This is a genomic window from Nonomuraea sp. KM90 (assembly GCF_052246675.1).
Taxonomy (GTDB): Bacteria; Actinomycetota; Actinomycetes; order Streptosporangiales; family Streptosporangiaceae; genus Nonomuraea.
On the sequence record NZ_JBQQCB010000034.1, the window covers coordinates 1 to 91,713 of the forward strand.

General features: G+C 72.4%; 78 protein-coding genes and 1 pseudogene. 37 read left to right on the forward strand and 42 right to left on the reverse strand.

The window, feature by feature from the left end; genetic code table 11:
* Positions 1-291 precede the first annotated feature (291 nt).
* From ACTWPW_RS29075 to qcrB, 5 genes are all read left to right on the forward strand, one after another.
* Positions 292-1,620 (forward strand): S8 family peptidase, encoded by a 1,329-nt coding sequence (locus tag ACTWPW_RS29075; protein ID WP_443170507.1) that lies wholly within the window; start codon positions 292-294, stop codon positions 1,618-1,620.
* 20 nt (positions 1,621-1,640) lie between these two features.
* A complete protein-coding gene (locus ACTWPW_RS29080) occupies positions 1,641-2,234 on the forward strand; it encodes an RNA polymerase sigma factor (RefSeq protein ID WP_443170508.1) in 594 nt (197 codons plus the stop codon).
* 5 nt (positions 2,235-2,239) lie between these two features.
* Positions 2,240-2,725 carry a hypothetical protein gene (locus tag ACTWPW_RS29085; RefSeq protein WP_375111699.1) on the forward strand — a complete coding sequence of 162 codons (486 nt, stop codon included), beginning with the start codon at positions 2,240-2,242 and terminating at the stop codon, positions 2,723-2,725.
* Between the two features lie 94 nt (positions 2,726-2,819).
* Positions 2,820-3,470 carry a hypothetical protein gene (locus tag ACTWPW_RS29090; RefSeq protein ID WP_364133846.1) on the forward strand — a complete coding sequence of 217 codons (651 nt, stop codon included), beginning with the start codon at positions 2,820-2,822 and terminating at the stop codon, positions 3,468-3,470.
* Between the two features lie 92 nt (positions 3,471-3,562).
* Positions 3,563-5,086: a cytochrome bc1 complex cytochrome b subunit gene (gene qcrB / locus ACTWPW_RS29095; RefSeq protein ID WP_443170509.1), complete on the forward strand. Its 1,524-nt coding sequence runs from the start codon at positions 3,563-3,565 to the stop codon at positions 5,084-5,086.
* 23 nt (positions 5,087-5,109) lie between these two features.
* Here the strand turns inward: qcrB and ACTWPW_RS29100 are convergent, their stop codons facing one another.
* Genes ACTWPW_RS29100 through ACTWPW_RS29115 form a run of 4 tightly spaced genes read right to left on the reverse strand, consistent with a single transcriptional unit; the run spans position 5,110 to position 12,044 of the window.
* Entirely contained in the window at positions 5,110-8,385 is a 3,276-nt protein-coding gene (locus ACTWPW_RS29100) for a glucodextranase DOMON-like domain-containing protein (protein ID WP_443170510.1), read from the reverse strand.
* 57 nt (positions 8,386-8,442) lie between these two features.
* Positions 8,443-9,759: an MFS transporter gene (locus ACTWPW_RS29105; RefSeq protein WP_375111702.1), complete on the reverse strand. Its 1,317-nt coding sequence runs from the start codon at positions 9,757-9,759 to the stop codon at positions 8,443-8,445.
* 9 nt (positions 9,760-9,768) lie between these two features.
* The gene (locus tag ACTWPW_RS29110) at positions 9,769-11,286 is read right to left on the reverse strand and encodes an acyl-CoA synthetase (protein WP_443170511.1); all 1,518 of its coding nucleotides are present in this window, start codon (positions 11,284-11,286) and stop codon (positions 9,769-9,771) included.
* Entirely contained in the window at positions 11,283-12,044 is a 762-nt protein-coding gene (locus ACTWPW_RS29115; RefSeq protein WP_443170512.1) for an enoyl-CoA hydratase/isomerase family protein, read from the reverse strand. Before ACTWPW_RS29115 ends, ACTWPW_RS29110 begins: the two co-directional genes overlap by 4 nt.
* A 111-nt stretch (positions 12,045-12,155) precedes the next feature.
* On the opposite strand from ACTWPW_RS29115, the gene ACTWPW_RS29120 reads away from it, so the two are divergent.
* Positions 12,156-13,049: a LysR substrate-binding domain-containing protein gene (locus ACTWPW_RS29120; RefSeq protein WP_443170513.1), complete on the forward strand. Its 894-nt coding sequence runs from the start codon at positions 12,156-12,158 to the stop codon at positions 13,047-13,049.
* A gap of 257 nt (positions 13,050-13,306) precedes the next feature.
* The gene (locus ACTWPW_RS29125; protein ID WP_443170514.1) at positions 13,307-14,215 is read left to right on the forward strand and encodes a polysaccharide deacetylase family protein; all 909 of its coding nucleotides are present in this window, start codon (positions 13,307-13,309) and stop codon (positions 14,213-14,215) included.
* Positions 14,216-14,224: 9 nt separating this feature from the next.
* Here the strand turns inward: ACTWPW_RS29125 and ACTWPW_RS29130 are convergent, their stop codons facing one another.
* Together ACTWPW_RS29130 and ACTWPW_RS29135 are read right to left on the reverse strand one after the other, a co-directional pair.
* A complete protein-coding gene (locus ACTWPW_RS29130) occupies positions 14,225-15,235 on the reverse strand; it encodes a Vgb family protein (protein ID WP_443170515.1) in 1,011 nt (336 codons plus the stop codon).
* Positions 15,236-15,237: 2 nt separating this feature from the next.
* Positions 15,238-15,978 (reverse strand): histidine phosphatase family protein, encoded by a 741-nt coding sequence (locus tag ACTWPW_RS29135; protein ID WP_443170516.1) that lies wholly within the window; start codon positions 15,976-15,978, stop codon positions 15,238-15,240.
* A 159-nt stretch (positions 15,979-16,137) separates the two neighbouring features.
* On the opposite strand from ACTWPW_RS29135, the gene ACTWPW_RS29140 reads away from it, so the two are divergent.
* Both ACTWPW_RS29140 and ACTWPW_RS29145 read left to right on the forward strand, forming a co-directional pair.
* Positions 16,138-16,776 carry a hypothetical protein gene (locus ACTWPW_RS29140; RefSeq protein WP_443170517.1) on the forward strand — a complete coding sequence of 213 codons (639 nt, stop codon included), beginning with the start codon at positions 16,138-16,140 and terminating at the stop codon, positions 16,774-16,776.
* 238 nt (positions 16,777-17,014) lie between these two features.
* A complete protein-coding gene (locus tag ACTWPW_RS29145; protein WP_443170518.1) occupies positions 17,015-18,466 on the forward strand; it encodes a PepSY-associated TM helix domain-containing protein in 1,452 nt (483 codons plus the stop codon).
* Positions 18,467-18,826: 360 nt separating this feature from the next.
* Here the strand turns inward: ACTWPW_RS29145 and ACTWPW_RS29150 are convergent, their stop codons facing one another.
* Positions 18,827-21,418 (reverse strand): protein kinase domain-containing protein, encoded by a 2,592-nt coding sequence (locus tag ACTWPW_RS29150; protein WP_443170519.1) that lies wholly within the window; start codon positions 21,416-21,418, stop codon positions 18,827-18,829.
* Between the two features lie 245 nt (positions 21,419-21,663).
* Here ACTWPW_RS29150 and ACTWPW_RS29155 point away from each other — a divergent pair, with 245 nt between their 5' ends.
* A complete protein-coding gene (locus tag ACTWPW_RS29155) occupies positions 21,664-23,073 on the forward strand; it encodes an alpha/beta hydrolase (protein WP_443170520.1) in 1,410 nt (469 codons plus the stop codon).
* Between the two features lie 28 nt (positions 23,074-23,101).
* Here the strand turns inward: ACTWPW_RS29155 and ACTWPW_RS29160 are convergent, their stop codons facing one another.
* Genes ACTWPW_RS29160 through ACTWPW_RS29180 form a run of 5 tightly spaced genes read right to left on the reverse strand, consistent with a single transcriptional unit; the run spans position 23,102 to position 30,230 of the window.
* Entirely contained in the window at positions 23,102-25,867 is a 2,766-nt protein-coding gene (locus ACTWPW_RS29160) for a DUF5682 family protein (RefSeq protein ID WP_443170521.1), read from the reverse strand.
* Positions 25,864-26,979, reverse strand: a complete 1,116-nt coding sequence (locus ACTWPW_RS29165) for an ATP-binding protein (RefSeq protein WP_375111714.1) — start codon at positions 26,977-26,979, stop codon at positions 25,864-25,866. Before ACTWPW_RS29165 ends, ACTWPW_RS29160 begins: the two co-directional genes overlap by 4 nt.
* Before the next feature lie 11 nt (positions 26,980-26,990).
* Positions 26,991-28,310, reverse strand: a complete 1,320-nt coding sequence (locus ACTWPW_RS29170; protein WP_443170522.1) for a VWA domain-containing protein — start codon at positions 28,308-28,310, stop codon at positions 26,991-26,993.
* On the reverse strand, positions 28,307-29,704 hold the full coding sequence (locus ACTWPW_RS29175) for a hypothetical protein (protein ID WP_443170523.1): 1,398 nt from the start codon (positions 29,702-29,704) through the stop codon (positions 28,307-28,309). Before ACTWPW_RS29175 ends, ACTWPW_RS29170 begins: the two co-directional genes overlap by 4 nt.
* Positions 29,705-29,738: 34 nt before the next feature.
* The gene (locus tag ACTWPW_RS29180; RefSeq protein WP_375111717.1) at positions 29,739-30,230 is read right to left on the reverse strand and encodes a hypothetical protein; all 492 of its coding nucleotides are present in this window, start codon (positions 30,228-30,230) and stop codon (positions 29,739-29,741) included.
* A gap of 236 nt (positions 30,231-30,466) precedes the next feature.
* On the opposite strand from ACTWPW_RS29180, the gene ACTWPW_RS29185 reads away from it, so the two are divergent.
* On the forward strand, positions 30,467-31,108 hold the full coding sequence (locus ACTWPW_RS29185; RefSeq protein ID WP_375111718.1) for a GntR family transcriptional regulator: 642 nt from the start codon (positions 30,467-30,469) through the stop codon (positions 31,106-31,108).
* Between the two features lie 293 nt (positions 31,109-31,401).
* Here the strand turns inward: ACTWPW_RS29185 and ACTWPW_RS29190 are convergent, their stop codons facing one another.
* A complete protein-coding gene (locus ACTWPW_RS29190; protein WP_443170524.1) occupies positions 31,402-32,217 on the reverse strand; it encodes a DUF1932 domain-containing protein in 816 nt (271 codons plus the stop codon).
* 157 nt (positions 32,218-32,374) lie between these two features.
* Between ACTWPW_RS29190 and ACTWPW_RS29195 the strand changes: the two genes are divergently transcribed.
* From ACTWPW_RS29195 to ACTWPW_RS29205, 3 genes are read left to right on the forward strand one after another with little or no spacing between them, the layout of a single operon-like run.
* Entirely contained in the window at positions 32,375-33,118 is a 744-nt protein-coding gene (locus tag ACTWPW_RS29195; protein ID WP_364133890.1) for a PIG-L deacetylase family protein, read from the forward strand.
* Positions 33,115-33,816 carry a 4-carboxy-4-hydroxy-2-oxoadipate aldolase/oxaloacetate decarboxylase gene (locus tag ACTWPW_RS29200; protein ID WP_443170525.1) on the forward strand — a complete coding sequence of 234 codons (702 nt, stop codon included), beginning with the start codon at positions 33,115-33,117 and terminating at the stop codon, positions 33,814-33,816. The genes ACTWPW_RS29195 and ACTWPW_RS29200 overlap by 4 nt, the downstream gene beginning before the upstream one ends.
* Positions 33,806-33,958 carry a hypothetical protein gene (locus tag ACTWPW_RS29205; RefSeq protein ID WP_443170526.1) on the forward strand — a complete coding sequence of 51 codons (153 nt, stop codon included), beginning with the start codon at positions 33,806-33,808 and terminating at the stop codon, positions 33,956-33,958. The genes ACTWPW_RS29200 and ACTWPW_RS29205 overlap by 11 nt, the downstream gene beginning before the upstream one ends.
* Here the strand turns inward: ACTWPW_RS29205 and ACTWPW_RS29210 are convergent.
* The 4 genes from ACTWPW_RS29210 to ACTWPW_RS29225 all read right to left on the reverse strand — a co-directional run bounded on the left by ACTWPW_RS29210 (position 33,945) and on the right by ACTWPW_RS29225 (position 36,934).
* Positions 33,945-34,361 carry a cupin domain-containing protein gene (locus ACTWPW_RS29210; RefSeq protein WP_375111723.1) on the reverse strand — a complete coding sequence of 139 codons (417 nt, stop codon included), beginning with the start codon at positions 34,359-34,361 and terminating at the stop codon, positions 33,945-33,947. The two genes, ACTWPW_RS29205 and ACTWPW_RS29210, sit on opposite strands and share 14 nt — an antisense overlap.
* A gap of 13 nt (positions 34,362-34,374) precedes the next feature.
* Positions 34,375-35,196 (reverse strand): phosphoenolpyruvate hydrolase family protein, encoded by an 822-nt coding sequence (locus ACTWPW_RS29215; protein WP_375111724.1) that lies wholly within the window; start codon positions 35,194-35,196, stop codon positions 34,375-34,377.
* Positions 35,193-36,497, reverse strand: coding sequence for a Tm-1-like ATP-binding domain-containing protein (locus ACTWPW_RS29220; RefSeq protein ID WP_443170527.1), 1,305 nt, complete (start codon positions 36,495-36,497; stop codon positions 35,193-35,195). Before ACTWPW_RS29220 ends, ACTWPW_RS29215 begins: the two co-directional genes overlap by 4 nt.
* 80 nt (positions 36,498-36,577) lie before the next feature.
* Complete coding sequence (locus ACTWPW_RS29225; protein ID WP_375111726.1) at positions 36,578-36,934, reverse strand: luciferase domain-containing protein; 357 nt, start codon at positions 36,932-36,934, stop codon at positions 36,578-36,580.
* 234 nt (positions 36,935-37,168) lie between these two features.
* Between ACTWPW_RS29225 and ACTWPW_RS29230 the strand changes: the two genes are divergently transcribed.
* A complete protein-coding gene (locus ACTWPW_RS29230; RefSeq protein WP_443170528.1) occupies positions 37,169-38,845 on the forward strand; it encodes a glycosyl hydrolase family 18 protein in 1,677 nt (558 codons plus the stop codon).
* Between the two features lie 43 nt (positions 38,846-38,888).
* Here ACTWPW_RS29230 and ACTWPW_RS29235 read toward each other — a convergent pair whose 3' ends face one another.
* Positions 38,889-39,734: an aldo/keto reductase gene (locus tag ACTWPW_RS29235; RefSeq protein WP_443170529.1), complete on the reverse strand. Its 846-nt coding sequence runs from the start codon at positions 39,732-39,734 to the stop codon at positions 38,889-38,891.
* Positions 39,735-39,878: 144 nt separating this feature from the next.
* On the opposite strand from ACTWPW_RS29235, the gene ACTWPW_RS29240 reads away from it, so the two are divergent.
* Positions 39,879-41,423, forward strand: coding sequence for a M28 family metallopeptidase (locus tag ACTWPW_RS29240; protein ID WP_443170530.1), 1,545 nt, complete (start codon positions 39,879-39,881; stop codon positions 41,421-41,423).
* 144 nt (positions 41,424-41,567) lie between these two features.
* On the opposite strand, the gene ACTWPW_RS29245 is transcribed toward ACTWPW_RS29240, so the two are convergent.
* From ACTWPW_RS29245 to ACTWPW_RS29270, 6 genes are all read right to left on the reverse strand, one after another.
* Positions 41,568-42,938 carry a sulfatase-like hydrolase/transferase gene (locus ACTWPW_RS29245; protein ID WP_375111730.1) on the reverse strand — a complete coding sequence of 457 codons (1,371 nt, stop codon included), beginning with the start codon at positions 42,936-42,938 and terminating at the stop codon, positions 41,568-41,570.
* Between the two features lie 19 nt (positions 42,939-42,957).
* Positions 42,958-43,764, reverse strand: a complete 807-nt coding sequence (locus ACTWPW_RS29250) for a carbohydrate ABC transporter permease (RefSeq protein ID WP_364136177.1) — start codon at positions 43,762-43,764, stop codon at positions 42,958-42,960.
* Positions 43,764-44,636 (reverse strand): carbohydrate ABC transporter permease, encoded by an 873-nt coding sequence (locus tag ACTWPW_RS29255; RefSeq protein WP_375111731.1) that lies wholly within the window; start codon positions 44,634-44,636, stop codon positions 43,764-43,766. Before ACTWPW_RS29255 ends, ACTWPW_RS29250 begins: the two co-directional genes overlap by 1 nt.
* A complete protein-coding gene (locus ACTWPW_RS29260) occupies positions 44,633-45,901 on the reverse strand; it encodes a sugar ABC transporter substrate-binding protein (protein ID WP_443170531.1) in 1,269 nt (422 codons plus the stop codon). The genes ACTWPW_RS29255 and ACTWPW_RS29260 overlap by 4 nt, the downstream gene beginning before the upstream one ends.
* A gap of 14 nt (positions 45,902-45,915) precedes the next feature.
* Positions 45,916-46,938 carry a LacI family DNA-binding transcriptional regulator gene (locus ACTWPW_RS29265; protein ID WP_443170532.1) on the reverse strand — a complete coding sequence of 341 codons (1,023 nt, stop codon included), beginning with the start codon at positions 46,936-46,938 and terminating at the stop codon, positions 45,916-45,918.
* Between the two features lie 148 nt (positions 46,939-47,086).
* On the reverse strand, positions 47,087-49,882 hold the full coding sequence (locus ACTWPW_RS29270; protein WP_443170533.1) for a thiamine pyrophosphate-dependent enzyme: 2,796 nt from the start codon (positions 49,880-49,882) through the stop codon (positions 47,087-47,089).
* A gap of 96 nt (positions 49,883-49,978) precedes the next feature.
* On the opposite strand from ACTWPW_RS29270, the gene ACTWPW_RS29275 reads away from it, so the two are divergent.
* The 5 genes from ACTWPW_RS29275 to ACTWPW_RS29295 are packed head-to-tail and all read left to right on the forward strand — an operon-like array spanning position 49,979 to position 53,624.
* Positions 49,979-50,476, forward strand: coding sequence for a VOC family protein (locus tag ACTWPW_RS29275; protein ID WP_443170534.1), 498 nt, complete (start codon positions 49,979-49,981; stop codon positions 50,474-50,476).
* Positions 50,463-50,696, forward strand: coding sequence for a GntR family transcriptional regulator (locus tag ACTWPW_RS29280; protein WP_443170535.1), 234 nt, complete (start codon positions 50,463-50,465; stop codon positions 50,694-50,696). The genes ACTWPW_RS29275 and ACTWPW_RS29280 overlap by 14 nt, the downstream gene beginning before the upstream one ends.
* A complete protein-coding gene (locus ACTWPW_RS29285) occupies positions 50,663-51,124 on the forward strand; it encodes a GntR family transcriptional regulator (protein WP_443170536.1) in 462 nt (153 codons plus the stop codon). The genes ACTWPW_RS29280 and ACTWPW_RS29285 overlap by 34 nt, the downstream gene beginning before the upstream one ends.
* Complete coding sequence (locus tag ACTWPW_RS29290) at positions 51,121-51,570, forward strand: (2Fe-2S)-binding protein (RefSeq protein WP_443170537.1); 450 nt, start codon at positions 51,121-51,123, stop codon at positions 51,568-51,570. The genes ACTWPW_RS29285 and ACTWPW_RS29290 overlap by 4 nt, the downstream gene beginning before the upstream one ends.
* A complete protein-coding gene (locus ACTWPW_RS29295) occupies positions 51,567-53,624 on the forward strand; it encodes a molybdopterin cofactor-binding domain-containing protein (protein ID WP_443170538.1) in 2,058 nt (685 codons plus the stop codon). Before ACTWPW_RS29290 ends, ACTWPW_RS29295 begins: the two co-directional genes overlap by 4 nt.
* Before the next feature lies 1 nt (position 53,625).
* Here the strand turns inward: ACTWPW_RS29295 and ACTWPW_RS29300 are convergent, their stop codons facing one another.
* From ACTWPW_RS29300 to ACTWPW_RS29330, 7 genes and pseudogenes are all read right to left on the reverse strand, one after another.
* Positions 53,626-54,834 carry a M24 family metallopeptidase gene (locus ACTWPW_RS29300; RefSeq protein ID WP_375111739.1) on the reverse strand — a complete coding sequence of 403 codons (1,209 nt, stop codon included), beginning with the start codon at positions 54,832-54,834 and terminating at the stop codon, positions 53,626-53,628.
* Between the two features lie 110 nt (positions 54,835-54,944).
* Positions 54,945-55,862 carry an NAD(P)-dependent oxidoreductase gene (locus tag ACTWPW_RS29305; RefSeq protein ID WP_375111740.1) on the reverse strand — a complete coding sequence of 306 codons (918 nt, stop codon included), beginning with the start codon at positions 55,860-55,862 and terminating at the stop codon, positions 54,945-54,947.
* The gene (locus tag ACTWPW_RS29310; RefSeq protein ID WP_443170539.1) at positions 55,859-56,932 is read right to left on the reverse strand and encodes an alpha/beta hydrolase family protein; all 1,074 of its coding nucleotides are present in this window, start codon (positions 56,930-56,932) and stop codon (positions 55,859-55,861) included. Before ACTWPW_RS29310 ends, ACTWPW_RS29305 begins: the two co-directional genes overlap by 4 nt.
* Before the next feature lie 223 nt (positions 56,933-57,155).
* A pseudogene (locus ACTWPW_RS29315) lies at positions 57,156-57,654 on the reverse strand (ABC transporter ATP-binding protein); the annotation flags it as partial.
* Positions 57,655-59,412, reverse strand: coding sequence for a branched-chain amino acid ABC transporter ATP-binding protein/permease (locus ACTWPW_RS29320; RefSeq protein WP_443170540.1), 1,758 nt, complete (start codon positions 59,410-59,412; stop codon positions 57,655-57,657).
* A complete protein-coding gene (locus ACTWPW_RS29325; RefSeq protein ID WP_443170541.1) occupies positions 59,409-60,287 on the reverse strand; it encodes a branched-chain amino acid ABC transporter permease in 879 nt (292 codons plus the stop codon). Before ACTWPW_RS29325 ends, ACTWPW_RS29320 begins: the two co-directional genes overlap by 4 nt.
* 3 nt (positions 60,288-60,290) lie before the next feature.
* On the reverse strand, positions 60,291-61,526 hold the full coding sequence (locus ACTWPW_RS29330; RefSeq protein ID WP_443170542.1) for an amino acid ABC transporter substrate-binding protein: 1,236 nt from the start codon (positions 61,524-61,526) through the stop codon (positions 60,291-60,293).
* A 133-nt stretch (positions 61,527-61,659) separates the two neighbouring features.
* Between ACTWPW_RS29330 and ACTWPW_RS29335 the strand changes: the two genes are divergently transcribed.
* The 3 genes from ACTWPW_RS29335 to ACTWPW_RS29345 all read left to right on the forward strand — a co-directional run bounded on the left by ACTWPW_RS29335 (position 61,660) and on the right by ACTWPW_RS29345 (position 65,254).
* Complete coding sequence (locus ACTWPW_RS29335; protein ID WP_443170543.1) at positions 61,660-62,571, forward strand: hypothetical protein; 912 nt, start codon at positions 61,660-61,662, stop codon at positions 62,569-62,571.
* Entirely contained in the window at positions 62,568-63,599 is a 1,032-nt protein-coding gene (locus ACTWPW_RS29340; RefSeq protein WP_375111747.1) for a LacI family DNA-binding transcriptional regulator, read from the forward strand. The genes ACTWPW_RS29335 and ACTWPW_RS29340 overlap by 4 nt, the downstream gene beginning before the upstream one ends.
* A gap of 92 nt (positions 63,600-63,691) precedes the next feature.
* Positions 63,692-65,254, forward strand: coding sequence for a multicopper oxidase family protein (locus ACTWPW_RS29345; RefSeq protein ID WP_443170544.1), 1,563 nt, complete (start codon positions 63,692-63,694; stop codon positions 65,252-65,254).
* A 32-nt stretch (positions 65,255-65,286) separates the two neighbouring features.
* Here ACTWPW_RS29345 and ACTWPW_RS29350 read toward each other — a convergent pair whose 3' ends face one another.
* Positions 65,287-65,919, reverse strand: a complete 633-nt coding sequence (locus tag ACTWPW_RS29350) for a GOLPH3/VPS74 family protein (protein ID WP_443170545.1) — start codon at positions 65,917-65,919, stop codon at positions 65,287-65,289.
* Positions 65,920-66,049: 130 nt separating this feature from the next.
* Between ACTWPW_RS29350 and ACTWPW_RS29355 the strand changes: the two genes are divergently transcribed.
* The 3 genes from ACTWPW_RS29355 to ACTWPW_RS29365 all read left to right on the forward strand — a co-directional run bounded on the left by ACTWPW_RS29355 (position 66,050) and on the right by ACTWPW_RS29365 (position 69,508).
* The gene (locus ACTWPW_RS29355) at positions 66,050-67,432 is read left to right on the forward strand and encodes an APC family permease (protein WP_443170546.1); all 1,383 of its coding nucleotides are present in this window, start codon (positions 66,050-66,052) and stop codon (positions 67,430-67,432) included.
* 24 nt (positions 67,433-67,456) lie between these two features.
* Positions 67,457-68,137 carry a GPP34 family phosphoprotein gene (locus ACTWPW_RS29360; protein ID WP_443170547.1) on the forward strand — a complete coding sequence of 227 codons (681 nt, stop codon included), beginning with the start codon at positions 67,457-67,459 and terminating at the stop codon, positions 68,135-68,137.
* A gap of 117 nt (positions 68,138-68,254) precedes the next feature.
* The gene (locus ACTWPW_RS29365; RefSeq protein ID WP_443170548.1) at positions 68,255-69,508 is read left to right on the forward strand and encodes a lamin tail domain-containing protein; all 1,254 of its coding nucleotides are present in this window, start codon (positions 68,255-68,257) and stop codon (positions 69,506-69,508) included.
* Between the two features lie 157 nt (positions 69,509-69,665).
* Here ACTWPW_RS29365 and ACTWPW_RS29370 read toward each other — a convergent pair whose 3' ends face one another.
* Together ACTWPW_RS29370 and ACTWPW_RS29375 are read right to left on the reverse strand one after the other, a co-directional pair.
* Positions 69,666-70,034: a hypothetical protein gene (locus ACTWPW_RS29370; protein ID WP_443170549.1), complete on the reverse strand. Its 369-nt coding sequence runs from the start codon at positions 70,032-70,034 to the stop codon at positions 69,666-69,668.
* A 21-nt stretch (positions 70,035-70,055) separates the two neighbouring features.
* Positions 70,056-71,774, reverse strand: a complete 1,719-nt coding sequence (locus tag ACTWPW_RS29375) for a hypothetical protein (RefSeq protein WP_443170550.1) — start codon at positions 71,772-71,774, stop codon at positions 70,056-70,058.
* Between the two features lie 169 nt (positions 71,775-71,943).
* On the opposite strand from ACTWPW_RS29375, the gene ACTWPW_RS29380 reads away from it, so the two are divergent.
* The 3 genes from ACTWPW_RS29380 to ACTWPW_RS29390 all read left to right on the forward strand — a co-directional run bounded on the left by ACTWPW_RS29380 (position 71,944) and on the right by ACTWPW_RS29390 (position 75,049).
* Positions 71,944-72,855, forward strand: a complete 912-nt coding sequence (locus ACTWPW_RS29380) for a hypothetical protein (protein ID WP_443170551.1) — start codon at positions 71,944-71,946, stop codon at positions 72,853-72,855.
* A 135-nt stretch (positions 72,856-72,990) separates the two neighbouring features.
* Positions 72,991-73,560 (forward strand): SRPBCC family protein, encoded by a 570-nt coding sequence (locus tag ACTWPW_RS29385; protein WP_375111756.1) that lies wholly within the window; start codon positions 72,991-72,993, stop codon positions 73,558-73,560.
* A 157-nt stretch (positions 73,561-73,717) separates the two neighbouring features.
* A complete protein-coding gene (locus ACTWPW_RS29390; RefSeq protein ID WP_375111757.1) occupies positions 73,718-75,049 on the forward strand; it encodes a glycoside hydrolase family 30 protein in 1,332 nt (443 codons plus the stop codon).
* Positions 75,050-75,096: 47 nt separating this feature from the next.
* Here the strand turns inward: ACTWPW_RS29390 and ACTWPW_RS29395 are convergent, their stop codons facing one another.
* From ACTWPW_RS29395 to ACTWPW_RS29415, 5 genes are all read right to left on the reverse strand, one after another.
* On the reverse strand, positions 75,097-76,851 hold the full coding sequence (locus ACTWPW_RS29395) for a spherulation-specific family 4 protein (RefSeq protein WP_443170552.1): 1,755 nt from the start codon (positions 76,849-76,851) through the stop codon (positions 75,097-75,099).
* A 3-nt stretch (positions 76,852-76,854) separates the two neighbouring features.
* Positions 76,855-77,670, reverse strand: a complete 816-nt coding sequence (locus ACTWPW_RS29400; RefSeq protein WP_364131363.1) for a carbohydrate ABC transporter permease — start codon at positions 77,668-77,670, stop codon at positions 76,855-76,857.
* Positions 77,663-78,613, reverse strand: a complete 951-nt coding sequence (locus ACTWPW_RS29405) for a carbohydrate ABC transporter permease (RefSeq protein WP_375111759.1) — start codon at positions 78,611-78,613, stop codon at positions 77,663-77,665. The genes ACTWPW_RS29400 and ACTWPW_RS29405 overlap by 8 nt, the downstream gene beginning before the upstream one ends.
* Position 78,614: 1 nt before the next feature.
* Positions 78,615-79,868 (reverse strand): ABC transporter substrate-binding protein, encoded by a 1,254-nt coding sequence (locus ACTWPW_RS29410; RefSeq protein ID WP_443170553.1) that lies wholly within the window; start codon positions 79,866-79,868, stop codon positions 78,615-78,617.
* Positions 79,869-79,938: 70 nt separating this feature from the next.
* Positions 79,939-81,066 (reverse strand): ROK family transcriptional regulator, encoded by a 1,128-nt coding sequence (locus ACTWPW_RS29415; protein ID WP_375111761.1) that lies wholly within the window; start codon positions 81,064-81,066, stop codon positions 79,939-79,941.
* A gap of 73 nt (positions 81,067-81,139) precedes the next feature.
* On the opposite strand from ACTWPW_RS29415, the gene ACTWPW_RS29420 reads away from it, so the two are divergent.
* A complete protein-coding gene (locus tag ACTWPW_RS29420; RefSeq protein WP_443170554.1) occupies positions 81,140-82,387 on the forward strand; it encodes a Gfo/Idh/MocA family protein in 1,248 nt (415 codons plus the stop codon).
* Here ACTWPW_RS29420 and ACTWPW_RS29425 read toward each other — a convergent pair.
* The 3 genes from ACTWPW_RS29425 to ACTWPW_RS29435 form a co-directional block, all read right to left on the reverse strand.
* Positions 82,384-83,355 (reverse strand): 5-methyltetrahydropteroyltriglutamate--homocysteine S-methyltransferase, encoded by a 972-nt coding sequence (locus ACTWPW_RS29425; protein ID WP_443170555.1) that lies wholly within the window; start codon positions 83,353-83,355, stop codon positions 82,384-82,386. The two genes, ACTWPW_RS29420 and ACTWPW_RS29425, sit on opposite strands and share 4 nt — an antisense overlap.
* Before the next feature lie 140 nt (positions 83,356-83,495).
* Positions 83,496-84,968 (reverse strand): acyl-CoA synthetase, encoded by a 1,473-nt coding sequence (locus ACTWPW_RS29430; protein ID WP_375111764.1) that lies wholly within the window; start codon positions 84,966-84,968, stop codon positions 83,496-83,498.
* A 51-nt stretch (positions 84,969-85,019) separates the two neighbouring features.
* Positions 85,020-85,811 carry a PaaX family transcriptional regulator gene (locus ACTWPW_RS29435; RefSeq protein WP_443170556.1) on the reverse strand — a complete coding sequence of 264 codons (792 nt, stop codon included), beginning with the start codon at positions 85,809-85,811 and terminating at the stop codon, positions 85,020-85,022.
* 107 nt (positions 85,812-85,918) lie between these two features.
* Between ACTWPW_RS29435 and ACTWPW_RS29440 the strand changes: the two genes are divergently transcribed.
* The 6 genes from ACTWPW_RS29440 to ACTWPW_RS29465 all read left to right on the forward strand — a co-directional run.
* Positions 85,919-87,112 (forward strand): ABC transporter substrate-binding protein, encoded by a 1,194-nt coding sequence (locus tag ACTWPW_RS29440; protein ID WP_375111766.1) that lies wholly within the window; start codon positions 85,919-85,921, stop codon positions 87,110-87,112.
* Positions 87,113-87,115: 3 nt separating this feature from the next.
* Entirely contained in the window at positions 87,116-87,871 is a 756-nt protein-coding gene (locus ACTWPW_RS29445) for an ABC transporter ATP-binding protein (RefSeq protein ID WP_375111767.1), read from the forward strand.
* Positions 87,868-88,527 carry an ABC transporter ATP-binding protein gene (locus ACTWPW_RS29450; protein WP_375111768.1) on the forward strand — a complete coding sequence of 220 codons (660 nt, stop codon included), beginning with the start codon at positions 87,868-87,870 and terminating at the stop codon, positions 88,525-88,527. Before ACTWPW_RS29445 ends, ACTWPW_RS29450 begins: the two co-directional genes overlap by 4 nt.
* Positions 88,528-88,549: 22 nt before the next feature.
* Positions 88,550-89,410, forward strand: coding sequence for a branched-chain amino acid ABC transporter permease (locus ACTWPW_RS29455; RefSeq protein WP_375111769.1), 861 nt, complete (start codon positions 88,550-88,552; stop codon positions 89,408-89,410).
* Positions 89,407-90,378: a branched-chain amino acid ABC transporter permease gene (locus tag ACTWPW_RS29460; protein ID WP_443170557.1), complete on the forward strand. Its 972-nt coding sequence runs from the start codon at positions 89,407-89,409 to the stop codon at positions 90,376-90,378. The genes ACTWPW_RS29455 and ACTWPW_RS29460 overlap by 4 nt, the downstream gene beginning before the upstream one ends.
* 63 nt (positions 90,379-90,441) lie before the next feature.
* On the forward strand, positions 90,442-91,713 hold a 1,272-nt coding region (locus ACTWPW_RS29465), incomplete at its 3' end, for an AAA family ATPase (RefSeq protein WP_443170558.1).

Below are 91,713 nucleotides of genomic sequence, written 5' to 3' on the forward strand. Positions count from 1 at the left end.
GCCAGGCCCACCGCGCGCAGCGCCACCGCTGCGGAGGCCAGGTCACCGGCGGCCCGCGCCTCCCTGGCGATGCCCTCCGCCAACTTGACCGACCGCGCCGGGTCGGTGTCCGCCAGGCGCAGCGCCTCGCGGGCTCGCTGCTGGCCGGGGCTGACAGTCACACCTGAGAGAAACGCGGAAACGAATGCGGTGTCAAATGCATATTTACCGGCCGCGGGTGTATCAAGGCCGGGCGAGCGCTTTCTGATTCTGGCGAGACGGTGACCGTCCACCACGGAAGGAGCGCTCACCATGTCACGTGTGTTCGGCGCCAGAGAGATCTACGAATCGGGTCAGCTCGTGGTGGCCCTGCCCTACGAGGACTTCGTCTGCCGGGAGCTGAACAGGCTGGCCACCAGCCGCTACGCCTCGGTCGCCGACCGGAGCGAGCTGCTCGGGCTCGCGCTGGTGGAGATCGAGGACACGGACGCGGTGCCGGACAAACTCCTGGTCCATTATCCGGATTTCAAAATGGATCAGGCGTACACCCGTTCCCCGAATGCCATAGATCGTATTCTCGCGCTGCTGCGGCACCACTTCGACCGGACGCTCGAAGGTTATGTGCCGGAGATGGGGAAGAACCGCGTCGCCCAGGTCCGCGGCGAGCCGTACGTCGACGGCGGCGGCGAGGGCGACCCCGACCCGGCCGAGGCCGCGGGCTGGGACATCAGGCCCGGAGGCGAGGGGAAGGGCATCTCGATCGGCGTCTTCGACACGCAGATCGACGACGAGCACCCCTACTTCGCGGACAAGACCGTCGAGACCCGGCCGCAGGATCGGCTCCGGAGGACCGGCGGCCCGCCCAAGCACACCGAGGGGCACTCGACCATGATCACGGGGATCATCCTCAGGGAGGCCCCGGGAGCGGGCGTGACCGTCCGCCAGGTCCTCGACTCGGTGGCCTCCGTCAACGCGTGGACGCTGGCCAAGGCGCTGGCCGATTTCGCCTGGCAGGCACCCGACCTGCTCAACCTCTCCCTCGGGGAGTTGCACACCGACGACGGCAGGACGCCGCTCATCTTCGAGGCGATCGTCCGGTTGTTCCCCAACACGCTGATCCTCGCGGCGGGCGGGAACCACGGGAACATCGACCCCGGGAAGATGCCCGGCCTGCCGCAGGGCCTCAGCAGGAGCGCGCCCACCTGGCCGGCGGCGATGCCCGAGGTCGTCTCCGTGGGCAGCCTCACCGCGGACATGAAGCTCGCGCCCTTCACGCCGAAGATCGTCCCTGCGGGTGCCGAGGAGCCGGTGGCGCCGCCGTGGCTCAGGTACGGGATCTGCGGCGTCCAGGTGCGCGGCACGTATCTCAGGGGTGAGGTCAGCATCGAGCGCCGGGGCCCGATGGGCCAGCTCCTCGTCGACCTGCGGACCAAGAACGGCAAGACGATCCCGAACCCCGAGCCGCGCGAGTTCCCCAAGGACGGCTACGCGACGTGGTCGGGCGCCTCGTTCGCCACGGCCAGGCTGACCGGGATCGTCGCCCGCACGATGGCGGCCAACCGGCTGAAGGGCCGCAGCGGCGCGCTCAAGGCCCTTGACATGTTGACGCCCCAGGACGGCATCCTCAAGTTCAACCCGTAGACGGCTCTCAGGGGGTCCCCATGGGTGACGAATCGGCAGTCATCAATCTCGTCGTCCGAGCCCGCGACGGGGACCAGAGCGCCTGGGACGCCATCATCGACCGGTACGCCTCGCTGGTCTGGTCGATCTGCCGCCGCTACGGCCTCGGCCGGCTCGACGCCGACGACGTCGGGCAGACCGTCTGGTTACGCCTGCTGGAGAACCTCGCCCGGCTGCGGGAGCCGGCGGCGCTGCCCGGCTGGCTGGAACGGACGACCAGGAACGAATGCCTGCGCGTGCTGAAGTCGACGCGCAGGCTCGAACGTACGGAGGAACGGATCAAAAGGGAGCCGCACGAGCACGTCGACCCCTTCGACGAACTACTCCGAGAAGGCATCGCTCTGCGGCACAACGCGATGCTCCGGGAGGCGTTCGCGCAGCTCCCGGATCGCTGCCGGGAGCTGCTCCACCTGCTCATGGGAGATCCGCCGGCGAGTTACGAGGAGATCAGCCGGCGGCTCGGGAAGCCGATCGGCAGCATCGGCCCGCAGCGGGCCCGATGCCTGGCGGCGCTGCGGAAGAAGCTCGCCGAGATGGAACCGGCCGGTGTAGGCACCGAGTCCACGGGAAGGTGAAAATCATGTCAAGCCCGTGGAAGAGCGAGAGCGACGACGTCCTCCTGGCCGCGTTGAAAAGGGCTCTGGCGGAGCCCGACGGTGTCCCCGCCGAATTCGTGACGACCGGGAAAGCGCTTTTCGGCCTGCAGTCGCTGGAGGCCGAGCTGGCCGCTCTCACCTACGACTCCTCCGCCGCGCCGCTGGAGGAGCCGGCCGGGAGCCGGGGTGACGTCGCGATGGTCCGGCTGGTGACGCTCTCCTCGTCGGCGGCGATCATCGAGCTCGGGTTCGCGGAGCAGGAGGTCGTCGGCCAGATCATCCCCACGGCCCCCGACTCCTCCTGCGGCCCGGGCGACGTCGACGTCAAGACGCTCTCCGGCCACGTCATCACGGTCCCGCTGGACGAGGCCGGCCGCTTCCGGGTCCGGCCGACGCCGGCGGAGGCGTTCCGCCTGGTCTGCCGGCCCGCGGACGCCGCGGAGGTGCCGACCGTCTGGATCCCGCGCTAGCCGCCGTCCGGATCGCGCGCCGGGCGCGCGACACCCGCCGCCGCGCGGGTCAATGATCTTGATCCGGCGCTCGGCCGACCACAATCATGGCCCGGTGGACTACTACCTGATCTCCGCGACAGCGGGCGACCGATCGCCCGCAGGCCTCCTGGTGGAGGAGTTCGTCCTGTGTGACGACTACACGGCGGCCGGCATCGACGGCGCCGAGTGGAGACCGGACACCGGAGCCTGGTCCGCCTCGGCCGAGCTGAGCCGGGCCATCCGCGCCGACACCGCGCTGCGCGGGCGGGTGACGCCGGTGAGCAGGCAGGAGGCGTGCGCCGCATTCGCCCGCCTCGGGGGCGGCGAGCTGCCGGAGGAGGCCGGGCTGCGCACCCTGTTCCAGGAGCGCCGCCACCTGCCCACGACGGCCCCGCTCAACCTGGGCAACGGCTCCGGGGCGCGCCGCTACCGCATCCTGTTCGCCGGGGAGCTCGGCGCCGACGGGCTGGCGAACGCGCGTACGGCCCTGCGGCTGGAGCCCACCGGCGACCCGCGCGTGGTCGGCAAGGCCTCGGCCAGCTCCGGCGGCCACGGCTTCACCTGGGAGCTGCGCCGGATCGGCGCCGGCATCGCCTGGTGCGTGGACGTGACCGCGCGGCTGGGCGCGGGCCCGGTCACCACGCTCGGCGCCCTGCTGCACCATCACCGGCAGGCGGTCCGCGAGCAGGGCCTCATCCCCGTCACCGTGGAGCGCTTCGCCTAGGAAAGCAGCGGCATAGCCCGGCAACTGTCACATTTCGCCGCCCTAATCGGTCGTACTCATGACGATGCAACCGAGCCGGGTGCGGGGTGACGATGAAAGTCGGCTCATTGGCCAGGGCGCTGGACGACCGCGTCGGCGGCGCCCGATTCCTGAACAGGGCGATGCGCAAGGCGTTCGCCAACCACTGGACGTTCCTGTTGGGGGAGATCGCCCTCTACGCGTTCGTGGTCGTCCTGATCACGGGCGTCTTCCTCACCTTCTTCTTCAAACCGAGCATGCAGGAGGTCGTCTACAACGGCGCGTACGTGCCGCTGCGCGGCGTCACGATGAGCGAGGCGTACGCGTCCTCCCTCGAGATCAGCTTCGAGGTGCGCGGCGGCCTGCTGATCCGGCAGATGCACCACTGGGGCACCCTGATCTTCCTCGGCGGGATCGTGGTGCACCTGCTGCGCAACTTCTTCACCGCCGCCTTCCGCAAGCCCCGCGAGCTGAACTGGCTGATCGGCGTGACCCTGTTCGGGCTGGTGATGCTCAACGGGCTGTTCGGCTACTCGCTGCCCGACGACCTGCTGTCCGGCGCGGGGCTGCGCATCCTGCACGGCGTGCTGATCTCGATACCGCTGGTGGGGACGTACCTGGCGATGTTCCTGTTCGGCGGGGAGTTCCCCGGCGGCGACATCATCCCCCGGCTCTACAGCCTGCACGTGCTGCTGATCCCCGCCTTGCTGCTCCTGCTGATCCCGCTGCACGCGGTGGTGCTGACGTGGTACCAGACGCACACGCAGTTCCGGGAGAAGGGGGTCGGCAACCGCCAGGTGAGCGGGATCCCGTTCTACCCCGCGTTCCTGGCGAAGACGACGGCGTTCCTGCTGTGGGTGACCGGGGTGGTCGCGCTGCTGGCCACGGTGTTCCAGATCAACCCCATCTGGCTGTACGGGCCGTACGTGCCCAGCACGGTCAGCGCCGGCTCCCAGCCCGACTGGTACATGGGGTTCCTGGAGGGCGCGCTGCGGCTCATGCCGCCGTGGGAGTTCACCGTGTCCGGCTTCACCGTGACCATGAGCGTGCTGATCCCCGCGCTGGCGGCGCCGGGGCTGCTGTTCACCGGCCTGGCGCTCTACCCGTTCGTGGAGCGGTGGGTCACCCGTGACAACACCGTGCACAACCTGCTCGACCGGCCGCGCAACGCGCCGAAGCGGACGGGGCTCGGGGTCGCGGGCGTCGTGTACTACGGGGTGCTGTGGGCGGCCGGGGGCAACGACGTGATCTCCTCCACCTTCGACATCTCGCTGAACGCGACGACGTGGATCTTCCGCGTGGCGTTCGTCGTGGGGCCGGTGCTGGCGTACGAGGTCACCCGGCGGCTCTGCCTGGGGCTGCAGGAGCGTGACCGGCACACGGTCGAGCACGGCGTGGAGACCGGCGTGATCGTCCGCGGGCCCGAGGGCGGGTTCACCGAGGTCGAACGGCCGGTCACCGAGGAGGAGCAGGTGGCGCTCGTGCCGCCGGCCTCCCCTGCCCCGCCCGCGCTGACGCCGGCGGCCAACGGGGACGTCCCGCCCCCGGCCGGCCGCCGGATCCGCGACGCGCTCCAGCGCTCCTGGAGCCGCGACTGATCGCCGTCCCCGCGGTCCCGGGGTCAGGGGACCGGGACCGCGGGGACGGTCACCGGGCCGAGGAGCGGGTTGAGCACGTCCGCCTGCGACAGCCCGGCCGGGACGATCACGTCGAGCGCCTTCGGCACCGTGCCCGGGTCCACCGCGCACAGCGGGCCGGTGCCGCCGGGCGCGCACACCCCGAACTGGTACGGCTGCGGCGTCGCGGCGAACCCCCTGGCCTGGTCGGCGCTGAACCCGTCCTGGCCGGTGAGCACCACGGCGAAGCGCCACCCCGGCCCCGGCGTGCCGAAGGCCGTCCTGGGCAGGGCGATCGTGATCGTCCGCGTGGTGCCGGACGCCCGGACCGCCGCGCCCGCCACGGCCGTTCCCGCGGCGGTCACCCACACCGGCGCGGCGAACCCCTGCGCCTCCACCCGCTGCGACCAGGCGTCCTGCTCGGCGATCCGGTGGTTGCGCTGCGGGAACGCCGCCTCCGTCGAGGTCGTGGCCACGGCCGGGTCCCGCACGTAGACGTCGAGGAGCTGAGCGCCCATCTGGTTGCCGAAGGTGGGGCTGAGGTCGCGCAGCTCGGCGCGCAGGTAGACGGTGCTCGCGTCCGTGATGACCTGGAACCTGCGCAGGTCGAACGCCCCGTCGTGGAAGTCGGCGGCCGTCGGGTAGGCGTAGGTGCCGGGGCCGTCGTCGTCGCCGTCCGGGTCGGCGACGTCGAGCACGGTCGTGGCGCCCACGATGTCGCCGATGACCGTGCGCCGCGCGTACGCGGTGCGGCCGTCGGGGGCGGTCGCCGTGACGGTGAGCACGACCTCCCCGAACGAGACCGGGGCCACGGCCGAGAAGGCGCCGTCCGAGCCCGCGCGCACCGAGACGACCCGGGTGGGGGCGCCGGTGTCGATGGGCGTGGCGGCGAGGTCTACCCGCGCTCCCGGGGCCGTGGTGCCCTCGACGGCCACCGACGAGCCGGGGACCGCGGTGCCGTCGGCCGGGGCGGTGACGGTGAGCGGGGCGGCCTGCGGCATGGTCGCGTAGCGGCGCCGTACGACGTCGGGCTGCTCGACGGGCCTGGTGGAGCCGAGGGACAGGACGAGCCGGACGACCTGGGCCTGCGCCCACGTCAGCGGGGACGCCGAGCCGGCGGGCCCGCCGTCGCGGAAGCCGATGGAGGCGGTGGCCGGGTCGGTGCCGTACGGGGAGGCGGCCAGGTCGGGGTTCTCCCACGCCTGCTCGGGGATCAGGCCGGTGCCCGACGCCATCCCGCGCATGGCCGACAGCAGCGCGGCGGCCGTGCCGGGGTCGCGGGTCTGCAGCGCCTGCTCGGCCCGCTCGCCGGCCAGGACCGGCCACACGTGGCCCGAGCCCGTGTTGCCGGTGGGCCACGGCCGGCCGGACGGCGCGCAGGAGGTGGGGTCGGGCTCGTGGCAGTCGCCGTAGCCGTCCTCGGTGCCGGGGGTGTCGGAGCCGTAGCGGTACCAGCCGGGGCCGCGGGCGGTGGTGCGCCTGAGCACGCGGTCCACGACCGGCAGGCTGGCCAGCACGTCGGGGTCGCCGGGCGGCAGGATGCCCAGCCGGGTCAGCTCCAGAAAGCCCGCGTCCACCACGCGCCGCTGGTCCTCGGTGGGACCGCCGTTGCCCAGGTTGTACGACACCGCCGCGTCCGGGTCGCCGGTGCGCGACAGGCGCAGGAAGTAGCGGGGCGCGTACGGGCCGGTCGTGGTGACCGTCCACGCCTTGACCGAGCGGGCGAAGTGGTCGGCCGTGGCCCGGTAGATCCTGGCCCGGTCCTGGTCGCCCTGCCGGACGGCGATCTCCCCGGCCGCGACCAGCCCGGCGATCTGGGCCGCGATCGTGGACGGCGAGAATCCGGACTGCTCCTCCCACCGCTCCACGCCGAACGCGGGCCCGTGCGAGACCACGAAGTCGGCCGCCGCCCGCACGTGCGGCCACAGCCCGGCGTCGCCCGCCAGCCCCGCCTGGTAGGCCATGAGGAGCGGGTACGCGGTCTCGTCGAGCTGGTCGCCGCCGGAGTCCGGGGCCAGTTTCCCGTTCAGCAGGGAGTTGCGCGGCAGCCGGCCGTCGGGCAGCTGCTGGCGTTCCAGCAGGAAGCGGGCGGTGCTGCGGGCGGTGGCCACGTCGCCGGCGGCGAGGAAGCCGGTGAACGCCTCGTACAGGTCGCGGGAGAACACCTCGCGGTAGGAGCCGAAGTAGACCGCCTTGCCGCCGACCAGCTCCCCGGCGCCGACCGCCTGCCCCCACGGGCTGGCCAGGGACGCCACGACCGCCCCGGGGAACGTCTTGTCTTCGCTGGCCTTCAGCACGTTCGCCGACAGCCGGTAGAGGTCGCCCAGCCCGTCCGGCGGCCTGCGGAGCCCGGCGTCGTAGGCGGCCCAGCCGGCCTCGTACCGGGCCCGGGTGCTCTCGAACGGGCGGGCGGCGGCCTCCCCGGCGGTGCGCAGCGCGGCGGCCCGGCTCCGCCCGAAGCCGAGCGCGAACGTCACCTCTCCCCTGCCGTCGATCGGCAGCCGGGCGGTGGCGGCCACGTTGCCGGAGGGGGCCTCGGTGTAGGGGGTGAGCTCGCGGGCGGCGTCGAGCTGGGCGATGCCGTCGCCGGGCGTGCCGGCGTACCCGACGCTCGCCCGCGGCAGGCGCCGCTCGGCCCGCAGCGCCAGGTACGTGGGGACGGCGTAGTCGCGGGCCGGGGCGGAGGTCTCGGTGTTGGCGTCCCAGACGACGGGGGCGCCGGTGGGGCCGTCCACCACGCCGCTGTCGGCGCCGCCGTTGGGCTGCCCGCCACCGCCGTTGCCGTTCACGCTCGCGTCGAGCCGCACGTACAGCCGCAGGCCGGCGGGCTGGAGGCGGGTGCGCACGACGACGGCGTCGCTGCCCGGGTCGGTGACGTAGGTGGTGGTCAGGCGGTAGCGGCCGCTCCGGCCGGCCGAGGTGATCGTGCAGGTCATTCCGGAGCGGTCGGTGCTCACCTGGTAAGTGGTGTCACGGGCCTGCAGCTCGGTGAACGTCTTCCCGTCGGTCACGACGAACTGCATGGTCTCGACGTTGGTGTTGTCGATCGTGGGCTCGTACACGTCGGACAGGACGCCGCCGGCGACGGTGTACCAGACCTTGGAGGCGCGGCCGGCGGCCGTGCCCACGCAGTCCTTGCGGGCCATCCCGAAGTGCGACGCCGCGCCGGGCGCGCCCGGCGCGGGCGCCCCGGCGAGCGCCGGACCGGCCGGTACGACGACCGGCGCGCCCGCGGCGATCAGTGCGGTGATCAGGGCAAGGACGGATCGACGGATTGGCATGCCAGGGCTCCCCTTCCGACCCCGATGGGTCGAGAGAAGACCAGCCCCGGCCGGCTGTCAAGCCCGCGCGGCCGGCGCCTTCGCGTCCACCCCGCGGTCCAGGCGCAGCCCGCGCGTCTCCTTGAACGACGTCAGCACCACGATCAGCGACACCACGGCGATCACCACCATGTAGAAGGCCGGCGCGATCGCGCTGCCCGTCGCCGCGACGAGCCCGGTCGCGGCGAACGGGGCGGTGCCGCCGAACAGCACGTACGCGGCGGTGTACCCGATGGCCGAGCCGCTGGCCCGCACCTTCGCCGGGAACATCTCCACCAGCGCCGGCACGTTCGAGGTGCCGATGACCGACACCAGCATCGCCAGCAGCGACGTGCCGACCATCGCCCCGGCCAGCCCGGAGCCCATCAGCCAGAACGCCGGCAGCGGCAGCAGCACGAAGCCCGCGCACGCGATGATCAGCATCGGCCGCCGCCCGTACCGGTCGCTGGCCGCGGCCGCGAACAGGCAGGCGATGCTGTAGGCGAGCATCGACACGACGTTCGTGAGCTGCGACTCGCTCTTGGAGTAGCCCAGCTCCTCCGACATGTACGCGATCATGTAGCTGCTCATCAGGTAGTACCCGACGGCGTTGGTGATGCTGTAGCCGAACAGCGTGGCGATCTGCCGGCCGCAGCGGCGCACGGCCGCGCGCAGCGGCGCCGGCTCCACCGCGTCGTGCTGCTCCAGCGACCGGAACACGGGCGTGTCCTCGACTTTGGAGCGCAGGTAGAGCCCGATCAGCCCGAGCGGCGCGGCCAGCAGGAACGGGATGCGCCAGCCCCAGCTCTGCAGCGCCTCGGCGGTCACCGTCGAGGTGATCAGGAACCCGACGCCGGATCCGGCCACGCTGGCCAGGCCCACCGTCACGGGCACGGCGGCGGCGAAGCGGGCCCGGCGGCCCTCCGGCGCGTACTCGACGATGAACGCCGACGCGCCGGTGTACTCGCCGCCGGTCGAGAAACCCTGGGCGCAGCGCAGCAGGAACAGCAGGATCGGCGCCGCCATTCCCCACGAGGCGTAGGTCGGCAGGATGCCGATGAGGAACGTGGCGCCGCTCATGGTGAGGATGGTCAGTGCCAGCATGCGGTTGCGGCCGAGGCGGTCGCCGTACCGGCCGAAGAAGGCCGCGCCGAGCGGCCGGGCGACGAATCCGCCGGCGAAGATCGCCCAGGTGGCGAGCAGCGCGGCCGACTTGTCGTAGTCGGGGAAGAACAGGCCGGCGATCGTCGCGGACATCACCGCGTACGCCGCCGAGTCGAACCATTCGACGAAGTTGCCGATCGCGGAGGCCATGGTGACCTTGCGCCGGACGGCCGCGGAATCCTGGGGGGTCATGCTCGCTCCTTACTTGGCGTTCCGTTGGCGGAGCCGCGCGCGCTGGATCTTCCCGGTCGCCGATCGGGGCAGCTCGTCGACGAACTCGATCTCCCGGGGGTAGGCGAAGCGCGAATGCGTGGTCTTGGCGAACTCGCGGATCGCCCGTGCCAGCTCCTCGCCCGGCCGGTGACCGGGCGAGAGGAGGACCCACGCCTTGACGGCCTGGCCGCGTACGGGGTCCGGCACCCCGGCCACCCCCACGTCGGCGACGGCGGGGTGGGCGCGCAGCGCCTCCTCGATCTCGTCGGGGCCGACGCGGTAGCCGGAGGTCTTGATCACGTCGTCGACGCGGCCGAGGAACCAGTAGTAGCCGTCCTCGTCCACCCGCGCGTGGTCCTTGGTGTGGAACCACTCGCCGCCGAACACCTCGCGGGTGGCCTCGGGGCGGTTCCAGTAGCCGAGCGGGAACTGCGGGTTGCTCCGCGCCCGCAGGCAGATCTCGCCGACCTCGCCCGCAGGGACCGGCCGCTCCTCCTCGTCGAGCAGGGCCACGTCCCAGCCGGGCAGCGGCCGGCCCATGGAGCCCTCCTTGACCGGCGTGCCGGGGAAGTTCCCGATCAGCGGGTACGACTCCGTCGAGCCGTAGTAGTCGAGCAGCGTGACCCCGAACTGGTCGCGGAACCAGCGGATCAGGTCGGCGGTGAGCGGCTCGTTGGCGCAGCAGATCGTGCGGAAGCGCTGTGGGTGCAGGATGCCCGCGTCCGGCACCCGCTCCCGCATCTTGCGCAGGAACGTGGGGTTGACCAGGCCGGTCGTCACCCCGTTCCGCGCCATTCCGGCCAGCAGCCCGGCCGGGTCGAACCCGGCGGCGGGACGGTAGACGTAGTGCGTGGCCCCGGCCCGCAGCGGCCCCATGAGCTTGGCCATCGACCAGGCCCACTCCCCCGCGCCGTAGAAGACGTCGCCGGGGCGCAGGTCGTGGCAGACCTCGAACTCGTTGTGGCCGAGCAGCGTGCGGTGCGCGTGCACGATGCCCTTGGCGGGGCCGGTCGTGCCGGAGGTGTAGAAGATCAGCGCGGGGTCGTCGGCGGCGGTGTCGGCGTCCTCGAACTCCGGGGCGAACCGCCCGATCGCCGGGTCGTCCACGTCCACCACGACGCCCTCGTAGCCGCCCGCCCTGCGCACCGCGCCGGCCTCGGTGACCAGCACGGACGCGCCGGAGTCGGCCAGGCGGTAGGAGATCTGGTCGTCGGCCCACAGCAGCGACATGGTCACCAGCACGGCCCCGGTGCGCAGGACGCCGAGATAGGTGGCGGGCGTGTCGGTGCGCTGCGGCAGCATGACGGCGACGCGGTCGCCCGGACGTACCCCGGCACCGTGCAGGCAGGCGGCGATCCGGCGGGAGCGGTCCTGGATCTCGCCCCAGCGGATCTCCTCGTGGGCGCCGGTGTGGTCCTCGAAGATCAGGGCCAGGTTCTCGCGCGGGTGGCGGTCGGCCACGTCCACGGCCATGTTGTAGCGCTCGGGAACGCTCCACCCGGTCATCGGGCACGCTCCCGCAGGAATCGGGTCATCTCCCGCTGCGGCTCGCCGGAGGCGTACGCGGTGGCGTGCACCTTCTTGGCCGCCTCCACCGCGTCGGCCAGCGCCTCCCGCTCCAGCTCCCGGAGCCGTCCCTTGGTCAGGGCCACGGCGCCGGGCGGCAGCGCGGCCAGCTCCTTGGCCTGCGCTAGGGCCGCCGTCAGCACCTCTCCCTCGCCGACGAGCCTGGTCAGCAGGCCGAGTCGCTCCGCCTCCGGCCCGTCCACCAGCCGCCCGGTCAGCGCGAACTCGGTGGTCCTGGCGCGGCCGAGGACGTGCCACATGGCCCAGATGCCGGTGATGCTCGGGATGCCGGACAGCACCTCCGGCTGGCCCATCCGGACGCCGGCGTGGCCGATGCGCAGGTCCGCCAGCAGCGCGAACTGGAACCCGGACCCGGCCGCCACCCCGTTCACCGCGGCCACGACCGGCTTGTCGAGGTCGAGCACCGCCCGGTAGAGCCGGTCGAAGCCGTCGATCCAGGCGTCGGAGGCCGCGTGGTCGTCGGGGTCGATCGTGGCCGTCTCGCCGAGGTCCTGGCCGGCGCAGAACGCCCGCCCGGCGCCCGTGAGGACGACCGCGCCCACCTGGGGGTCGGCACCCGCCTCGCGCAGGAGCTCGATCAGCCGTTCCCGCATGTCGGCGGTCCAGGCGTTCAGCTTCTCCGGCCGGTTCAGGGTGATCACCGCGACGGGTCCATCGCGGTCCAGCAGCACAGTCACAAGCGTCCCTTCGCAGGTCAACGGGCTTGCCGGGATACAACCAGGTGGGACCGGGCGGTGGCCAACACCAATGTCGACCCTTGGCCATACCAGAGCGATATGGTGAGGCCGATGGAGCTACGCCACCTGCGCTACTTCGTCGCCGTGGCCGAGGAGCTGCACTTCGGGCGGGCGGCGGAGCGGCTGCACATGGCGCAGCCGCCGCTGTCCCAGCGCATCCGCGACCTGGAGCGGGAGCTGGGGATGCGGCTGTTCGACCGCAACCCGCACCGCGTCTCGCTGACCGAGGCCGGCGCGCTGCTGCTGGAGCACGCCCGGGGCGTCCTCGACCGCGCCGACGCCGCCCGCGAGGCCATGCGCCGCATCCGGCCGGGCGCGTCGGGGGTGCTGCGCGCGGGCGTGCCGCCGGACACCACGCCGATGGCGCTCAGGACGCTGGTGACCGGGTTCACCGAGCGCGTCCCCGACGTGCTGCTGGAGCTGCACGAGCTGACCACCGCCGGCCAGCTCGCCAAACTGCGCGCGGAGGAGCTGGACGCGGGCCTGGTCAGGCACCCCTGCGACACGGTGGGGCTGGAGTCGAGCCAGGTCGTGCACCGCAGGCTGGGCGTGGTGCTGCCGGTCGGCCACCGGGCCGCCTGCCAGGACGTCGTACGCCTGCGCACCCTCGACGGCTCACCCTTGGTGATCTTCCCGCGCGAGATGGCGCCGCACCTGTACGACCACATGCTGGAGGCGTGCCGCGACAACGGCTTCCTGCCCAGCGCCATCCGGCACGCCCGCAACCCCGACTTCGTGCACGGCCTGGTCATGTCCGGCCTGGGCGCGCACCTGAACGAGGAGCCCTACGACGAGCTGCCGGCCGGGCTGGTCTGGCGGCCGATCGACGAGCCCCGGCTGACCTGGTCCACCTCGGCGGTGTGGCCGCCGGTGCAGGGCGGCGAGGTGGTCACGGCGTTCGCCGAGGCGGCCCTGGCGGGGCTGCGCGAGGTCGGCCACACCTGACCGGTCCCGGGTCGTCGCCCGCGTGCTGCCGCCGATTTGCCTGTCGCCGCCCGCGTGCTGCCCCAGCCCCCTGTCGGCGCCCCCGCCGCCCCCGCTGCCCCCGGCCGGCTCCTGATCCGGCGGGCGTGTCATCCGGGAAGCGGTCTCCCGCGAACCAAGGGCGAACGACGGTAGTCCAATCCGTTGGAACGGTCCTGGCGGCTGCCAGGGTCGTCGCTCAGGGGTGACGCACCGGGGGCGGTGCACAAGGGGGATCGATGAACATCGGCGCGATGTCGCCGCGGCCTGCCCGGGCCGGGGCGAGACGGGGGATGGCGAGGACGATCGCCACGGCCGTCCTGCTGACGGCGACCTGCGGCGCGGGCCACCTCGCCACGACCGCGGACCCGGCCCGGGCCGGCGCGGGCGGGACCCCGGGGATCTTATCCTCGGGCGCGCGGGCCCAGTGGCTCAGCTCGTCACACGCGGCCGCCCGGAACGTGTGGGCCGAGGCGACCCGGGCGGCCTCGCTCGAACCGCTGATCACCACGATCCACGCGGCCTCCGCCAAGCCGGTCGACTGCCGCCGCGCCAAGTGCGTGGCGCTCACCTTCGACGACGGCCCCGGCCGGTACACCGACGCGCTCCTGCGCCACCTGTCGGCCTACCGGGCCCGGGCCACGTTCTTCGTCGTCGGCCAGAACGTCGCCGCGAACCCGTCCGTCGTCCGCAGGGCGTACGCGGCCGGGCACGAGATCGGCAGCCACACCTGGTCGCACCCCGACCTGACGAAGCTGTCGGTCGCCGGGATTCGCGCCCAGTTCGCCCGTACCGACCAGGCCATCAAGGCGGCCACCGGCGTCCGGCCGAAGCTCGTCCGCCCGCCGTACGGCGCGCTCAACGCGACCGTCCGCCTGCAGACCACGCGGCCGATGGTGCTGTGGAGCGTGGACACCCTGGACTGGCGTCACCGGGACAGCGCCAAGGTGGCCCGCAAGGCGATCAAGTCGGTGCGGCCGGGCAGCGTCATCCTGTTCCACGACATCCATCCCACGACGGTGGCGGCGATGCCGAAGGTGCTGAAGAGCCTGTCCAGGCGCGGCTACAAGTTCGTCACCGTCAGCCGGCTCTTCGGGGGCAGGCCGCCGAGGATCGTCTACAGCGGCGGTCCGCTCGGCCTGACCTGACCCGCCGGCTCAGGCCGTCCGGACGAGGAGGAGCGCGTCCTGTCCCGAGGCGGCGCCCCACACCTCGCCCGGCCTGCCGTGGATCTGGCGCACCCCCGCGGCCTCACCGCTCGCGGGGGTGAACCGCTCCGTGGCGGGGTCGAAGCCGAGCAGCCGGTCGCTGCCGAAGTCGCTGACCCAGACGGTGCCGCCGGTGTCCACGTACACGGCGTACGGCTGCGGGGCGTCGCCCGGCAGCGGCCACTCCTTCCACCGGTCGGTGGCCGGGTCGTAGCGGGCCAGCCGGCCGCCGGTCCACTCGCTGACCCAGATCCGGCCCTCCTCGTCGGACCAGACGCGGCGCGCGCCCTGCCCGGAGGTCGGGGGTTCCAGGACCGTGGCGCGGCCGGTGTCCCGGTCGATCCTGGCGATGTGGCCGCCCGCCAGGGACGCGTAGTAGACGTCGCCGTCCGGCGTGACCGTGATGCCGTACGGGCCCGGTCCTCCGGGGGCGTCGTACACGTCCATGCGGCCGGAGTCGGGGGTCAGCCGCCCGTACACGCCGCTCTGCCCGGTGAACCAGAGCACGCCCGCCCGGTCGAACGCCGCCGTGTTCAGGTCGGCGCCGGCGCGGTCCCCGGGCAGCGGGTAGGTGCGCGGCCGGAGGGTGGCCGCGTCCACGCGGACGATGGCGTTGAGCCCGCTGTCGGTCACCCACGCGTGCCCGCCGGGGCCCGTGATGACGCCGTGCGGCCGGGAGCCGTCGCCGAGCGGGACCTTGGTGACCTCGCGGGTTCCGGGGTCGAGCAGGCCGAGGTAGCCGGCGTTCTGGGCGGTGAACCAGACGCCGCCGTCCTGCGCTGGGGCGACGTCGTGCGGCCCCGCGCCCTGCGGCACGTCGAACCGCTCGACGGCCGGCCCGGCCGGCTGTGGCCGCGCCGTCGCCGACTGCTGCGGGCTGGGCCGGGTCGCTGACGGCTGCTCACCGGCGCAGGCGGCGAGCGTGATCAGCATCGCGAGTACGGCTGCCAGGCGGGTCACGGCTACTCCTTCAGTGATCGCCAATCGTCCACCCCGATCGTCGCCACCGGCTCCCCGCGGCCGGGCGAGAAGACGAACATGTCTCCTTCGGCCAAGGTCAGGCCCGTGGCGCGGTTCAGGTTGAAACCGTGCGAGACCAGCACGGTGTTGGTGCCCGGATCCGGCGGCCGGCGCAGGAGGCCACGCAGGGCGCGGGCCAGCTCCTCGTCGTCGGCGCCGGGGTAGATCTCGTTGATCAGCTCGCGTGTCTCCCGCACCCGCCCGAACGCCAGCTCAGCGGTCTCCCTGGTACGGCGGTAGGGGCTGGCCAGCACCTGCCCGATCGGGATCTCCAGGCGGCGCACGGCCCGCCCGATCTCCCGCGCCTGCTCCCTGCCCCCGGCGGACAACTGGCGCTGGGTGGCGGGGTCGGCCAGGTCGGGGGCGGGGTCGTCCTGGGTGCTCTCGGTCGCGGTGTGGCGCAGGTAGAGCACGTGCCCGCCCCCGCGCAACAACCGCACCAGCCCGGCCCCCGCAACCGCCGACGCGGACCCCGTGGCGCTCGGCGCAGCGCTCGCCGTAGCGGTCGGCACGACGGTTGTCGCGGCGGTCGGGGCGGCGCTTGTGGCGGCGGTCGGTGTGGCGGGTGGCGCGGCGGTGGCTGTGGCGGGTGGGGGCGGTGAGGTCGGGCGCACGGGTGCGGCTCCGCCGCCGCATCCCGTCAGGAGGCAGACGGACGCGAGCAGCGCCAGGCCGGACCTCACCCTCCGGACATTACGCCCGCCCACCGCAAACCCATGTAAAGGACCTCCAACAGCTCCAGCCGCACCCCGTGGGAGCCGGGCCGTACCTGAATCCCTGTCACATCCCTTGAACTCCGGCCGCCTGCCCGCCGTATCTGTCGGTGTGAGCGGTGATCGCGCATGAACCCCGACGAGAAAGGAAGCGGCACCGGCAGCAGGGACACCGCGCAGGCCGGGCGGCCCGGCCTGCGCGGGCTGCGTGCGGCGGTGTTCGCCGTCGTCTGCGTGCTCGCCGCTCTGGGCATGCACGTGCTGGCCGGGGGCCCGATCGCCGACCTGGGCACGGTGGTCGCGGCGACCGTGGTGACGGGAGCGGGCGCGTTCGTCCTGGCCGGCCGCCGCAGATCCACCGGTACGCTGCTCGCCGCCTCCTTCGCCGCCCAGTACGGCATGCACCAGCTCTTCACCACGGGCCCCGGCATGGGCCCCGGCATGGGCCCCGGCATGGGCCCCGCCGCCCTGCCCGATCACCATGGCGGCGGCGGGTTGTATGCCGGGGCCGGGATGCTGCTGGCCCACGTGCTGGTGGCGACGCTGTCGGCCTGGTGGCTGGACCGCGGCGAGACCGCGCTGGCGGCGCTGCTGCGGCTGCTGGCCTGCTCGCTGCACGACCTGTGGGCGTTCCTGACCGCCGCCCGCGACAGCCTGCCCCCGGTGCCCGCCCGCCGGCCACGACCGGTGGCGGCGGGCCCGGCCGCGGGCATCCACACCTCCCAGGTGCTGGCCTGGGCTCTGTGCCGCCGGGGACCACCGCGCTAGGGGATCGACACCTCGACCTCGCGTGACGTACGGCCGTCTGATGCCGGGCGTCCGCGTGCCCTCATCACGTGACGTACGGCCGTCTGACGCCGGGCGTCCGCGTGCCCCCTCATCCCCTTCGCGCATCCGCGTGGCGTAACGCGTGACCTTCGCCGCACCGCCACGCCCTCACCCCCAGCTCGCATCGCGGCGCGCGCTGTTCACGTACGCGTGCGCGCCTCCGGAACGGAGCCCCCCCATGACCTCTGTCGAGACCCGGCCGGAAACCATCCCGCCACCCTCTGCTCCCACCGCCTCTTCCGCCTCCCAGCGTTACCGGGCCGTCTGGCGCTGGCACTTCTACGCCGGGCTGTTCGTCGCGCCCGTTCTCCTCGTCCTGGCCATCACCGGCTCCATCTACCTCTTCAAGGAACCCTTCGAGGAGTGGCGCTACCAGGACGTCCGCACCCTCGCCAGCCCCGTCACCACGGCACTCCCCCTGTCCGAGCAGATAGCCGCCGCCCAGCGCACGCTTCCCGGCTCGCCCGTCATGTCCGTCATCCCGCCCACGTCCCCCGACCGCACCACCCGCGTCATCCTCCAGGGCGCCGACTCCGGGCCCTGGGCGCAGGGCATCTCCGTGTACGTGGACCCGGGCACGGCGGCCGTGGTCGGCCAGATCGACGACGGTGCCACGTTCATGCGGGTCGTGCGGACGATCCACGGCGAGCTCATGTCCGGCACGATCGGCGACCGGGTGGTGGAGATCGCCGCGTGCTGGGCGCTGATCCTCGTCGCCACGGGCACGTACCTGTGGTGGAGCGGCCGGCGTACCCGGAAGAGGGCGACCCGCTCGGCCCGGGGGCGGCTGCGGCGGCTGCACATCCTGGCCGGGGTCGGCGGGGGCGCGGTGGTCGTGTTCCTGGTCGTGTCGGGTCTGCCGTGGTCGGGCGTGTGGGGTGACAGGCTGCAGCGCATCCAGGACCGTACCGGGTCGACCTACCCGAACGCCGACGACTACCCGCACACCTCCACCCCGCCCCTGTCCGGCGACCTGTCCGCCAACCCGGACGCCAAGGTGCCGTGGGCGGCGGAGCGGCTGCCCGTACCCGCCTCGCAGGACGGGCACGCCGGGCACGGCGGGACCCACGGCGTGCTGCAGCCCGGCGCGCTGCCCGTCGAGACCGCCCTCGCCACCGCCAGGCCCGCGATCAGGGCGTGCCCGCCCGGCGAGTGCGACCTCAAGGTGCTGCTGCCCGACGGTCCCCGGGGCGTCTACACGATCGTGGCCGAACCGCGCCGCGACCCGTCGGCCGCGCAGACCCTGCACGTCGACCAGTACAGCGGCCGGGTGCTGGTCTCCTACGGCTGGGCCGAGTACGGCGTCCTGGCCAAGGCCGTCGAGCAGGGCGTCGCGCTGCACGAGGGCCGCCGCTACGGCACGGCCAACCTGATCGTGATGCTCGGCGCCTGCCTGACACTGATCACGCTGGTGGTCACGGGGGCGTGGATGTGGTGGAAGCGCCGCCCCCGCGGCCGGGCCGGCGCCCCGGCCCGCGCTACGGACCGGCGGACGGCGTACGGGGTGATCGCCATCATGGCGCTGCTGGGCCTGCTGTTCCCGCTGGCGGGCGCCACGATGGTGGCGGTCCTGCTGCTGGACCGGTTCGTGCTGCGCCGCATCCCGGCGGCCACCCGCGTACTCGGCTGACGATGCCCCCGGCACCCCAGCGCTCCGGCACGCCCCGGTGACGCGGTGACGCGGTGACGCGGCACCCGACCACCCCGGTGACGCGATACCTCAGCACTCCGGCACCCCAGCACCCCGGTGACGCGGGGCGCCGGACGCGGGGCGCCGGACGCGGGACGCGGGGCGCCGGACGCGGGACGCGGGGCGCCGGACGCGGGACGCGGGGCGCCGGACGGGCGGGGACCGGATCGGAGCCAGGAGCGGGCGGAGCTGGTCCGGAGTAGGGACGCTCAGCGGTAGGGACGCTCAGGGGGCTCAGGGCCGGGGGTGCTCAGCGGGCTCAAGGCCGGGGGCGCTCGGCGGGTCCAGGAGCAGCGGCGCTCAGCGGGCGAGGGTCCAGGTGCGGGCCGTCTGGTCGCGGCTGGCGCTGACGGCGATCGGCCGGCCGTCGAGCAGGCCGATCGCCACCGACCAGACGGCATCGTCGTGCCCCGTGAACGGCGTGCCGAGCTGCTTCCTGGTGCGCAGGTCCCAGACCCGGGCCGTCTTGTCCTCGCTGCCCGTCACCGCCACCGGCACCTCGCCCAGGTTGCTGATCGCCACCGACCAGACCGGGGCCGTGTGCCCGGTGAGGGGTGCGCCGAGGGGCTTCCGGGTGGTCAGGTCCCAGACCCGCACGGTCATGTCCTCGCTACCGGTGATCGCCACGGGAACCCCGTCGAGGTTCCCGATGGCGACCGACCGCACCCATCCGGCGTGCCCGGTCATCGGCGCGCCGAGCTGCCTGCCGGTGGCCAGGTCCCAGACCCGCACGGTCTTGTCGTCGCCGGCGGTCACGGCGATGGCCGCACCTCCGACCTGCCCGGCGGCCACCGCCCAGACGGCACCGTCGTGGCCGGTGAGCGGCTTGCCGTACTGCTTGCCCGTACGCAGATCCCACACCCGGGCCGTACCGTCGGCGGAGGCGGTGACGGCGACGTGCCGCCCGCCCATCCGGGCGGTGGCCACCGACTTGACGTCACCGGTGTGGCCGGCCAGGGTGCGCGACCGGCCGGTCCGCAGGTCCCAGACGCGGGAGGTGTCGTCGTCGCTCGCGGTGACGGCGATCGGCGCGCCGTCGAGCTGGTCGAGCACGACCGACCGCACCCATTCCGTGTGGCCGGTCAGCGGGGAGCCGAGCTGCTGGGAGGTACGCAGGTTCCACAGGCGGGCGCTCTCGTCGTCCGAGCCGGTCAGGGCGACGGGCACCCCGTCGACCGCCCCCACGGCCACCGCCCGCACGTCGTTGGTGTGTCCCGCCAGGGGGTCGCCGATCTCCGTACCTGGTGGGGTGGCGGCCACGGTGGCCGGCCCGGTGACGAGAACGGGGCTCGGACCGGTCGTCCGTGGCCACATCGACACCACGAGAACGGCGATCACGGCAAGAACAGCGACCCCAGCGGCCAGCACCGCTTGAGGCGGCACCCGTCGCCAGGACGGCGAGGGCGGCGGGGGCGGTTGAGGGAGGGGCGAGGTCACGGCCGGGCTCACAGCGGAGACCGCACTCTCCGCCGCCACCGACCCCGGCACAGCGGGCGAGGCACCCGGCGCCACCGCACCCACCGTAGGCACGGCGGCCGAGGCACCCGGCACCGCCACACCCGCCGTGGGCACGGAGGCCGAGGCGCCCGACACCGCCACACCCGCCGTGGGCGCCGAGGTGGAGGCGCCCGGCGCTGCTGGGCCTGGAACCGTGGGCGCCGTCGCGCCTCCTCCCGGCGCCTGGCCTGAGACACCTGGCGCATCTGCGTCTGCCGCCGGCACGGCGACCGTCCCCGGCTCGGTGGCTGTGGTTTCCGGCGGCGCCGTCGATCCGGCTGGGGCTCCCAGCGCAGTTGCGCCTACGCCCGAGGCTGCGGCTCCAGGTGCCCCTGCCCCTGTCCCTGCCCCTGACGCCGCGCCCGCTCCAGGCGCGGCGGCTGAGGGTGTGGTCGCTGAAGGTGCGGTGGCTGAAGGTGCGGTGGCTGGAGGCGCGGTGGCTGGAGTCGCGGTGGCTGGAGTCGCAGTGGCCGGGGTCAGGGCGCTTGAGGGCGCGGTGGTCGAGGTCGGGGCGCCTGAGGGCGCGGTGGCCGGAGTCGGAGCGCCTGAGGGCGCGGTCGCTGAGGGCGCGGTGGCCGGGGTCGGGGTGGTGGGGGCTGGGTGGCCGGTCAGGGTGCGGACGAGGTCTTCGGCCGTGAGGCGGTGTGCCGGGTTCTTGTCCAGGCAGGCCACCACCAACCCCCGCAGCGAGTCCGGCACCCCCGACACGTCCGGTGCCTCGTACAGGAGGGCCCGCAGCACCGCCGGCACCGAGTCGCCGGCGAACGCGCGGCGCCCCGTGGCCGCGAACACCATCGTGGCAGCCCAGCTGAACACGTCCGCCGCCGGGCCGACCGAATCCATGCTGACCTGCTCCGGCGCCATGTAGCCGGGCGTGCCGACCGCCCCGGTCTGGGTGACGGCGTGGTCGAGCGCGCGGGAGATGCCGAAGTCGATCACCACCGGCCCCTCGGGCCCGAGGATGACGTTGCCCGGTTTGAAGTCGCGGTGCACGACTCCGGCGCGGTGGATGGCGGCCAGTGCGGTCGCGGTCGCCACCGCCAGCCGCTCGAGGCCGCCGCCGGTGCGGGGCCCGTCCTGCCTGACGGCCCGTTCGAGGGAATCGCCGCGTACGAATTCGCTCACGATGTACGGCCGCTCGTCGTACATCCCCATGTCCAGCACCCGGGCCGTGCAGAAGGGGGCGACCCGGCGCGCCAGCTCCACCTGCCGGAAGAACCGGCGGCGCTCCTCGGCGTCCTCCGACATCCGGCCGTGCAGCACCTTGATCGCGACCTGGTCGCCGGACGGGTCGAGCCCCAGGTAGACCGCTCCCTGCCCGCCCTCTCCGAGAAACCCGGTGAGCCGGTATCCGGCGATCCGCCCGAGGTCCTGTCCCGGTCGCGGACGTGACAATGCCCACCTCTTCACCATCTGCGGAAGCCTCAGCACTGGATACTACGATTCACCGCACCCCACCGGATTACCCCAGAAGGCGATATAGACGGTCGAGGCCGAATTTCCGGGAAATAGTCAGAGAAAAGTCACTTATTATTTCCTGGCCCTTCATTTTCCGCGTATGGAAAATAGTCCAGGCACTACCTCCAAGACGGGCCGTACCGCGATCGAGATCGGCGCGCGGAGCGGCGAGCGTAGGGGGCATGAAACTCATGGCGATCGGTGCGCTGCTCGGCGCGCTCACGACCGTTCCCCCGGCCACCGGCGAGGGCTGGGACGCGTGCCAGGGCGCCGAGCGGCCCAAGGACCTGGAGTGCTCGTCCGTCGAGGTGCCCGTGGACTGGGCCGAGCCCGGCGGCCGCACCATCACGCTGCGCATCGCCCGGCTGCCCGCCACCGGGCAGCGCATGGGCACCGTGTTCAGCATCCCCGGCGGCCCCGGCGGGTCGGGGATCGACGATCTCACGTACTACCGGGGCAGCTTCTCGAAGCTGCGCGAGCGGTTCGACGTGGTCAGTCTCGAACCGCGCAACGCCACCACGTACGGGCGGCTGCCGCAGAAGTGCTTCGCCACCGGCCCGTGGCTCAGCCGGCCCGACACGCGGGGCGAGTACGCCCGGCTCGGAGCGCAGGTGCGCCGGAGCGCGCAGGAGTGCCGGAAGGTCGACCCGGGCTTCTTCGACCGTCTCGACTCGGCCTCCGTGGCGCGCGACATCGACGCGATCCGGGCCGCCCTCGGGGAGGAGCGGCTGAGCTTCGTGGCCACCTCGTACGGCGGGGTGCCGGCCGTCGCCTACGCCCGGCTGTTCCCGGAGCGGATCAGGGCCATGTACCTGGACGGGGCGGTCAACCAGCTCCGGGACGCGATGACGGACGCGCGGGTGCGCTACCGGACGTACGAGGCGCAGTTCGGGCGGTTCCTGGACTGGTGCCGGTCCGGCGGGGACGCGTGCGGCACCGGCATGGAGGCGCGCTGGCGGAAGCTGGTGGCCGCCGCCGACCGGACGCCGGTTCCGGTGAAGGGCGAGCCGGTGACGTACAGCGGGTTCGACCTGCAGGTGGCCGCGATGCCCAACGTGGTGGGGCCGGGGCCGGCGCCGGAGTACCCGCGCTGGCGGCAGCTCGCGCAGGCCATCCGCCAGGCCGAGGGCGGGGACGCGGCCGGGTTCGCCAAATACGTGCAGGCGGGCATCGGGAGCCTGAAGCCGCCGTCGTTCGTGGGCATGAACGCCACCCAGTGCGCCGACGGCCTGCGCTTCCGGGACTATCGCGACTACCGGGCCGTACGGGCGATGGGTGAGCGGGTCTCGCCGAACCTGGCCGGGATGGGCCTGTGGCACCGGCTCGGCTGCACCGCCTGGCCGACTCCCGTGACGAACCCGCCCGCCCCGCTGCCCTCCGGCCTGCCGCCGTTCCTCGGCGCGGGCACCTGGACCGACTACGAGGACACGGCGGACATCGTGCGTAGGGTGCCAGGGTCGGGGACGGTCCGGTTCGACGGGCACGGCCATGGGCTGTATCTCACGGGCAACGCCTGCGTGATCGAGCACGCGAACGCGTACCTGACCGATCTTCGCCTGCCCCCGGCCGGAACCACCTGCCGCCCCGCCTAGAGTCATGGAGGCGGGACGGCAGGCGGGCTCAGGCCAGCAGGCCCGCCACCGCCAGCGCCGGTTCGGGGTGGGCGGCGAGCAGGGCGCTCACCTCGGGGTGGCCGCCGCCGCTGCCGGGCGAGCGCCACTCGCCCGCGCAGCCGAGCAGCTCCGCCACCGCGTCGCAGGCCGCCGGATTCCCCATGAGCAGCTCCGCCACCGGCCCCGCCGCCACCGGGGCGGACGCGGCGGGAGCGGGCCTGGGGCGGGCGGTCCACGGCGGCACCCAGGTGTCCACGGCCGTCAGCGAGCCGGGGAACGTGCGCCCGGCCTCGCGTACGAGCACCGGCACCAGCTCTCCCGCCCCGTCCTTCAGCGTCGTGATCAGCTTGGGCAGCCACGGCAGCAGCACGTTGTCCGGCAGCCGCCCGAACGCCTTGGAGATCACCTCCACCACGAACCCCGACAGCGCCGGAGCCGGCTCCATCGCCTGCACGAACCCGGTGATGTACTGCGGGAACGACGGGATGACCAGCGGGTTGGCGAGCAGCTCGTCGCAGCGCGCCCGCAGCTCCTCCAGCGGCAGCAGCCCGAGCTGGTGGCGGGCCGCCCACAGCAGCGCGACCTTGGCCGGCGCCTCCGGATGCGACTGCTGCACCGCGATCTCGAGCTGGGCCCGGTCGCAGCCCAGCGCCAGGGCCAGGCTCTCCATCGAGAACAGGAACCCCAGCATGGCCGCCACCTGCCGCACGCCGGTGTCGTCGTCCACGAAGGACGTCGGCAGCAGCGTGCAGTAGTGCGCGTAACCGGCCGTCACGAACGCCTCGCACCAGGCCGGCAGCTCGGGCTCGTTGGCCCGGTAGTACGCCAGCAGCCGCCGGATCCGGCGCAGCACCTCCGGCGCGTCGTCCACGGTGCGCTCGGCGGCGAGCAGCTCCACCGCCCGCGCCCCGAGCTCGTCGGTGAAGCGCCGGCTGCCCAGGAACAGCACGGCGTCCTCCACCGCCGCCAGCGCCACGGCGGCGGTGGCCTTGGGGTCGCGCACCGAGCGCCGCAGCCGCTGCTCCAGCACCTGCTCGATGGTGACGCCCTCGTAGCCGAGCTCGATGATGGAGCGCTGGTGCTTGCCGAACGACAGGTCCCAGCTCTCCTGGATCGAACGCTCCCCCAGCCTGCGCTCGCCCATGATGGGCCGCACCGCGTCGGAGGGCAGCAGGTAACGCAGCATCCACAGCACGTCGGAGCAGGGCACCAGGTCCGGCTCGGCGTTGAGGTCGAGCAGCGCCCGCTGGATCGTCCGCTTCTCCAGGTCGAGCCCGAGCGGCGCGAGCCGGTCGTAGACGTCCCTGGCCAGCGGCGGCAGCGCGTCGTAGCCGACCTCGCCGGCGCGGTCGCCGCCGAGCAGGATCTCGCACAGCCGCCGCACGTCGCGCCGGCCCGGCACGACGTCCTTCTCGATGCAGGTGACGGCCGCGTCCTGGAAGTCGTACGGGGTGGGCCTGGCCCGGTTGCGCATGCCGGCGAGCAGGATCGAGGTCTCGTAGACCGCGATCGCGTCGGCGGTGCTGGCCAGGTAGCCGTTGCGGCGGGCCAGCCGCACGATGTCCACGGACCAGCCGAGCAGCTCGGCCTCGTCGAGGGCGTCGAGAGCGGGCGGCCTGGACAGGAACCCGGTCAGCCTGTCGGCCACCTCGCCCGGCGCCACCGGCGCGGGCAGCTTGGCCGCGCGCTTGCGGGCGCCCTTCTGCCCGGCCAGCTGGAACGGGGTCAGCCTGCTCCGCGTCAGCGCCTTGGCCCACGTCGCCGCCGCGATGGACACCGAGCCGGAGGCCAGCCCGAACTGCGCCTCGATGGCCGAGTGGCTGGACGGGATGAGGCCGTACAGCCATTTCGTCCCGGTGCGCGGGCTGATCTCGAAGGTGGCCGTGGACCGCACGCCGAACTGCTCGACGTGGCTGGCGGCGTGGAAGGCGCCGCAGACGTAGAGGCAGTCGGCCGTGTCGGCGCCGGACGCGGCCAGGTGCTCGCGCATCCTGGTCCACATGTAACGCTCGCGGTCCTCGTCCACGGCCAGCCGGTCGCCGCCGGGGCCGAGCCGGCGGAACAGGCTGCCGATCAGCACCATGACCTGGCGGTAGGTGTCGTAGTCGGCCCCGGACAGGGGCTGCTCGACGTACTGGTCCCACCACTCCGACCAGTGGCGCACCTTGCCGTGGTGCAGCAGGTGCTCCTCCAGCTCGGCGAAGCGGGGGCGCAGGTCGCCGATCTCGACGCCGACCGCGTCGCCGTGCAGGCCCGTCTCCTCCTGCTCCTTGGGGGCGGCCTGCGGATCCTCCTTGGGCGCCCACTGGAAGACGTGGTCGGTCGAGCGGTCCACCAGCACCAGCTCGACGCCCGGGGTCTCCAGCGCGTAGGAGATGGCCTGGTATTCGGCCGACGCCTCGGTGATGGGCGCCACCACGCTGAGCGGCGCCCACTCCTTCGGGAAGCCGTCGATGTCGGTCGCGAACGCCTGCACCGCCACCGGCAACCGGCAGTTGCGCAGCTCCGTCAGCAGCGGCTGCAGGTCCTCGCACAGCTCCAGGTAGATGACCTTCGGCTGCTTCTCGCGCAGCCTGCGCACCATCGCCAGCCCCGAGGCCGGCGAGTGGTGGCAGACCGGGAAGATCTCCAGCTCCTCGCGCAGCGCCCGGTCCACGTCGTCGACCAGGCCCGCCAGGATCTCGGACACGGCGACGGGACCGCCGGCGAACTTCTCGGCGGCGTCGAGGAGCTGCCCCCGGAGCTCGCCGAAGGGGCTCGTCCGACCGGTCATGAGAGCGTGGAGATGGCCTCGCGGCCGCCCTCGAGGAACTCCGGCCACTCCCCGCCGTCCTTCTTGCTGCGCGGCTCGACGACGCCGTGCCAGTATTTGTTGAGGATCGCCAGGTCCTCGGGGCTGCGCCGGGCCAGCGAGCCGACCAGCGACCCGGCCAGCGTCTGGGCGCGCAGCACCCGGTCGCCGAAGAAGTGGCTGTGCAGGATGGCGTCCTCCAGCACGCCGATCTGCTCGGCGGTGGACAGCGCCGACTCCAGCTTCTCGTCGTCGCTGGTGGCCGAGGCCGCCGCCGAGCGCAGGTCGGCGAAGCTCTGCAGCAGGATGTCCAGCAGCGTGGGCGGCAGGTCCAGCTCGATCCGGTGCCTGCGCAGAAGCTCCTCCGTACGGAAGCGGACGATCTCCGCCTCGCTCTTCTTGTTCGTCACGACCGGGATGCGGACGAAATTGAAGCGGCGCTTGAGCGCGGACGACAGGTCGTTGACGCCCCGGTCGCGGCTGTTGGCCGTGGCGATGATGGAGAAGCCGGGCTGGGCGAAGACGATGTTGTCGTCGTCGAGCTCGGGGATGGAGACGTACTTCTCCGAAAGAATCGAGATGAGCGCGTCCTGCACGTCGCTCGTCGAGCGGGTCAGCTCCTCGAAGCGGCCGATCACGCCCTGCTCCATCGCCGTCATGATCGGCGAGGGGATCATCGACTGGCGGGACTGGCCCTTGGCGATGACCATGGAGACGTTCCACGAGTATTTGATGTGGTCCTCGGTGGTGCCGGCGGTGCCCTGGACCACGAGCGTGGAGTTGCGGCAGATGGCCGCCGCCAGCAGCTCGGCCAGCCAGCTCTTGCCGGTGCCCGGGTCGCCGATCAGCAGCAGGCCCCGGTCGGAGGCCAGCGTCACGATGGCACGCTCGACGAAGCTGCGGTCGCCGAACCACTTCTGCGCGATCTCCCGGTCGAGCCCGTCGGAGCGCTCGGAGCCGAGGATGAACAGCCTGATCATGCGGGGGCTGAGCCGCCACGAGAACGGCTTGGGGCCGTCGTCGACCGACTCCAGCCAGTCGAGCTCCTCCGCGTACTTCACCTCTGCGGGGGCGCGCAGCATATCGTCACTCATTCGCGGGTCTCCTAGATGAGGAAGTTCTTGAGCTCGAACACGAGCTTGTGGATGTGGCCCGAGATCACCGGAGTGCCCAGGTCCTTGAATTTCTTGCGGAACCACGGCTCGACGCTCTGGACGCCCGAGCTGTTGACCGAGCCGACGGGGATGAACTTCACGCCCGAGCGGTGCACGGCCTCGATGCCGTCGTACAACGGCTGGGAGCGGTCGAACTCGTAGAAGTCGGAGATCCACACCATCACGGTGTTGCGCGGATCGCTGATCTTCGGGCGGGCCATGGCCATCGCCACCGGCCCGTCGTTGCCGCCGCCGAGCTTGGTACGCAGCAGCACCTCGAACGGGTCCTGCACCCACGGGGTCAGGTCGATGGCCCGGGTGTCGTAGGCGATCAGGTGCACGTCGACCTTCGGCAGCCCGGCGAAGATCGAGGCCAGGATGGTGCAGTTGACCATCGAGTCCACCATCGAACCCGACTGGTCGACCACCACGATCAGGCGGGCCGGGGTGGTGCGGTGGGCCGTCTGCTTGTAGTAGAGCCGGTCGACGTAGAGACGCTGGTCCTCGGGGCTCCAGTTGGTGAGGTTCTTCCAGATCGTGCGCTCGACGTCGAGGTTGCGGAAGACCCGCTTCGGCGGCACCGACCGGTCGATGACGCCCGCGCTGGTCTTCTCCACCTGCGTGCGCAGCACCTCGGCGACCTCGTCCACGTATCGGCGGATCAGCGCCTTGGCGTTGGCCAGCGCGACGCCCGACAGGTTGGACTTGTCGCGCAGCAGCTGCTCGATGAGCGACATGCTCGGCGTGAGCTGCTTGGCCAGGGCCGGGTCGGCGAGCACCTCGCGCAGGCGCATGCGCTTGACCAGGTCGCCCTCCAGGCCGGCGAGCACCTTGGCCAGCTCTTCGCCGCCCGGGCTGTGGCGCAGGCCACCGGCCTCGCAGCCCATGCCGCGCTCGAACCAGGCCGCGTCCTGCTTCCAGCTCTCCAGCTGGGCGGCGGTGACGTTGCCCGAGCCCGTCGAGAACACGTTCAGCAGCAGCTTGGAGACGAGTGCGGCGCGACGCACCTCGTCGCCCGCCTCGTGCCCCGTCTCGGCCATCAGGCCCTGGAACTCGGCGGCCAGCTCGGGGAAGCGCTGCACCAGGTTGTCCACCGACACCCCGGGGTCGAGCAGCGCGAGCGGCAGGCCGAGATCGCCGACGATGCCGAGGCTGGAGGTCTCCAGCGCGGGCTGCTCGTCGGAACCGAACAGCCGGGACAGCAGGCGCCAGTAGAGCACCTGGCGCCGGGTCTGGTCGGCGGTCTGTGACGCTTCGGTCGTCTCGGTCATTTCCGCAGCAGCCGTCCCGCCCGTTCGCGCAGCACGGCGACCACGTCACCGGCCCTGGCCTCGGCCTTGACCACCTTGGGGTCGGTGGGGCCCATCGCCCAGTCGCCGTTGTGCGCGGTGACCGGCTTCTTCTTGGCCGTCGCCTGCACGGCGAGCGGCTGGAGCGACCACTGCCCGGCGTCCCAGCGCACCAGCCCTAAGCAGGCCGTGGAGGCCTTGACCAGCTCGGGGGTGAGCGGGCCCGCGGACGGCAGCCGGTCGAGGTCGAGCCTGATCGTGTGACCGCCCAGGTCGAACGCCCGGCCGTCGGTCTTGTAGCCCTCGACGAGGACGGGCTCGGCGATGCGCACGGGATGCCGGTCGAGCGGCGTCACCGGCGGCGCCGTCACCTCGGCGAGCTGCACGCGCGCGATGGCGAACGGGTCGGCCTCCTCGCCCGCGCGGGCCCGGTCGTCGTGCCACACCAGGTCGCCGCCGGACAGCAGCGGCATGTCCGTGATCTCCACGGCCCGGTGCTCGGCCAGCGCGGCCAGCAGCACGGGGTGGCCGCCCAGCAGCCGCCACAGGGTCGGGCCGACGATGGTGTCGACCTTGGCGGCGGCCACGCTCGTGCGTACGAGCCGGGCGGGCGCGCCTCCGGCGGCCTCCAGGATGCCGTGGACCTGGACGCGTACGGCGGTGGCGTGCTCGTGGACGTCGGCGCCCAGGATCAGCAGCCGCCCCGAGACCCGCTCGCCCCCGGCGCTCCAGGGACCCCGCTGGGACAGCAGCATGGCGCGCGTCCACAGGTCGGCCCATCTGCGGACGGGCACGCGCTCCATCGTCGCGACCGGGCACGAGGCCCGCAGCTCGGTCGCCAGCCCGTCGAGCAGCACCGCCAGCCCGCGCAGCTCGGGCACGGCCAGCAGCGCCTCGATCGTCTGGTCGGCGGAGGAGACCAGGTCGTGGTCGACGCCGCGCCAGCCGACGATGGCCAGCTCGCGCAGCCAGACCCGGCATCCGGCGAGCAGGTTGTCCGCCACCTCCGCCGTGTCGCCGTCGGGGTCGCCGGCGGGCTCCCAGGCCGCTCGCGTGCGGCCCAGCGCCGCGTCCAGGTGGCCGAGCAGCGCGTCGTGGACCGCGCCGAACAGCGCCGCCCGCGCCCCGGCCAGCGCGGCCAGATGCTCGTCGCCGACCGACCCCGCGCTCACCTTCTCCACGGCCTCGCTCACGCGCTCGCCGACGGGGGTGCCCGCCAGCGCGCCCGCCAGGGCGGCCAGCGCCGCGGCCGGGTCCTCCCCGATCCGGGCGAACCCGTGGGTGAGCGCGCCGTCGAACCCCGCCACCAGGTCGAGCGCCTCGCCGGCCCCGGAGGGAGCCGCGCCGAGCAACTCGCTCAGCTGTACGTCGAGCATCAGCAGACCACCTCGCCAGCAGATCGGTCGGGCATCAGCGCACCGCCCCCATCGACGGGAACCAGTGCAGTTCGGCCAGCGGCGCGGTGCTGTCGGGCACCTCCAGGTAGGCCAGGTGGCGCAGGAACCGGCTGAACACGACGGCCGCCGGGGTGCGCTCGACGTGCCCGCTGACGTGCTGCATCAACCGGCCGCCCTCGGGGACCTCGACCCGCAGGTAGCGGGCCACCCGGTCGAGCCCGTACTGCACGACCGCCTCGTCGGCCAGCTGGTTGATGTGCTTGCACGCGTAGCCGTGCAACGCGCCGCACGGCCGGTTGTTGTTGGTGCTGCAGCTCAGCGCATGAGTGCCGGCGGTGATCGACGAGACGTAGACCCGCTCGATGTCGGACCCGCTCGACACGACGCCCTGCAGCCGGCCGTCGGCCAGCTCGACGAAGGGCACCTTCGCCAGCTTGCGCGGCTCCACGGGTGGCACCACCCGGAGCACGCTGCGCTCTTCCCACGCGGTTGTGTCCGCGTCCACGGCCTCAGAACCTCCCGCCCCGGCCGGATCGCGGGCGCGGGCGGGGGTGCCCGGGCCTGCACGACCGGCTGATCGAATGATCCGGGAACTTACCGGAGGGCACCGACAGATCGGGGATAAATGATCAAACCCTGTGGCGGGCCGGGTTTCCCGGCTTTCGGGCGCGCGCCTGTGCTCGGGAAATTGTCCATAATATTGTCAACCGAGACATGCACGCACGGCGCCGGGAGGATCGCGTGACCCCAGGGTCCCCGCGGGAGGAAACGCTGACCGACCGGGTCAGGTCGGCCATACTCGACGGCGATTTCGTGCCCAACCAGCGGCTCGTCGAGGCCGACGTCTGCGAGCAGTTCGGCGCCCCGCGGGCCGCCGTGCGCGAGACGTTCAAGGAGCTCGCCGGGGAGGGGCTCGTCGAGATCCTCCGGAACAAGGGGGCCCGGGTCCGGGCGATCTCGAAGGCGGAAGCCGTGGAGATCACGGAGGTGCGGATGGTCCTCGAGGGCCTGTCGGCCGCCAAGGCGGCGGAACGGGTCACGCCCGAGCAGGCCGGGGAGCTGCGGGAGATCGTCACCGACATGCGCACGGCCGTGGAGGCGGGGGACCTGGACCGCTATTCGGAGCTGAACGCCGCCCTGCACGCCAGGATCCGCGCGATCGCCGGGCACCGTACGTCGGCGGCGATCATCGAACGGCTGGGGGCGCAGGTGGTGCGGCACAAGTTCCGGCTGGCCCGGCAGCCGGGGCGGGCCGGGGTGTCGCTGCCGCAGCACGAGCTGATCGTGGCGGCCATCGTGGCCCGCGACCCGGAGGCGGCACAGACGGCCATGCAGCAGCACCTCCGCAGCGTCGCCAAGGCCCTGGAGGCCAGCCCCGACTGACGCCCCCATCGCCCCGGCACCCCCGCCCCGCCGGACGCACCCGCCCGACACACCCGTCCGGCACCCCGCCCCACGCCTCTTCCGACGCCCCGCCCCACGCCTCTTCCGACGCCCCATCCGACGCCCGCCCGACGCCCCGCCCGACGCCCCGTCCGGCATCCCGCCCGACGCCCGCTCGACACCGTGTCCCACGCGCCGTCGGCTCGGGACGCCGAGGTCCCGGGAGGGTGACGGCCCGAAGGGCAGGCCGGCGGGGGTGCGGCAGGTGCGGCGGGTGCAGCGCGGCGGGGCGGTTACGTGGTGGGGCGGGGGTCCGGGCCGGGGATGGGTGGGGTGCCGGTGCGGGTCGCGTGGTCGAGGGTGACGGTGGTGGCCTCCGTCATCGTGCGGGGTACGCCCAGCTCCTCCAGCATCCGCGTGGCCGCCTCCATCTCGTGCACCCGCCGTACCCCGTGCTGCCCCGCCCCCCGCAGCAGCCGGACCACGAACTCCTCGTCGGCCTCCGTCACCGTCTCCAGCGCGTGCTCCCAGAACCACTCCCCCAGCCCCGCCGCCCGCGCCGCCCGCTGCGCCTCGATGACCAGCGCGCTCAGGCCCTTCACCAGCACGCTGCGCAGCAGCTTCCGGGCGGCGGCGTCCCCGGGTGAGCCGCCGATCGGCGTGACGTCCATGCCGTGACCGCCGGCGAAGGCGGCGAACCGGTCCGCGTGCTCCCCGCTGGCCAGCACCGGCGTGGCCAGGCCGCGCAGCGGGATCGGGGCCATGATCGCGCCGTCCACGACCGCCACCCCGTCCGGCTCCAGCAGCTCCGCGATCCGCCGCTTGTCGCCGGGCGCCCCCGTGGACAGGTCGGCGTAGAGGACACCGGGCTTGAGATGGGGCCGGGACTCGGCGCAGGCGGCGAAGCTGTCGGCCCCCGTGGTCACGGCGATCACGACGTCGGCCCCGCGCACCGCATCGGCGTTGCGGGCAACCAGCTCGCAGGAGGGCAGGCTCCCCGACGGGTGGGCCGGGTCGTACACGCGTAGGCGCACGCGTGGTGCGAGGCCGTCCGCGAGGACGTGGCCGACCTCGCCGTAACCGAGCAGCGCCACCTGGGGTCCGTCCATGAGCATCCTCCACCACCACGGCTCCCCGCCTCAGAGAAGCCACATGGTTGACAATATTGTCGGATCTTCCCGCCAGCCAGCCAGATACCCCCACACAACGCCTACATTGGCGATGAAAGTGTTGACAATCCGTCCGTTCGGCTCTTAGCGTCGGCAAGTGACCTCGGAAAAGACCTTCCCCCGCACCCTCCTGGTGATCAGTGCCCACGCGGGCGACTTCGTCTGGCGCGCCGGCGGCGCGATAGCCCTCGCCGCCGCCCGCGGCGAGCACGCCAAGGTCGTCTGCCTCAGCTTCGGCGAGCGCGGCGAGTCCGCGAAGGCGTGGCGCGCCGGCCGCACGCTGGAAGAGATCAAGGCGATCCGCCGCGAGGAGGCGCAGAACGCCGCCGCGGCCCTGGGCGCCGAGATCGAGTTCTTCGACGCCGGCGACTATCCCCTGGTGGAGAGCCAGGAGCTGGTGGACCGCCTGGTACGCGTCTACCGCGACACCGAGCCCGACGTGGTGCTCACCCACCCGCTGGCCGACCCGTACAACGGCGACCACCCGGCGGCGGCCCGCATGGCGCTGCAGGCGCGCGTGCTGGCGCAGGCCGCGGGCTACGACGCGCCCGGCGAGCCGCTCGGCGCTCCGCCCGTGTTCTTCTTCGAGCCGCACCAGCCCGAGCAGTGCGACTTCAAGCCGGACCTGCTGCTCGACATCACCCCGGTCTTCGACCGGAAGCGCAAGGCGATGGAGTGCCTGCCGGCCCAGCAGCACATGTGGGACTACTACACCGACCTGGCCAAGCGCCGCGGCGTGCAGCTCAAGCGCAACGCGGGCCCCAACCTGGGGCTGGCGCACGACACCATGGGCGAGGCGTACATGCGGCTGTACCCGCAGGTGACGGACGTGCTCGCATGAGGAACGTGGTCGTCACCGACATCCCGCGCTCGGCTCCCGGCCGGGTCGACGCCCTGGCCGCGTACGGCGTGGCGACCGTGCACGAGGCTCTCGGCCGCACCGGCTACCTGGGCCCCGGGCTGCGTCCCGCCTGGCCGGGAGCGAGGACGGGCGGCAACGCGGTCACCGTGCTGTGCTGGCCGGGCGACAACCTGATGATCCACGTCGCGGTCGAGCAGTGCCGCGAGGGCGACCTCCTGGTCGTCGCCACGAGCTCGCCGTCCACGGACGGCATGTTCGGGGAGCTGTTCGCGACCGCGCTGAGGCACCGCGGGGTGCGCGGGGTGGTGATCGACGCGGGCGTGCGCGACGTGGCGGAGCTGCGGGCGATGGGCTTCCCGGCCTGGAGCGCGGCCGTCAGCGCGCAGGGCACCGTGAAGGCGACCCCGGGCGCGGTCAACGTGCCCGTCACGATCGGCGGCCAGCTGGTCCGGCCGGGCGACACGGTCATCGCCGACGACGACGGGGTGCTGGTGTGCCCGCGCGCGGACCTGGAGCGCGGCATCGAGGCGGCCGCCGCGCGGGCCGCCAAGGAGGCCGCCACGCGCGAGGCGTTCGAGAAGGGCGAGCTCGGCCTCGACCGGTACGGGCTGCGCGAGCGCCTGCCGGAGCTCGGCATCACGTACATGACGGCGGAGGAGTACGACCGTGCCCGATGACGGTGTGCCCTGCATGCCGATGCGGGGGCGGCACCTCGAAGGCGCCTACATCCTGTACGTCTACGAGCCCGGCGGCCACCGCATCGAGCTGTGCAACCCGGGGACCAGGCTGATCCTGGCCCCGCCGGTCAGCCCTGCTTGACGGCCTCCCAGGTGGGGTGCTCGCCGGGCGCCAGCTCGACGAAGTCCGGCAGGTCGCGCAGCGCCTCCTCGGCGCCGCCCGGCGTGTACGTCGCGATGATCCGCATCGGCCGCCACCCCGTGTTGAACGTCGAATGCATGGTCCCCATGGGGATCCACACGGCGTCACCGGCCCTGACCGCGAACTCGGGCCCGTCGCCGACCGTCTGGCGCCCCTCTCCCTCGATGATGTAGAGGATCTCGTCGGAGAAGGGGTGCTGGTGGCGGTCGTGCCCCTTGTTCGGGTTGATCACGACCTCGCCCAGCGTGGACGAGGCGCCGGGCACGCTGCCGGGCGTCACGTGCCATTTGATGGAGCCCCAGTCGAAGAGCATCGTGGGTACGGAGTCCGGTTCGCGGTGCATGGCGTGGTCCCTCCTACGCGGGCAGGTTCTTGAAGGCGCGGAGCTGGTCGGCGATGGCGCGCTCGGCGGGCAGGCGCTCCATCGACGAGGCGCCGAAGAAGCCCGCGACGCCGGAGGTGCGCTCCTGGATGTAGCGGACGTCGTCCGGCTCGGCGATGGGGCCGCCGTGGCACAGGACGATGACGTCGGGGTTCACGGCCACGGCGGCGTCGTGCATCTCCTGGACGCGGACGGCCGACTCGTCGAGGGTGAGCGCGGTCTTGGCGCCGATGCTGCCCTTGGTGGTCAGGCCCATGTGCGGCACGAGGATGTCGGCGCCCGCCTCCGCCATGGCCGTGGCCTGCTCGGCGTTGAACACGTAGGGGGCGGTGAGCAGGCCGCGCTCGGCCGCCAGCCTGATCATCTCGACCTCCAGGTCGAAGCCCATGCCGGTCTCCTCCAGGTTCGCCCGGAAGACGCCGTCGATGAGGCCGACGGTGGGGAAGTTCTGGACGCCGGTGAAGCCCATCGCGTTCAGCTGGTCGAGGAACTGCGGCATGAGCCGGAACGGGTCGGTGCCGCACACCCCGGCCAGCACGGGGGTGTCCTTGACCACCGGCAGCACCTCGCCGGCCATCTCGACCACGATGGCGTTGGCGTCCCCGTACGGCAGCAGCCCCGCCAGGGAGCCGCGCCCGGCCATCCTGAACCGGCCGGAGTTGTAGATGATGATCAGATCCACGCCGCCGGTCTCGGCCGCCTTGGCGGACAGCCCCGTGCCCGCGCCGGCCCCGATGATCAGCCGGCCGGCCTTCCGCTCGCCGTGCAGCCTGCCGAGCGCCTCGTCCCGGTTCATGCTCTTCCCTTCTGGATCAGCTCGTGCAGCCGGTCGGCGGCCGCGACCGCGAACCGGGGCCGGTTGATGTCGTCCTCGCTCTCCACCACCTGCACGTCGCTGCCCGCCACGGCCCGCAGCACGGCCTCGAAGCAGGCGGCGTCGGCCGCCGGGTCGTGGAACGGACCGCCCTCGACGTCCACGGCGGAGACGCCGCCGCGCGGGACGAACAGCGCGACCGGCCCGGTGGCGGCGGCCAGCTTGGCGCCGATCGTCCGGCCGAGCTCCGCGTTCTCGGCCGGCGTGGTCCGCATCAGCGTCACGGTGGGGTTGTGCACCAGCAGCAGGCGGTCCCTGAACCGCTCGGGCACGGTGTCCATCGGGCCGAAGTTGACCATGTCCACCGCGCCCAGGCTGACGACCTGCGGCACCCCGGCGGCCCCGGCGGCGGTCAGGCGGTCGGGCCCGGCCGACAGGACACCGCCGACCAGCTCGTCGGCCAGCTCGGTGGTGGTGAGGTCGAGCACGCCGGCGAAGTAGCCGCTCGCGACGAGCGCCTCCATGGTCCGCCCGCCGGATCCGGTGGCGTGGAACACGAGCACCTCGTAGCCCAGCTCCTCGAGCCGGGCGCGGGCGGCGTCCACGGCGGGCGTGGTGACGCCGAACATCGTGGCCGCCACCAGCGGCCGGTCGTCCTGCCCCGCCTCGCGCGGACGGCGGTCGTCCTGCCGCGCCCCGCCCGGGCGGCGGTCGTCCTGCCGCGCGCCGCCGGGGCGGCCGGCGGCCGCGCGGGCGTCGTACGCGGCCGCCATCGCGGCGATCGCGGCCGCCGCGTTGCCGAGGATCTGGCGGGAGATCGAGTTGATCCCGGCCACGTCGACGACGCTGTACATGAGCGTCACATCGCTCTGGCCGACGTACGCCGACACGTCGCCGCCGGCCATGGTGGAGACGAGCAGCTTGGGCAGCCCCACGGGCAGTGCCGCCATGACGGCCGCCGCGATCGAGGAGCCGCCGCTGCCGCCCAGCGCCAGCACGCCGCTCAGCCGCCCCCGCGCGTACAGGTCGCCCGCGACGGCCGCCGCCCCGTCCGCCATCGCCCGCAGCGCGGCGCCACGGTCGCCCGCGCTCCTCAGCCGCTCCAGATCGCTCCCGCCCGCCTCGGCGACGTCCGCCGCCGTCACGTCGGGGGTCAGGGACGGGGTGCCCATGACGCCCGCGTCGAGCAGCACCACCTCCTGGCCCGCGGCGGTGACCAGGTCACGGACGTAGGCGTACTCGCCGCCCTTGGTGTCGAAGGTCCCCAGCAACAACACGGCCATGCGCCGACCCTCCTTCGAGCCCCGGTTCGCTGCCACAGCGCCACAGCGCCACCCTGCAGCCTCCCCCGAGGCGGGGACGGTCACGCCTCCACGGGCACGTGGGCCTTGATCGCCACGCTCGTGAGGGCGAACAGCAGCTCCAGGTCCGGCTCCGCGTCCACCTGCACGGCCACCCAGGCGCGGTCGGGGCAGGCGTGCACCTGGTCGCATTCGCTCAGGTAGGGCCCGAGCCGGTCGATCGCGGGGGCGGTCAGGCGCACCTGCACCTCGGCCGAGCCGGTCAGCCGCAGGATCTCGGTGCCGCGCACGGCGAAGACGGGGCCGCGCCGGGTGTCGCTCACCACCAGCGCCGGCCAGGACCGCAACTCCGCCACCGCACGGGCCACGTACGGCCCCCGGCGTTCAGCCGCCCGCCACCGGGCGGTAATTCCTGCCACACCTCAATGCTGCGCCACGGCCGCACCCCGCGTCAGCGTCCGTTCCGCAACCGTTATCCACGCCCTCGACCGCAGGGCGAGTACGCCGTGCCGCGATTTCACGATCTGACCGCTACGTATTGACGCCTTCCGCAGCCCGGAGTTAACGTCGTCTCATAATTAAAAGGAAACTTTCCTAATAGTTTCCTGGGCATCCCACCCCCCGTACACCCCCCAACCGGATGTCGGAGCATCATGAGACACACCATCCTGAGCAAGGTCCTCGCCGGGCTGGCGGCCTTAGTGCTGCCCCTCACAGCGGTCGTCGCCGCCCCGGCCGGGGCTTCGGCCGCGTCCGCGGCGCAGGCCGCGTTCGCCGACTGGGCGCCGTGGACGGCGTACACGGCGGGCACGCGCGTCACGTACAACGGCGTCGAGTACGAATGCGTCCAGAGCCACACCTCCCAGCCCGGCTGGGAGCCCCCGAACGTGCCGGCCCTGTGGAAGACCACGGGCGGCGGCGGCACGGACACGGCCGCGCCGACCGTCCCCGGCAACCTGCGCTCCACCGGCGTCACCAACACCAGCGTCACACTCGCCTGGAACGCCTCCACCGACAACGTCGCCGTCACCGGCTACGAGATCTACCGCGGCGGCACCCTCGTCACCACCGTCACCGGCACCACCCACACCGACACCGGCCTGACCGCCAACACCGCCTACACCTACACCGTCCGCGCCCGCGACGCCGCCGGCAACCGCTCCGCCAACAGCAACTCCGTCAGCGCCACGACCACGGGCGGCACCGGCGGCGGGGGGAACAAGGTGCTCGGCTACTTCGTGCAGTGGGGCGTCTACCAGCGCGGCTACCACGTCAAGAACATCGACACCAGCGGCTCCGCGGCCAAGCTGACCCACATCAACTACGCCTTCGGCAACGTGCAGAACGGCCAGTGCACGATCGGCGACAGCTACGCCGACTACGACCGCTTCTACCAGGCGGGCGAGAGCGTGGACGGCGTCGCCGACACCTGGGACGCCGGCGCGCTGCGCGGCAGCTTCAACCAGCTGCGCAAGCTCAAGCAGAAGCACCCGCACCTGAAGGTGCTGTTCTCCTTCGGCGGCTGGACCTGGTCCGGCGGCTTCGGCCAGGCCGCGCAGAACCCGGCCGCCTTCGCCAACTCCTGCTACAACCTGGTCGAGGACCCGCGCTGGGCGGACGTCTTCGACGGCATCGACATCGACTGGGAATACCCGAACGCCTGCGGCCTGACCTGCGACACCAGCGGACCGGCCGCGTTCAGGAACGTCATGTCGGCCCTGCGCACCCGCTTCGGCTCCAACTACCTGGTCACCGCCGCCATCACCGCCGACGGCAACAACGGCGGCAAGATCGACGCGGCCGACTACGGCGGCGCCGCGCAGTACGTGGACTGGTACAACGTCATGACCTACGACTACTTCGGCGCCTGGGCGGCCCAGGGCCCGACGGCCCCGCACTCGCCGCTCAACAACTACAGCGGCATCCCGATCGCCGGCTTCTACTCCGACAACGCGATCCAGAAGCTCAAGAGCAAGGGCGTGCCGGCGAGCAAGCTGCTGCTCGGCATCGGCTTCTACGGGCGCGGCTGGACCGGCGTCACGCAGGCCGCACCAGGAGGCACGGCCACGGGGGCGGCGCCGGGAACGTACGAGCAGGGCATCGAGGACTACAAGGTCCTCAAGACGCGCTGCCCGGCCACCGGCACGGTCGCGGGCACCGCGTACGCTCACTGCGGCAACCAGTGGTGGAGCTACGACACGCCGGCCACGATCGGCGGCAAGATGAGCTACTCGAAGAACCAGGGCCTCGGCGGCGCGTTCTTCTGGGAGCTCAGCGGTGACACCACCAACGCCGAGCTGCTCACGGCCATGAAGACCGGCCTGGGCTGACCGGACGGGGCCGGCCCTCCGCGCCTGGGGGCCGGCCCACCCCTCAGCCCAGCTCGCTCAGCTGGTCGGCCGTCAGCGACACCGTCGAGGCGGCCAGGTTCTCCTCCAGGTGGGCGATCGAGGAGGTGCCGGGGATCGGCGCCACGATCGGGGAGCGGGCCAGCAGCCAGGCCAGGCTGACCTGCGAAGGCGTGGCCCCGACGGCCTTGGCGACGTGCTCCACCGGGCTGCCGGGCGCGGCCAGGGCGCCCTTGGCGACGGGGCTGTAGGGGATGAACGCGATGCCCTGCGCCGCGCAGTGGTCCAGCACGCCCTCGGAGTCCCTGAGGGTGAGGTTGTAGCGGTTCTGGACGCTGGCGATCTCGACGACGCGCCGCGCCCGCTCCAGCTGCTCGACGGTCACCTCCGACAGGCCGATCGCGTCGATCTTGCCCTCGTCCCGCAGCGCCTTGAGCTCGCCGACCTGGTCCTCCAGCGGCACCTGCGGGTCGACGCGGTGCAGCTGCAGCAGGTCCAGCCGGTCCACGCCGAGCCGGCGCAGGCTCATCTCGACCTCCTGCCGCAGATACTCCGGCCGCCCCACGGCATGCCACTGGCCGGGCCCCGTGCGCACGAACCCGGCCTTGGTCGCGACCAGCAACCCCTCCGGGTACGGGTGCAGCGCCTCGCGGATCAGCTCCTCGTTGACGTACGGGCCGTAGGAGTCGGCGGTGTCGATCAGGTTCACACCCAGCTCGACCACCCTGCGCAGGACCCGGACGGCCCCGTCGCGGTCGCCGGGCGGCCCCCAGACGCCGGGCCCCGTGAGGCTCATGGCCCCGTATCCGAGGCGGTGCACGGTCTTGCCGCCGATGGCGATCGTGCCGGTGGACGGGAGCGATATGGGCATGCGGTCTCTCACCTCGTGTGTGACGTTCCAAGTCCGTGATGCAACGGATACGTGGTCAATCTTCCCTATCACCCCACCGATGAATACCTTTCGGGGCACGTGCGAATTTTGACCCGGTTCACCCTCCACGTTTCGAGGAGCAGCATGCGTTCCCGTTTACGTAAAGGCGTGCTCGGCACCATCACCGCCATGGCCGTGGCCCTGTCCCCCCTCACCCTCGCCGGCCCGGCGGAGGCGCACTCGGGCGCCCATTCCGTCCGCAAGCTGGTGCAGGCCGTCTCAGGCAAGAACGTCAAGAAGCACCTGTACGCGTTGCAGGCCATCGCCAACGCCAACGGCGGCACCCGCGTCTCCGGGACCCCCGGCTTCGACGCCTCCCGCGACTACGTGGCCCGCAAGCTGCGCGGCGCCGGTTACGACGTGACGATCCAGCCCTTCGAGTTCACCTTCGACGGCTACGTCACCCCGCCCGTGCTCAAGCGCACCAGCGGGGAGCAGAAGACGTACACGTACGGATTCTTCAGCGACTACGTCGCCATGCAGGACTCCCCCGCGGGCGCCGTCAGCGGCACGCTGCAGCCGGTGGACCTGGTGCTGCCGCCGGGGCCGGCCGCCAACTCCTCGTCCTCGGGCTGCGAGGCGAGCGACTTCGCCGGGTTCGTCGCCGGCAACATCGCGCTGATGCAGCGCGGCACGTGCAGCTTCCGCATCAAGGTGGACAACGCCATCGCCGCCGGGGCCTCCGGGGCCGTCGTGTTCAACGAGGGGCAGGAGGGCCGTACCGAGATCGACTTCAACCCGGTGCTCGGCGGGCCGGGCGTGACGATCCCCTCCTTCTTCACCAGCTTCGAGGTCGGCGACGAGCTGGCCGCCACGGCGGGCACCACCGTGCAGATGAACTGGGACCCGATCGTGGAGACCAGGACCACGTACAACGTGATCGCGCAGAGCAGGAAGGGCGACCCGGACAACGTCGTCATGCTCGGCGCCCACCTGGACAGCGTCCAGGAGGGGCCCGGCATCAACGACAACGGCTCGGGCAGCGCCGGGGTCCTGGAGGTCGCGCTGCAGATGGCCAAGACCAGGCCGAAGAACCAGATGCGCTTCGCCTTCTGGGGCGCCGAGGAGTTCGGGCTGCTCGGCTCCGACCACTACGTGACCTCGTTGACGGAGGAGGAGCGGGCCAGGATCGCCCTCTACCTCAACTTCGACATGATCGCCTCGCCCAACTACACGTTCGGGATCTACGACGGCGACGGCGACGCGTTCGGCACCGCCGGGCCCGCCGGATCCGACGTGATCGAGGAGGACTTCGAGAAGTTCTTCGCCGGGCGCGGGCTGCCGTTCACGGCGACGGCCTTCACCGGCCGATCCGACTACGGGCCGTTCATCGAGGTGGGCATCCCGTCGGGCGGGCTGTTCACCGGGGCCGAGGTGCTCAAGACAGAGGAGGAGGCGGCGATCTTCGGCGGGACGGCGGGCATCCCGCTCGACCCGTGCTACCACAGCGTCTGTGACACGATCAGGAACGTCAACGACCGGGCGCTGGACGTGAACTCGGACGCCATCGCGACGCTGGCGGGGACGTACGCGTACTCCACCGGCAGCATCGGCGCCACGACGCCGGCCCCGGCCGCCCGCACCGCCCGCACGCCCCATACCCACAAGCCGGCCGACGCCGCCGGCTGACCGGCCCCGCCCCGCGCCTCCCCCGCCCGCGGCACTCCGGTTGCGGTCCTTGATGAGGGGGAGGCGGGGGGTGCGCCGACCGCGGTGCGGCGGCCACCGCCCGCTCCGCCGGAAGGATCCCGGCCGAAGCACGGGCCGGCGGTGTCAGGGGGTGCCGGGGCGTTGGTGGCCGAAACGGACCGGTTTGGGGCCGTGCAGGCGGACCTCCGGGTCGGGCATCGCCTGCTCGCGCCCCGCCCGCTCCACTGCGGCCTCCACGACCGCCGGCTCCTCCCCGGCGGCCACGATCCGGCGGACCAGCCGCTCGCGCAGCCCCGCCGCCACCTCCGCGTGCGACGCGTACCCGGCCAGGTTGACCAGCTCGTGCGGGTCGTTCTCCAGGTCGTACAGGGCCTGCTCGCGGTAGCGGGAGGCGGCCGACACGTCCCAGGGGTGGGCGTCCTCGGCGACGGCGTAGTACTTCCACCGCGACGTGCGGATGCCGCGTCCCACCTCCGACTCGCTCACCTGGAAGAACACCTCCTCCGGCCACTCGGCGGACCGGGGGTCGCGGATCAGGGGCAGGAAGGAGCGGCCCTGCATCTCCTCGGGCACGGGCAGCCCGGCGGCCTCCAGCAGCGTGGGCGGCAGGTCGATGGTGCTGACCGGGCGGGAGATCGCGCCGCCGCCGTCGAAGCCGGGCCCGCGCAGCGCCAGCGGCACGCGCAGGGAGGCGTCGTGGCAGGAGCGCTTGTACTCGCCGTTGCGGGTCTTGAAGTGGTTGCCGTGGTCGGAGGTGTACGCGACGATCGTGTCGTCCAGCAGGTCCATGCTGCGCAGCGCGTCCAGGAGCCGGCCCAGGCCCTCGTCCAGGCGCTTGACCTGGCCCAGGTAGCCGCCCATGTGCTGGTGGGCCGTGCCGCCGAGCGCGGCCAGGTCCGGCGGCATCCAGCGGCCCTGATAGCGCTCCTCGTAACCCTCGGGCGCCGGGTAGTTGTCCACCTCGTTCTGGTGGTGCGGCTCCAGGAACGACAGGAACAGGTAGAACGGGTCGTCGGCGTGGTCGGCGACGAAGCGCACGGCCGCGTCCACGAGGGCGTCGGAGCGGTAGCCGGGCAGCAGGACGGGGTCGTTCGCCTCGTCGAACACGATGGTGCGGTAGGCGTCGGAGGTGTGCTCCAGGGCGTTGGCCGCCAGCCACGACCGGTAGCCGCCGCGCTGCTCCTCGGGGACCGGCTCGCTGCCGGCCAGGTGCCACTTGCCGATGTAGCCGGTGGCGTAGCCGGCCGCGCCGAAGTGGTGGGCCAGCGTGCGCTCCTCGGGGCGCAGCACGCGGCCGTTGCGGTAGACGCCGGTCGTGGTCGGGTAGCGGCCCGTCTGCAGGGCCGCGCGGGCCGGCGCGCACACCGGCTGCGGGGTGAGCGCGACCGTGGCCTGCGTACCGTTCCTGGCCATTCTGTCGAGGTTCGGGGTGAAGGGACCGACGGTGTCCCACCGCTGCTGGTCGGTGAAGACGACGATCACGTTCGGGCGCAAAAGGAGGACTCCTGTCGAACTATTTGAGGCCGGTCAGCGCGATACCGCGTACGAAGTATCTCTGGGTCAGGATGAACAGGACGGCGGTGGGGACGAAGAGGATCACCGAGCCGGCGGCGGTGAGGTGCCACAGCGTGAAGTACTCCTGGTTGAACAGGGTGAGCCCGACCGGGATGGTACGCATCTCGGGCGTGCTGGTGGCGACCAGCGGCCAGAGGAACTCGTTCCACTGGAAGACGAACGTGAACAGCCCGAGCACGGCCAGTGCCGGCCGCGTCTGCGGCAGGATGACGCTGCGGTAGATCCGCAGCTCGGAGGCGCCGTCGATGCGCGCGGCGCTGATCAGGTCGTCGGGGATGGGCTGGATGAACTGTCTCATGAGGAAGATCCCGAACGCGTCCATGAGGAACGGCGTGATCAACCCCTGGTACGTGTTGAGCCAGCCCATGTTGGCCATCAGCACGTACAGCGGGATCATGCGCACGAAGAACGGCACCATCAGCGTGGCCAGCAGGGCCACGAACAGCGTGTTGCGCAGCGGGAACCGGAACTTGGCGAACACGTACCCGACGAGCGGGTCGAACAGCAGGTGCGCCAGCGTGATGAGGCCGGCCACGACGAGGCTGTTGACGATGAAGTTCCCGAACGGCGCCCGGGTGAACAGCTCGGCGTAGTTGCCCCACTGCGGCGACTCCGGCACCAGGACGGCCTCGGCCGACAGCGTCTCGGCCTCGGTCTGCAGCGACAGCGAGAGCATGTAGAGCAGCGGCACGACGGTGACGAGCGAGGCCACGCCGAGCAGGGTGTAGAGCAGCGCCTTGCGCATCAGTACGTGACCTCCCCGCGCCGCCCCGCCCGCAGCTGGACCAGGGTGAACGCCACGATCACGACCAGCAGCAGCACCGACTGCGCCGAGGAGTAGCCGAAGTCCCTGGTGCGGAAGGCGACGTTGAAGATGTGGAAGACCGACAGGTCGGTGGCGTCGCCGGGGCCGCCGCCGGTGATGATGTACGCCTGCCCGAACGCCTGCAGCCCCGAGATGACCGCCATCACCGACACGAACAGCGTGGTCGGGGCGAGCAGCGGCAGCGTGATCCGCCAGAACCGGCGCCAGGCGTCCGCCCCGTCGATCTTGGCGGCCTCGTGGTAGGTCTCCGGGATGCCCTGCAGCCCGGCCAGGAACAGCACCATCGTGTAGCCGACGCTCTGCCAGAGCGTGACGGCGGCGATCGTGAGCAGCGGCGAGGTGTTGAGCCACTGCTGCTCGGGCAGCCCCATCGCGTCCAGCGCCCGGTTCAGCACGCCCAGCTCGGGGTCGAGGATGTTGCGCCACAGCAGCCCGACGATCGCCACCGAGGTCAGGTAGGGCACCAGCAGCAGCACCCGGAAGGCCACCCGCCCCTTGAGCGGCTGGTCGATCGCCATCGCCAGGGCCAGCCCGAGCACGATCGACCCGATCACCACCATCACCGCGAAGCCCACCGTGACCAGGAACGAGTGCCGGACGGAGGGGTCGGCCAGGGCCTGGGTGTAGTTGCCCAGGCCCGTCCACTGGTCGGCCATCGGCCCCGTGCGGAAGCTCGTGGCCACCACGTTGCCGATCGGCAGGTAGAAGAAGGCCGCGAAGAACAGGATCGCCGGGAGCAGGAAGAGGTAGGCGGTCCTGGCGTAGCGGCCGGACAACGTGCGGGGCCTCACTTCAGGAAGCCCTCCGCCGTCTCGGCGAACTTGCGCAGCACCTCGGCGGCCGGCTGGTTCTGGATGATCACCTGCTGGTACATGACCTTGAGCTGCTCGTCCCACTTGCCGAGCTGGCCGGTCAGGCGCACCTGCTGGGAGGAGTCCTTCGCGTACGGCAGCGCGTCGGCGAAGACCTTGATGACCTCGTTCGACTGCACCTCGGGCAGCTCGGTCCAGGAGACGCGCGGCATGAGCATGCCCGTCTCCTTGGTGGCGGCCTGCTCGACCTCGATGGCCGTGATGCGCTTGATGAAGTCCCACGACAGGTCGGGCCGGGCCGCCTTGGCGGGCACGAACATGCTCACCCCGGCCGCCTGCGTGGCCTGCGTCTTGTGCTTCAGCGGCGGCGCGACGCCGAGCTCGATGTCGGGGCTGGTCTTCTTGATCGGGTCCAGGTCCCAGGGGCCGGTGAAGATCATCGCGGCGCGCTTGGCCGAGAACAGCTTCTGCGGTCCCGAGTAGTCGGTGCCGGACACCGGCACGGGGGCGACCTTGTGCTTGTGGATCAGGTCGGCCTGGAACTGCAGGGCGGCGACCGCGTCCTCGATGGGCGTCATGACCTTGCCGGTCTGCGGGTCGTACGGGGTGACGCCGGCCTGGGTGAGCCAGGGCCAGACGTAGAGGTAGTCCTGGTTGAGCGCGACGCCGTACACGCCGTCCTTGGTCAGCTTCTTCGCCGCGTCGAGGAACTCCTCCCAGGTGGTCGGCACCTCGACCCCGGCGTCCCTGAGCATGGCCTTGTTGTAGAAGAGGGTGTTGCAGGTCAGGTGGAGCTGCACGCCGTACACCTTGCCCTGGTACGAGTTGCGCTCGACCGTCACCGGCTGCCAGTCCGAGGGGAAGCCCATGGCCTGGCCGTCGCGGTCCACGTAGTCCTGCAGCGAGCGGGCGTTGCCGGAGACGGCGAACTCCTGCACCCACCCGCCGGGCTCCTCCACCAGGTCGGGCACGGTCCCGGAGGCGAAGTCGGCCAGCAGCCTGGTGCGCAGGTCGGGCCACTGGTACTTCTGCAGGTTGACCTTGACCTTGTTGGCCTGCTCGAACTCGGCGATCACCTTGCGGTATGCCTGGTAGTCGTGGCCCGCGTTCCAGTAGACGGTGAAGGTGCCGGGGGCGGCGGAGCTCTGCGTGGTCGGCGCTCCCGCGCAGGAGGACAGGACGGGCACCGCGGCGGCCGCCCCGACGAGTCGGAGCAGGTCACGGCGTGAGGGGTGGGAAGGCATCTCGGATTTCCCTTCTAGGACGAGCCCCGCCGCATGAAGGTCCAGGAGCGGACGATCTCGCGGGCGGGCGGCGGCTCCTCGGCCTGGAGGCGGTCGAAGAGCAGGCGTACGACGTCGGTGTAGTCGTGCCGGATCGGGCCGACCGTGCTGAGCTGCGGATTGCTGATGAGACCCTCGTCGATGTTGCCCGCGCCGACGATCGCGACGTCGCCGGGCACGCTCAGCCCCAGGTCCCGGGCGGCCCAGATGGCGCTGATCGCCGCCCGGTCGGAGGCGGCGAAGATCGCGTCGGGCCGGTCGGGGGAGCGCAGGAGCTCGGTCGCCGTCTGGTACGCCGACACGCGGTCGTCGGCGCCCCCGGTGACGATCCGCTCCTGCACGCCGTGCCGGTCCAGGGCGGTGGTGTAGCCGAGGAGCCGCCCCGCGGGCCGGTCGCGGTAGAGCTCGTGCCGGTGCGCCATGAACGCGATCCGCCGCCGGCCCGTGGCCAGCAGGTGCTCGACCGCCTCGGCGCACGCCTCCGTCTCCGGGGTGCGTACGACGTCGCAGCCCGCCAGCCCGCTCTCGTTGCTCAGCACCACCATCGGCAGCCCGGTGGCGGCCAGCCCGCCGAGCAGGTCCTGGGTGAGGTGGTCGCCGACGACGTTGATCAGGGCGCCGTCGGCGATGCCGCCGCGCAGCACGTCGATGGCGGCGTTCGCGCGGGCCTCGGAGTAGACGGCGAGCGAGACCACGGAGTAGCCCCGCGCGTCGGCCATCTCGTGCAGGTCCGTGGCCAGCCGCTCGTCGGTGGGCACGCCGCCGAACGAGCTCAGCACCAGGCAGACCCGCTGGGTGCGGCGCTTGCGCAGGCTCCTGGCGGCCTGGTTGGGGGTGTAGCCGAGCTGCCTGGCGGCATCGAGCACCCGCTGCCTGGTCTCGGCGGCCACGGGTCGGTCGCGGCCGCTGAGGACGTAGGAGACGGTCGCCACTGACACGTTCGCCAGCTCGGCCACTTGTCGCGCTGTTGGTCTCATGTTAGTCGAATAACCTAGCATTCCCTACAGGGATATGGGGAAATTTCTGGACTCGGATCTCGGTGAGCAGGTCAACGTATGGAGAGTCTTCACCTCTCGGCCGCCGGCCGGTGTGAAACGATTAACACCGTATTCCTCACGTGCCGCCCGGGCAATAGGTGAGCGCGTTTCAGCCGAGGACGCGGACGGGGTCGGCCAGCAGGCCGAGGAACGCCTCCATCCAGGCGGCGGCCACCGCGCCGTCGACCGCACGCCGATCGACCGACAGCGTCACCCGAAGCACCGGGCCGGCCTTCACCCGGCCGCCCCTGACCACCGGCTCCTCCCGCACCGCCCCCACGGCGAGGGCCGCGGACCGGGCCGGGCCGACGGTGGCGGCGACCTCCGCCACGTCGTGCGGGCCGAGGCTCGTCACGGTCATGACCCCGCCCTCCAGCTCGTCGCTCCGGAGCGTCCCGGCCCTGGCCCGGCCGGTGAGCGCCTCGACGGCGGCGGCGACGGAGGTGAGGGACTGCCGCTCCACCGACCTGAGCACGGGGGCGACCGGGCCGCCGTCGGCGGAGACGGCCAGGTCCACCGTCTCGAACGTCCTGGTGCCCTCCGGGGTCCGCGCGACGTTCATGGCGGGGACCAGCCGGTACGCGTGCGCTGCCGCCTTGATCACGAAGTCGGTGACGGAGACGGGTCGGCCGGTGCCGTCGCCGAGGCGCCGGCGGAGCTTGAGCAGCTTGTCCAGCTGAGCCGTGCCGCGCAGGCAGAGGTGCTGCTCGCCCCCGGCCTCCCGGCCGCTCGGATGCGCCGTCATCTCGGTGAGCGCGGCGGCCACCTCCTCGTCCCTGGCGATGGCCGCCCGCTCCAGCACCCTGCTGATGCTCGGCGACGCCTCCCCGCCGGTCACCCGCCGCACCGGCTGCTCCAGCCGGCCGAAGAAGCGGCGCTGGAGCTCGTCGGCCAGCCACCCGCCGTAGGACGGCCCCACCGGCCCCTGCTCCGCGATGAGCACGTTGCGCGTCTTCCCGACGCTGGCCCCGATCGTCTCCCAGTCCAGGCTGGCCCGGTCGAGCCAGCGCAGGTCGATCACCTCCGCGTCCACCCCGGACGCCTCGACCGCCCGCAGCACGTACGAGGTCATCGCCAGGTACGTCAGCACGGTCACCCGCGACCCGGCCCGGCGCACGGCCGCCCGCCCGACCGGCAGGCAGTAGTCCAGGTCGTCCACCGGGCACTCCCCGGTCGAGTTGTACAGGTCGACGTGCTCCAGCACGACGACGGGGTCGCGGCAGAGCAGCGCGCTGTTCAGCAGCCCCACGTAGTCGAACGGCGTCGTGGGCGCCACGATCCGCCAGCCGGGGGCGGTGGCGAAGAGGCCGGCGGGATCCATGGAGTGCTGGGAGCCGTACCCGGTGCCCATGGCGACCTTGCTGCGCAGGACGAGCGGCATGGCGTCGTCGCCCCCGTACATGTGCCTGGCCTTGGCGATCTGGTTGAAGAGCTGGTCGGCGGCCACCCACATGAAGTCGGCGTACATGAGCTCGACCACCGGCGTGTACCGGCCGTCCGAGGCGATGCCGCCGGCCAGGCCGGTGAAGGCGTTCTCGCTGATGGGGGTGCCCAGGACGCGGTCGGGGAAGGACTCCTTGAGCCCGCGGGTGGCGCCGTTGGTGCCGCCGTTGAGCCGGTGCACGTCCTCGCCGAGCACGACGATCGACTCGTCCGTACGCATGCGCCGCGCCATCACCTTGGCCACGGCGTCGATGAACTTCCGCTCGGCCAGCTCCCCCGTGAACGTGTCCCGGTCCGCCGTACGCGCGCCCGCGAACTCGGCGAGGTCGCGCACGCCCACGTGCGCGAATCCCGGGTCGGGCCACTCGGCCGGCCGGATCCTGCGCTGTCCCGGCCGGCCGCCGGGGACGGGCTCGATCAGGACGCCGCCCACGTCCGCCATGAGCTCCCTGGCCCGCGCGGCGGCGGCGTCGACGTCGGGGCGCCCGAGGAGGCCGCGGCGCGACAGGTGGCCGGCCAGCCGCTCGATCGGGTCGCGGGCCCGCCACTCCTGCTCCTCCTCCTTGGTCCGGTAGCCGAAGGCGCTGCCGGGCAGGGGGCCGTTCTGGTGGAAGTAGCGGTAGACGTCCGCCTCGACGAGGGCGGGGCCGCGGCCCGCCCGCAGGTGCCCGAGCACCTCGCGCATGGCCAGGTGGACGGCCAGCGGGTCCATGCCGTCCACCTTCCAGCTGGCCACGCCGAAGCCGGGGCCGCGGGCCGACAGGCGTGGCTCGGCGGTCGCCTCGGCCACGCCGGTGGAGACGGCGTAGCGGTTGTTCTCGACGAAGAAGCAGAGCGGCAGCCGCCAGGCGGCGGCCAGGTTGAGCGTCTCCAGCGTGGAGCCGATGTTGGCGGCCCCGTCGCCGAAGTACGTGACCGCGACCGCCCCGGTCCCCGCCCGCCGGTGCGCCCACGCCGACCCCGCCGCGAACGGCACGCCGCCCCCGACGATCGCGTTGGTGCCGATCGCCCCGGCCTCCTCCCAGCGCAGGTGCATGGAGCCGCCCCGGCCGTGGCTGAAGCCCCGGTCCAGGCCGCAGATCTCGGCGAGCGTGCGCAGCAGCACCTCGCGCACCTCGGGCGAGAAGTCCCTGGTCGGATCGATGCCCTTCGGCTCCACGTACGCCAGCGCCTTGGCCAGGAACTGGTGGTGCCCCCGGTGGGAGCCGTTGACCGTGTCGCCCGGCGCCAGCGACAGGACCGAGCCGACCGCGCCGCCCTCCTGGCCGATGCTGGAGTGGGCCGGGCCGTGCACCAGGCCCGACCGGGCGAGGTCGAGCACGTACTCCTCGAACGTCCTGATCAGCAGGAGCTGGCCGAGCATGCTCGTCAGCAGGTGGGGGTCGGCGGCGTCCCAGTCCTCGTCGGTGGCGACGACCTCGACCCAGGGCGCGGGCGGTTCGAGCCCGTGATGCTGGGGCATTCCTCAGCCTTACACGGTCTGGATCCAAAGAACAGTCCTTACAGCCCTGCGAGGGCGGACGTAGGCTGGATTGGATCCAAAAGGGAAGGGGCCGGTATGAGCGGACTTCCAGGGCTGAGCCGGGTGGACCACATCGGCTTCACGGTGCCCGATCTGGAGGAGGCCAGGGAGTTCCTGGTGGACGTGCTCGGCTGCGAGTACATGTACACGCTCGGCCCCTACCGGCACGACGACGGCCCGTGGATGAAGGAGCACCTCAACGTGCATCCGCGGGCCGTGATGGAGCGGCTGCACTTCTTCAGGTGCGGCGGGCAGGCGATCTTCGAGGTGTTCCAGTACTCGGCGCCGGGCCGGCATCCCGAGGTGCCCAGGAACAGCGACGTCGGCGGGCACCACGTGGCGCTGTACGTGGAGGACATCGACGCCGCCGTGGCCTACCTGCGGGAGCGCGGGGTCCAGGTGCTCGGCGAGCCCACCGCCAGCAGGGGGCCCAGCGAGGGGCAGCGGTGGGTGTACTTCCTGGCGCCGTGGGGGATGCAGTTCGAGCTGGTGTCGTACCCGGGTGGCAAGGCGTTCGACCGTGCGGGTGCCTGAGAGCGAGCGGGTGGCCGCGCACCTGCGCGAGGCCATACTCAGCGGCGCGATCGCGCCCGGGGAGCGCATCCGGCAGGAGGAGCTGGCCGAGCGGCTCGGGGCCAGCCGGCTGCCCGTGCGCGAGGCGCTGCGCATGCTGGCGGCCGAGGGGCTCACACCGAGCACCACCCGCGCAGGGGCGCGAGGGTGCCCCGGCTTGGCGGGCACGAGGTGGACGTGATCTACCAGATGCGCGAGCGGCTCGAACCCCTCGCCCTGACCGAGAGCATCCCCCACCTGACCGCCGGCGACCACCGCAGGCTCGGGCTGATCCAGGACAAGATCGAGGCCAACACCGACATCGGCGAGTTCCTCGCGCTCGACCGCGAGTTCCACCTGCTGACCTACTCCGGGTGCGGCATCGAGCAGCTCTCGTCGATGGTCGTGCGGATGTGGAACGCGACCCAGCACTACCGGCGGGCGTTCATGCGGCTGACCGGCCCGTCGCGGCGGTGGGTGGTCAACGCCGAGCACCGGCTGCTGCTGGACGCGATCGAACGGCGCGACGCCGTGGATGCGGAACGGTACCTGAGCGGTCATATCAGGCGTACCCGGGTAGAGCTTTCACAGCACCCGGAAGTGTTCGGGGACGGAGGTAAACGGGGATGACGGGGATGATCGTGAACGGCGCGGCCGTGGAGGCGGGGTCCGATCCGGACACCCCGCTGCTCGACGTGCTGCGCGGCGAGCTGGGGCTGGTGGGGACCCGGTTCGGCTGCGGGGTGGGGTTGTGCGGGGCGTGCTTCGTGCTGCTCGACGGGCGGGTCACGGCGGCCTGCGACACGCCGCTGTCGGCCTGCGAGGGGCGGGAGGTGGTGACGGTCGAGGGGCTGGCGCCCGGTGACTCCCTGCACCCGGTGCAGCGGGCGATCCTGGAGGAGCAGGCGGGGCAGTGCGGCTACTGCCTGTCGGGGATCATGGTCAGCGCCGCCGCGCTGCTGGCCGCCGACCCCCGGCCGGACGAGGAGGCGGTGGTGGCGGCGCTCGACCGCAACCTGTGCCGCTGCGGGGTCCAGCGGCGCGTGGTCCGCGCCGTGCTGAAGGCGGCGGAATGAGCGGCGACGACGCGGTCACGGTGCGGGACGACGGGATCGTCCTGGTCCGGGCCGGGAAGGTGGAGCTGGGGCAGGGGGTGCTCACGGCGCTGGCCCAGATCGCGGCCGACGCGCTGGGGGCCGACCTGGGGCAGGTGCGAATCCTGCCCGCCCGTACGGGTGCGGGGCCGGACGAGGGGATCACGGCGGGGAGCCGGTCGATCTCCCACTCGGGCCCGCCGCTGCGCGAGGCGTGCGCCCGGGTCAGGGCCGCCTGCGCCGCCGAGGCGGCCCGCCGCTGGGGCGTCGCCCCCGGCGAGGTGACGGTACGGCGCGGCGAGTTCCGCTGCGGCGACCTGACCGCGACCTACGCCGACCTGGCCAAAGCGGCCGGCCCGGGCGCACACCCGGGTGGCCCGCCCGTCGGCCCCGCCCCGGAGGCCACGGTGAACGCCGTGGAGGCGGCGCCGGTGTACGTGGGGGTCAGCGTGCCCAGGCTCGACCTGCCCGACAAGGTCGCCGGGCGGCCCAGGTTCGTCCACGACCTGCGCCTGCCGGGCCAGCTCTACGGCCGGGTGCTGCGCCCGCCCTCCCCCGCCGCCCGGCTGCGCCACCTCACCCCCCAGCCGGACCTGCGCGTGGTGCGCGACGGCTCGTTCCTGGGCGTGCTGGCCGAGACCGAACCCGAGGCGGACCGCGCCCTGAACCGGCTGCGCAAGGCCGCCGAATGGGACGACCGCGACACCCTGCCCGACGAGCACGACCTGCGCACCTTCCTCCGCACCGGCCCGCACGAAACCGTCCGCGTGCGGGAACCGGCCGGGGAAAGACCTGACGGGGAGCTACGGACGGCCACCTACAGCAGGCCCTTCATCGCCCACGCCTCGATCGCCCCGAGCTGCGCCGCCGCCCGCTGGAACGCCGACGGCACCCTGGAGGTCTGGAGCCACACCCAGGGCGTCCACCCGCTCAGGACGGCCCTGGCCCGGATCCTGGGCCTGGACGAGGAGCGGATCGAGGTGCGCCACGTCGAGGGCGCCGGCTGCTACGGCCACAACGCCGCCGACGACGTGGCGCTCGACGCGGCCCTGCTGGCCCGGGAAGCCGGCGGCCGGCCGGTGCAGGTGCGGTGGAGCAGGCGGGACGAGCTGACGTGGGCGCCGTTCGGCTCGGCCATGTCGGTGGACGTGGCAGCGGTGGTGGACGAGGCCGGGACGGTGCGGTCCTGGGACTACGACGTGTGGAGCCAGGGCCACATCAGCCGCCCGGGTTACGCCGGGGTGCCCGGCCTGCTCGCCGGGGCCCACCTGGAGCGCCCGTGGACGTACCCGGCGGCCACCGACCCGCCGGAGCGGGGAGGCTGGGGGATGACCCGCAACGCGGCGCCGATCTACGACTTCCCGCGGGTCGCGGTGACCGGCCACCGCGTGCTGGAGACGCCGATCCGCTCGTCGGCGCTGCGGTCGCTGGGGGCGTTCATGAACGTCTTCGCGATCGAGTCGTTCATGGACGAGCTGGCCCTGGCCGCCGGGCGCGACCCGCTGGCGTACCGGCTGGACCACCTGGGCGACCCGCGCGGGCAGGAGGTCCTGCGGCGGGCGGCCGCGGCGGCCGGCTGGGGCGCGCCCGGGCTCGGGCTGGGGTTCGCGCAGTACAAGGGCGTGGGCGCGTACTGCGCGGCCGTGGCGGAGGTGGAGGCCGAGCAGGACGTACGGGTGCGCCGCCTGACCATCGCCGTGGACGTCGGCCAGGTCGTCAACCCCGACGGCGTGCGCAACCAGATCGAGGGCGGCGCCACCCAGGCGGTGAGCTGGACGCTGAAGGAGCGGGTGCGGTTCGACCGGCACGCGATCACCAGCGGCGACTGGGAGGCCTACCCGATCCTGCGCTTCAGCGAGGCGCCGGAGGTGGTGGTGGAGCTGGTCGAGCACCCGGGCACGCCGTCGGTGGGCGCGGGCGAGGCGGCTCAGGGCCCGGTGGCGGCGGCGATCGCGAACGCGGTGGCCGCCACGATCGAGGTCCGCGTCCGCGACCTCCCGCTGGACCGGGAAGCGGTGATCAGGGCCATCGAGTGACTCAGTAGGCGTTGGCCACGACCAGGTCCTGTGCCGGGAACAGCGTCAGCACCCGGCACCCCTCCGGCGTGACCACGACCTCCTCCTCGATCCTGGCCGCCGAGAACCCGTCGCTCGCCGGGCAGTACGTCTCCAGCGCGAACACCATTCCGGCCCGCAGCTCGATCGGCTCCCGCATGCTGTTGAGCCGCGAGATGATCGGCCGCTCGTGCAGCCCCAGCCCCAGCCCGTGCCCGAACTGCAGCCCGAACGCCGCCATCTCGTCCTCGAACCCGAACTCGGTGGCCGGCGGCCACACGGCGGCCACCTGGTCGCTCCCCACACCCGGCTTGATCATGCCGATCGAGGCGTCCATCCACTCCCGCGCCCTGGCGTACGCCTCCCGCTGCGCGGCCGTCGCGCTCCCGACGCCGAACGTGCGGTAGTAGCACGTCCGGTAGCCGTTGAAGGAGTGGATGATGTCGAAGAACGCCTGGTCACCGGGCCGGATCAGCCGGTCGGAGAAGTTGTGCGGATGCGGGTTGCAGCGCTCGCCGCTCACCGCGTTGACCGCCTCCACCTGGTCGGAGCCCATCTCGTAGAGGCGCTTGTTGACCAGCGCGACGATCTCGTTCTCCCGGATGCCGGGCTTCAGCGCCTCCATGACGTCCTGGTAGACGCCGTCCACCATGGCGGCGGCCTGGGTGAGCAGCATGATCTCGTCGGTGGACTTGATGACGCGGGCGTCCAGCATGAGCTGCTGGCAGTCCACCACGCGTAATCCCTGCCGCTGCATCTCGAACAGGAACGGCGGCTCGACGATGTCCACCCCCACGGGCGCGCCGTCCAGCCCGGCGTCGCTCAGCAGGCCCTTGATCTGGCGGACCGCGTCGGCCATCAGCCCGGCCGTGGGGGCGATGGCGCCGCGCAGGCCCAGCATGCCCGCGTGGCAGTCGGCGGGGTCCAGCCAGGGGCTGTGCAGGCGGTGGTGGCGGGCGGCGGAGCCGAAGTCCCAGAGTCTCGGCGGGGCGTCGCGGGCGAGCAGGGCGTACCTGGTCATCTTGTCGCCGAGGGCGCCGCCGATCCAGGTCTGGGTGACGTACCTGATGTTGTAGAAGTCGAACAGCAGGAACGCCCCGCACTCGCTGCCCTCCAGCGCGGCGCGGGCGCGGCGCAGCCGGTGGTCCCGGAGCCGGTCGAAGTCGACGCGCCGCTCGTAGTCCACGGACATGTGCCCGGGCGCGGGCAGCGGCCCTGCGACCGGCCCAGTGATCGGCCCAGTGATCGGCCCAGTGATCGGCCCAGTGATCGGCCCAGTGATCGGCCCAGTGATCGGCGCGCTCACGAGCCGAGCCCGTCGTCCACGGCCACGTCCTCGGGCTTGAGCTCCAGCCCGGAGGCGGCGGCCTGGAGGTCGAGCAGGATGGCGAAGTCCTCGCCGGTCCGGCCGGTGCCGACGGCGGCCTGGACGAGCTGCGCGGTGAGCGCGGTCACCGGCATCGGCACGTCGAGGGCGCGGGCGGCGGCCAGGCCCAGGTCGAAGTCCTTGCGCAGCAGGACCGGGGTGAACGTGGGCGTGTAGTCGAGGTGCACGAACGCGGGCGACTTGTAGCGGGTGAACGCCGAGCCCACCACGCTGTCGTTGAGGAACTCCAGGAACGCGTGCCGGGGCACCCCGCCCTTCTCGGCCAGCACGGTGATCTCGGCGAGCGTCTGGGTGACGACGCCGAGCAGCAGGTTGTGCGCGATCTTCACCAGGCGGGCGGTCTCGCCCTCGCCCGCGTACGTGGCCGACCGGCCGAGCCGGGCCAGCAGGCCGGCCACCCGGTCGTAGGTCTCGCGGGGCCCCGAGCAGACGATGCTCAGCAGGCCGGCCCGCACCACCTTGCCGTTGCCGCTGACCGGCGCGGCCAGGAACTCCGTGCCGTTGCGCGCGCACTCCTCGCGGGCGGCGGCCGACGCCTCCGGGGAGATCGTGGAGCAGTCCACGACCACGCCGGGGCCGCCGTCGCCCAGCAACTCGGCGAGGACCTGCGTGAGGTCGGCCGACGTGGCGACCATGGTGAAGACGACGTCGCGGTCGCGCAGCCCGGCGATCGTGTCCGACACCAGCGCGCCGTGCTCGCGCAGCGGCTCCGCCTTGGCCCGCGTACGGTTCCACACGGCCAGCTCCACGCCGTCCCCGGCCAGCCGCGCGGCCATGGGGAAGCCCATGCGGCCGGTGCCGATCCAGCCCACCCGCCGTAGTCCTGCAGTCATCGGAAGTCGCCTTTCGCGAGCCGCTGGGCCAGCCAGTCGGCGGTGTAGGGACGGTGCCAGGGGGTGAGGTTGGCGCAGCCGTGGTTGCCCTCCTCCAGCATGAGCAGCTCGCTGTCGCCGCCCGCCGCGGTGGCCAGCCGCTCGGCCTGCCGCCAGGGGATGAGCCGGTCCTTGCGCCCGAACACGACCAGCAGCGGCGCGGTGATCGCCTGCGCCGAGCCCTCCATGGTCAGCGTGTACGCGATCCGCCGGGCCTCCTCCTCGGTGGCCGCCCGGGCCCTGACGCGGAAGGTCTCCCTGGTCAGCTCGGGCAGGCCGGACCAGCAGTCGCCGAAGTCGTACGGCCCGGCGAGCGCCACGCACGCCTTGACCCGGTCACCCGCGGCCGCCGCCACCCGGGGCGCGTAGTACCCGCCCAAGCTGACCCCCCACACCCCGATCCTGGACGCGTCGATCCGCGGCTCGGCGGCCAGCGCGTCGAGCAACGCCTTGCCCGGCTGGGTCCAGTCGGCCCTGATCGGCAGGTCGTACTCGGCCTCCCCCTGCCCGGGCCCGTCCACGGCGAACGTGGCCAGCCCCCGCTCCAGGAAGAGCTGCTCGACCACCCGGTGCTCCTCCTTGGCCGAGTCCAGCCCGGACAGCATGAGCACCGCCGGGTGCGGCCCGGGCCCCGGGGGCAGCCGGAGGATCCCGACGAGCGCGGTGCCCTCGAAGCCGGCCTCGACCCGGCGGCCCGGCGGGGACAGGTGGGGCAGGGCGTCGTCGAGGCAGGCCACCGCCCGCAGGTGGGCGCGGCGCATCTGGTCGGGGTTGGCCACGAACACGAACTTGGCGAAGTGGAAGTAGAGGGCGGCCTGTGCCAGGTGCCCGCCCGCCGACAGGTGCCGGCCGGTGGCCAGCGCCTGCCGGCCCAGCTTCTCGTGCTCGGCGGCCACCGACGACCAGGCGGCGCACCAGCCGTCCCAGTCGTCCAGGTCGCGGGTGACGCGCTCGAAGTCGGAGGCGGTCACGCCGTTGGCGGTGAACCGGGGTCCCCAGTGCTCGACGGCGGACGCGACTCGCTCGTCCACGATGGATCACCGACCTTTCCGCCCAGGTAGAGCGAGGCGATCTCGGGGTTGTCCCGCACGGCGGCGGCGGTGCCGGTCAGGCGTACCTTCCCGCCCTCCATGACCACGCCGTGCGTGGCCAGGCCGAGGCCGAGCCGGACGTTCTGCTCGACCAGCAGCACGGTGGTGCCCGCCCGGCCGAGGTCCTGGACGACCTCCGCCACGCCGGCCAGCCCGCGCGGGTCCAGGCCCAGCGACGGCTCGTCGAGCAGGACGAGCCGCGGGTCGAGCATGAGGCAGCGGGCGATCTCGACCATCCGCCGCTGGCCGCCGCTGAGGTTGCCGGCATGGTCGCGGGCGCGCTCGGCGACGATGGGCAGGCGCTGCTTGACCTGGTCGAGGCGCTCGCGCAGGAGCTTCTTGTCCCTGCGGATGAGGTAGCCGCCCATGAGGACGTTCTCCTGCACGGACATGGCGGGGAACAGGGCGTGCGACTGCGGCACCTGGGCGATGCCGCGGCGCAGGATCTCGTCGGGGGCACGCCCGCCGATGGGCTCGCCGTCCATGCGGATCTCGCCCTCGGTGGGGACCAGCAGGCCGCTGATGACGCGCAGGACCGTCGACTTGCCCGCGCCGTTGGGGCCGACCAGGCAGGTGATCGTGCGCTCGGCGCACTCCAGGTCCACGCCGCGCAGCACGCTGCCGCCGCCGTAGCCCGCGACCACCGCCTTGAGCTGCAGCATCTATCTCACCACCGGCATCCAGTCGGTCCCGAGGTAGGCGTCCAGCACCGCCGGGTCCTCCCTGACCAGCCCCGGCGGCCCCTCGGCGATCAGCCGGCCGCCGGCCAGCACCGCGACCGGGTCGCACAGGTCGAGCACGAGCGGGATGTCGTGCTCGACGACGAGGAAGGTGACGCCGGCCGCGTTGAGCTCGCGGATCACCTCGGTGATGCGGCCCAGCAGGCTCGGGTTCACGCCGCCGGCGGGCTCGTCGAGCAGGATCAGCTTGGGCTCCAGCATCAGCACCTGGGCCAGCTCGACCAGCTTGCGCTGCCCGTACGACAGCGCGCCGGCCTGCCGGCCGGCGAAGCGGCCGAGCCCGACCAGGTCGAGCAACTGGCCGGCGCGCTCCGCCTCGTGGCCGCGCACGGCGTCGGACAGCATGGTCCGCCAGCGGGAGTCGGCCAGCGGGGCGACCACGTTCTCCCGTACGGTCAGGTCGTCGAAGAGCCTGGTCACCTGGTACGACCGCCCGAGCCCGAGATGGCACCGCCGCCACGGCCGCAGCCGGTCGACGCGCCGCCCGTCGAACCAGATCTCGCCGGAGTCCGGCGGCAGCCCGCCGGTGACCAGGTTGAACAGCGTGGTCTTGCCCGACCCGTTCGGCCCGATCAGCGCCGTGATCGTGCCCTGCCGCACGTCGAGCGAGACGTCGTCCACCGCGACCAGGCCGCCGAACCGCTTGGACACCCCGCGCACCGACAGCAGCACGTCCCTCTCGACAGGGACCGGGGGCACCCGGTCACGGGCGACCGGCCGGTCGATGTACTCCACGGGCGCCGGATGCCTGCGCCGCCACCACTCCCCCACGGTCGGCAGCAGGCCCTTGGGCAGGAACAGCACCACCAGGACCAGTGCGCCGCCGAAGAGCAGCACGCGCGACTGGACGCCGCCCGCGTAGACGGTGGCCGCCTCGCTGACCAGGTTGACGGCGAAGGCGCCCACGACGGGCCCGTACAGGGTGCCCCGGCCGCCGGCCAGGGCGGCCAGCACGATCGTCACGCTGCCGAGGATGGCGAAGGAGCCGACCGGGTTGATGTAGGTCAGGTAGTAGGCGTAGACGCCGCCGGCCACGCCGATGAAGAAGGCGCTGGCCGCGTACGCGACGATCTTGAAGCGGGTGGTGTTGACGCCGATCGAGGCGGCCTTGCCCTCGTCCTCCCGGATCGCCACCAGCCCGGTCCCGAGCTTGGTGCGCCTGATCCATGCGCTGAACAGCACCGTCAGCACGAGCAGCAGCAGGAAGGCGTAGTAGAACGGGATGTTCTGGAAGTCGCGGTGCCAGAACGGCAGCTCCAGCGTGATCCCGTCCGAGCCGCGCGTCAGCTCCCTGGAGTTGACCGCGATGATCTGCGCCGCCAGCAGCATCGCGATCGTGATGATGACGAACGCGTGGCCGCGCGTCCTGAGCACGACCGCGCCGATGAGCACCGCGATGACCGTCGCGACCACCCCGCCGAGCGGCGCCACCCACAGCGGGTTGACACCCCACCGCAGGGCGAGGATGCCCACCGTGTACGACCCCACCCCCAGGAACATGCTGTGCCCGAGCGAGATGTAGCCGGCGTACCCGGAGATGATGTTCCAGCTCGTCGCCTGGATCGCCAGCAGGAACCCGAGCAGCAGCACCGCCTGCGGGTACGGCTGCCACGGGTTGACGACCGGGTAGAGGAGCAGTGCCACCAGGCACGCCCCCGCGACGAGGTGGGCCCGCCTCATGGCGCGTCCTCCCGCAGCCGCGCCCCGAACAGCCCCTGGGGCCTGACCAGCAGCACCGCCATGATCACCAGGTAGAACACGAGCGTGGACCAGCCGAGCGAGCCGTAGGTCGCGGTCAGCGTCTCGGCCAGCCCCAGGATGGCCGCCCCCACCAGCGCGCCGGGCAGGCTGCCCAGGCCGCCGAGCACCACGATCCCGAGCAGCCGCGAGATCCACTCGTAGTGCGAGGCCGGGAAGAAGGGATAGAGCACCGACAGGATGGACCCGCCGACCCCGGCCGTCGCGCTGCCGATCGCGAACGCCAGCGCCGCCGTGCCCGCCGCGCCCACCCCCACCAGCGCGGCGCCGGACGGGTTCTGCGTGGCGGCCCTGATCGCCCGCCCGGTCCAGGTCCGGTTGAGCACGTAGTACAGGACCGCCAGCACCCCCATCGCCGCCACGAACCCGAACACCTGCGCCTTCGGCAGCGACACCGACCCGACCCGGAACGACTCCTCGAAGTACGACGGCCCGGCCGACTTGAACTTGTTGCCCGCGGTGAGGTTCAGCACCCCCTCGATGACCAGCGCGAACCCGAACGTCAGCAGCACCGACATGGACGACGACGACCCGCGGATCCGCGAGACGAGCAGCCGGTACGACAGCCACCCGAACCCGAACATCATCGGCGTGGTCACCACGGAGGCCACGATCGGGTCGATCCCGGTCCGGTTCCACAACCACCACGTCACCATCGCCACCAGCACGAGGAACGCGCCCTGCGCCACGTTGATGATCCGCATCACCCCGAAGATCAGCGTCAGCCCCGACGCCATCAGGGCGTAGACCCCGCCGATCAGCAGGCCCAGCGCGACCGCCTGCGCGAAGTGCGCCATGGCTCACTTCCAGTCCGGCTTGGGGTTCACCACGGTCCTGGTGGTGGCCAGCTCGGGCGGGCCGACGACCTCGACCTTCCCGCCCTGCCACTGGGCGAGCAGGAAGCTGCCCTTCGGCTCGCCGTTCTCCTTCCAGCTCAGCGGGCCGAGCAGGGTCTGCACGGTGTTGGCGTGCAGCCAGTCCTTGATCCGGTCCTGGTCGATCGCGCCGACCGCCTCGACCGCGGCCTGCAACACCTGCGCGGCGGCGAACGCGTCGGCGGCGTCCTCGGCGGGCGCGGCGGCGTGCGCCTTCCGGTACGCGGCCACGAACTCGGCGTTCAGCGGCGTGGTCGCCTTCTCGTTCCAGCTCACCGTGTAGAAGACGCCCTCGGTGTTGGCCGGGCCCACGCCGTCGCTGTACTGGCTGGAGTTGCTCGGGGCGGAGGTCTGGAACAGCAGCTTCGGCGAGAACCCGAGCTGCTTGAGCGAGCGCACCATGCCGACGCCGTCCTCGAACACCGCGCCCTGCGCGACCAGGTCCGGCTTCCGGTCGGCCAGCGTGCCGGCGACGCTCTGGAAGTTCGTGGTGTCGGCCGGGTATACCTCGCTGTAGACGGTCTTCACGCCCAGCGCTTCGAGCTGCTCCTGCATGGACTTGATCACGGGCAGCGCGAACGGGTCGTCCTGGCTGGGGTAGGCGGCCGTCTTGGGCCGGTCGGCTTCGGGCAGCGACTTCACCCAGTTCACGAACACGTCCGCCTGCCGGGGTGCGGTGGCGGGCTGGGCGAAGAAGAGGTACTGGAAGCCGCGCGCGAACATGTCCGGCGCGCCGCCGGCCGGCTCCACGAAGACCATGCGGTTCTTCTCGGCCACGGCGGAGGCCGGGTAGTTCAGCAGCGAGGAGAACGTGCCGAGCAGCAGGTCCACCTTGTCCTGGGTGATCAGCTTGGTGTAGTCGGCGACCACGGTGTCCTGGTTGCTCGCGTCATCGACGATCTTCAGCTCGACCTGCCGGCCCAGGACACCGCCCTTGGCGTTCACCATGTCGCGCCAGATCTCGTAACCGCGCTTGGCCTCGCTGCCCGGCTGGGCGAAGTCCCCGGTCAGCGGGAGCGAGACGCCGATGACGACGGGCCTGCTCGCCTCGCCCGCCCGGGTCTCCGACGGGCGCTGCCCGCACGCTGCCAGGGCCAGGGCGACGGCCGCGACGACCGTCACGGCCAGGCGGGCACGGCGGGCGGGGGGTTGGGCGCTCATGAGCCCTCCTTCGCTGAGCTTTCGCGTCCCCCGCAAACGATTGCACTGCCCTGGAGCATCCGTTTCCATGCGGTTACTGTCAAGAGCTGACGGCGTTGTCGTGCAAACGAGTGCACGGATGGAGTGGTCGGTCGTGCGAAGAACTCTGGTGGTGGGCGCGTTCAGCCCGTCCGTGCTGCTGCGCACCGGCCGGCGGCTCGGCCTGGTCGATCCAGGCGTCCGCGAGGTGCCGGTCGCCTCCTCCCCCGCCCAGTTCGCCGCCCTGCTCGACGGGGATATCGGCGCCGCGCTGACGAGCCCCGACAACGTCATCGCCTACCGCTTCGTGCCCGCCAACCCGCTCGGCAGGACGGCCGACGTGCGGATCGTCTCAGCCGTGGACCGCGGGCTCGGCCTGGCGCTCTACGCCCGCCCCGGGCTGAGCTCGGCGGCCGACCTGGCGGACGCGCTGTCCGGCCCGTCGGCGGGCGGCGATGCCGTCGGGGTGGACGTGCCGGGCTCGGGGTTCGCGTTCGCGCTCTACGCGGCGCTGGAGGCGATCGGGCTGCGGCCGGGCGACTACCGTACGGTCGCGCTCGGGTCCACGCCGCGCCGCCTGGAGGCGCTGCTGGGCGGCCGCTGCGCCGCGACCATGCTCAACGCGGGCGCCGACCTGCGGGCGCGGGACGCGGGCGCGGTGCGGCTGGCCGGGGTCCCCCGCCCGTACCTGGGGACGGTGCTGTGCTCGCTGGGCCCGGACCCCGCGGTCCGCGACCTCGCCGCGGCCCTGCGCGCCACCGCCCGGGCCATCGTCGGCGGCGAGGCGGACGGCGTCGTCACCGAGGAGGCCGCCGCGGCGCTGCGCCTGCCGCCCGCCACCGCGGCGCGCTACCTTCAACGGCTGAAGGACCCCGGCGAGGGCCTCGTGGCCGACGGCCGGGCGGACGCGGCGTCGCTGTCCACGGTGCTCGGCCTCCGGCGCCGCTACGGCGACGCCCCCGCCGGGGACCTGCTCGACCAGGGATTGCTCGACTCACCGGACTCAGGAGAAGATCGCGGCCGATGACCAACCCCAGCCCGCCGCCGGCCCCGACACTCCGCGACGTCGCCGAGGCCGCCGGCGTCCACACCGCCACGGCCTCGCGCGCCCTCAACCCCAAGACCCGCCAGCAGATCAGCGCCGAGACCGCCCGCCGCGTCATGCGGGCCGCGCAGGCGCTCGGCTACCAGCCCAACTCGGTGGCCCGCAGCCTCAAGACCTCCCGCTCCAGCACGGTCGGCCTGGTCATCCCCGACCTCACCAACCCGCTGTTCCCGCCGATCGTGCGCGGCGTGGAGAGCGTCCTGGAGTCCGACGGCTACAACGTCTGGATCGTCAACACCGACAACGACGAGGAGCGCGAGCGCGCCACGATCGAGTCGCTCCGCTCCCGCCAGGTCGAGGGGCTCATCATCGCCACCGCCCGCCTGGACCACCCCCTGCTCCGGCAGCTGCACGAGCAGGGCGTCACCATGGTGCTGGTCAACCGCCAGGTCGAGCACCTGCCGCTCCCGGCCGTCACCGGCGACGACGCCACGGGCGTGGCCGCCGCCGTACGCCACCTCGCCGGCCTCGGCCACACCCGGATCGCCCACCTGTCCGGCCCCCTCACCACCTCCACCGGCCGCGTCAGGTCACAGTCCTTCCGCCATGCCGTCCGCGACCTCGGGCTGGCCGGTGACCTGGTGGTGGAGTGCGCCCGCTGGAACGAGCAGGACGGCGCGGCGGCCATGCGCGAGCTCCTGGCCAGGGCCGGCGACGTCACGGCGGTCGTGGCCGGCAACGACCTCATCGCCCTGGGCTGCTACGACGTCTTCGCCGAGCGCGGCCTGTCCTGCCCTGGCGACGTGAGCGTGGTCGGCTTCAACGACATGCCGTTCCTGGACAAGCTCCGCCCGCCGCTGACGACGGTCGCGGTGCCGCACCACGAGCTGGGGGCCGAGGCCGCCCGCATGCTCCTGGACTGCATCGACGAGCCGGACCGCCCCGCGCGCTCGCTCCTGCTGCCGGTCTCCCTGGTCGTACGCGGCTCCACGGCCCCGCCGCGAGCTTGATCACCTCCGCGTGGCGCACGGATTTCACCGTCACTCTCCGTTACCTTGCGAGGTGGATGGGGGGATCTGTTGTGAATGGTTCGTGGGCTCCGGTGTCCCGGAGGCTGTTCGTCACCGGCCTGTTCGCCGGTCTGGGCGCCGCCCCGGCAGTGAGCACAGTAGTGGGCACAGTAGTGGGCACAGTAGTGGGCACAGCGGCGGGCGCCGCCACGGGGCGGCCGTCGAGGGGCGTGGTGCTGCGGGCCGCCCCCGCGACCGTCTCGCTGGGCCGGCGCACGGTCTCGACCTGGGCGTACGACGGCATGCTCCCCGGCCCGCTCATCGGGGCCACGGCCGGCGGCGTCGTACGCGCGAGGCTCGTCAACGACCTGCCCGCGCCGACCACCGTGCACTGGCACGGCATCAGGATCGACCCGAGGATGGACGGGGCCCCCGGCTACTCGCAGGCGGCGACCCGGCCCGGCGGGATGTTCGACTACGTGTTCACCGTGCCCGACCCCGGGACGTACTTCTACCACTCGCACGTCGGCATGCAGAACGACCGCGGCCTGTACGGCCCGCTGATCGTGGCCGACCCGCGCGAACCGCTCGGGTACGACGAGGAGTTCACGGTCGTGCTCGACGACTGGCTGGACGGCGTCAACGGCACCCCCGACGACGTCCTGCGCAGGCTGAACGCCTCCACCACGCACGACGACACCATCCGCAGCCACGTGCTCGGCGGGGTGGCCGCCGAGCTGCGCCACCCGTACTACCTGGTCAACGGCCGCACGGCGGACGACCCCGCGACGTTCGCCGTGCGGCCCGGCAGGCGGGTGCGGTTCCGGGTGATCAACGCGGCCGCCGACACCGCCTTCCGCGTCGCGCTCGGCGGCCACCGCATGACCGTCACCCACACCGACGGCTTCCCCTGCTCGCCCGTCACCGTGGACACGTTCCTCATCGGCATGGGCGAGCGCTACGACTTCGTGGCGACGCTGGACGCGGGGGCCTTCCCCCTGGTGGCGATGGCGGAGGGCAAGGCGGGGCGGGCGTTCGCGGTGGTGCGGACCACGCGCGGGGCCCGTACGCCCGAGGCGAACGCCAAATGGCCGGAGCTCGGCCGGCAGAGACTGAAATATCAGGACCTGGACGCACGACCCAGCGACCACCTGCCCCGCCCGACCAGGACCGTCACGGTGACGCTCGGCATGCGCCCGTCGGGCAACGAGTGGACGCTCAACGACCGGCTCGCCGCCGACCCGCTGCGGGTGCGCGTCGAGCGGGGCGAGACGATCCGGATCGTCGTGGACAACAAGTCGCCCATGTGGCACCCGATGCACCTGCACGGCCACACCTTCCAGGTCCGCTGGACGGGCCGGCGCGGGCCGCGCAAGGACACCGTGAACATCCTGCCGCGCGAGCGCCTGAACCTCGACGTGCTGGCCGACAACCCGGGCGAGTGGATGTTCCACTGCCACAACCTCTACCACCAGGAGCAGGGCATGATGGGCGTCCTGGGTTACGGCGAGGCCCCGCCCGGCACGGGACACACCGGCCACGGCACCGGCCACGGCACCGGCACCGGCACCGGCACCGGCACTGGTACCGACCGCCCGGAGCCCCGGCCCCGCGCCGCCGCGCACGGCCACGGGCACGCGCAGGGCCGCCGCTGATCGGGTGAGGCGGGACGGCGGGGGGACGGGGCTCAGGTGCCCCCGCCGGCCACCATCTTCCCGACGCTCTCGGCGGCCGCCCGCTCGAACGCCGCCTCGACCGCCGTGCCCAGGGGATCCCGCCCGGCGAGCTCCGCCGCGCGCTTCCGGTCGGCCCCCGGGAACGCCTTGCCGATCAGCCGGCACGCGTGCGCCAGCGAGACCAGCGCCACCGTACGCGCGTCGGGCTCGACCCCGGCCAGCGCGGCGAGCACCCGCTCCCGCACCGACTCCCTCAGCGCCGGGTCGGCCTCGGGGAACAGCTCCTCCTTGAACACCTTGAGGTACGTGCGCCGCTTCACGGTGACGGCCCCGCGCCCCGCGAGCCGCTCCAGCAGGCGCTCGCGCCGCCGCGGCGTGTACATGGCGGTCCACCAGCCGCCGAACTCCGGCGGCTCCTCCGGCACGCAGAGCCTCCGCAGGGCCCCGTCCAGCTCCGCGTCCCCCACGGGGGCGGGGTCGGTCACGCCGAGGCGCCCGTCCCGGAAGGCGAGCCGCTCCAGGAGGACCAGCTCGGGGAGCACGGCCGCGCCGAGCGCGTGGTCGAGCATCTCCAGGTGGACGAGCGGGTTGCCCTTGGGCCGGTAGGCGAGCAGGAGGAGCTCTTCCGCGATCAGAACGTCCATGGCTTCCAGACTGTCGCATCCGCCCGCCCTCGCGCGCATCCCCGCCACCGGTCTTGCGACGTGACCCCGGCTGCGGAAGGATCACCGAATCGAACCCCCCACGCATGCATGACGACTGGAGAGGCCTGTCGTGCGCTCACAACAGAACATCGAGCAGTTCGGTTACCGGCAGGAGTTACGTCGCGGGGTCGGACAGACCGACCTCGTGTTCTACGGCCTGGCGTTCATGGTGCCCATCGCGCCGTTCGCGATCTTCGGCACCGTCTATGCGGAATCCGGCGGGATGCCGGCGCTGGCGTACCTCGTCGGGATGATCGCGCTGCTGTTCACCGCCGCCTCGTACGCGCAGATGGTCAAGGCGTTCCCCCTGTCGGGCTCCGTCTACAACTACGCGGGCCGCGGCATCGCCCCGCCGGTCGGGTTCCTGACCGGATGGATGGTCCTGCTCGACTACCTGCTCGTCCCGAGCCTGCTCTACCTGGTCGCCTCCGTCGCCATGCACGCCAGCGTGCCGGAGGTCCCCGTCTGGGCCTGGGTGCTCATCTTCGTGGCCGTCAACACGGCGATCAACCTGCGCGGCATCCGGATGACGGTCAAGCTCACCAGAATCATGATCATCTTTGAGCTCGTGGTCCTGGCGGTGTTCCTGCTCATCGGCATCTGGGCCCTGCTCCAGGGCAAGGGCAGCGGTTTCGGCCTCTCCCCGCTGTTCGACCCGGAGACCTTCTCCTGGCCGGTGATGTTCGCGGCGGTGTCGGTGGCCGTCCTGTCCTTCCTCGGCTTCGACGGGATCAGCATGCTGGTGGAGGAGTCCACCGGCGGTTCGGCGCAGGTGGGCAGGGCCATGCGGCTGGCCCTCGTGCTGGCCGGCGTGCTCTTCGTCACCCAGGTCTGGGTCGCCGCCCTGCTCGTGCCACCCGCTGGGCTGCCGGCCGGGGCGAGCGACACGGCGTTCTACGACGTCGCCGCCGTCGCCGGCGGCGAGTGGCTCAGGCACCTCACCTCGGCCGCCACCGCGCTCTCCTGGGGCCTGGCCAACACCATGGTCGCCCAGGTGGCGGTCTCGCGGCTGATGTACGCGATGGCCCGGGACCGGCAGCTGCCGTCGTTCCTGGCCAAGGTCTCGGTCAGGCACTCGGTCCCGACGAACGCCATCGTGGTCGTCTGCCTGCTGTCGGCCGGCCTGGGCATCTGGACGGCCGGCCTCCGCGACGGCATCTCCCTGCTCCTCAGCCTGGTCAACATGGGCGCGATGGTGGCGTTCATCGTGCTGCACGTGTCGGTCATCGTGCACTACTCGCTCCGCGTCGGCTCGGACAAGGTGTGGTCGCACCTGGTCGCGCCGCTGATCGGGGCGGGGATCCTGGTCTTCGTGGTGATCAACGCGAACGTCCTGGCGCAGTTCCTGGGCCTGGCCTGGCTCGTCGTCGGCGTGGTGGTCATGGCCGTCCTGTACGCGCTCGGCCGCCGCCCGGCCGTGCGGGGCATGCCCGTCGGATCGGGATCCAAGTAGCGAGCAGCAAAGGACCTGCGTCTCATGAACCGGCTACCGCTCCACCAGGACCTGTACCTCATCGCCCACGACCAGGCCGGCAAGCTCCTGACCCACCAGTCCTCGCTGGCGCTGGGGCTGGCCGGGGCGGCCCTCCTGGACGTGATCCTGGCCGGCCGCCTCACCCTGTCAGCCGGCCGCGTGACCGGGGGCCCCGCCGGCTCGCCCCTCCCTGACGGGACCGACGCCATCGCCGACGGCCTGGCCGCCCTCACCGCGCGGGATGGCGACGCCGGACGGGAGACGGGCGCCGGGCGGGGGGTGGGCGCCGGGGCGCTGCTCAAGCGGGCCGCGGCCGGCGGCATCAACGACCGCACGCGCGAGGAGCTGCTCGCCTCCGGGGTGCTCGTGCGGGTGAGCGGGCGGCGCATGGGCATGCTGCCGTACACGCGGTACCAGCTCGCCGACATCGCCTCCGTCGTACGCGCCTCCTCGGGGGTGCGCTCGGCGGTCGAGGGCTGGAAGGCGCCGGACGCGCGCTGCGCCGGGCTGTGCGGGCTGGTGGCGGTGCTGCGGCTGGAGGCGGAGCTCTACCTCGACCGGCCGGCGAGCCGGCTGGTCGGCCACCTGCGCGAGATCGCCGCGACCGCCACCCCGCCCGTCGGCGAGCTCGTGGAGCTGGTGGACACGCTCGTCGCGGAGGCGGCCGTCGCCGTGTACCGCTAGCCGGTACGGCGTTGCGCCTGTACCACTGTCCGTTGCGTAGACGATGCCCTATATGCGAGTTACGCTCCGCTGGCTACCAGTCGGGGGACTCTCAACGAGCATGGATGGGGGGCATTCATGAGCTACACGCTGTTACGCGGCAGCTTCGTGATCCGGTATCCGGATCTGCCGCGCCAGGGCCCCGAGCCCGACGGCGACACCGTCAAATTCCTGCCCGACTCTCCGGCCCTGGTCGAGGCGCTGCCGCGGCGCTCCGGCACGCCGCCGAACATCAACCGCCGCGGCATCTCCGTACGGCTGGAGGCCGTCGACGCGCTGGAGACCCACTTCGAGGAGACCCACCAGGAACTGGCCGGGGCCGACGCGGCCCGCGACGAGCTGCTGCGCCTGCTCGGCTTCACGAACGTGCGCTTCTGGGAGGACCTGCCGAACAAGGTGCGCTCCGCCGACCAGGACTCCCTCCGCGGCCACGTGCTCACCAACGGGATCGACGGGAACGGGCGCCTGATCGCGTTCGTGTACGCGGGCGATCACCCGGGGGCCGACGGGACGACGGTGTTCGTGGACGGGCCGCTCGTGGACCGTTCCGTGAACGGGCACCTGCTGGCCGGCGGCCTGGTCTACCCGGCGTTCTACGCCACGCTGCCGGCCGAGCTGCGTACGCACCTGGCGGAGGTGTCGCAGGCGGCCCGGCGCAAGGCCATCGGCATCTGGCCCCGCTCGGCCGCCGACCCGAACGGCGCGGCCACGGTATGGGACCTGGAGGAGCTGGAGCGGCTGGTGATGTGGCCGAAGCTGTTCCGGCGGATCGTGCCGTACCTGGCGGCGGGGTTCACCGGCTTCGACGGCTTCGACGCCTGGCTGCGCGCGGACCCGGTCAACCGGGACGACGAGCTGTTCCTGATCCCCAAGCTGGAGCGGGGCAACCTGCACGACGTGGTCAAGGGGACGGGACAGCAGATCCAGCTCACGATGTGGCCGGAGGACTTCATCATCAGCCCGGACCCGGCGCCGCCGGGGACGCCGGTCAAGCCGCCGCTCGTCGCGACGGGCGACCTGCTCATCGTGGCGGCCCTGCCCGATCCGGTGGGGGCGGACCGGGGCAACGAGACCGTCACGCTCCTGAACCTCACGGCCGCTCCGATCGACCTGTCGGGCTGGGCCCTGTCGGACGCCGCCGGGGGCCGCAGGGCGCTGGCGGGCCCGATCGAGGGCGGGGCCGCGCTCCGGGTGACGCTGGACGGGGCGGTGCAGCTCGGCAACCAGGGGGACACCATCGTCCTGGTGGATCCCCAGGGGGTGTCGATCGACCAGGTGACGTACAAGGCGGACGCGGTCAGGGCGGGCCGGACGATCTTCTTCGACCGCTGACCACCGCACGGCGCCGGGGCCCGCCCCCGGCGCCACCCCCGCGCTCCCGCTGGTGCCCCTTAGGGGGATGGGAGGCGGGGGCTTCCCGCCGTGCGCCGCACCCTCGCACTCCGGCTGATGTCCCTCGGGAGGGACAGGGGCGGCCGGCGGGGCGGGGTCAGGGGAACAGGGACTGGATCTGGGAGACCACCTCGACGATCACGGACACCTCGGCCGCCCGTACCGACAGCCGTTTGAGCGCGTCCAGGATGCGGGACCGGTCCGGCTCCGCCTCCTCCAGCTCCCGCCGTACGTCCCCCACGTCCCGCCGCGCCCGCGCCGGCTCGGTCAGGGCGGCCTCGTGCTCCGCGAGCAGCCGCTCCAGCACGTCCAGCAGCCGCCCGGCCTCCCCGCCCGCCGGCCCAGTGTTGTGCACGGTGTTGTGCACCGTGTTGTGCACGGTGGCGCGGGCGTGCGGGCCCATCGCGATCGGCCCGCTGACGTTCCCGCCGCTGACGTGCACCCCGTACTCGTTACCGCCGCTCATGACAGCCTCCTTGCCGATCACTCAGCTGTTGTGGACCGTGGCCGCCGCGTGCGGGCCGAAGGCGATGGGGCCGCTCACCGTGCCGCCCGCGCCCACCGTCACCGTGTTCATGGTCACCCCGGCCGCCTGCAACCGGTACGCACCCGTCTCCACGTCCCGCTCCTCCAGGAAGTCCAGGACCGCCTCGGTGAGGCGCTGCTCGATCATCCTGACGTACTTGGCCACGTCGAGCACCTGGATGTACGTCTGCAGATCCTCGCTCGCCCCCAGCTCGCGCACGCTGCGACGGGCCCCGTACGGATAGACGATGTGCTTGCGCGGATCGGGCTCCGCCATGTTCTGCCGCACGGCCTGCACGCCCGTCCGCACCACCCGCAGCGGCGCCGCCAGCACGTCGCGCAGCAACCGCAGCCGCAGCACCTTGACCGCCTCCCACGCGACCCGCCCGCCCGTCATCGTGGGCAGGCGGTCCACCACGTGGTACGGCCCGGACACCGGAGGCAGCACGGTCACCACGAACTGCGTGTAGAGCATCCGCCCCTCGACGGCGAGGTAGATGAACGCCGAGGTCAGCGCTTCCTGGTCTTCGGCGGGCGCGACGAGGTTGCCCTGGAGGTCGCGGATCTCCTGGCCGGCGTTGTTGATCGTGACCCGCTGGTAGTAGCGCACCCCGCCCTGCGGGTGCCGGGCGATGGCCGCGATCTCCTCCGGCGTCGCCTGGAACCTGGGCAGCCCGTCCTTGCCGATGAACGGGTGCGGCACCGCCTCGCCGTGCCAGTCCGCGACCGTGAAGAGCCCGCGCGTCACCACGTGGTCGCCGAGGTCCAGCCGCTGGATGCCCTCGTTGGGGCGCAGCACCCGGTCGCGCATCTCCGCCAGCCGCCGCCGGACGAAGGCGTGCAGCTCCACCGGGTCGATGTCCACCGGGTCGTCGCGCCGCCTGCTCCCCATCGCGTCGCGCACCCGGTCCAGCTCGACGGCGATGGACCAGCTCCGCTCGATCGACCCGGCGCCCATGAACGCGTCCTCGTTGCCGTACATGGTGACGTTGCCCCACTGCGCCCGGCGGAGGTAGTCGAGGCGGCGGCCGGTCTTGGGATGGGTCGCCCGGGTGTCCGGCTCGGGCGTGCCCGGCCTGAGCGAGCCGGCGAGGGTCAGGTAGATCGCGATCCGGTACACGACCGCGACGCCGAGCGTGACGACCGGTACGAGCAGCACCTGCGTCAGCGAACCGGCGCCCGCCCCGAGCAGCCCCAGCGGCGTGCTCTCGACGCCGTAGATCTCGGCGTACGACGCCTGCCCGTCGGTCAGGTCGTTCACCGTGGCCACGACCTGGGCGAGCAGCACGAGGAAGAGCAGCACGAAGACGGCGTAGGCCGCCCAGAGCCAGATCAGCAGCCGCACGAACAGCGGCCCCCGCCGGACCCTGTGCATGGTGAGCAGGGCGAAGGGCACGAGCGCGAACACCCACGCGATCGTGCTCAGCGGCGCGAGCACCAGCCCCAGGACGAGGATCGCGGCGATCAGGCAGTCACGCACCAGGAGCATCGCCCGCGAGCGCCGGCAGTGATGGATCACCGGCATCACGTCGAACCCGCCGTAGGAGGGCGGGACCGCGCGGTACGGATCGGTCAGCAGCTCGTCGAGCACCCTGTCGCGAAATCCGCTGTCGAGGTATGCGGCGGCGCAGAGGTAGCGCGTCACGTTGCTCATCCGGGGACCGCCGGTATTGACGACCATAGCCCTCTCCCGTCGTTTATCGGGGTGCGGGGCGAGCATATGAGCGACGATTGCTTCGAGGGTACGTTGTTATCAAATAGTCTCGTGCCGACCGGGAAAGCGAGGGCAATCCGCAAGTCGGGCATCCAGCATTTTGCCCCAATTTCTTGTGTTATTCCGGGAGGGTGCTTTGGCGTACGAATCGGGCTCCAACCGCTTCTGCCGGCGCTGCGGATCACACGTCGGCACCCTCGCCCAGTGCCCCCGCTGCCGCGCCCAGCAGACCCCGCAGGGCGGCGAGCCCTCCGCGACGGGCCCCGGCGACGATGCGGAGCCCCTCCGGCTGCGGCGGAGCCGGCCCTGGCGGCGCCCGCCGGTGCTGATCAGCCTGGTCGTGGCCGCCCTGGCGCTCGCCCTGACCTGGTGGATCGTGACCGCCGACCGGTCCGGGCCGCAGCAGGTCCCGAGCGCGGGCCAGGGCAGGGCCCCGATCCCGGCCCCCGCGAGCCCAAGGTCCGGCACCGAGGCAGGCACGGGAGCCAGCCCAGGAAGCAGTCCCGAGACCGGCCCAGAAACCGGCCCGGAAACCGGCCCGGCGACCAGCCCGAGCACCAGCCCGGGGACCGGCGACGGGGGCACGCCCTCCCCTTCGAGCCGGATGGCCCGGCAGCAGGCCGAGGCGATGGATGAGCTGCTGTCGAGCAGCAGTTCGGCCCGCTCCAACCTGTCCGAGGCCATCACCGACGCCACCCGCTGCGAGCGCGGCGGCTTGGAGACCATCCGCGACATCACCGGCAGCCGCCGCGATCAGCTCGCCGCCGCCAGGGCGCTCGCCGTGACCGCGCTGGCGGGCGGGGCGGAGCTCAAGGGCGCGCTGGTCGACGCGCTCGGCGCCTCCTACGAGGCCGACGCCGCCTTCCTGGCCTGGGCCCGCCGCCACGTGGCCGCCGGGTGCACGGGAGCGGTCACGAGCGACCGCGACTACCGGCTCGGCCTGGACCGTTCCGAGGCGGCCCAGAAGGCGAAAACCCGATTTGTCAGGGCATGGCGGCCGATCGCGGAAACGTACCATCTGACCGCCTGGAAGCCAGATCAGATCTGATCTCCCAATATTTCCGACTAAACAGAAAATATGGTTTTGTCGGCGAATTTGCGGCAGTTCAGGTTGATCGCGAGAGCCGCGCGTCGGAGACTGGGCGTCCGACCAGTGAACGAAGGAGTCCGTATGTTCATGTTCATGCCGCGCTCTCTGTTCAGGCTGGCGGCCGGCGCGGCGGCAGGATATCTGTTCGCCGTCCGCCCGTGGCACCTCCGCTGGGGTGCCGACGACCGCGAGGCGCACGCCGAGATGCCCGGCGACGACATCGTCCGGCACGCGCAGTACCAGGCCACCCGCGCCATCACGATCGACGCTCCCCCGGCCGCCGTCTGGGCCTGGGTGGTCCAGCTCGGCGGCTACCGCCCAGGGGGCACCTTCGACCGCCCGGCCGGGCACGAGGCCGAGCAGGGGCTGAAGGTCGGCGACGTGCTGCACGGGGCGGCGGACGGCAGCGGCTACGTCGTGGAGCAGATCGACCCGCCGCACACGCTCGTGCTGGCCCTGCGCGGCACCGACGCCACCACGTCCTGCTCCATCTCGCTGCGCGACCTGGAGGACGGCCGGACCCGGATGGTCTTCCGCCTGCGCATCCGCGCCCAGCCCGGCCTGCGCGGCACCAGTTACCTCGCGATGATGGACGTCGGCGACTTCGTGACCATGCGCCGCCAGATGCTGACCATCAAGGAGCGCGCGGAGTCCGCCCGCTGACGCCGGCGCGGACGGCGACCGCCCCGGGGGAAGGCCCCCGGGGCGGTCTGGTTGACGGCGGCGTTGACGGCAGTGTTGACGGCGGTGCCTTCCTGCGCTTACGGTTCCGGCGATCGGCGAAATATATCGTCACGATGCCGAAATTTTCGGAGGCACCATGTTACGAGGAGTTGTCGCGATCACCCTGCTCGGCCTCCCGGCGGCGCATCCGGCCCAACCGACCGATCCCCCGGCCATCACGGTGAACGAGCGCCTCCGCCACCAGGAGATCGACGGCTTCGGCATCTCCCAGGCGTTCCGGCGCAACGAGCTGCTCAAGGCCCTGTCGGCGGAGCAGCAGCGGGAGGTCCTCGACCTGTGGTTCGACCGGGAGAAGGGGGCCGGGCTCAGCATCCTGCGGCTCGGCATCGGCTCCTCCCCCGCCGGCAGCCCGTACGACCACATGGTCTCCATCCAGCCCGAGGACCCGGGCGGCCCGGACGCCCCGCCGAAGTACGTCTGGGACGGCGACGACAACAGCCAGGTCTGGGTGGCCAAGGAGGCCCAGCGGTACGGGGTCAAGCGCTTCTTCGCCGACGCCTGGAGCGCCCCCGGCTACATGAAGGACAACGGCGACGACAAGAACGGCGGCACGCTCAAGCCCGAGTGGCAGCGCGCCTACGCGAACTACCTGATGGCGTACACGAGGTTCTACGCCAGGGAAGGCATCAGGATCACCGACCTCGGGTTCACGAACGAGCCCGACTGGACGGCCACGTACGCCTCCATGCGCTTCACCCCCGAGCAGGCCGCCCAGTTCGTCAAGGTCCTGGGCCCGGTCGCCAAGGGCGTGAAGGTGGCCTGCTGCGACTCCTTCGGCTGGAACGAGGCCAAGGCGTACACGGCGGCCATCGAGGCCGACCCCGAGGCCCGCCGCTGGGTGAAGACGCACACGGGCCACACCTACGCCAGCCCGGTGGACGCCCCGCTGCCGACGGACAGGAAGACCTGGATGTCGGAGTGGAACCCGAACGGCAACACCTGGAACGAGAACTGGGACGACGGCAGCGGCTACGACGGCTTCACGATCGCCCAGGCCGTGCACGACGCGCTCACGCTGGGCAACGTCAGCGCCTACGTCTACTGGCTGGGCGGCTCGCGCGGGGCGACCAGGGCGCTGCTGCAGCTCGACGAGGTGGCCAAGACCTATCACGTGTCGAAGCGGCTGTGGGCGCTGGCGGCGTACAGCAGGTTCATCCGGCCGGGCGCGGTGCGGCTGGACGCGTCGGCCGCCGATCCGGCGCTGAAAGTTTCAGCGTTCCGCAACCCCGACGGCTCCCGCGTGATCGAGGTGCTCAACACCGGCACCGCCCCGGTCACGTGGAAGGGCGTGCGCGGCAGGGCCACGGCCTACGTGACCGACACCGACGACTCGCTCACCCCGTCGGCCGTGCCGAACCGCACGGTGACGCTCCAGCCCAGGGCGCTGACGACCATCGTCGTACGGTGACTCCGGCGTGAGCCCGGGCCCCTGCCTCCCGGGCTCACGCCGGCGCCTCAGGAGACCGGCACGATCGGGCTGTACGCCTCGGGCGAGCTGCCTGAGCCGTGGAAGACCACCCGGTGGGCCCCAGTCAGGGGCACGCTCAGTGGCGCAGTCAGCGGCACGCGCCACACGAACAGGTCGTCGGCCGAGGAGACCAGCGGGTTCAGGTCCACGGGCGTCCAGTTCCAGCCGGACCCCGCGTGCCGGTAGTACCAGGAGTTCTCGATGAGGTAGTCGGCGCCGATGCCCGCCACCGCGAAGCCGGTCGCGGCGTCGTTGTCGGCGTCGATGTACACGTGGTGGAAGTCGAACGGCAGGTTGTAGCGCGCCTGGTAGGTGGCGCTGCCGTCGGCGACGGAACCGGCCGCCTCGGAGATGGGGTCGCCGCTGGGCACGGCGGTGGTGACGGTCAGCGGCCGCGCGGGCGCGGACTCGTTGCCGCTCGCGTCCCTGGCGAGCACGGTGAAGGTGTACGAGGTCGCCGGCGTGAGGCCGGTGACCGGGACGGTGGCGTCGGCGGGCAGCAGGGCGGCGGGCAGGCGGAGCAGGCGCCGACCGTCCATGAGGACGTCGTACCAGGCGGTGTCCGCGGTGCGCTCCCAGGCCAGCCGGACGCTGGCCACCTTGACCTGGTCGGCGCCCAGCCCCGCGGGAGTGGCGGGCGGCGCGGCGTCGGCCTTCCTGGTCCGCAGGGACACGGCGGCGCCGGCGGCCGAGGCGTTGCCGGCCGCGTCACGAGCCTTGACGGTCACCGTGTAGGCGGTGCCCGGGTCGAGGTTCTTGACGGTGACGGCGGGCACGCGGCCCGCGGTGCCGGTGACCCGCAGCCCGTCCAGGTGGACGTCGTAGCCGACCACGCCGGGCGAGGGCCGCCAGGCCAGGGTGAGCGAGGTCGGGCCGCGCTTGACGGCCGTGGCGGGGCCGGGGCGCGCGGGCGCCCCGGTGTCGGGCGACCTGGCCGCGTCCAGCTCCGCCCGCCAGTAGTCCGGCAGGGTGTCCCAGGGGTTGGCCAGCACGTCGGGCGTGACGTACACGTGGCCCGCGCCGCGCTCCTTGGCCAGGCGCAGCGCGTCTTCCATCTGCTCCTGGGTGGCGGTGGCGTGCACGAGGTGCCAGAACCGGCGCGGGTCCCGGCCGCGCTGCCACGCGGGCGGCTGCCAGCCCTGGTACGTCTCGTACGTGCCCTCGAACGTCAGGCTCACGTCGGCGATGTCGGCGTAGCACTCGTCGGTGCCGATGCCGGGATTGATCACCGTGAACGCGCCCCGGTGCAGGCTCTTGATCGACTCGTCCAGCGCCCGGTAGGTGTCCGAGTAGGCGTTGCCGGGGCCGCAGACGTTCTGGACCTCGTCCAGGAAGACGCCGCCGAGGCCGTGGGCGCCGTACAGGTCGTACCAGCGGGCCACGTCCTGCTGCGCCTGCGCGAGCCAGGCGAGCGGGGTGGTCTCGCCGAGCCGGGTGGCGCGGCCGGTGCTGCCGAGGTAGCCGGTGGCCACGTAGCCGAGCACGGTGACCCCGGCGGCGCGGGCGTCGGAGATGGCCTTGGCGTAGTTGGGGTCGAAGTCCTTGCCGGGGCCGGAGAACGGGTTCGCCACCACGATCCCGACCCCCGGGTCGGACAGCCGGCCCCACAGCTCGCCCGGGTAGAAGTACGCGGGCACGGCCAGCGACAGGCCGGGCTCGTCCGCGGATGACGACGCGTGGGCCGTGCCGGTGAACGAGCCCAGGAGGAGCACCGCGACCGCGGCGGCTCTGCGTAAGAACATGGGTCAGCCTTTGCTGCCGGTGTGGGCGATGCCCTGGATGAACTGTCGTTGCAGGAACACGAACACGGCGATCACGGGGAGCGAGGCGATCAGCGAACCGGCCATCAGGACGGGGTAGTCGGTCTGGTACTGGCCCTGGAGCGCGGCCAGCCCGGCCGACAGCGTCATCTTCTCGGGGTCGGTGTTGACCACCAGCGGCCAGAACAGGTCGTTCCACGCCCACAGCAGGGTGAGGATGCCCAGCGCGACGAGCCCGGGCCGGGCCAGCGGCAGCATGACCGACCAGTAGATCCGCACGGGGCCGGCGCCGTCGAGCCGGGCCGCCTCCTCGATCTCGCGCGGCAGGCCCAGGAAGAACTGCCGCAGCAGGAACACCCCGAACGCGCTGAACAGGCCGGGAACGATGATCGCCTGAAGGCTGTTGAGCCAGCCCAGCGAGGACATGATCTGGTACTGCGGGATCACGAACAGCTGCGGCGGCACCATGAGCACCGACAGGAAGACGCCGAACAGCAGGTTCCGGCCGGGGAAGCGCAGGCGGGCGAAGGCGTAGGCGGCCATCGAGCAGAACAGCACCTGCCCGGTCACCCGCCCGGCGGCCATCAGCACGGTGTTGAGGAACTGCTCGCCGAACGGCAGCAGGTCGAAGACCTTCGCGTAGTTGTCCCAGCGGCCCTCGGGCAGGAACGTCGGCGGCACGGCGGTGGCGCTGCTGAGCGTCTTGAGCGAGGTGATGACCTGCCAGACGAACGGCGCCACCATCAGCAGCGACGAGACGATGAGCAGCGCGTGCACGCCCAACGGGCGGCGCTCAGACATAGTGCACCCACTTCCGCTGGAGCCGGAACTGCAGCATCGTCAGCACCGCGATGAGCGCGAGCAGCGCGATCACGATGGCGGCCGCGTAGCCGCGGTCGTTGGTGACGAAGGCCCGCTCGTAGAAGAGCTGCACGACGGTCTGCAGCCGCGAGTACGCCGGGTTGGCCCGCGCCGACTGCCCGGACCCGGTCATCACGAAGACCAGGTCGAAGAGCTGCAGCGAGCCGATCACCGAGACGATCGAGATGAAGAACGCGGTCGGCGACAACATCGGCAGCGTGATCCTGAAGAACTGCCGGATGCGTCCGGCGCCGTCGATGGACGCGGCCTCGTACAGCTCCTTGGGGATGCCCTGCATCCCGGCCAGGAAGATGATCAGGTTGTAGCCGACGCTCATCCAGATGCCGACCACCACCAGCGCGTACATGGCGGTGGCCGGGTCGGCGATCCAGTTGGGCCCGTCGATGCCGGCGATCGAGAGCACCTGGTTGACCAGGCCGTAGTCGCCGTTGTAGAGCCAGCGCCAGAGCATCGCGACCGCGACCGGCATGGTCACCACGGGCAGGAAGAACGCCGTACGGTAGAGGCTCACGCCGCCCAGTCCCGGCCGGTTGAGCAGCGCGGCGAACACGATGGCCAGCGGGATGCCGAGCAGGCCGAGCACGGTGTAGGTGAGCGTGTTGAGCACCGCCCGCCCCACCTCGGGGTCGGAGAACAGCCGGGTGTAGTTCTCCAGACCGGTCCAGGTGTGCCCGCCGAACGCGCCCCACTCGGTGAAGGAGAAGTAGGCGGTCTGCACGACGGGCCACAGGTAGAAGATGGCCAGGCCGAGCCCGGTGGGGGCGATGAACGCGTACCCCCACAGGGCCTCGGCCCGCGGCCGGCGCCGCTTCACCGCGTGGGCGGCCCCGGCGGGCCGCCGCGTTTCGGCGGTCGTGCTCACGTCACTCCTTGGCCAGCAGGTCGTTCATGCCGGCCGCGAGGTCGGCGGCGGCCTTCTCGACCGGCACCTCACCGGTCCACGCCTTGGTGAGGTGGGTGAGCTCGGCCTCCTGCCAGGCGGCGGTGTTCTTGGAGACGGGGTACGGCACCGCGTACGCGACCGAGTCGAGGAACGTCTGCAGCTTCCACTCGGGGTGGGCGGCCACCCAGTCGCTCTGGGTGCCGTTGTAGGCCGGGATCGGGCCCTTCTTGCCGAGGATGTCGGCGGCCTGCTTGGAGCCGAGGAACTTGACGAACTCCCACGCCTCGGCCGGGTGCTCGGTCTTGGCCGACACCACGTTGGCCACGCCGTGGATGATCGTGGCCTGCTTCTCGCCCTTCGGCAGCGGGGCGACGTCCACCTTGTCCTTGGTGTAGTCGTTCTTGCCGAACTCGGCCACGTTCCACGAGCCGCCCCAGTACATCGCCAGCTTGCCGGCCTCGAAGAGCTGCAGCGGGGTGGTGTCGGTCATGGTCTTGAGGTCGGGCGACTGCTTGGCGGCGATGAGGTCGGTCCAGAACTTCAGGCCCGCGATCGTCTTGGGGTCGTCGTAGCCGGACTTCTTGCCGTCCGGGGAGATCACGTGGCCGCCGGCCTGGTAGATCGTGTTGTACTGGTACTCCTGGAAGCTCGTGAGCTGCGCCCCGACGGCGTAGACGCCCTTCTTGGGGTCGGTGAGCTTGGCGGCGGTCTCCTTGAAGTCGGCCCAGGTCCAGTCGTCGGCCGGATATTTCACCTTCGCGGCGTCGAAGAGCGTCTTGTTGTACCAGACGCCGACCGTGTCCATGTCCTTCGGCAGGCCGTACAGCTTGCCCTCGTAGGTGTAGAGGTCCACCAGGGCCTTGGGGTACACCGACGAGTCGATCTGCTCCTCGATCGGCTTGATCACGCCGTTGGAGGCGTAGAGCTGGAAGTTGGGGCCGTTCATCCAGAAGACGTCGGGCGCCGCGCCGCCGCTGACCGCGGCCTTCATCTTCGTCCAGTAGTCGACCCAGGGGGTGAGCTGGACGTCCACGGTGATGCTCGGGTAGGTCTTGGTGAACTCCGCGGCCAGCTCCTGCATGACCGCCTGCTGGGTGGCGTCCCAGACGCCGTAGGACAGCTTCACCCACTTCTCAGGCTGCGTGTCCGTGCCGGCCTGCTCACCGCCGCCGCACGCGGAGGCGAGCAGTGCCACGCAGAGGAGCGCCGCACCGCTCCGTGCCGACTTCCACATCTCCCGGTCCTCTCCTAGAACGTGGGAGTAATGATGGAGTCCAGGAAAATTGTTGGCAAGAGTGGCTTTGTTACAGATGGCTCACGAGCGGGGTGCGGCCGTCGAGCACGCGGTCCTCCACGTCGTCGAGCGCGAGGCGTACGGCGCCGAGCACCACGGCCTCGTCGCCCAGCGCCGACATGCGGACCTCGGGGGTGCGGATGCACCAGCGGTCCAGCTCGCGCCTGAGCGGTTCGATGAGCACGTCGGCCGAGCGCGAGAAGCCGCCGCCGACCACGACCATCTGCGGGTCCAGCGTCAGGACCAGCGCGGACGCGCCCAGCGCCAGGTCCTTGACGTAGCGGCGCACGGCCGCGAGCGCCGCCTTGTCGCCGTTGCGGGCGGCGGCGAACACGTCGCCCGCCTCGCCGTTGGCGTCGCTCAGGTGCTCCTGGGCACGGATCCAGCCGAGCACCGGCAGCGCGCCGATCTCGCCCGAGGCGTTGCCGAAGCCCTTGTGCAGCTTGCCGTCGATGACCAGGCCCGCGCCGGTGCGGAGCCCGGCCAGCAGGAACACCATGTCCTTGGCGTAGCGGGCCACGCCGCGCCAGCACTCGGCCAGGGCGGCGAGCTTGCTGTCGTTCTCGACCAGCACCGGGGCCGGGACGAGCCGGCGCACGTGCGCGGCCAGGTCCACGCCGGTCCACTCGGGCAGCGCCTCCGACAGCATGACCTTGCCCGCGCCGTCCACCAGGCCGGTCGTGCCGACGCCCGAGGCCCACACGTCGCCCCCGGTCAGCCCGGCGCCCTCCAGGCACTCCGCGACCGCCCGGTCCACCGCCGCCAGGCGTTCGAGCCGGCCCATCTCGGGCGTGACCGGGACCCGGGCGCTGTGCTGCACGTCGCCGTCGAGGTCGGCGACCACCGCGCGGATCTTGTGCCCGCCGATGTCGACGCCGAGCACCCGGCCCGCGTCGGCCCGGAACCGGTAGCGCCTGGCCGGGCGGCCCACCCCGCCCGCCGTGGCCCCGGCCTCGGCCACCCAGCCCTTCTGCAGCAACTCCCGGACCACGTCCTCGGTCGAGGCCCGCGACAGCCCCGTGCGCTTGGCGACCTCGGTGAGCGTGAGCGACGGCCGGCCCTGCAGCACCTTGATCACGGCCAGCGCGTTGAGCTGCCGCAGCCGCGACAGATCCCCGCCGCTCATCTCCGCCGCCATCGGCCCCCCTTGCTGTCTGCTTCCTCAGACCGAATAATGATGCTCTCCATGATATTTCTTCGGGGAAGGTTCCATGACTGAGGTGACTCTAGCCGTCGTCGGCGGCGGCCTGCGAGGGCTGACCTACGCGCGCCGCGCGCACGCCACGGGCGCGGGGCGGGTGGTGGCGGTGGCCGAGCCCGATCCGCAACGCCGGGCGGCGTTCGCGGCGGAGTTCGGGATCGTGCCGGAGCAGGTCTACTCCGACTGGAAGGAGCTGGCGGCGGACGGGCGGCTGGCGGACGCGGCGATCATCGCCACGCACGACCGGTTGCACACCGATCCCGCGGTGACGCTGGCGGACCTCGGTTACCACATTCTCCTGGAGAAGCCGATGGCGACGGAGGAGCAGGAGGCGATCAGCATCGCCGAGGCCGCCCGGCGCAACGGCATCATGCTCGCGGTCTGCCACGTGCTGCGCTACACGCCGTACACGAAGGTCGTGAAGGAGCTGCTGGACGAGGGGCGGATCGGGCGGCTCGTCAGCGTGCAGCACCTGGAGCCGGTGGGGTGGTGGCACCAGGCGCACTCGTTCGTGCGCGGGCACTGGCGGCGCCAGGACACCTCGGCGCCGATGCTGCTGGCCAAGGCGTGCCACGACATCGACTGGCTGGTGCACCTGTTCGGCCGGCCGCCGTCCCGGGTGTCGTCGTTCGGCTCCCTGTCGCACTTCCGCGCCGAGGAGCGGCCCGCCGAGGCGGCCGACCGGTGTCTCGACTGCCCGCTGGAGCAGTCGTGCCCGTACTCGGCCAAGCGCCTCTACCTGGGCTGCCTCGGGGACCCGGACAGCGAGTTCTGGCCGCTGTCGGCGGTCACGCCGGGACGGACCGAGGAGGCGGTGCTCGACGCGCTGCGCACCGGCCCGTACGGCAGGTGCGTGTACGCCTGCGACAACGACGTCGTCGACCACCAGGAGGTGGTGATGGAGTTCGACGACGGCGGGACCTGCTCGTTCACGATGAGCGCGTTCACCCCGATGGAGCACCGGCGCACCCGCCTGTTCGGCACCCACGGCTACATCGACGGCGACGGGCGCACGCTGCGCGTGGTGGACTTCCGCACCGGCGAGGAGGAGACCGTCACCACGGACGGCGTGGCGGGCCCGTCGGCGGCGGACGGGCACGGCGGCGGCGACGAGGGGCTGACGGACGCGTTCCTGGCCGCCGTCGCCTCGGGTGACGGCTCGCTGCTGCGCTCGGACGCGGCCGAGAGCCTGATGACGCACCGCGTCGTCTGGGCCGCCGAACGCGCCCGCCACACCGGCTCCGTGGTGACCCTCTAGCCCCAGACCTCCTGGGCGGTCTCGGCGATCAGGCGGAGCTTGGCGAACTGCTCGTCCTCGGTGAGCTGGTTGCCCTCGACCGTCGAGGAGAACCCGCACTGCGGCGACAGACAGAGCTGGTCCAGGTCGATGTACTTGGCCGCCTCGTCGATGCGCCGCTTCAGGGTGTCCTTCGACTCCAGCTCGCCCCGCTTGGTGGTGACCAGCCCGAGCACGACCATCTTGCCCGGGGGCACGAACCGCAGCGGCTCGAACCCGCCCGACCGCTCGTCGTCGTACTCCAGGAAGAACCCGTCCACCTTCAGCTCGCCGAACAGCGCCTCGGCGACGAAGTCGTAGCCGCCGGCGGCGGCCCAGGAGGAGCGGAAGTTGCCGCGGCACATGTGCGTCGTGATCGTCATGCCCGCCGGCTTGGCCGCGAGCGCGGCGTTGATCTGCCTGATGTAGCGCAGGTGCATGTGCTCGGCGTCGTCGCCGCGCCCGGCCAGCTCGGCCCGCTGCGCCGGGTCGTTGAGATAGGCCAGGCTCGTGTCGTCGAACTGCAGGTACGTGCACCCCAGCGCGCCGATCCGGCGGACCTGCTCGGCGTAGGCCGCGCTCAGGTCGCGCCAGAACTCCTCGACGTCCGGGTAGACCTCCGGGTCGATCGCGGCCGGCCCGCCCCGGTAGTGCACCATGCTCGGCGAGGGGATGGTCAGCTTGGGCACCGCCGTGCCGACGGTGTCGCGCAGGAACGCGAAGTCGTCGGCGAAGATCGGCTCGGTGAGCCGGATCCGGTCGTGCACGCGCAGCGCGGCCGGGGTGAACTCGATGTCGCCCTGCTCGTTGTGGAAGCGGACCGTGATGTGCTCGTCGGCGGCCTGGCCGATGCCGCCGAGCCGGTAGATGAAGTCCATGTGCCAGGAGGCGCGGCGGAACTCGCCGTCCGTGGCGCTCTGCAGCCCCGCCTCCTGCTGCTTGCGCACCACGTCCCGGATCGCCTCGTCCTCGGCCTCCCGCAGCGCGTCGCCGGTGAGGTGAGGGTCTCACGGGCGCGCAGCAGCGCGGCCGGGCGGAGCAGGCTGCCGACATGGTCTGCGCGGAAAGGCGGTGAGGTACGCATGGAAGATCATCCTTCTCCGTAGAGCTTTCTCAGCGGGGCCTTGAGGAGCTTGCCCGCCGCGTTCTTGGGTAGTTCAGCCACGAATTGCAGATATTTCGGGATCTTGTAGCGGGCCAGCCGGCCGTCCAGGTGCTTCAGCAGCTCGTCACCATCGGCCACCGTTCCGGGCCGCAGGACGACCAGGGCCTTGCCCACCTCACCCCACTTCTCGTCCGGCACGCCGATCAGCGCGCACTCGGCGACCGCGGGGTGCTCGTACAGGGCGCTCTCCACCTCGGCGGGATAGATGTTCTCCCCGCCGGAGATGATCACGTCCTTGATCCGGTCGGAGATGCGCACGTAGCCGTCCTCGTCGGCGACGCCGACGTCCCCCGAGCGGAACCAGCCGTCGGCGGACAGCACCTCGGCGCTCTCCTCGGGCCGCCGCCAGTAGCCGGGCATCACGTTGGGGCCCTGGACGTACAGCTCGCCGGGCTCCCCCGGGGCGGCGGGCGAGCCGTCGGGGGCGACCAGCCGGACGTCGGAGAAGAAGCACGGCACCCCGGCCGTCCCGGCCTTGTCGATGGAGTGCTCGGCCCCGAGGAAGAGCGCGCCGGGCGCCGCCTCCGTCATGCCGTACCCCTGCAGGAACGTCAGCCCGCGCTCCTGGTAGAGCCGGATCAGCGGCTCGGGCACCGGCGCGCCCCCGCACAGCAGGTGCCGCAGGCTCGACAGGTCGGCCGTGGCCCAGCGCGGCGAGCGGGCCAGGAGGCCGAACATCGACGGCACCCCGAACATCACCGTCACCCGCTCCGCCTCGATGAGGTCGAACGTGCGCTCCACGTCGAACGACGACTCCAGGACGACCCGGCCGCCCTTGAGCACGCTCGGGACGAGCGTCTGGGCCAGCGCCGCGATGTGGAACAGGGGCGCGCTGATCAGCACCACCTCGTCGTGCGCCAGCGGCACGTCCACGAGCAGGTTGACGGTGTTCCAGGTCAGGTTGGCGTGGGTGAGCATGGCGCCCTTGGGACGGCCGGTGGTGCCCGACGTGTACATGATCAGGCACACGTCGTCCTGGCCCACGGGCTCGTCGATCGGCTCGGGCGAGCCGGACGCGAGCAGCGCCTCGTAGCCGGCGGCCGGCAGGTGGCGCCCCGGCAGCCCCTCGCCGTCCCGCTCCTCCCCCAGCACGAGCACCGCCGGATCGGCGTCCTCCAGGATGAAGCGCAGCTCGGGCTCCGCCAGCCGGGTGTTGAGCGGCACGAACACCGCGCCCAGCAGCCCCGCCGCGAAGAACGTCTCCACCATCGACGGCTGGTTGACCCCGAGGAAGGCGATGCGGTCGCCGCGCCGCACGTCCAGCGCCGAGGCCAGCCGGTTCACGCGTTCCCGCAGGTCACGATAGGTGTGGTCGCGACCCCGGTACGACAGCGCGACCCGGCCGGGCGTCATGCGGGCCCTGCGCGCCGGCCACGAGCCGATCCCCTGATTCCGCATCGGCACTCCTTGAGGCTCAAGCCCTCAAATTAGGCCACTATGTGATCGCTGTCACCGTTCTGCCCAGGTTTCATCGGGAACGGTGTCCAGCAACCGCGCCACGACCTGCTCCGCCTCCGGCCGGAACCGCTCGTGCAGCGTGTGGCAGACCCGCTGCGCCTTCTCGGCCGGCCAGTCGTGCGGCAGGTAGCGCAGCGGCAGCCGCGGGTCGGTCCTGATGATCTGCAGCCAGCCGGTGAGCAGCGTCAGCGACCGGGCCAGGTCGTCGGGGGCGTCGGGCGCCGGGTCGGCCTGGTCCCAGCGGCTCAGGAACGCCCGGTAGCGGGCGCCCAGCCCGGCCAGGTCGTACGCGTCCCCGACCAGGGCCTGCATGTCGGTAGGGTGCCGCGGCTCGGCGGCGAAGACCTTCACGTTCGCGCCCAGGTCCTCGATCACCCCGGCCGCGTCCACCTCGCCTGGAGCGATCCACAGGCCGTTCTGCAGCGGGCCGAACCCGGCCCACACCAGCCTCGACCGCAGCTCGTGCCGCTGCCGCTGCCAGGACTCCGGCAGCGAGAAGCCGATCAGCGTCCACCGGTCCTCGTCGGCGTCGTTCACCACGCCGCTGTGCCAGATGCGCCGCTCGCCGTCCTTGAGCACCTCGCTGCTGGTCGGGGTGAGCCCGAAGTACATGCGCCGCCCCGAGCGCTGCCGGCGCAGCAGCCCCCGGCGGACCATCCGGGTCAGCGTCGAGCGCGTGGCCTCCTCGGAGATGCCGACCTTGCCGAACGCCTCGATGAAGCTGCGCGACGAAACGCAGATCCCCCGGCCATATACGTGATCTCCGAGGAAGGTCAGAATCACCGATTGAGGCCTCATAACAGCTTGTCTCCAGATATTCGGCACTCTATTGACAGCCGTAATGTACCTGCCTACATTCGGGGCCACATCGCCCGGTCCAGGAGGTTCTGATGCGCAGGCTTCTACCGTCCCTGGCCTGTCTCCTCCTGGCCGTGACCGCCTGTGGCGGCGGCGGAGAAGGAGGCGGATCCGGTGGGCAGGATCCGATCAAGGTGGGCCTCATCGTCTCCCTGACCGGCAACTACACCCCGCTCGGCAGCGAGGACAAGAAAGCCGTCGAGCTGGCCGTGGAGCAGGTCAACGCGCAGGGCGGGCTGCTCGGCCGCAAGGTGGAGCTGGTCCCGCGCGACGACAAGACCGCCCCCGACCAGGCCATCGTGGCCTACAACCAGATCAAGGGCGAGATCGACGCCTTGATCGGGCCGGTGTTCTCCAACGCGGCGCTGGCGGTCGAGCCGCTCGCGCAGCGCGAGAAGATGCCGTACCTGTCGCTGGCCCCGGCCCAGGAGCAGGTCGAGCCGATCAAGTCGTACATCTTCGTCACGCCCGCCCTGTCCAGCATGTACGCCGAGCGCTACCTGCAGTACATCCAGGCCGAGGGCATCAAGACGATCGCGGTGGCGTGGGACTCCAAGAGCGCCTACTCGGTCTCCGGCCACGAGTCCATGGTGGCCCTGGCCCCCAAATACGGCGTGACGATCGCCGTGGACGAGCCGTACGAGACCACCACCTCCGACTTCAGCGCGGTCTTCCAGCACGTGCGCGACTCCAAGGCCGAGGCGCTGGTGTTCTGGGGCTCGGGCGCGCCCGGCGTGACGGCCGCCAAGCAGTACGTGGCCTCCGGGCTCAAGACTCCGCTGTTCCTGACCGCGTCGCAGGCCAGCAAGCTGTGGCTGGAGCCGATGGGCACCGCGGCCGAGGGCATGACCGTGCAGAGCGCCATCGGCGTGGTCGGCGACCACCTGCCCGACGGGAAGCAGAAGCAGATCATCGACCAGATGGCCAAGCCGTACCAGCAGAAGCACGGCTACCCGCCGCCGCAGTTCGCCCAGGACGGCTACAGCGCCTCGCTGCTGCTGTTCGAGGCGATCAGGAAGGCCGGCAGCACGGACAAGACCAAGATCCAGCAGGCGCTGGAGAGCATGGACCTGATCACGCCGAACGGCCGCTTCCGCTACTCCCCCACCGACCACTCCGGCCTGTCGCCCGAGTTCATCTCGGTCAACACGGTGAAGAACGGCCAGTTCGTCCCCACCGAGTGGGCCAAGGAGCAGCTCACCAAGACCGTCACCGCGGCGGGGTGAGGCGTGCTGCGGGTCACCGGGGTCTCACGCTCTTTCGGGGGCGTCTACGCCGTCCGCGACGTCTCGCTGAGCGTCGCGGACGGCGAGGTCTGCGGCGTCATCGGCCCGAACGGAGCCGGCAAGTCCACGCTGTTCAACCTGATCACCGGGCACCTGGCGGCCGACCACGGCCAGATCTCCTTCCTGGGGCACCGCGTTGACCGGCTCGCGCCGCACCGGCGGGCCCGGCTGGGCATGTCGATCGTCTTCCAGGCGGCCCGGGTGTTCCGCGGCATGACGGTCAGGGAGAACGTCATGGTGGGGCTGCACGGGCGTACCCGGGCGGGGTTCGTCTCGGCGGCGCTGCGGCTGCCGCGGCACCGGCACGACGAGCGCGAGATCGCGGCCGAGGCCGACGCGGCCCTCGAACGCGTGGGCCTGACCGGGTGGGCGGACCGGCCCGCCGACCGGCTTCCGATCGGGCAGCAGCGGGCGCTGCAGCTGGCCCGCGCCCTGTGCGCGCGGCCCCGGCTGCTGCTGCTCGACGAGCCCGCCTCCGGGCTGCGCGGCGAGGAGCGCGAGCGGCTGGCGGCGCTGGTGGAGGAGCTGCGGGCGGGCGGGCTGACGATCCTGCTCATCGAGCACGACGTGGCGTTCGTGACCCGGCTGGCCGACCGCGTCGTGGTGCTCGACCTGGGCCAGGTCATCGCCGACGGCTCGCCCGCCGAGGTGCGGGCCGACCCGCTGGTGCTCGCCGCCTACCTCGGACAGGCCTCATGATCGAGGTCCAGGACCTGGTGGTCTCGTACGGCACCGCGACCGCGCTGGACCACGTCACCCTCACGGTCGGCAAGGGCGAGATGGTCGCCCTGCTCGGCCCGAACGGCGCCGGCAAGTCGACCCTGGCGAACACGCTGGCCGGGCTGCTCGCCCCCGCCTCGGGCACGGTGCGGATCGGCGGCCGGCTCGCGCTCATCCCCGAGGGCCGCCAGCTGTTCCCGGACCTGTCCGTCGCCGACAACCTGGCCCTCGGCGGCTGGCGGTCCGGCCTGCGCGACCCCTCCTTCGTGTACGACCTCCTCCCCCGGCTGGCCGAGCTGGCCGGGCGGCGGGCAGGGGTGCTGTCCGGCGGCGAGCAGCAGATGGTGGCCTTCGGCCGGGCCATGATGTCGCGCCCCGAGGCGCTGGTCGTGGACGAGCTGTCGCTCGGGCTGGCCCCCCAGGTCACCGCCGACCTGGCCGCGCACCTGGCCGAGCTGAACCGGACGCAGGGGCTGACCGTGCTGCTCATCGAGCAGAACGCGCGGCTGGCCTTCGACCTGTGCTCGCGGGCGTACGTGCTGGAGGTCGGGCGGGTGGTGACCGAGGGCGAATGCGCGGACCTGGCCGACGACCCCAGGGTGGCCAGCGCGTACCTGGGCGGGGCGATCACATGAGCGGCCCGAAGGGGGCGACGGCGTGAGCGCGTTCCTCACCTACCTCCTGAACGGCCTCGCGGTCGGATGCGCGATCGCGTTGATCGCCAGCGGCCTGGTCACCATCCACCGCGTCACCGGCGTGGTGAACTTCGCCCAGGGCACGTTCGCCGTCATCGCCGGCCTGTGCACGTCCTCCCTCCTCGGCCTCGGCTTCCCGCACGGCCTGAGCGAGCTGGCCGCCGTCCTGGCGGCGGCCGTGGCCGGGCTCCTGACGGGCCTGGCCGCCATCGGCAAACCGGGCACCACCCCCCTCTCCGCGCTGATCGTCACCCTGGGCGTGGGCGTGCTCGCGTACGCCGTGGAGATCGTCCTGTGGGGTGACCAGCCGCGCTCGGCCCCCGGGCTGGCGGGCTCGCTGACCGTGGCCGGGGCGCGCATCCAGACGCAGCACCTGCTGGTCATCGGCGTGACGGCGGCCACGTTCGTGGTGCTGGCGCTCTTCTTCGGCCGTACCTACCTGGGCAAGGCGCTGACCGCGTGCGCCTCCAACCCGTACGCCGCCCGCGTCGTCGGCATCGACACCCGGCGGATGGGGCTGCTGGCGTTCGCGCTGGGCGGGCTGCTCGGCGGCATCGCCGGGGTGCTGGTGACGCCGCTGCGGCCGATCTCGTTCGACACCGACGTCACGCTGATCGTCAACGGCTTCGCCGCGGCCGTCTTCGGCGCCCTCACCCGGCCGGTGATCGCGCTGGCCGGGGCGCTGCTGCTCGGCGTGGCCGAGACCATGGCCGCCGGCTACGGCTACGGCTCCCACCAGCTGGAGGTGGCGCTCGGTCTCATGATCGTCGTCATGATCGTGCAGGCGAGCCGCCGCTCGGCCATCTCCGAGGAGTCCGCATGATCAGGCTCGCGGCCGGGATCCTGGTGGCCGCCGTGACGCTCGTCCTGCCCGCCGTGCTCGACGACAGCGTGCTGGCCGTGTACATCCTGCTCGGGCTGGCCGCGATGGTGACGGTCGGGGTCTCCCTCCTGATGGGCTACGCGGGGCAGGTGTCGCTGGGCCAGGGCGCCTTCTACGCCATCGGCGCCTACACCGCCGCGCTCCTCTCCCTCGGCGGCGTCCCGCCGGTGGCCGGGCTGGTCGCCGCACCCGTGGCCGCTGCCGTGTCCGCGCTCGTCATCGGCACCCCGCTGCTGCGCCTGCGCGGCCACCACCTGGCCTTCGCCACGCTCGCCATGCAGCTCATCCTGCTCTCCCTGGCCGGGCAGCTGGAGTTCACCGGCGGGGACATCGGCCTCCAGGGCATCCCGCAGTTCAGCGTGGGGCCGTTCGAGGTCGGGAGCGCGGCGGCGTACGCGTACATGACCTGGGGCGGGCTGGCGCTGGTGATGCTGGTGACCCACAACGTCATCACCTCCCGTCCGGGCCGCGCCCTGCGCGCGCTGGCCACCAGCGAGACCGCGGCCGCCTCGTCGGGGATCCCGGTGGGACGCTACAAGCTGGTCGTCTTCGCCCTGTCGGCCGCCTTCGCGGGGCTGGCCGGGGGGATCTACTGCTTCTACACCGGCTACGTGGCGCCGGGGTCGTTCCCGGTGCTCATCTCGATCCAGTACATCGTGATGGCGGTGGTCGGGGGGCTGGGCACGATCTGGGGGGCCGTGGTGGGGGCCACCGCGATCACGCTGCTGGTGCAGGGGCTGGACAGCCTGGCCTCGCTGCCGGGGATGCCCACGTACGCGCCGAGCGTGCTGTCGTACGCGGTGTACGCGCTCGTACTGATCGTGGTGGTGCTGTTCATGCCGCACGGCCTGGTCCCCGCCGTCTCCGGCCGCCTGTCCAGGAAACGGGCGGAGACCACGTATCGGTGAAATCACCGGTCTCTCCTGAACGTCCCCTTTCAGACATGACATCCGCGCGTAACACTGGACGGCATGTCCCCTGTCAAGTGCGCACCCCCGCTGCGCGGTCGTGACGAGGAGGAGCGCGCCCTTCGGCGGCTGCTCGACGGCGCCCGTGCGGGATCCGGCGGGGCGCTGCTGCTGGTGGGCGCGCCGGGCATGGGGAAGACGGCGCTGCTCGACCTGGCCGCCGCGCATGCCGCCGACGGCTTCCGGCTGTTACGGGTCTCCGGGGTGGCGGCCGAGTCGCGGCTGCCGTACGCCGGGCTGCACGGCCTGCTGCGCCCCGTCGCCGCGTCCGCCACCGCCCTGCCCGACGCCCAGTCCCTCGCCCTGATCTCGGCCCTGGAGTCCGGTACGGCCGCCGGCGGGCTGGCGCTGCCCGCCGCCGTGCTCGGGCTGCTGTCGGCGGTGGCCGCCCGGCAGCCGGTCCTGGCCTGCGTGGACGACGTGGACCTGCTGGACCCGGCCAGCCAGGAGGTGTTGTCGTTCGCGGCCAGGCGGGTGTCGGCCGAGCCGGTGGCGCTGCTGTTCACGGCGCGTACGGGCGTGCCCGACGGCATCCCGGCGCGGGAGCTGGGCGGGCTGGACGCGGCGGCCGTACGCGAGCTGGCCGGTGACCTGGCGCCGGGGAAGGTGGCCGAGGACCTGCTGGCGGCGCTGGACCAGATCGCCTGCGGCAACCCCCTCGCCCTGGCCGAGCTGATCGGCTCGCTCACCCCCGACCAGCTCGCCGGCCTGGCCGCCCCGCCCGCGGCGCTGCCCAGGGACGGGCGGCTGTGGCGGGCGCACGCCGCCCGCCTGGCCGAGCTGCCGGAGGAGGCGCGGCGGCTGCTCCTGCTGATCGCCGCCGACCCCGGGCTCGACGTGCCGACCCTGATCCGGGCGGCCCGGCCGGCGTGCGCGCTGACGGCGCTGGAACCGGCCGAGCGCGCGGGCATCCTGCTCTCCGCGGGCGACCGCTACGACTTCCGCGACCCGGCGGTGCGCGGGGTGGCGTACTACGGGGCCTCCCTGCTGCGGCGGCGCAGCGCCCACCGCCTGCTGTCCGCCCTGCTGGAGGACCCCGGGGACGGCGGGGGGCAGCGGCTGCGGCGGGCCTGGCACCGCGCCTGGGCCCTGGACGGCCCGGCCGAGCGGCTGGCCGACGAGCTGGCCGCGGCGGCGCTCGACGCCTGCCCGCCCCGCGCCTACCCCGAGCCGTACCTGGCCCTCGAGCGCGCCGCCGAGCTCACCGAGCACGACCACCCCGCCAAGGCCGAGCGCCTGGCCGCCGCCGCCCGGCACGCGTGGGTGGCCGGCCGC

Coding starts and splice junctions, on each gene's coding strand:
- ACTWPW_RS29075 (WP_443170507.1), top strand. CDS start 292: ATGTCACGTGTGTTCGGCGCCAGAGAGATCTACGAATCGGGTCAGCTC.
- ACTWPW_RS29080 (WP_443170508.1), top strand. CDS start 1,641: ATGGGTGACGAATCGGCAGTCATCAATCTCGTCGTCCGAGCCCGCGAC.
- ACTWPW_RS29085 (WP_375111699.1), top strand. CDS start 2,240: ATGTCAAGCCCGTGGAAGAGCGAGAGCGACGACGTCCTCCTGGCCGCG.
- qcrB (WP_443170509.1), top strand. CDS start 3,563: ATGAAAGTCGGCTCATTGGCCAGGGCGCTGGACGACCGCGTCGGCGGC.
- ACTWPW_RS29100 (WP_443170510.1), bottom strand. CDS start 8,385: ATGCCAATCCGTCGATCCGTCCTTGCCCTGATCACCGCACTGATCGCC.
- ACTWPW_RS29105 (WP_375111702.1), bottom strand. CDS start 9,759: ATGACCCCCCAGGATTCCGCGGCCGTCCGGCGCAAGGTCACCATGGCC.
- ACTWPW_RS29110 (WP_443170511.1), bottom strand. CDS start 11,286: ATGACCGGGTGGAGCGTTCCCGAGCGCTACAACATGGCCGTGGACGTG.
- ACTWPW_RS29120 (WP_443170513.1), top strand. CDS start 12,156: ATGGAGCTACGCCACCTGCGCTACTTCGTCGCCGTGGCCGAGGAGCTG.
- ACTWPW_RS29125 (WP_443170514.1), top strand. CDS start 13,307: ATGAACATCGGCGCGATGTCGCCGCGGCCTGCCCGGGCCGGGGCGAGA.
- ACTWPW_RS29140 (WP_443170517.1), top strand. CDS start 16,138: ATGAACCCCGACGAGAAAGGAAGCGGCACCGGCAGCAGGGACACCGCG.
- ACTWPW_RS29145 (WP_443170518.1), top strand. CDS start 17,015: ATGACCTCTGTCGAGACCCGGCCGGAAACCATCCCGCCACCCTCTGCT.
- ACTWPW_RS29155 (WP_443170520.1), top strand. CDS start 21,664: ATGAAACTCATGGCGATCGGTGCGCTGCTCGGCGCGCTCACGACCGTT.
- ACTWPW_RS29160 (WP_443170521.1), bottom strand. CDS start 25,867: ATGACCGGTCGGACGAGCCCCTTCGGCGAGCTCCGGGGGCAGCTCCTC.
- ACTWPW_RS29165 (WP_375111714.1), bottom strand. CDS start 26,979: ATGAGTGACGATATGCTGCGCGCCCCCGCAGAGGTGAAGTACGCGGAG.
- ACTWPW_RS29170 (WP_443170522.1), bottom strand. CDS start 28,310: ATGACCGAGACGACCGAAGCGTCACAGACCGCCGACCAGACCCGGCGC.
- ACTWPW_RS29175 (WP_443170523.1), bottom strand. CDS start 29,704: ATGCTCGACGTACAGCTGAGCGAGTTGCTCGGCGCGGCTCCCTCCGGG.
- ACTWPW_RS29190 (WP_443170524.1), bottom strand. CDS start 32,217: ATGGACGGACCCCAGGTGGCGCTGCTCGGTTACGGCGAGGTCGGCCAC.
- ACTWPW_RS29200 (WP_443170525.1), top strand. CDS start 33,115: ATGAGGAACGTGGTCGTCACCGACATCCCGCGCTCGGCTCCCGGCCGG.
- ACTWPW_RS29210 (WP_375111723.1), bottom strand. CDS start 34,361: ATGCACCGCGAACCGGACTCCGTACCCACGATGCTCTTCGACTGGGGC.
- ACTWPW_RS29215 (WP_375111724.1), bottom strand. CDS start 35,196: ATGAACCGGGACGAGGCGCTCGGCAGGCTGCACGGCGAGCGGAAGGCC.
- ACTWPW_RS29220 (WP_443170527.1), bottom strand. CDS start 36,497: ATGGCCGTGTTGTTGCTGGGGACCTTCGACACCAAGGGCGGCGAGTAC.
- ACTWPW_RS29230 (WP_443170528.1), top strand. CDS start 37,169: ATGAGACACACCATCCTGAGCAAGGTCCTCGCCGGGCTGGCGGCCTTA.
- ACTWPW_RS29235 (WP_443170529.1), bottom strand. CDS start 39,734: ATGCCCATATCGCTCCCGTCCACCGGCACGATCGCCATCGGCGGCAAG.
- ACTWPW_RS29240 (WP_443170530.1), top strand. CDS start 39,879: ATGCGTTCCCGTTTACGTAAAGGCGTGCTCGGCACCATCACCGCCATG.
- ACTWPW_RS29250 (WP_364136177.1), bottom strand. CDS start 43,764: ATGCGCAAGGCGCTGCTCTACACCCTGCTCGGCGTGGCCTCGCTCGTC.
- ACTWPW_RS29260 (WP_443170531.1), bottom strand. CDS start 45,901: ATGCCTTCCCACCCCTCACGCCGTGACCTGCTCCGACTCGTCGGGGCG.
- ACTWPW_RS29265 (WP_443170532.1), bottom strand. CDS start 46,938: ATGCTAGGTTATTCGACTAACATGAGACCAACAGCGCGACAAGTGGCC.
- ACTWPW_RS29270 (WP_443170533.1), bottom strand. CDS start 49,882: ATGCCCCAGCATCACGGGCTCGAACCGCCCGCGCCCTGGGTCGAGGTC.
- ACTWPW_RS29275 (WP_443170534.1), top strand. CDS start 49,979: ATGAGCGGACTTCCAGGGCTGAGCCGGGTGGACCACATCGGCTTCACG.
- ACTWPW_RS29290 (WP_443170537.1), top strand. CDS start 51,121: ATGACGGGGATGATCGTGAACGGCGCGGCCGTGGAGGCGGGGTCCGAT.
- ACTWPW_RS29295 (WP_443170538.1), top strand. CDS start 51,567: ATGAGCGGCGACGACGCGGTCACGGTGCGGGACGACGGGATCGTCCTG.
- ACTWPW_RS29300 (WP_375111739.1), bottom strand. CDS start 54,834: ATGTCCGTGGACTACGAGCGGCGCGTCGACTTCGACCGGCTCCGGGAC.
- ACTWPW_RS29305 (WP_375111740.1), bottom strand. CDS start 55,862: ATGACTGCAGGACTACGGCGGGTGGGCTGGATCGGCACCGGCCGCATG.
- ACTWPW_RS29320 (WP_443170540.1), bottom strand. CDS start 59,412: ATGAGGCGGGCCCACCTCGTCGCGGGGGCGTGCCTGGTGGCACTGCTC.
- ACTWPW_RS29325 (WP_443170541.1), bottom strand. CDS start 60,287: ATGGCGCACTTCGCGCAGGCGGTCGCGCTGGGCCTGCTGATCGGCGGG.
- ACTWPW_RS29330 (WP_443170542.1), bottom strand. CDS start 61,526: ATGAGCGCCCAACCCCCCGCCCGCCGTGCCCGCCTGGCCGTGACGGTC.
- ACTWPW_RS29340 (WP_375111747.1), top strand. CDS start 62,568: ATGACCAACCCCAGCCCGCCGCCGGCCCCGACACTCCGCGACGTCGCC.
- ACTWPW_RS29350 (WP_443170545.1), bottom strand. CDS start 65,919: ATGGACGTTCTGATCGCGGAAGAGCTCCTCCTGCTCGCCTACCGGCCC.
- ACTWPW_RS29360 (WP_443170547.1), top strand. CDS start 67,457: ATGAACCGGCTACCGCTCCACCAGGACCTGTACCTCATCGCCCACGAC.
- ACTWPW_RS29365 (WP_443170548.1), top strand. CDS start 68,255: ATGAGCTACACGCTGTTACGCGGCAGCTTCGTGATCCGGTATCCGGAT.
- ACTWPW_RS29370 (WP_443170549.1), bottom strand. CDS start 70,034: ATGAGCGGCGGTAACGAGTACGGGGTGCACGTCAGCGGCGGGAACGTC.
- ACTWPW_RS29375 (WP_443170550.1), bottom strand. CDS start 71,774: ATGGTCGTCAATACCGGCGGTCCCCGGATGAGCAACGTGACGCGCTAC.
- ACTWPW_RS29385 (WP_375111756.1), top strand. CDS start 72,991: ATGCCGCGCTCTCTGTTCAGGCTGGCGGCCGGCGCGGCGGCAGGATAT.
- ACTWPW_RS29390 (WP_375111757.1), top strand. CDS start 73,718: ATGTTACGAGGAGTTGTCGCGATCACCCTGCTCGGCCTCCCGGCGGCG.
- ACTWPW_RS29395 (WP_443170552.1), bottom strand. CDS start 76,851: ATGTTCTTACGCAGAGCCGCCGCGGTCGCGGTGCTCCTCCTGGGCTCG.
- ACTWPW_RS29400 (WP_364131363.1), bottom strand. CDS start 77,670: ATGTCTGAGCGCCGCCCGTTGGGCGTGCACGCGCTGCTCATCGTCTCG.
- ACTWPW_RS29410 (WP_443170553.1), bottom strand. CDS start 79,868: ATGTGGAAGTCGGCACGGAGCGGTGCGGCGCTCCTCTGCGTGGCACTG.
- ACTWPW_RS29415 (WP_375111761.1), bottom strand. CDS start 81,066: ATGGCGGCGGAGATGAGCGGCGGGGATCTGTCGCGGCTGCGGCAGCTC.
- ACTWPW_RS29420 (WP_443170554.1), top strand. CDS start 81,140: ATGACTGAGGTGACTCTAGCCGTCGTCGGCGGCGGCCTGCGAGGGCTG.
- ACTWPW_RS29430 (WP_375111764.1), bottom strand. CDS start 84,968: ATGCGGAATCAGGGGATCGGCTCGTGGCCGGCGCGCAGGGCCCGCATG.
- ACTWPW_RS29440 (WP_375111766.1), top strand. CDS start 85,919: ATGCGCAGGCTTCTACCGTCCCTGGCCTGTCTCCTCCTGGCCGTGACC.
- ACTWPW_RS29450 (WP_375111768.1), top strand. CDS start 87,868: ATGATCGAGGTCCAGGACCTGGTGGTCTCGTACGGCACCGCGACCGCG.
- ACTWPW_RS29460 (WP_443170557.1), top strand. CDS start 89,407: ATGATCAGGCTCGCGGCCGGGATCCTGGTGGCCGCCGTGACGCTCGTC.